The sequence below is a fragment of the Salmonella sp. 32031103-2018-00083-FB-01-SM-01 genome (genome assembly GCF_017571995.1).
Classification (GTDB): domain Bacteria; phylum Pseudomonadota; class Gammaproteobacteria; order Enterobacterales; family Enterobacteriaceae; genus Salmonella; species Salmonella enterica.
Window position 1 is genome coordinate 514,293 of the sequence record NZ_JAGEQL010000001.1, and the last position, 115,343, is coordinate 629,635.

102 protein-coding genes and 7 pseudogenes (2 of these 109 cut by a window edge) are annotated in these 115,343 nt (G+C 50.3%); 52 read left to right on the forward strand and 57 right to left on the reverse strand.

The window, feature by feature from the left end; genetic code table 11:
* The 4 genes from rspA to J4614_RS02555 form a co-directional block, all read left to right on the forward strand.
* Nucleotides 1–386 carry the final stretch of a starvation-sensing protein RspA gene (gene rspA / locus J4614_RS02540; RefSeq protein ID WP_000706261.1) on the forward strand. The gene continues 829 nt to the left of window position 1, outside the view, so the window shows 386 of its 1,215 coding nt (coding positions 830–1,215); its start codon lies beyond the left edge, outside the window; its stop codon occupies nt 384–386.
* A 10-nt stretch (nt 387–396) separates the two neighbouring features.
* Nucleotides 397–1,416, forward strand: a complete 1,020-nt coding sequence (locus J4614_RS02545; protein ID WP_000836487.1) for a Zn-dependent oxidoreductase — start codon at nt 397–399, stop codon at nt 1,414–1,416.
* A 53-nt stretch (nt 1,417–1,469) separates the two neighbouring features.
* Nucleotides 1,470–2,849: an MFS transporter gene (locus J4614_RS02550; protein ID WP_208293047.1), complete on the forward strand. Its 1,380-nt coding sequence runs from the start codon at nt 1,470–1,472 to the stop codon at nt 2,847–2,849.
* A gap of 143 nt (nt 2,850–2,992) precedes the next feature.
* The gene (locus J4614_RS02555; protein WP_208293048.1) at nt 2,993–4,459 is read left to right on the forward strand and encodes a mannitol dehydrogenase family protein; all 1,467 of its coding nucleotides are present in this window, start codon (nt 2,993–2,995) and stop codon (nt 4,457–4,459) included.
* Nucleotides 4,460–4,525: 66 nt separating this feature from the next.
* On the opposite strand, the gene ydfZ is transcribed toward J4614_RS02555, so the two are convergent.
* The 3 genes from ydfZ to ydfG form a co-directional block, all read right to left on the reverse strand.
* A complete protein-coding gene (gene ydfZ, locus J4614_RS02560) occupies nt 4,526–4,729 on the reverse strand; it encodes a putative selenium delivery protein YdfZ (RefSeq protein ID WP_000989267.1) in 204 nt (67 codons plus the stop codon).
* A 180-nt stretch (nt 4,730–4,909) separates the two neighbouring features.
* Entirely contained in the window at nt 4,910–5,596 is a 687-nt protein-coding gene (locus J4614_RS02565) for a GntR family transcriptional regulator (protein WP_000215562.1), read from the reverse strand.
* A 129-nt stretch (nt 5,597–5,725) separates the two neighbouring features.
* Complete coding sequence (gene ydfG, locus J4614_RS02570) at nt 5,726–6,472, reverse strand: bifunctional NADP-dependent 3-hydroxy acid dehydrogenase/3-hydroxypropionate dehydrogenase YdfG (protein ID WP_000636564.1); 747 nt, start codon at nt 6,470–6,472, stop codon at nt 5,726–5,728.
* Nucleotides 6,473–6,610: 138 nt separating this feature from the next.
* Here ydfG and dcp point away from each other — a divergent pair, with 138 nt between their 5' ends.
* A complete protein-coding gene (dcp, locus tag J4614_RS02575; protein ID WP_208293049.1) occupies nt 6,611–8,653 on the forward strand; it encodes a peptidyl-dipeptidase Dcp in 2,043 nt (680 codons plus the stop codon).
* Nucleotides 8,654–8,997: 344 nt separating this feature from the next.
* Nucleotides 8,998–9,180, forward strand: coding sequence for a general stress protein (locus J4614_RS02580; protein ID WP_000807642.1), 183 nt, complete (start codon nt 8,998–9,000; stop codon nt 9,178–9,180).
* Nucleotides 9,181–9,299: 119 nt separating this feature from the next.
* On the opposite strand, the gene J4614_RS02585 is transcribed toward J4614_RS02580, so the two are convergent.
* Complete coding sequence (locus tag J4614_RS02585; protein WP_001235357.1) at nt 9,300–9,827, reverse strand: 2-oxo-tetronate isomerase; 528 nt, start codon at nt 9,825–9,827, stop codon at nt 9,300–9,302.
* A gap of 426 nt (nt 9,828–10,253) precedes the next feature.
* Between J4614_RS02585 and J4614_RS02590 the strand changes: the two genes are divergently transcribed.
* The gene (locus tag J4614_RS02590) at nt 10,254–10,646 is read left to right on the forward strand and encodes a YdeI family stress tolerance OB fold protein (protein WP_000776351.1); all 393 of its coding nucleotides are present in this window, start codon (nt 10,254–10,256) and stop codon (nt 10,644–10,646) included.
* Between the two features lie 346 nt (nt 10,647–10,992).
* Here J4614_RS02590 and mgtS read toward each other — a convergent pair whose 3' ends face one another.
* The gene (mgtS, locus tag J4614_RS02595; protein ID WP_000901531.1) at nt 10,993–11,088 is read right to left on the reverse strand and encodes a protein MgtS; all 96 of its coding nucleotides are present in this window, start codon (nt 11,086–11,088) and stop codon (nt 10,993–10,995) included.
* Between the two features lie 248 nt (nt 11,089–11,336).
* Entirely contained in the window at nt 11,337–12,524 is a 1,188-nt protein-coding gene (ydeE, locus tag J4614_RS02600) for an efflux MFS transporter YdeE (protein ID WP_001068056.1), read from the reverse strand.
* A gap of 227 nt (nt 12,525–12,751) precedes the next feature.
* On the opposite strand from ydeE, the gene eamA reads away from it, so the two are divergent.
* Nucleotides 12,752–13,654 carry an O-acetylserine/cysteine exporter gene (gene eamA / locus J4614_RS02605; protein ID WP_208293050.1) on the forward strand — a complete coding sequence of 301 codons (903 nt, stop codon included), beginning with the start codon at nt 12,752–12,754 and terminating at the stop codon, nt 13,652–13,654.
* A gap of 117 nt (nt 13,655–13,771) precedes the next feature.
* On the opposite strand, the gene marB is transcribed toward eamA, so the two are convergent.
* The 3 genes from marB to marR are packed head-to-tail and all read right to left on the reverse strand — an operon-like array spanning nt 13,772 to nt 14,853.
* On the reverse strand, nt 13,772–13,987 hold the full coding sequence (gene marB / locus J4614_RS02610; RefSeq protein WP_000783049.1) for a multiple antibiotic resistance protein MarB: 216 nt from the start codon (nt 13,985–13,987) through the stop codon (nt 13,772–13,774).
* Nucleotides 13,988–14,015: 28 nt separating this feature from the next.
* Nucleotides 14,016–14,399, reverse strand: coding sequence for an MDR efflux pump AcrAB transcriptional activator MarA (gene marA / locus J4614_RS02615; RefSeq protein WP_000091194.1), 384 nt, complete (start codon nt 14,397–14,399; stop codon nt 14,016–14,018).
* Between the two features lie 19 nt (nt 14,400–14,418).
* Nucleotides 14,419–14,853 carry a multiple antibiotic resistance transcriptional regulator MarR gene (gene marR / locus J4614_RS02620; protein WP_000843434.1) on the reverse strand — a complete coding sequence of 145 codons (435 nt, stop codon included), beginning with the start codon at nt 14,851–14,853 and terminating at the stop codon, nt 14,419–14,421.
* A 258-nt stretch (nt 14,854–15,111) separates the two neighbouring features.
* On the opposite strand from marR, the gene J4614_RS02625 reads away from it, so the two are divergent.
* Nucleotides 15,112–15,777 (forward strand): MarC family NAAT transporter, encoded by a 666-nt coding sequence (locus J4614_RS02625; protein WP_000968968.1) that lies wholly within the window; start codon nt 15,112–15,114, stop codon nt 15,775–15,777.
* Nucleotides 15,778–15,823: 46 nt separating this feature from the next.
* Here the strand turns inward: J4614_RS02625 and J4614_RS02630 are convergent, their stop codons facing one another.
* Both J4614_RS02630 and J4614_RS02635 read right to left on the reverse strand, forming a co-directional pair.
* On the reverse strand, nt 15,824–17,014 hold the full coding sequence (locus J4614_RS02630; RefSeq protein WP_000154613.1) for a sugar transporter: 1,191 nt from the start codon (nt 17,012–17,014) through the stop codon (nt 15,824–15,826).
* A 115-nt stretch (nt 17,015–17,129) separates the two neighbouring features.
* Complete coding sequence (locus J4614_RS02635; protein ID WP_000366539.1) at nt 17,130–18,002, reverse strand: LysR family transcriptional regulator; 873 nt, start codon at nt 18,000–18,002, stop codon at nt 17,130–17,132.
* Nucleotides 18,003–18,104: 102 nt separating this feature from the next.
* Here J4614_RS02635 and sad point away from each other — a divergent pair, with 102 nt between their 5' ends.
* The 4 genes from sad (at nt 18,105) to J4614_RS02655 (ending at nt 22,022) form a co-directional block, all read left to right on the forward strand.
* Entirely contained in the window at nt 18,105–19,493 is a 1,389-nt protein-coding gene (gene sad / locus J4614_RS02640; protein WP_001522569.1) for a succinate-semialdehyde dehydrogenase, read from the forward strand.
* A gap of 72 nt (nt 19,494–19,565) precedes the next feature.
* Nucleotides 19,566–20,492: a glutaminase B gene (gene glsB / locus J4614_RS02645; protein ID WP_000090081.1), complete on the forward strand. Its 927-nt coding sequence runs from the start codon at nt 19,566–19,568 to the stop codon at nt 20,490–20,492.
* Nucleotides 20,492–20,851 carry a DUF4186 domain-containing protein gene (locus J4614_RS02650; RefSeq protein WP_000992447.1) on the forward strand — a complete coding sequence of 120 codons (360 nt, stop codon included), beginning with the start codon at nt 20,492–20,494 and terminating at the stop codon, nt 20,849–20,851. Before glsB ends, J4614_RS02650 begins: the two co-directional genes overlap by 1 nt.
* A gap of 256 nt (nt 20,852–21,107) precedes the next feature.
* Nucleotides 21,108–22,022 carry a bestrophin family protein gene (locus tag J4614_RS02655; RefSeq protein ID WP_001562768.1) on the forward strand — a complete coding sequence of 305 codons (915 nt, stop codon included), beginning with the start codon at nt 21,108–21,110 and terminating at the stop codon, nt 22,020–22,022.
* A 55-nt stretch (nt 22,023–22,077) separates the two neighbouring features.
* Here J4614_RS02655 and J4614_RS02660 read toward each other — a convergent pair whose 3' ends face one another.
* A complete protein-coding gene (locus J4614_RS02660; RefSeq protein WP_000513120.1) occupies nt 22,078–22,620 on the reverse strand; it encodes a nuclear transport factor 2 family protein in 543 nt (180 codons plus the stop codon).
* A 716-nt stretch (nt 22,621–23,336) separates the two neighbouring features.
* Here J4614_RS02660 and ompC point away from each other — a divergent pair.
* Nucleotides 23,337–24,455, forward strand: coding sequence for a porin OmpC (gene ompC, locus J4614_RS02665; protein ID WP_000758335.1), 1,119 nt, complete (start codon nt 23,337–23,339; stop codon nt 24,453–24,455).
* Between the two features lie 140 nt (nt 24,456–24,595).
* On the opposite strand, the gene hypA is transcribed toward ompC, so the two are convergent.
* The 9 genes from hypA to J4614_RS02710 are packed head-to-tail and all read right to left on the reverse strand — an operon-like array spanning nt 24,596 to nt 31,826.
* Entirely contained in the window at nt 24,596–24,937 is a 342-nt protein-coding gene (hypA, locus tag J4614_RS02670) for a hydrogenase maturation nickel metallochaperone HypA (RefSeq protein WP_000544772.1), read from the reverse strand.
* A 12-nt stretch (nt 24,938–24,949) separates the two neighbouring features.
* Nucleotides 24,950–25,837 carry an ATP/GTP-binding protein gene (locus tag J4614_RS02675; RefSeq protein ID WP_086776895.1) on the reverse strand — a complete coding sequence of 296 codons (888 nt, stop codon included), beginning with the start codon at nt 25,835–25,837 and terminating at the stop codon, nt 24,950–24,952.
* Nucleotides 25,825–26,886, reverse strand: coding sequence for a hydrogenase expression/formation C-terminal domain-containing protein (locus J4614_RS02680; protein ID WP_086776896.1), 1,062 nt, complete (start codon nt 26,884–26,886; stop codon nt 25,825–25,827). Before J4614_RS02680 ends, J4614_RS02675 begins: the two co-directional genes overlap by 13 nt.
* A 17-nt stretch (nt 26,887–26,903) precedes the next feature.
* Nucleotides 26,904–27,314, reverse strand: coding sequence for a hydrogenase (locus J4614_RS02685; protein WP_208293051.1), 411 nt, complete (start codon nt 27,312–27,314; stop codon nt 26,904–26,906).
* Nucleotides 27,311–27,610 (reverse strand): HypC/HybG/HupF family hydrogenase formation chaperone, encoded by a 300-nt coding sequence (hypC, locus tag J4614_RS02690; protein ID WP_000334907.1) that lies wholly within the window; start codon nt 27,608–27,610, stop codon nt 27,311–27,313. Before hypC ends, J4614_RS02685 begins: the two co-directional genes overlap by 4 nt.
* Nucleotides 27,610–28,218: a HyaD/HybD family hydrogenase maturation endopeptidase gene (hybD, locus tag J4614_RS02695; protein WP_000852664.1), complete on the reverse strand. Its 609-nt coding sequence runs from the start codon at nt 28,216–28,218 to the stop codon at nt 27,610–27,612. Before hybD ends, hypC begins: the two co-directional genes overlap by 1 nt.
* Before the next feature lie 5 nt (nt 28,219–28,223).
* Complete coding sequence (gene cybH, locus J4614_RS02700) at nt 28,224–28,967, reverse strand: Ni/Fe-hydrogenase, b-type cytochrome subunit (protein WP_000924455.1); 744 nt, start codon at nt 28,965–28,967, stop codon at nt 28,224–28,226.
* On the reverse strand, nt 28,918–30,720 hold the full coding sequence (locus J4614_RS02705; RefSeq protein ID WP_000331201.1) for a nickel-dependent hydrogenase large subunit: 1,803 nt from the start codon (nt 30,718–30,720) through the stop codon (nt 28,918–28,920). The genes cybH and J4614_RS02705 overlap by 50 nt, the downstream gene beginning before the upstream one ends.
* A 2-nt stretch (nt 30,721–30,722) precedes the next feature.
* On the reverse strand, nt 30,723–31,826 hold the full coding sequence (locus tag J4614_RS02710) for a hydrogenase small subunit (protein ID WP_001194448.1): 1,104 nt from the start codon (nt 31,824–31,826) through the stop codon (nt 30,723–30,725).
* Between the two features lie 417 nt (nt 31,827–32,243).
* Between J4614_RS02710 and J4614_RS02715 the strand changes: the two genes are divergently transcribed.
* Both J4614_RS02715 and J4614_RS02720 read left to right on the forward strand, forming a co-directional pair.
* Nucleotides 32,244–33,335: a linear amide C-N hydrolase gene (locus J4614_RS02715; RefSeq protein ID WP_000976505.1), complete on the forward strand. Its 1,092-nt coding sequence runs from the start codon at nt 32,244–32,246 to the stop codon at nt 33,333–33,335.
* A 45-nt stretch (nt 33,336–33,380) separates the two neighbouring features.
* Complete coding sequence (locus J4614_RS02720; RefSeq protein ID WP_001518759.1) at nt 33,381–34,172, forward strand: FadR/GntR family transcriptional regulator; 792 nt, start codon at nt 33,381–33,383, stop codon at nt 34,170–34,172.
* A 58-nt stretch (nt 34,173–34,230) separates the two neighbouring features.
* On the opposite strand, the gene J4614_RS02725 is transcribed toward J4614_RS02720, so the two are convergent.
* From J4614_RS02725 to J4614_RS02745, 5 genes and pseudogenes are all read right to left on the reverse strand, one after another.
* Entirely contained in the window at nt 34,231–35,256 is a 1,026-nt protein-coding gene (locus J4614_RS02725; RefSeq protein ID WP_000864935.1) for a zinc-binding alcohol dehydrogenase family protein, read from the reverse strand.
* On the reverse strand, nt 35,231–36,517 hold the full coding sequence (locus J4614_RS02730) for an MFS transporter (RefSeq protein ID WP_000824240.1): 1,287 nt from the start codon (nt 36,515–36,517) through the stop codon (nt 35,231–35,233). Before J4614_RS02730 ends, J4614_RS02725 begins: the two co-directional genes overlap by 26 nt.
* Nucleotides 36,518–36,693: 176 nt before the next feature.
* Entirely contained in the window at nt 36,694–38,250 is a 1,557-nt protein-coding gene (locus tag J4614_RS02735) for a PhoPQ-activated pathogenicity-related family protein (RefSeq protein WP_072105300.1), read from the reverse strand.
* A 69-nt stretch (nt 38,251–38,319) separates the two neighbouring features.
* On the reverse strand, nt 38,320–39,561 hold the full coding sequence (locus tag J4614_RS02740) for an MFS transporter (RefSeq protein WP_001095734.1): 1,242 nt from the start codon (nt 39,559–39,561) through the stop codon (nt 38,320–38,322).
* Nucleotides 39,551–40,891 (reverse strand): annotated as a pseudogene (locus J4614_RS02745) (FAD-dependent oxidoreductase); the annotation flags it as partial. The pseudogene J4614_RS02745 and the gene J4614_RS02740, both read right to left, overlap by 11 nt.
* On the opposite strand from J4614_RS02745, the pseudogene J4614_RS02750 reads away from it, so the two are divergent.
* Together J4614_RS02750 and J4614_RS02755 are read left to right on the forward strand one after the other, a co-directional pair.
* A pseudogene (locus tag J4614_RS02750) lies at nt 40,891–41,286 on the forward strand (MarR family winged helix-turn-helix transcriptional regulator); the annotation flags it as partial. The pseudogenes J4614_RS02745 and J4614_RS02750 overlap by 1 nt on opposite strands.
* A gap of 192 nt (nt 41,287–41,478) precedes the next feature.
* Nucleotides 41,479–42,552 carry an S-adenosylmethionine:tRNA ribosyltransferase-isomerase gene (locus J4614_RS02755; protein ID WP_001605384.1) on the forward strand — a complete coding sequence of 358 codons (1,074 nt, stop codon included), beginning with the start codon at nt 41,479–41,481 and terminating at the stop codon, nt 42,550–42,552.
* Between the two features lie 57 nt (nt 42,553–42,609).
* On the opposite strand, the gene J4614_RS02760 is transcribed toward J4614_RS02755, so the two are convergent.
* From J4614_RS02760 to J4614_RS02770, 3 genes are all read right to left on the reverse strand, one after another.
* The gene (locus J4614_RS02760; RefSeq protein ID WP_000194089.1) at nt 42,610–42,999 is read right to left on the reverse strand and encodes a RidA family protein; all 390 of its coding nucleotides are present in this window, start codon (nt 42,997–42,999) and stop codon (nt 42,610–42,612) included.
* 171 nt (nt 43,000–43,170) lie between these two features.
* Nucleotides 43,171–43,455, reverse strand: coding sequence for a type II toxin-antitoxin system RelE/ParE family toxin (locus J4614_RS02765; protein ID WP_000221344.1), 285 nt, complete (start codon nt 43,453–43,455; stop codon nt 43,171–43,173).
* Nucleotides 43,445–43,693 (reverse strand): type II toxin-antitoxin system Phd/YefM family antitoxin, encoded by a 249-nt coding sequence (locus J4614_RS02770; RefSeq protein WP_000885424.1) that lies wholly within the window; start codon nt 43,691–43,693, stop codon nt 43,445–43,447. The genes J4614_RS02765 and J4614_RS02770 overlap by 11 nt, the downstream gene beginning before the upstream one ends.
* A 151-nt stretch (nt 43,694–43,844) precedes the next feature.
* Between J4614_RS02770 and J4614_RS02775 the strand changes: the two are divergent.
* The 3 genes and pseudogenes from J4614_RS02775 to J4614_RS02780 form a co-directional block, all read left to right on the forward strand.
* Nucleotides 43,845–43,964 (forward strand): annotated as a pseudogene (locus J4614_RS02775) (type II and III secretion system); the annotation flags it as partial.
* Nucleotides 43,958–44,056 (forward strand): annotated as a pseudogene (locus J4614_RS22280) (STM2901 family protein); the annotation flags it as partial. The pseudogenes J4614_RS02775 and J4614_RS22280, both read left to right, overlap by 7 nt.
* On the forward strand, nt 44,050–44,382 hold the full coding sequence (locus tag J4614_RS02780; protein WP_000253078.1) for a DUF1493 family protein: 333 nt from the start codon (nt 44,050–44,052) through the stop codon (nt 44,380–44,382). The pseudogene J4614_RS22280 and the gene J4614_RS02780, both read left to right, overlap by 7 nt.
* A gap of 274 nt (nt 44,383–44,656) precedes the next feature.
* Here the strand turns inward: J4614_RS02780 and J4614_RS02785 are convergent, their stop codons facing one another.
* Nucleotides 44,657–44,860, reverse strand: a complete 204-nt coding sequence (locus J4614_RS02785; protein ID WP_001276024.1) for a DUF29 family protein — start codon at nt 44,858–44,860, stop codon at nt 44,657–44,659.
* A 401-nt stretch (nt 44,861–45,261) separates the two neighbouring features.
* On the opposite strand from J4614_RS02785, the gene J4614_RS02790 reads away from it, so the two are divergent.
* A complete protein-coding gene (locus J4614_RS02790) occupies nt 45,262–46,170 on the forward strand; it encodes a LysR family transcriptional regulator (protein WP_001176638.1) in 909 nt (302 codons plus the stop codon).
* Nucleotides 46,171–46,343: 173 nt separating this feature from the next.
* Nucleotides 46,344–47,313, forward strand: a pseudogene (locus tag J4614_RS02795) (nitronate monooxygenase).
* 252 nt (nt 47,314–47,565) lie between these two features.
* Here J4614_RS02795 and J4614_RS02800 read toward each other — a convergent pair.
* Complete coding sequence (locus J4614_RS02800; protein WP_000987832.1) at nt 47,566–49,032, reverse strand: hypothetical protein; 1,467 nt, start codon at nt 49,030–49,032, stop codon at nt 47,566–47,568.
* A 257-nt stretch (nt 49,033–49,289) separates the two neighbouring features.
* On the opposite strand from J4614_RS02800, the gene J4614_RS02805 reads away from it, so the two are divergent.
* The 3 genes from J4614_RS02805 (at nt 49,290) to J4614_RS02815 (ending at nt 53,107) form a co-directional block, all read left to right on the forward strand.
* Nucleotides 49,290–50,297, forward strand: coding sequence for a LacI family DNA-binding transcriptional regulator (locus tag J4614_RS02805; protein WP_000201082.1), 1,008 nt, complete (start codon nt 49,290–49,292; stop codon nt 50,295–50,297).
* Between the two features lie 143 nt (nt 50,298–50,440).
* On the forward strand, nt 50,441–51,892 hold the full coding sequence (gene nhaC, locus J4614_RS02810; RefSeq protein WP_208293052.1) for a Na+/H+ antiporter NhaC: 1,452 nt from the start codon (nt 50,441–50,443) through the stop codon (nt 51,890–51,892).
* 12 nt (nt 51,893–51,904) lie between these two features.
* Nucleotides 51,905–53,107 carry a MalY/PatB family protein gene (locus J4614_RS02815; protein WP_000347156.1) on the forward strand — a complete coding sequence of 401 codons (1,203 nt, stop codon included), beginning with the start codon at nt 51,905–51,907 and terminating at the stop codon, nt 53,105–53,107.
* A 112-nt stretch (nt 53,108–53,219) separates the two neighbouring features.
* On the opposite strand, the gene glgX is transcribed toward J4614_RS02815, so the two are convergent.
* From glgX to J4614_RS22285, 6 genes and pseudogenes are all read right to left on the reverse strand, one after another.
* Nucleotides 53,220–55,295 carry a glycogen debranching protein GlgX gene (gene glgX / locus J4614_RS02820; protein ID WP_001527713.1) on the reverse strand — a complete coding sequence of 692 codons (2,076 nt, stop codon included), beginning with the start codon at nt 55,293–55,295 and terminating at the stop codon, nt 53,220–53,222.
* 56 nt (nt 55,296–55,351) lie between these two features.
* Nucleotides 55,352–57,880: a malto-oligosyltrehalose synthase gene (gene treY, locus J4614_RS02825; RefSeq protein WP_208293053.1), complete on the reverse strand. Its 2,529-nt coding sequence runs from the start codon at nt 57,878–57,880 to the stop codon at nt 55,352–55,354.
* Nucleotides 57,877–59,661 (reverse strand): malto-oligosyltrehalose trehalohydrolase, encoded by a 1,785-nt coding sequence (gene treZ / locus J4614_RS02830; RefSeq protein WP_038393852.1) that lies wholly within the window; start codon nt 59,659–59,661, stop codon nt 57,877–57,879. Before treZ ends, treY begins: the two co-directional genes overlap by 4 nt.
* Before the next feature lie 128 nt (nt 59,662–59,789).
* Complete coding sequence (locus tag J4614_RS02835; RefSeq protein ID WP_001644401.1) at nt 59,790–60,575, reverse strand: OBAP family protein; 786 nt, start codon at nt 60,573–60,575, stop codon at nt 59,790–59,792.
* A gap of 142 nt (nt 60,576–60,717) precedes the next feature.
* Entirely contained in the window at nt 60,718–61,047 is a 330-nt protein-coding gene (gene hdeB / locus J4614_RS02840; RefSeq protein ID WP_001032161.1) for an acid-activated periplasmic chaperone HdeB, read from the reverse strand.
* A gap of 234 nt (nt 61,048–61,281) precedes the next feature.
* Nucleotides 61,282–61,514: pseudogene (locus tag J4614_RS22285) on the reverse strand (efflux RND transporter permease subunit); the annotation flags it as partial.
* 300 nt (nt 61,515–61,814) lie between these two features.
* On the opposite strand from J4614_RS22285, the gene J4614_RS02850 reads away from it, so the two are divergent.
* On the forward strand, nt 61,815–62,450 hold the full coding sequence (locus J4614_RS02850) for a hypothetical protein (protein WP_000778345.1): 636 nt from the start codon (nt 61,815–61,817) through the stop codon (nt 62,448–62,450).
* Nucleotides 62,451–62,584: 134 nt separating this feature from the next.
* Nucleotides 62,585–63,496 (forward strand): hemolysin HlyE, encoded by a 912-nt coding sequence (gene hlyE, locus J4614_RS02855; RefSeq protein WP_023136884.1) that lies wholly within the window; start codon nt 62,585–62,587, stop codon nt 63,494–63,496.
* Nucleotides 63,497–63,616: 120 nt separating this feature from the next.
* On the opposite strand, the gene J4614_RS02860 is transcribed toward hlyE, so the two are convergent.
* Nucleotides 63,617–64,048 (reverse strand): OsmC family protein, encoded by a 432-nt coding sequence (locus J4614_RS02860; RefSeq protein ID WP_000152297.1) that lies wholly within the window; start codon nt 64,046–64,048, stop codon nt 63,617–63,619.
* A gap of 511 nt (nt 64,049–64,559) precedes the next feature.
* On the opposite strand from J4614_RS02860, the gene bdm reads away from it, so the two are divergent.
* From bdm to adhP, 4 genes are all read left to right on the forward strand, one after another.
* Nucleotides 64,560–64,775 carry a biofilm-dependent modulation protein gene (gene bdm, locus J4614_RS02865; protein WP_000495700.1) on the forward strand — a complete coding sequence of 72 codons (216 nt, stop codon included), beginning with the start codon at nt 64,560–64,562 and terminating at the stop codon, nt 64,773–64,775.
* Between the two features lie 94 nt (nt 64,776–64,869).
* Entirely contained in the window at nt 64,870–65,013 is a 144-nt protein-coding gene (gene sra, locus J4614_RS02870; RefSeq protein ID WP_000841559.1) for a stationary-phase-induced ribosome-associated protein, read from the forward strand.
* A 176-nt stretch (nt 65,014–65,189) separates the two neighbouring features.
* Entirely contained in the window at nt 65,190–66,887 is a 1,698-nt protein-coding gene (locus J4614_RS02875) for an NAD-dependent malic enzyme (protein WP_000450511.1), read from the forward strand.
* 281 nt (nt 66,888–67,168) lie between these two features.
* Nucleotides 67,169–68,179 carry an alcohol dehydrogenase AdhP gene (adhP, locus tag J4614_RS02880; protein ID WP_000642447.1) on the forward strand — a complete coding sequence of 337 codons (1,011 nt, stop codon included), beginning with the start codon at nt 67,169–67,171 and terminating at the stop codon, nt 68,177–68,179.
* Between the two features lie 90 nt (nt 68,180–68,269).
* Here the strand turns inward: adhP and fdnI are convergent, their stop codons facing one another.
* Genes fdnI through fdnG form a run of 3 tightly spaced genes read right to left on the reverse strand, consistent with a single transcriptional unit; the run spans nt 68,270 to nt 72,864 of the window.
* A complete protein-coding gene (gene fdnI / locus J4614_RS02885) occupies nt 68,270–68,926 on the reverse strand; it encodes a formate dehydrogenase-N subunit gamma (RefSeq protein ID WP_000045657.1) in 657 nt (218 codons plus the stop codon).
* Nucleotides 68,919–69,803, reverse strand: a complete 885-nt coding sequence (fdxH, locus tag J4614_RS02890; RefSeq protein WP_000061599.1) for a formate dehydrogenase subunit beta — start codon at nt 69,801–69,803, stop codon at nt 68,919–68,921. Before fdxH ends, fdnI begins: the two co-directional genes overlap by 8 nt.
* A gap of 13 nt (nt 69,804–69,816) precedes the next feature.
* Nucleotides 69,817–72,864, reverse strand: coding sequence for a formate dehydrogenase-N subunit alpha (fdnG, locus tag J4614_RS02895; protein ID WP_208293054.1), 3,048 nt, complete (start codon nt 72,862–72,864; stop codon nt 69,817–69,819).
* A 277-nt stretch (nt 72,865–73,141) separates the two neighbouring features.
* Between fdnG and yddG the strand changes: the two genes are divergently transcribed.
* The 3 genes from yddG (at nt 73,142) to J4614_RS02910 (ending at nt 76,162) form a co-directional block, all read left to right on the forward strand.
* On the forward strand, nt 73,142–74,023 hold the full coding sequence (yddG, locus tag J4614_RS02900; protein WP_001527674.1) for an aromatic amino acid efflux DMT transporter YddG: 882 nt from the start codon (nt 73,142–73,144) through the stop codon (nt 74,021–74,023).
* A gap of 526 nt (nt 74,024–74,549) precedes the next feature.
* Nucleotides 74,550–75,638 (forward strand): porin OmpD, encoded by a 1,089-nt coding sequence (gene ompD, locus J4614_RS02905; RefSeq protein WP_000769035.1) that lies wholly within the window; start codon nt 74,550–74,552, stop codon nt 75,636–75,638.
* A gap of 143 nt (nt 75,639–75,781) precedes the next feature.
* Nucleotides 75,782–76,162 (forward strand): GFA family protein, encoded by a 381-nt coding sequence (locus tag J4614_RS02910; RefSeq protein ID WP_014343841.1) that lies wholly within the window; start codon nt 75,782–75,784, stop codon nt 76,160–76,162.
* Nucleotides 76,163–76,186: 24 nt separating this feature from the next.
* On the opposite strand, the gene smvA is transcribed toward J4614_RS02910, so the two are convergent.
* Nucleotides 76,187–77,674, reverse strand: a complete 1,488-nt coding sequence (gene smvA / locus J4614_RS02915) for a methyl viologen efflux MFS transporter SmvA (RefSeq protein WP_000489731.1) — start codon at nt 77,672–77,674, stop codon at nt 76,187–76,189.
* Between the two features lie 117 nt (nt 77,675–77,791).
* On the opposite strand from smvA, the gene J4614_RS02920 reads away from it, so the two are divergent.
* The 7 genes from J4614_RS02920 to J4614_RS02950 all read left to right on the forward strand — a co-directional run bounded on the left by J4614_RS02920 (nt 77,792) and on the right by J4614_RS02950 (nt 87,716).
* The gene (locus tag J4614_RS02920; RefSeq protein WP_000121044.1) at nt 77,792–78,370 is read left to right on the forward strand and encodes a TetR family transcriptional regulator; all 579 of its coding nucleotides are present in this window, start codon (nt 77,792–77,794) and stop codon (nt 78,368–78,370) included.
* Nucleotides 78,371–78,583: 213 nt separating this feature from the next.
* Nucleotides 78,584–79,972: a NarK family nitrate/nitrite MFS transporter gene (locus J4614_RS02925; RefSeq protein ID WP_000198255.1), complete on the forward strand. Its 1,389-nt coding sequence runs from the start codon at nt 78,584–78,586 to the stop codon at nt 79,970–79,972.
* A gap of 91 nt (nt 79,973–80,063) precedes the next feature.
* Entirely contained in the window at nt 80,064–83,804 is a 3,741-nt protein-coding gene (locus J4614_RS02930; RefSeq protein ID WP_000040411.1) for a nitrate reductase subunit alpha, read from the forward strand.
* Entirely contained in the window at nt 83,801–85,345 is a 1,545-nt protein-coding gene (gene narH / locus J4614_RS02935; RefSeq protein WP_039518143.1) for a nitrate reductase subunit beta, read from the forward strand. The genes J4614_RS02930 and narH overlap by 4 nt, the downstream gene beginning before the upstream one ends.
* Nucleotides 85,345–86,040 carry a nitrate reductase molybdenum cofactor assembly chaperone gene (gene narW / locus J4614_RS02940; protein ID WP_001166293.1) on the forward strand — a complete coding sequence of 232 codons (696 nt, stop codon included), beginning with the start codon at nt 85,345–85,347 and terminating at the stop codon, nt 86,038–86,040. The genes narH and narW overlap by 1 nt, the downstream gene beginning before the upstream one ends.
* Entirely contained in the window at nt 86,037–86,717 is a 681-nt protein-coding gene (gene narI / locus J4614_RS02945; protein WP_000617106.1) for a respiratory nitrate reductase subunit gamma, read from the forward strand. The genes narW and narI overlap by 4 nt, the downstream gene beginning before the upstream one ends.
* Before the next feature lie 105 nt (nt 86,718–86,822).
* Complete coding sequence (locus J4614_RS02950) at nt 86,823–87,716, forward strand: PhzF family isomerase (RefSeq protein WP_000804290.1); 894 nt, start codon at nt 86,823–86,825, stop codon at nt 87,714–87,716.
* 35 nt (nt 87,717–87,751) lie between these two features.
* Here the strand turns inward: J4614_RS02950 and nhoA are convergent, their stop codons facing one another.
* Nucleotides 87,752–88,597 carry an N-hydroxyarylamine O-acetyltransferase gene (gene nhoA, locus J4614_RS02955; RefSeq protein WP_000200327.1) on the reverse strand — a complete coding sequence of 282 codons (846 nt, stop codon included), beginning with the start codon at nt 88,595–88,597 and terminating at the stop codon, nt 87,752–87,754.
* Nucleotides 88,598–88,879: 282 nt separating this feature from the next.
* On the reverse strand, nt 88,880–89,512 hold the full coding sequence (gene steA, locus J4614_RS02960; RefSeq protein WP_208293055.1) for a type III secretion system effector SteA: 633 nt from the start codon (nt 89,510–89,512) through the stop codon (nt 88,880–88,882).
* 512 nt (nt 89,513–90,024) lie between these two features.
* On the opposite strand from steA, the gene ansP reads away from it, so the two are divergent.
* A complete protein-coding gene (ansP, locus tag J4614_RS02965) occupies nt 90,025–91,518 on the forward strand; it encodes an L-asparagine permease (protein WP_000857110.1) in 1,494 nt (497 codons plus the stop codon).
* Between the two features lie 76 nt (nt 91,519–91,594).
* On the opposite strand, the gene J4614_RS02970 is transcribed toward ansP, so the two are convergent.
* Entirely contained in the window at nt 91,595–91,816 is a 222-nt protein-coding gene (locus J4614_RS02970; RefSeq protein ID WP_000732362.1) for a YgdI/YgdR family lipoprotein, read from the reverse strand.
* A 144-nt stretch (nt 91,817–91,960) separates the two neighbouring features.
* The gene (locus tag J4614_RS02975; RefSeq protein WP_000550636.1) at nt 91,961–93,022 is read right to left on the reverse strand and encodes a YncE family protein; all 1,062 of its coding nucleotides are present in this window, start codon (nt 93,020–93,022) and stop codon (nt 91,961–91,963) included.
* Between the two features lie 263 nt (nt 93,023–93,285).
* Here J4614_RS02975 and pqqU point away from each other — a divergent pair, with 263 nt between their 5' ends.
* Nucleotides 93,286–95,406, forward strand: coding sequence for a TonB-dependent receptor PqqU (gene pqqU / locus J4614_RS02980; protein WP_208293056.1), 2,121 nt, complete (start codon nt 93,286–93,288; stop codon nt 95,404–95,406).
* A 55-nt stretch (nt 95,407–95,461) separates the two neighbouring features.
* Here the strand turns inward: pqqU and mcbR are convergent, their stop codons facing one another.
* Both mcbR and J4614_RS02990 read right to left on the reverse strand, forming a co-directional pair.
* The gene (gene mcbR, locus J4614_RS02985; RefSeq protein ID WP_001119592.1) at nt 95,462–96,127 is read right to left on the reverse strand and encodes a colanic acid/biofilm transcriptional regulator McbR; all 666 of its coding nucleotides are present in this window, start codon (nt 96,125–96,127) and stop codon (nt 95,462–95,464) included.
* Between the two features lie 333 nt (nt 96,128–96,460).
* Nucleotides 96,461–97,498: an NADP-dependent oxidoreductase gene (locus tag J4614_RS02990; protein ID WP_001543095.1), complete on the reverse strand. Its 1,038-nt coding sequence runs from the start codon at nt 97,496–97,498 to the stop codon at nt 96,461–96,463.
* A gap of 210 nt (nt 97,499–97,708) precedes the next feature.
* Here J4614_RS02990 and mddA point away from each other — a divergent pair, with 210 nt between their 5' ends.
* Both mddA and J4614_RS03000 read left to right on the forward strand, forming a co-directional pair.
* Nucleotides 97,709–98,224 carry an L-methionine sulfoximine/L-methionine sulfone acetyltransferase gene (gene mddA / locus J4614_RS02995; RefSeq protein WP_000155373.1) on the forward strand — a complete coding sequence of 172 codons (516 nt, stop codon included), beginning with the start codon at nt 97,709–97,711 and terminating at the stop codon, nt 98,222–98,224.
* Entirely contained in the window at nt 98,224–98,673 is a 450-nt protein-coding gene (locus tag J4614_RS03000) for a DMT family transporter (RefSeq protein ID WP_001076565.1), read from the forward strand. The genes mddA and J4614_RS03000 overlap by 1 nt, the downstream gene beginning before the upstream one ends.
* 4 nt (nt 98,674–98,677) lie before the next feature.
* Here the strand turns inward: J4614_RS03000 and J4614_RS03005 are convergent, their stop codons facing one another.
* Nucleotides 98,678–98,911 carry a YdcY family protein gene (locus J4614_RS03005; protein ID WP_000018720.1) on the reverse strand — a complete coding sequence of 78 codons (234 nt, stop codon included), beginning with the start codon at nt 98,909–98,911 and terminating at the stop codon, nt 98,678–98,680.
* Nucleotides 98,912–99,134: 223 nt separating this feature from the next.
* Between J4614_RS03005 and srfA the strand changes: the two genes are divergently transcribed.
* The 3 genes from srfA to srfC are packed head-to-tail and all read left to right on the forward strand — an operon-like array spanning nt 99,135 to nt 105,587.
* The gene (srfA, locus tag J4614_RS03010; RefSeq protein ID WP_208293057.1) at nt 99,135–100,460 is read left to right on the forward strand and encodes a virulence-associated effector SrfA; all 1,326 of its coding nucleotides are present in this window, start codon (nt 99,135–99,137) and stop codon (nt 100,458–100,460) included.
* A 4-nt stretch (nt 100,461–100,464) separates the two neighbouring features.
* The gene (locus J4614_RS03015; RefSeq protein WP_000960830.1) at nt 100,465–103,446 is read left to right on the forward strand and encodes a virulence factor SrfB; all 2,982 of its coding nucleotides are present in this window, start codon (nt 100,465–100,467) and stop codon (nt 103,444–103,446) included.
* Nucleotides 103,443–105,587, forward strand: coding sequence for a virulence-associated effector SrfC (gene srfC / locus J4614_RS03020; RefSeq protein ID WP_208293058.1), 2,145 nt, complete (start codon nt 103,443–103,445; stop codon nt 105,585–105,587). Before J4614_RS03015 ends, srfC begins: the two co-directional genes overlap by 4 nt.
* Nucleotides 105,588–105,631: 44 nt before the next feature.
* On the opposite strand, the gene J4614_RS03025 is transcribed toward srfC, so the two are convergent.
* Nucleotides 105,632–105,805 carry a GhoT/OrtT family toxin gene (locus tag J4614_RS03025; protein ID WP_000171943.1) on the reverse strand — a complete coding sequence of 58 codons (174 nt, stop codon included), beginning with the start codon at nt 105,803–105,805 and terminating at the stop codon, nt 105,632–105,634.
* Nucleotides 105,806–106,003: 198 nt separating this feature from the next.
* On the opposite strand from J4614_RS03025, the gene yncL reads away from it, so the two are divergent.
* The gene (gene yncL, locus J4614_RS03030; protein ID WP_001103198.1) at nt 106,004–106,099 is read left to right on the forward strand and encodes a stress response membrane protein YncL; all 96 of its coding nucleotides are present in this window, start codon (nt 106,004–106,006) and stop codon (nt 106,097–106,099) included.
* 104 nt (nt 106,100–106,203) lie between these two features.
* On the opposite strand, the gene patD is transcribed toward yncL, so the two are convergent.
* The 5 genes and pseudogenes from patD to J4614_RS03055 form a co-directional block, all read right to left on the reverse strand.
* The gene (gene patD / locus J4614_RS03035; protein ID WP_000158091.1) at nt 106,204–107,649 is read right to left on the reverse strand and encodes an aminobutyraldehyde dehydrogenase; all 1,446 of its coding nucleotides are present in this window, start codon (nt 107,647–107,649) and stop codon (nt 106,204–106,206) included.
* Nucleotides 107,650–107,763: 114 nt separating this feature from the next.
* Nucleotides 107,764–109,188 (reverse strand): GntR family transcriptional regulator YdcR, encoded by a 1,425-nt coding sequence (gene ycdR / locus J4614_RS03040; RefSeq protein WP_000760688.1) that lies wholly within the window; start codon nt 109,186–109,188, stop codon nt 107,764–107,766.
* A gap of 135 nt (nt 109,189–109,323) precedes the next feature.
* Nucleotides 109,324–110,094 carry a M15 family metallopeptidase gene (locus tag J4614_RS03045; RefSeq protein WP_208293059.1) on the reverse strand — a complete coding sequence of 257 codons (771 nt, stop codon included), beginning with the start codon at nt 110,092–110,094 and terminating at the stop codon, nt 109,324–109,326.
* Between the two features lie 260 nt (nt 110,095–110,354).
* A pseudogene (locus J4614_RS03050) lies at nt 110,355–110,586 on the reverse strand (hypothetical protein).
* Between the two features lie 32 nt (nt 110,587–110,618).
* Nucleotides 110,619–111,017 (reverse strand): hypothetical protein, encoded by a 399-nt coding sequence (locus J4614_RS03055; protein ID WP_000747901.1) that lies wholly within the window; start codon nt 111,015–111,017, stop codon nt 110,619–110,621.
* A 515-nt stretch (nt 111,018–111,532) separates the two neighbouring features.
* On the opposite strand from J4614_RS03055, the gene sifB reads away from it, so the two are divergent.
* Complete coding sequence (gene sifB / locus J4614_RS03060) at nt 111,533–112,483, forward strand: SPI-2 type III secretion system effector SifB (protein WP_001122937.1); 951 nt, start codon at nt 111,533–111,535, stop codon at nt 112,481–112,483.
* Nucleotides 112,484–112,755: 272 nt separating this feature from the next.
* Complete coding sequence (locus tag J4614_RS03065) at nt 112,756–112,986, forward strand: DUF2554 family protein (protein WP_000956438.1); 231 nt, start codon at nt 112,756–112,758, stop codon at nt 112,984–112,986.
* Here the strand turns inward: J4614_RS03065 and J4614_RS03070 are convergent, their stop codons facing one another.
* Together J4614_RS03070 and J4614_RS03075 are read right to left on the reverse strand one after the other, a co-directional pair.
* Nucleotides 112,987–114,951 (reverse strand): U32 family peptidase, encoded by a 1,965-nt coding sequence (locus J4614_RS03070; protein ID WP_001249761.1) that lies wholly within the window; start codon nt 114,949–114,951, stop codon nt 112,987–112,989. It abuts the gene before it with no gap.
* A 78-nt stretch (nt 114,952–115,029) separates the two neighbouring features.
* Nucleotides 115,030–115,343 carry the 3' portion of an XRE family transcriptional regulator gene (locus tag J4614_RS03075; RefSeq protein WP_000369544.1) on the reverse strand. It continues 223 nt past the right edge of the window, so only the last 314 of its 537 coding nucleotides appear in the window; the start codon falls outside the window, past its right edge — the gene reads right to left on this strand; the stop codon is at nt 115,030–115,032.

The window sequence follows — 115,343 nt, forward strand, 5'->3', positions numbered from 1 at the left end:
AAGAGCAATTGATTGACTATATCCGCACCACGCTTACCCATGCCGGTGGTATTACCGGGATGCGCCGCATTGCCGATTTTGCCTCGCTCTACCAGGTGCGTACCGGTTCGCATGGGCCGTCCGATCTGTCGCCGGTTTGTATGGCCGCTGCATTACATTTCGACCTGTGGGTGCCTAACTTTGGCGTACAGGAGTATATGGGCTACTCCGAACAGATGCTGGAGGTTTTCCCGCATAACTGGACGTTCGAGGGCGGCTATATGCATCCGGGCGACAAGCCAGGACTGGGCATTGAGTTCGATGAAAAACTGGCGGCGAAATATCCGTACGATCCAGCCTATTTGCCGGTGGCCCGCCTGGAAGACGGCACACTGTGGAACTGGTAAGGAGCGAAAAATGAAAAGCATCGTAATCGAAAAACCGAATACATTAACTATCGAAACGCGCGCGCTTCCTCAGCCTGCGCCGGGTGAAGTTCGTATTAAAGTGAAACTGGCGGGTATCTGCGGTTCCGACAGTCATATTTATCGGGGACATAATCCCTTTGCAAAATATCCCCGTGTCATAGGCCATGAATTTTTCGGTGTCATCGACGCGGTAGGCGACAACGTCAATCACGACCGGATAGGAGAACGGGTATCCGTCGATCCGGTGATCAGTTGCGGGCATTGTTACCCTTGTTCAGTCGGTAAACCCAATGTGTGTACCTCGCTGGTGGTGCTGGGCGTGCATCGTGACGGCGGTTTCAGCGAGTATGCGGTGGCGCCGGCCCGTAATGCTCATCGCATACCGGACAACATCGCAGATCATCATGCCGTCATGGTTGAGCCGTTTACCATTGCGGCAAATGTGACGGGGCAGGTGAATCCAACCGAGCAGGACGTGGCGCTTATCTATGGCGCTGGCCCGATGGGACTGACGACCGTACAGGCGCTGAAGGGGGTTTATCAGGTTAAAACGGTCATAGTCGTTGATCGCATTGAAGAGCGTTTAGCGATGGCGAAGCAGAGCGGCGCTGACTGGACCCTCAATAATGGTCAACATTCACTGGCGGAATTTCTACAGCAGAAGGCGCTAAAGCCGACCTTGATTGTCGATGCCGCCTGTCATCCCGCTATCCTGCAAGAGGCGATTACACTTGCATCGCCTGCGGCACGCATTGTCCTGATGGGATTTTCCAGCGACCCGTGTGAGATTGTACAGCAGGGTATTACCGGAAAAGAGCTGGCTATTTATTCATCGCGTCTTAATGCCAATAAATTCCCGGTCGTGATTGACTGGCTGAATAAAGGGCTTATTGATCCGGATAAGCTGATAACGCATACATTTGATTATCAACATGTCACCGACGCGATTGAGCTTTTCGAGAAAGACCAGCGTCAATGCTGCAAAGTCTTACTCACGTTTGCGAAATAATATAAATAATTGCGAGTAAGTGGTACGCATCTTACCTCTTAGAGATTGCCTATATGACACAAATAAAGCATGAACGATCGACTCAGGATTTAGTGCGCGCTGCCGTATCTGGCTGGTTAGGCACCGCGCTTGAATTTATGGATTTTCAGTTATATTCACTAGGCGCGGCTCTGGTCTTCCATGAGATATTTTTTCCGGAACAGTCTGCCGCGATGGCGCTTATCCTGGCAATGGGCACCTATGGTGCAGGTTATATAGCCAGAATCATCGGCGCCTTTGTTTTTGGTAAAATGGGCGACCGCATCGGACGAAAAAAAGTGTTGTTTATTACCATCACCATGATGGGGATCTGCACCACGCTGATTGGCGTACTGCCGACGTATGCGCAAATCGGCATTTTTGCGCCAGTATTACTGGTGACATTGCGAATTATACAGGGGCTGGGCGCCGGGGCGGAAATTTCCGGCGCGGGTACTATGCTGGCCGAGTATGCGCCGAAAGGAAAGCGTGGCATCATTTCCTCGCTGGTCGCGATGGGCACCAACTGCGGTACGTTGAGCGCGACGGCGATCTGGGCGGTGATGTTCTTTGCGCTTGAACGCGAACAACTGATCGCCTGGGGATGGCGTATTCCTTTCCTGGCGAGCGTCGTTGTCATGATATTCGCGATCTGGCTGCGAATGAATCTGAAAGAAAGTCCGGTATTCGAAAAAGTAAGCGAAGGCGAAAAATCGCCAGCGTTAACGTCTGCGTCAGAAAATACATTGGGCGCGATGTTTACCAGCAAATCTTTCTGGCTGGCCACCGGTTTACGTTTTGGACAAGCGGGGAATTCGGGGCTTATTCAAACCTTCCTTGCCGGATATTTAGTTCAGACGTTATTATTTAACAAATCTATCCCAACCGATGCGTTAATGATAAGTTCCGTAATTGGTTTTATCACTATCCCACTATTAGGGTGGTTGTCCGATAAATACGGTCGTCGGCTGCCGTATATAATATTGAATATCTCCGCGATTATCCTCGCCTGGCCGATGCTGTCTATTGTGGTAGATAAAACGTATAGCCCTGGCGTTATTATGGCAGCGCTCATTGTTATTCATAACTTTGCCGTGCTGGGATTATTTGCGCTGGAAAACATTAACATGGCGGAAATTTTCGGATCGCGTAATCGCTTCACCCGGATGGCGATTTCAAAAGAGGCAGGGGGGCTGGTGGCGGTCGGTTTTGGCCCCGTCCTCGCAGGAATCTTTTGTAACATGACCGATTCCTGGCTGCCCATCTTAATTATGCTGGTGCTCTACTCGTGTATTGGTCTGATTTCTGCGCTGTTGATGCCGGAGGTCAGAGATCGCGACCTGAGTTTGCCTGAGGATGCGGCGGAAGCGACAGCGGCAGAGAAGTTACGCCACTCCGCAACCCAGACGAGTTAAATCGTGTCGACGGTATGGCCGGAACGCTAATGCGGTTTCGGCCATGCTGTACGGTCACTTTTGTTTAATTAGCGTAAATCCAAATGCACCAGGGCAGGCGTTACTCTGCGACTGTTCCGCTTTCAGAATATAGAGGTTATAAAATGCAAAACAGGCTTTTATCGGCAAAGGCGACGCTTCCTGATTACGATCGTGCGGCGCTGGCGGCGCGGATGGTCCATCTCGGTTTTGGCGCGTTTCATCGCGCGCATCAGGGGGTTTATACAGATATTCTGGCTGCGGAGCAGCATAGCGACTGGGGCTATTATGAGGTTAACCTTATTGGCGGCGAACAGCAGATTGCCGATCTAAAGCAGCAGGATAACCTCTATACCGTGGCGGAGATGTCGGCGGAAGCCTGGACGGCGCGTGTGGTGGGCGTCGTCAAGGCGGCGTTGCATGCCCAGGTTGATGGTCTGGAACGTGTGCTGGCGGCGATGTGCGAACCGCAAATAGCGATTGTGTCTCTGACCATTACCGAGAAAGGGTATTGTCATTCGCCAGCCACGGGCCAACTTCTGCTGGAACATCCCATGATTGCCGCCGACCTGCAAAATCCGCATCAACCGCTAACGGCACCGGGTATTATTGTCGAAGCGTTAGCGCGTCGTAAAGCCGCAGGCTTACCGGCATTTACCGTGATGTCCTGCGACAACATGCCGGAAAATGGGCATGTGACGCGTCAGGTTGTGACGGCTTACGCCCGGGAGGTGGATGCGGAACTGGCGATATGGATCGAGCAAAACGTGACATTTCCGTCAACCATGGTTGATCGGATTGTCCCTGCGGTCACGCCGGAGACGCTGGATAAAATCGAACAACTGACCGGCGTGCGCGATCCGGCGGGCGTCGCCTGCGAACCGTTTCGTCAGTGGGTGATAGAAGATACGTTTGTGGCGGGGCGTCCGCAGTGGGAAAACGCGGGCGCGACATTGGTCGCCGACGTGGTTCCGTTTGAAGAGATGAAACTGCGAATGCTTAACGGCAGTCATTCTTTCCTGGCTTATCTGGGATATCTTGCCGGCTATCAGCATATTAATGACTGCATGGCTGACGACAACTATCGTCTGACCGCGCAGGCGTTAATGTTACGCGAGCAGGCGCCCACGCTGAAAGTCCAGGGGGTAGATTTACAGCGTTATGCCGATCAGTTGATTGCGCGTTACCGTAATCCGGCGTTGCGTCATCGTACCTGGCAGATTGCAATGGATGGCAGCCAGAAACTTCCGCAGCGTATGCTGGACTCCGTTCGCTGGCATCTTGCTAATCATAGCGATTTTGATTTGCTGGCGCTGGGCGTGGCGGGGTGGATGCGTTACGTCGGCGGCGTGGATGAACAAGGCAAGGCGATCGACATTAGCGATCCGCTATTGCCGGTTATTCAGCGCGCCGTGGTAAACAGTGAAGAAGGCGCCAGTCGTGTTAAGGCGCTGCTGGGAATGGCAGAAATTTTCGGCAACGATTTGCCGCAGGCGGCGCGGTTTACGCAAAAAGTGCAAGAAGCCTATGACAGTTTACTGACATATGGCGCGAAAGCGAGCGTGGCGAAATATGCCGAGCGGTTGAAATAGCATAACAGAGACCCGGTAGCATTATGCTACCGGGAAGGCCGGAGCGGTTCCTGGCGGCCAGTGGTATCAGTTCATGCCAAGACGAATCAGTTCGACTGGCGCGAATTTACCTTCACAACCTTCGACAATCACCGTTTTGCCGCGGCGAATTTGACCTGCATCCAGACCTTCGCTCTCAATGGCTTTAATAATCCCGGTATGACCCGTGCCGCTTATCATGACCCGGCTACCGGTAGTGATTGCGTTACGGTTACGATCGTATGTCATCATGGTGTTTTCTCCTTTCAAACTTACAGCCAAAGCCCGCAGGTTTCCCCGCATGACGGGCGACATATAAATACGCTTATCGTTGCGAATTTTTTTTGTTTTTGATCAAGCTCACGGCTTTTTAGGCGGGAATGTGCAGGGTGAGAAAGCGGAGAAGGCGTCTCACCCTGACGTTAAAGGGGGTTAGTCTTCGCTAAACCAGCCGCTGTTTTCCTGACGGATAAGCTGAACGGATTCGCTAATTTCCTGCAAATGCTGGGTCATTGCGCTCTCAACCGCATTGCCGTCACGATTTTCCAGCGCGGAGAAAATATCATGGTGCTGGCGCAACAACATCTCCGGCGGAGAAACATGATCCAGACTCATATAGCGAACCCGGTCGATTGTCGCTTTGATATTTTCAATGGTATCCCACGCTAACTGGCAATCGGCGATCTGCGCCAGCTTTTGGTGGAAATCGTCATCAAGCTGGAAAAAATCATCAATCTGTTTGCGCTCGATGGCAATATGTTGCAGGTGCAGGTTTTGCGCCAGCTGATAGCACTGGTTGTCGGTGATCATCGCCGCCGCACGGCGGACTACCGCGCATTCGATCGCCTGCCGAACAAAGCAGCCATTCTGTACCTGAGAAAGCGAAATCTTATTCACATAACTACCGCGCTGAGGGCGGATCTGAATCAACCCATTTTCCGCCAGCTTTATAAAAGCCTCGCGCACCGGTTGACGCGAAACGTTAAAACGGGTTGAGACCTCTTTTTCTGATAGCGGCGTGCCAGGCGGGATAAGACAATGCACGATATCACGCCGAAGAATACGGTAAATTTGCTGGTTGACAGGCTGTGTAGGGTTAAGCTGCGTTTCGACGGTCATTCATTCTTACTTTTTAGGCGGTTGACCCGGATACTCTACCACTTTTCCGTGGTGGTCTATACCGATCATGTTTCTGGTTGCAGATACGTTTGCCAGGGATTACCCGGCCCGCAGACCGGGTATAACCCCTTAGCTACGGTGGACGCTGAGCCCTGCGAAGGATTGGGTAACAGGCATCATTTCAACGGTATTAATATTCACATGCGCGGGGAGTGTGGCCACCCACCATACCGCTTCGGTAATGTCTTCTGGCGTGAGCGCGGTGGTATTTTCGTAAGTTTTACCCGCTTTCTCATCGTCGCCTTTGAAACGGACGCTGGAAAACTCGGTACCGCCAACCAGACCCGGTTCAATGTCGGTCACGCGAACCGCCGTGCCGTGTAAATCCGTGCGCAAATTCAGGCTAAACTGGCGCACAAAGGCTTTCGTCGCGCCATAGACGTTGCCACCAGCATAAGGCCAACTGCCGGCGGTTGAACCGATGTTAATGATATGACCGCGATTACGTTCGACCATTCCTGGCAGCACGGCGCGGGTCATATAAATTAAGCCTTTATTATTAGTATCGATCATAGTTTCCCAGTCTTCTACGCTGGCTTTATGCGCCGGTTCAAGACCCAGCGCCAGACCGGCGTTATTGACCAGCACATCAATATCGCGCCACTGCGCAGGCAGAGAGGCCATCATCTCTTCGATGGCCGCGCGGTTGCGCACGTCCAGTTGGGCGGTCAATACGTTCTCGCCAAGCTCATCTTTTAACGCTTGCAGGCGTTCATGACGACGTCCCGTGGCAATGACTTTATGTCCATTCTCAACAAAACGGCGTGCAATGCACTCGCCAAACCCTGCGGTTGCTCCAGTTACTAAAACGATCATCACACAGTTCCTCAACGCTTTTTGTGTTGTATTACCATAGCACGCGGCGTTTATGAAAGGGTAATCCTGGTTAACACGGTTGCGGTCAGCATAGGGGGAAGCTTACTCTTATGATCAACCTATTTTCAGGAGTGAAAAATGTCGACGAATCCTTTGTTAGACCAGAGTATGTTGCCTTATCAGGCACCGCGTTTTGATCGGATCAAAGATTGCCATTATCGTCCTGCTTTTGATGAGGGCGTGCGGCAAAAACGTGTGGAAATCGAGGCCATCGTCAATCATCCGGCGGCCCCTGATTTTACGAATACGCTTCTGGCGCTGGAGCAAAGCGGGGCGCTTCTGTCACGCGTCACCAGCGTTTTTTTCGCGATGACGGCCGCGCACACTAACGATGAACTCCAGCGGTTGGATGAGGCCTTTTCTGCCGAGCTGGCGGCGCTCTCCAACGATATTTATCTGAATAGCGCGTTATTCGCTCGCGTGGATGCCGTCTGGCAACAGCGTCACTCACTGGGGCTGGATGATGAGTCGCTACGGTTGGTCGATGTGATCCATCAGCGTTTTGTGTTGGCAGGCGCGCAGCTTGCCGAAGAGGATAAAGCGCGGCTGAAGGTATTGAATACTGAATCCGCGACCTTAATGAGCCAGTTTAATCAGCGTCTGCTGGCGGCAAGTAAAGCGGGCGGGCTGGCGGTAGATGACGCGCATTGCCTGGCAGGATTAAGCCCGGAAGAAATGACCGTCGCTGCTGAAGCGGCGCGTGAAAAAGGCCTGGAGGAGCGCTGGTTCATTCCGCTCCTTAATACGACGCAACAGCCTGCGCTTGCTACGCTGCGCGATCGCCAGACCCGCGAAAATTTATTCGCAGCGTCATGGACTCGGGCGGAAAAAGGAGATGCCCACGATACCCGCGCTATCGTTCAGCGTCTGGTAGAGATTCGTCGCTGTCAGGCAAAACTGCTGGGTTTCCCCAATTATGCCGCATGGAAAATGGCCGATCAGATGGCGAAAACGCCGCAAGCCGCACTGGGCTTTATGCGTGGCATTGTGCCGCCAGCGCGTCAGCGCGTACTCAATGAACAGGCGGAAATTCAGAACGTCATTGAGGGTGAGCAGGGCGGCTACACCGTTCAGGCCTGGGACTGGATGTTCTATGCCGAACAGGTACGGCGGGAAAAATATGCGTTAGATGAAGCGCAACTGAAGCCCTATTTTGCCTTAAATACGGTCTTGCAAGAGGGGGTTTTCTGGACCGCCAACCAGCTATTCGGCATCACCTTCGTCGAGCGTTTTGACATTCCGGTGTATCACCCTGATGTTCGGGTGTGGGAGATTTTCGATTCCGATGGTGTCGGCATGGCGTTATTTTATGGCGACTTCTTCGCGCGGGACTCGAAAAGCGGCGGCGCGTGGATGGGGAATTTTGTCGAGCAATCCACACTCAACGAAACCCGGCCCGTTATATACAATGTTTGTAACTATCAGAAACCGGTTGATGGGCAGCCTGCATTACTGCTTTGGGACGACGTTATTACGCTCTTCCATGAGTTTGGTCATACGCTACATGGTTTGTTTGCCGTCCAACGCTATGCCACGCTTTCAGGTACCAATACGCCCCGCGACTTTGTTGAGTTTCCCTCCCAGATTAATGAGCATTGGGCGAGCCATCCGCGTGTGTTCGAACGCTACGCGCGTCATGTCGACAGCGGTGAAAAAATGCCTGCTGATTTACAGGAAAGAATGCGCAAGGCGAGTTTATTTAATAAAGGTTACGATATGACTGAATTGCTCGGCGCCGCATTGCTGGATATGCGCTGGCATATGCTGGAGGAGAGCGTAGCAGAGCAGTCTGTCGCTGAGTTCGAGCAGCAGGCGCTGGCCGCCGAGCATCTTGATTTACCGGCAGTGCCGCCCCGCTATCGCAGCAGTTATTTTGCCCATATCTTCGGCGGCGGCTACGCAGCGGGATACTACGCCTACCTGTGGACGCAAATGTTAGCGGATGACGGTTATCAATGGTTTGTAGAGCAGGGCGGCCTGACGCGTGAAAACGGGCAGCGTTTTCGTGATGCTATCCTTTCCCGGGGGAATAGTACTGATTTAGAAACGCTTTATTCAGCCTGGCGTGGACATGAACCGCATATTGACCCCATGTTACAATATCGTGGGCTCGATCGCTAAGCTGATACGGTTGTTCGGCACTGTCGAACAACCGCCTGAAAATGAATCCTGCACTTCTGATGACAGCCAGTTAAATTTATGGGGTTAAATTGTCTGAATATAACAAGGGCGTGCATTCGGATTTTTCTACTTATTTTTTCGTGGTGGCTTGATTGCCAAAGATTTATTACCGCTTCGCTGTTGATGTTTTCAAAAAATATATTTTCCGCCATGTATCGGCGTTATGTAAATAATGCAGAAATGAATTTGACACTGCGCACAGGGCGACTAGATTTAGAACTGTATCACATGATATGAGAAGACATATCATATTTAAAACGCAACATCATCATGAGGATTATATTATGGCAGAACATCGCGGCGGTTCCGGTAATTTTGCAGAAGATAAAGAGAAAGCCTCAGAAGCAGGTCGTAAAGGCGGCCAGCATAGCGGTGGGAACTTTAAAAACGACCCACAGCGTGCATCTGAAGCGGGTAAAAAAGGTGGCCAGAATAGCCACAGTGGCGGACGGAAATCCGGCAATTAATTTTACTCCTGATATTTCGTAAATATATTCTGAAATATTGCGCATACGATGCGGGCCATAGGCTCGCATTTTTTTATTCTGACCGGGAGTTATTCTGACCGGTCAGATGAAATTATTGTTTATGCTTTCTTCGTTAACAGAAAAAGCAATTCAGCGAGGGCGAAGCGTACGCATTTTTCCAATACTTCCTGACAATCTCCGTTGAAATGTTGTCGGCTTGTAAAAGTTGTATTGTTAATATTCCAGGCAAACCAAACGGTGCCCGCCGGCGTGCCATCTTCGCCGCCTTCCGGCCCGCCATAGCCGCTGATCGCTATGCTGATATTGACCTCAGCCTGATCCTTAGCGCCCTGTGCCATTTCAGTAACGACCGCTTCGCTGACGGCGGTATGTTCGGCAAGACTGTGGCGTTGTACGCGTAAGATTTTTGCTTTGGCTTCATCAGTAAAGGTGACATAACCCACACCGTAAAATGAGGGCGTATCTTCTGCTGCGCACAATGCTGAAGCCAGTTTCCCGCCAGTGCAGGATTCTGCAGTGGTCAGACGGAGTTTCTGGTTAACCAGTAAATCACCAAGTTTTTTTGTCAGGCTATCGACGGATTCGGCTTCATCAAGGGTGACAATATCGTGCTGTTCTAATCTCATCGTTTATTTTTCCGTTACAGAGACAAATGAAATCTGTTCGTTCTTCTCAAGTATGGCATATTTATTTTATGACATTGTCAGTGAATGATTATTTTATCCAGTTACCAACAAACCCGCTGTTGCATAACTTGCTTACTTTCTTACGGCGATAACTGTCATTGATTATGCGTAAGGCCATTATCCTCAAAAAATAAAGCCGATTATTCTGAATTGCTATCCAGACGTTGATGCATATGACTTCAGCTATGTGGCAAGTTAACTATTACGCCGTTACGCTTTCGCGCTCACCGGCGCTGATGTCGGTTGCATATTAATCCGGATGGGTTGATTTTATTGCTTAATATTCTGCGGGTAAATTCATGTTTGTAAAAACTAAAAATAGCGGCCAGACTTAATACGTCAAATAGACGTTATTAAGGAGAGAGCATGAAACTACAGGTGGCTGCATTTTTAAGTTTTCTGATAATGCCTTACGCGCTAGCGGAAGATCAGGGGGGATTAAAAAAAGACGTGGCACCGCCGCCGCCTCATGCTATTGAGGATGGTTATCGCGGTACGGATGATGCAGAAAAAATGACCATCGAACAGGCAAAAACCCTGCATGATGGCGCAACCGTTTCGCTGCGCGGCAATCTTATTGATCATAAAGGCGACGATCGCTATGTATTTCGTGATAAATCCGGCGAGATTAACGTGATAATTCCTTCCGCCGTATTTGATGGGCGGGAAGTTCAGCCGGATCAAATGATCAACATTAACGGTAGTCTGGACAAGAAAGCGAAGGAACCGCTTGTTCGCGTGAACCGACTGCAAAAATAACGCGCACTAACCGGCAATCTCCAGGTCAGCCATACGGGGCATGCGGCTGGCCTGATACCATGGGTCTTGTAAAAGCCCCTGGGGGACAAAAGGTCCCATAATGTCTTATTCAGGTCTGGTTGCGTATCGTTTAAGCTTCATTGATATTGACGGTGCTACAGTCGTTAGCGATCCGTTATCCTCGCAAGAATTTGCCCGGTAGCGTATAAGCAAAACACAAATCTATCCATGCAAGCATTTACCGCTGGTGAACCGGCGGTTTTTTTTGCCTGCCATCCAGACAAAAGCGGCCCCTTGCGCAACGATGTAGCAAGGGGCCGGCTCTGCGAGGGATTATCTCCGTTCATTAATCATCCCATTTGTGACTGAACCAGGCGGCCAGAAATCCGGAAAATAAAATAATTCCTAATACAACGATAAAAAGGTTAATACTGCCTAACATCTCGTTTCTCCTTATTTTAGCGTGCATCCTCTTTTTTAAAAAAACCTCGTGCAGACTATAGTACTAATTTATACTTAAGCAAAGCCTGAATTGCGTATTTATTTTACTGGAAGGGTAAAGCATTAGAATATTTTCGTCAGCGCCCAGGAATATTCCTGAATTACCGCAGTGACAGCAGATAATTAGCCTGCAATATATAGGGTTAACCCGGTGCGCCAGAAACGGCGCACATCACTGGCTGCAGATAATTAACAGGTGATAGCCTGTTGCGTAGGGGTAATCCGCATTCCTTTTAACATCAGTGCCCAGGCGAACACAATGGCGATTATCAGGACAACGAAAAGCGACCAGGCGGGAAGTGTCGTCAGGATGACGCCGCTGGCCAGCGGGTTTACCGCCGCACCCAGCCAGCCCAGCGATTGCGCTGAAAAATAGCTGGCTTTCATCCCGGCAGGCGCAATGTTGTCAATTAACATATATTCGCCGGGGGCATAAATAATTTCGCCAATCGTGAATACTGCCGCTGAAAGCCCCCAAAAAAACAGATTGTCGCCTGAAAAAATAAATCCGATGAGCCCGGCGATAAAAAAGACGGTGCCGGTCGTCATCATTGGTCGAATATTGACGGCGGTAAGTCGACGGCCCACGGCGTATTGCAAACTGACCACAATAACCGCATTAACCGGCAGGACGACGGCTACCACTTTTTCCGCGAAGCCGCTATCGGCAACGACCATAACGTACTGTGAAATACAGGACGCAAAGGCGCCCCCCACAAAGGAGGCCAGAAATGCCGAAAGCGTAAACCACAATAATGCTTTGTCGCGCAGCAGAACGGAGGGAGACCAGATAGCGGCATTTTTCCCCTCGCTGGCGGCAACCGAACGTGTCACCCATACCTGAATAAAGACCAGCGGAAATGCGGAACAGATGGCGGCAAGCCAGAAGGGTAAATTGATGCTTTGCATCACCAGCAGCGTGCCGAGCGGCGGGCCAACCGTCCAGCCGATATTGAGTACGGTATAGTTGAGCGAAAAAATCCGCGTTTTTGTTGTCGCGGTGAGGTTATCGGCGAACCAGGCCTTCAGGACGGTAGAAAAAACCGAATAGGCGCAGTTAATAAGCGCAAAAAGCAGGACAACCAGTACGACATTATGCACCATTGGGATGGCGATAAACCCGCAGGCGAAGGCGATAATCGCGAGTAACATGTAGCGCTTTTTATCAAACTTGTCTGCCAGAATCCCAAAGCCAAGACTAAAGACGACGCCAATCGTTAACGCGCTGGTCAGCGCGTAGCCAATCAGATCCACGCCTAAACCGTACTGACGGTTAAGATAGATGGTCATAAAGGGGAGCGTGGCACCGCGTCCAATTGTCAATAACAGCGATGAGGCGAGTAGAGCCAACGTCGAACGTCTCAATCCTGGATTCATTTTTCCTGCCTGAAATGGAGGTTACGTATCGGGACGTTTTAATCTACCGTGCCCGCAAAAGCATGATGTCTATACGCTATAGCGTAGTCTTAACATACCATAACGCAGGATTTTGCCCATCGTGTGTTGTTCAATGCCATGCTCACGGTAAAAAGAAAAGTCCTGTTATGGCGCACTGATTTCCGATAACTTACCTTTTTACAAAATTTTAATAATGACAGGGGCCGATGATGTCGCGTAAAGACGGTTTTTTTGCGTTACTGGTGGTTGTCGTATGGGGGCTCAATTTTGTTGTCATCAAAGTAGGCCTGCATCATATGCCGCCATTATTGCTGGCAGGATTACGATTTTTACTGGTGGCGTTTCCGGCAATTTTCTTTGTCGCCCGGCCTAAAGTCCCGCTTACGCTGTTGCTGGGCTATGGGCTAACGATAAGCTTTGGGCAGTTCGCCTTTCTCTTTTGCGCGATAAAGTTTGGTATGCCCGCAGGACTGGCGTCGTTGGTATTACAGGCGCAGGCCTTTTTTACCATGGCATTGGGGGCGTTTGTTTTTAGCGAGCGGTTACAACGTAAGCAGTTGGCGGGGATCGCCCTGGCGATTATAGGTGTACTGGTATTGATTGAAGCCAGTCTCAACGGACAACATATAGCGATGTCGGGATTTATGCTGACTCTGGCGGCGGCATTTAGCTGGGCCTGCGGCAATATCTTTAATAAAAAAATTATGCAACATAGTCCGCGCCCGGCGGTGATGTCGCTGGTGGTCTGGAGCGCGCTGATCCCGATCCTGCCGTTCCTGCTGTCATCGCTGCTACTGGAGGGGGCGGATCACATTACGCAAAGCCTTATTACCATCGATATGACGACGATATTGTCGCTGCTTTATCTGGCTTTTGTCGCCACTATACTTGGCTACGGCATCTGGGGCACGTTACTGGGGCGCTATGAGACCTGGCGCGTGGCGCCGTTATCATTGCTGGTGCCGGTAGTCGGGCTGGCGAGCGCTGCGGTGTTACTCGGGGAAACGTTGACCGGGATGCAGCTTGCGGGCGCAGTACTGATTATGGCTGGACTCTATATCAATGTGTTTGGATTTCGTGTGCGCCGTACTGCGCGCGTCAGGGGATGAGGCATTATGTTACTAAGAAGACAAACGCTAATTTCAGACCATGCCGCGAGGTAATAGCGACGAACTCGTATAGCCAGACGGTACTAAAAAAATGCCCCGCAAAACGGGGCAAAGAGGTTAAAGGTGTTGGTCGTTATAATAGGGCACGCCTAATTCATCTGACTTATCGCTGTTCACGCTCACGGGGTGAAGGTCATTTGGCGGATCGCCCACACAGGGCAGCAGCATCACATCGCGGCTATTTTGCGCCACAGGTAACAAAGTTTGTTCTGCAATGCCATATCCGGAGGCGATAAGTAACAGACCCGGCAGGGCGGGAAACAGCATTTTCATGGTGCTCTTCGCGTGGCGCATAAACAAACTAGTAGTTGCCATGGTTCAGCGGCAGCATATACCGTGATTCGCCATGCATATTGGTGATCCGGTATTTGTGTGGCGGCACATCAAAATAGTTTTTGAACGTCCGGGTCAATGTTTGCTGTGACTCAAAGCCATAGCGTTCCGCCAGATAGAGAATGGGCTCGTTGCTCTCTTTTAATTTTTGCGCGATTTCCGTCATTTTACGGCTGCGAATGTATTGGCCTAATGAATGACCGGTCTCTTTTTTAAACATCCGTTGCAGGTGCCATTTGGAATATCCTGAACGCTCAGACACTTTTTCCAGTGAGAGCGGCGACTCCAGGTTATCCTCGATCCAGTCCAAAATGCTATGAATAGTAATAGCGTCAGTGTTGCGTCTGGACATCGTCATACCTCTTTTTTGTCTACGGCAGAATTTTCTTGAGCAAATACTCAAGCGTTGCCACTTCGTCCGCCGTTAAGTTTTTTGTTAATTCCTGATGCAGGTCTTGCCCTGGTCGTTGATGACATTGCTCACAAATTGCCGCGCCGTCCGGCGTTAGCTTCACCAGTACGCCGCGTTTGTCATTAGGATTCGGCAGTCTTTCGATCCAGCCTTTGCACAGCAGGCGATCGAGCATCCGCGTCAATGCGCCGAGATCGACAGACAGCACTTTTTTAAGTTCAACCGGGGTAATACATCCCGCGCAGCGTATCGAGCACAGCACTTTAAACTGTGTTGCGGTGATATCCAGCGGGGATAAATAGTTATTTAACAGGCGATCTTTTTTTTGATTTACCATGTAGATCAAGCGACCCAGCGGAATGATTTCATTGAACAGATCACTGGTGCTTTTCAAAATGGTTGCCCCGGCAAGTAATTAATTTCGTCAGATACTATTGCCCAGGCAAGTATAAGTCAACTAAATGAATTGACCGATGCCACGATTTGCTAAAAGGCGTCCGGAGTATTGTGTTGTGATAACTTGTAACTAATTGATAATTACAGGTTATATGTTGTAGAGGATATTAATTTGCACACTGGCGAAATGGCGCGCCTGGGCAATTTCACTTTATACTTCCGGTTCATGAAACGCTGATGGGTAAGAGATAGTATTATGATGGATTTGTTTAAAGCGATTGGATTGGGGCTGGTCGTACTGCTCCCGTTAGCCAATCCGCTAACCACCGTGGCGCTGTTTCTTGGCCTTGCGGGCAATATGAATAGTGCGGAACGCAACCGGCAGTCCTATATGGCTTCGGTTTATGTCTTCGCTATTATGATGGTGGCGTACTATGCCGGGCAGTTAGTCATGAACACCTTCGGTATTTCGATTCCAGGGCTACGGATCGCCGGGGGGTTAATCGTGGCGTTTATCGGCTTCAGAATGCTTTTCCCGCAGCAGAAGGCGCATGAGTCGCCGGAAGCGAAAAGCAAATCGGAGGAGCTGGCAGACGAACCGACGGCCAATATTGCGTTTGTTCCACTGGCTATGCCAAGCACCGCAGGACCGGGGACCATCGCAATGATCATCAGTTCCGCTTCCACGGTGCGTCATGGCGGCGAGTTTCCCGACTGGGTCATTATGGTCGCGCCGCCGATTATTTTTCTTGCCGTGGCGGTGATCCTGTGGGGATGCTTACGCAGTTCTGGCGCTATTATGCGGCTGGTGGGGAAAGGGGGGATTGAAGCGATCTCCCGCTTAATGGGATTCCTGCTGGTGTGTATGGGCGTGCAATTTATTATCAACGGCGTGTTGGAAATTATTAAAACGTACCACTAAGGCGCATTTTCGTCTGCCGGAAACCTGTTCCCGGCAGACGAATGTCTTAATGCGGTTGTTCTTCCAGCGTCACTGGCCATTTGCGGAATATGAGCACAGCCCATACCAGCGCGGCACAGGCGGGTATAGCGCCAATATAGCCGATGGCCGACATTGACCAGTGCAAACTCACCTGATTGCCTACCAGCGCGCCAGCGCCAATACCAATATTAAAGATGCCTGAAAATAGCGCCATTGCGACATCGGTCGCGTCCGGGGCCAGCGCCAGTACTTTCACCTGCATACCGAGCCCTATCACCATAATCGCGATGCCCCAGAAAATGCTCAGTATGGCCAGATGCGCTTCGCTATTCGCCGCAGGCAGCAGCAGAAGCAGACAGATAACCAGCAGGGCAATAGCGATACTGACGAGCGACGAGGCATGGCGATTACCCAGTTTACCAAACACAAGGCTGCCGATGATCCCGGCGCCGCCGAGGATCAGTAACAGGACGGTAGCAAAATTCGCACTGAGCCCGGCGACATTCTGAACGAACGGTTCAATATAGCTATAAGCGGTGTAATGCGCAGTCACCACAACGACGGTCAGTACATAGAGGCTCATCAGCGCCGGGCGCCGGAATAGCAAAGGTAAACTTTTTAGTGAGCCGGAATGCTCGCTCGGCAATTTCGGTAGAAGCTTAATCAGACATAGCAGCGTAATTAATGCGCCCATGCCGATGGCAAAAAAGGTGGTGCGCCAGCCAAAATACTGACCAACAACGCGACCTATCGGCAGCCCAAGCACCATGGCCAACGCGGTGCCGGTCGCTATCAGACTTAATGCCTGAGCGCGTTTCCCGGCAGGGGCCAGGCGGATCGCCAGCGAGGCGGTTATCGACCAGAAAATAGCGTGGGCGAAAGCGATGCCAATACGGCTAATGACCAGCACGGTAAAGTTCCATGCCAGAAAGGAGAGCACATGGCTGGCAATAAACAAAACAAACAGACAAATGAGTAGCTTACGGCGCTCCATTTGACTGGTAAGAAGCATAAAAGGCAGCGACATGACGGCAACTACCCAGGCGTAAATGGTTAGCATGATGCCGACCTGCGCGGTTTGCATATGAAAGCTTTCAGCAATGTCTGATAGCAAACCAACCGGCACAAATTCTGTGGTATTGAAAATAAAAGCGGCAATAGCAAGCGTAACTACCCGTAGCCACGCGACCTTGCGGGAAACTGGATTGATTGTCATAAAAATATTTCGGGTTAGTTGCGAGAAGGTGAGGCCGCGATCTTAAAACGTTTACTGGCGAAAAGACAATCATTTTGTGACCTGCTTCTCATTTACTTCGCAGGCCGTTTCGTCTTCAGTCGACGCTCGCCAGTTGGGCGTTAAGTAACTCGATAAAGGCCTCAAGCTGGCGCGTCATCGCCCCGCGCCGCCACATTAGCCAGGTGTTAAGCCAGCGCCACTTCTCCGCCAACGGCCAGGCTTCCACCTGATGATGTCCTGGCATACTGTTGAGCATACTTGCTGGCATCAGCGCAATACCTGCGCCGGCAATTACGCACGCCAACATTCCATGATATGACTCCATTTCGTGAATCGTACCGGGGGTCGCGCCATCGGCATGAAACCAGCTTTCGAAATGCCGTCGGTAAGAACAGTTGGCGCGAAAAGCATAGATGTTATAACCATTCACCTCGCTGGCCCGCGAAACGACGGAATGGCCGTGTGGCGCGACGATCATCATCTCTTCCTGGTAAGCCGGTATACCTTCCAGCCCCGGATGCATTAGCGGGCCATCAATAAAGGCGGCGTTCAGCTTTCCCTCGAGCACGCCATCCAGCATGGCGCCGGAAGGACCGGTCGTTAACGCGAACTGAATTTTAGGGTAACGCTGGTTATAACCCGCCAGCAGCGCGGGGATACGTACGGCGGCAGTACTTTCTAACGCGCCGAGTGAAAACAGTCCTTGCGGTTCCTCTCCGGCAACCACCATGCGGGCTTCATCGACCAGCGCCAGGATCTGCTGGCTGTAACGTAAAAAGTTATGCCCGGCTGGTGACAGCCTGAGTCGCTGGTTTTCGCGAATAAACAGAGAGACGCCCAGGTCGGCTTCAAGCTGGCGGATACGCGTGGTCAGGTTGGACGGAACGCGGTGCACTTTTGCCGCCGCCTGCGTAATGCTGCCCGTCAGAGCGACAGCGTTAAACATTTCCAGTTGCGTCAGGTCCATGGTTTTCTCAATTCGTGAATAGTCTGGTTAATATTATTCATTTTTCAGAAAGGGTAAAGGGCGTCATGATGGTACAACTCCCCTGATAACGAGAGAAAGAACATGACCATGATGACTGCAACACAGGCGTTATCCGTGAATCCTGCGACCGGCCAGACGCTGGCGGCAATGCCCTGGGCTAACGCGCAAGAGATTGAACATGCGCTGAGTCTGGCGGCGAGCGGTTTCAAAAAGTGGAAATTGACATCGGTAGCGCAACGGGCGCAAACATTACGCGATATTGGTCAGGCGCTTCGCGCTCATGCAGAAGAGATGGCGCAATGTATTACGCGTGAAATGGGTAAACCCATAAAGCAGGCGCGTGCGGAAGTGACGAAATCCGCCGCGTTATGCGACTGGTATGCGGAACATGGCCCGGCAATGCTGAATCCTGAGCCTACGCTGGTAGAAAATCAGCAGGCGGTGATTGAATACCGTCCGCTGGGCGTCATTCTGGCGATAATGCCGTGGAATTTTCCTTTATGGCAGGTGTTACGCGGGGCAGTGCCGATACTGTTGGCGGGGAATAGCTACTTGTTAAAACATGCGCCCAATGTCACGGGTTGCGCGCAGATGATAGCCCGAATCTTGACGGAAGCCGGTACTCCTGCTGGCGTCTATGGATGGGTGAACGCCAATAATGAGGGCGTGAGTCAGATGATTAACGATCCGCGAATCGCGGCGGTGACGGTGACCGGTAGCGTGCGCGCCGGCGCGGCGATTGGCGCTCAGGCTGGGGCGGCGCTGAAAAAGTGCGTACTGGAACTGGGTGGCTCGGATCCGTTTATTGTACTCAATGATGCCGATCTCGAACTGGCGGTAAAAGCCGCGGTTGCAGGACGCTATCAAAACACCGGACAAGTCTGCGCCGCCGCCAAACGTTTTATTGTCGAAGAGGGCATTGCGCAGGCGTTTACCGATCGTTTTGTGGCGGCTGCCGCAGCATTAAAGATGGGTGATCCTCTGGTTGAAGAGAATGACCTGGGGCCGATGGCGCGCTTTGATCTGCGTGATGAACTCCATCAACAGGTGCAGGCTTCCGTCGCCGAAGGTGCACGGCTACTGTTGGGCGGCGAGAAAATCGCCGGGGAGGGCAACTATTATGCCGCGACCGTTCTGGCGGATGTCACACCTGACATGACGGCATTTCGTCAGGAACTTTTTGGGCCCGTTGCCGCCATTACCGTTGCAAAAGATGCGGCGCACGCCCTCGCGCTGGCGAATGACAGTGAGTTTGGCCTGTCGGCGACGATCTTTACCGCCGACGATACGCTGGCCGCGGAGATGGCGGCGCGTCTTGAGTGCGGCGGGGTATTCATTAATGGGTACAGCGCCAGCGATGCGCGTGTGGCATTCGGCGGGGTGAAGAAAAGCGGCTTCGGTCGTGAGCTTTCGCACTTTGGTTTACACGAATTTTGTAATGTGCAGACCGTCTGGAAGAACCGCGTCTAATCGCCCTGACGTCGCGTGGCGCCCTCTGCTATACTCGCAGGCCTTTTCAGACCTGCGAGCAAGGAGCATGTTGTGGCCAGGGCCATGGATAATGCAATTTTAGAGACGATTTTACAGCGCGTTCGCCCCCTCATTGGCCAGGGCAAAGTCGCTGACTATATTCCGGCATTAGCGTCCGTCGAGGGTTCAAAGCTGGGGATAGCGATTTGTACCGTGGACGGGCAGCATTATCAGGCGGGCGATGCGCACGAACGCTTCTCTATTCAGTCTATTTCGAAAGTGCTTAGTCTGGTGGTGGCGATGCGTCATTATCCGGAAGAGGAGATCTGGCAGCGCGTCGGAAAAGATCCTTCCGGCTCGCCGTTCAATTCGTTGGTTCAGTTAGAGATGGAACAAGGCATCCCGCGTAATCCATTTATTAATGCGGGCGCGCTGGTGGTATGCGACATGTTGCAAGGCCGGCTTAGCGCGCCGCGTCAGCGGATGCTGGAAGTTGTGCGCGCGCTTTGCGGCGTATCGGATATTACGTATGACGCTACGGTCGCGCGCTCTGAATTTGAGCATTCCGCCCGTAACGCCGCAATTGCCTGGCTGATGAAATCATTCGGTAATTTTCATCATGATGTGCCTACCGTGTTGCAAAATTACTTCCACTACTGTGCGTTGAAAATGAGCTGCATGGAACTGGCGAGGACGTTTGTCTTTCTGGCGAATCAGGGCGAGGCGTTTCATCTCGACGAGCCGGTAGTTACCCCCATGCAGGCCCGGCAGATTAATGCGCTAATGGCGACCAGCGGTATGTATCAGAATGCCGGAGAGTTTGCCTGGCGGGTGGGATTGCCCGCTAAGTCCGGCGTGGGCGGCGGTATTGTCGCCATTGTGCCGCATGAAATGGCGATTGCCGTCTGGAGTCCGGAGCTGGATCCTGCGGGAAACTCTCTGGCAGGTATCGCCGCGCTTGAACAATTAACACAAACGTTAGGACGTTCGGTATACTGATGAATGCGCTTGAACCGCTCTTTGCCCGCCTGGCGCGATCGACATTTCGTTCGCGTTTTCGTCTCGGGATAAAAGAAAGACAATATTGCTGGGATAAAGGCGCGGAGGTAATTGATAAACACGCCGCCGATTTCATCGCCCAGCGACTGGCGCCAGCTCACCCGGCGAATGATGGTAAGCAAACGCCGATGCGGGGCCATCCGGTATTTATCGCGCAACATGCGACGGCAACCTGCTGTCGCGGGTGCCTGGCGAAGTGGCACCAGATACCTCAGGGAGAACCGCTGAGCGAAGCGCAGCAACAGTATATTGTCAACGTTATCCATTACTGGCTGGTCATACAAATGAATCAGCGGTAGGGCAGTGCGTCGTTGCTGACGCTTTCCCCGATAAAACACCCTATACCACTGATAGCAGCCGTTGACCGTCATATATCTCATGTGCTGAAATGTCTTTTTAGTTACAACATACATTTGGTTGTTTTTTTTTCAACGCCTATCAGCACTGTGCAAAAAAATGTTCTACAGGGCAGGGAACCCGTGTATCGCCAGAAGCTTGCAACCTTGATCTGGATCACGTTTAATGACAGTGCTTTTTCACCTGCTGAAGATAATCATGATCGTTAGACCACAACAGCACTGGATTCGCCTGATATTTGTCTGGCATGGTTCCGTGTTATCTAAAATCTTTTCACGACTACTCCTTAACTTTCTTCTTTCTATCGCCGTTATTATCATGCTGCCCTGGTACACAATGCTGGGTATTAAGTTTACCCTTGCGCCGTTTAGCATACTGGGCGTCGCTATCGCCATTTTTCTGGGGTTTCGCAATAATGCCTGTTATGCGCGTTACGTCGAAGCCCGACATTTGTGGGGGCAGTTGATGATCGCTTCACGCTCAATACTGCGAGAGGTGAAAACAACCTTGCCTGATGAACGCGGTATCGAGGATTTTGTTCGGTTACAAATCGCTTTTGCCCACTGTTTGCGTATGACATTGCGTCGACAGCCTCAAACGCAAGTTCTGGGAAACTATCTTGACCAGGAGGCGTTACAGAAAGTTGTCGCTTCCCATTCCCCCGCTAACCGTATCTTATTGCTGATGGGAGAGTGGCTGGCGATTCGCCGCCGCAGCGGAAAGCTTTCCGATATTTTATTTCATAGCCTCAACAACCGCTTAAATGATATGTCGTCAGTATTGGCCGGCTGTGAGCGCATCGCCAATACGCCGGTGCCTTTTGCCTATACGTTAATTTTGCATCGTACAGTTTATCTTTTCTGCATTATGTTGCCATTTGCACTGGTGGTTGATCTGCACTATATGACGCCGTTTATTTCGGTGCTTATTTCTTATACGTTTATCGCGCTGGATGCGTTGGCGGAAGAGTTGGAAGATCCGTTCGGTACTGAAAATAATGATTTACCGCTGGATGCGATATGCAATGCGATAGAAATCGATTTACTGCAAATGAATGATGAAAGGGATATTCCGGCAAAACGGATACCGGATAAGCACTATCAACTGACCTGAGATCGTCTTAACTGGCGCAGAATGTTCATCTGCGCCATAACCTGAAGAGCAAAGCTTAATAGCCTTCTCCAACGCCGGTTTTAGCTGGACCGGAGTAGTGGACATGAACGATTCGCCATCCTGTGTTTGGTATCTTCGCCCACACCTGGCTTTCGCGGCCTGCCGTGTGTTGAGTCTGCCCATTATCACGGCGTACCGCGGTAAAATGCCAGTCGAACTCTGCAACGGCGGCATTGCCATACACATGAATAGCAGGGGGAGCGTCCAGTTTTAATGTGCGTTTGCTGAAGGTTTTACCCATAGTGGTGCCATAAAAATTTTCAGCGATCTGCGACCATCCGCGTTCGTGACCGCGTGGATGAATAAAACTGGTTTCCGGTGAAACATAAAAGAGCTGCTTGCCTAACGTTGGGTCTGCCTTATCTATTGAATAAAGGTAGCGGTTAATACCTTCTGTAATTTCTTGTTTAACGGTCGACGTAGCTTCATTTTGTGCGGCGGTTGGCGTTGCCGCTGATGCCGATGACGCCATCAGAGTTAACGTTATTGCGGCGGCCGAAAACAATAGTGACGTTTTTTGCATAATAGTTATACCCATATGGTCTGTTTTTGAGACGCTTTATCTTTCCTGTTACGTTCACCTTTATACTAAAGGAGCATGGCTCACGAACAATAAAAAACATCCTTCTATAAAATTACCCCGAAAAGGGAGTAGTGCAATTAAGAATATCGTATTTGTTTGTAACGGCATGACTCAAAATATCAACATTTAGAGTTTCAGTATTGTTGTTGTCCCTTGATTTGTTTTTGTATTTATTACCGCTGGTAAATAGTTAATCTTATGAATAGTGATACAAAAATGACCGTTTGCGCTATGTGATAATTAACCATAGTAAAAATACACGAAGCGAAGAAGTGCTATTTCAGTAGTACTGATATTTTCATAACGCTAATTTAAAAATAAATGTAAACGTAACAAATTATACACAAAAATAAGAAGGGCTGTGGCCTCAACTGACTTGATTATGATTCCGTCTTACCGAATGTCAGCCTGGTGTTCAGTGCCGTTCTCGCCCTGGCATCCCCGACCGTAAGCCAGTTCTCTACTGGTAACCTCTTTGTTATTACAGCAGAAAACAGGGCATATCATTGATGTAGCCATGCTTAACTTGCATTTTAACATCACTAATACATAGCAAGCTAATATTACACTTTGAAACTTAACGCACGGTAATTGTTAGTGATATTGTCCTGGACAGTTCCGCGAGCAGGCTTTGCGGAAAGTCCAAAAATAAGACAAATAAGGCATATAAAATGAAAAAAGTAGTGGTGTTATCTGCGGTAGCCGCAGCCGTAATGATGGCTGGAGCCGCCAATGCAGCAGAAATCTATAACAAGGATGGCAATAAACTGGATTTGTATGGCAAGGTCGACGGCCTGCATTATTTTTCCAGTAATCATAGTACGGATGGCGATCAATCTTATATCCGTATGGGTATTAAAGGCGAGACTCAAATTACCGATCAACTAACCGGTTTTGGACAGTGGGAGTATCAGGTCAACGCCAATCGTCCGGAAGATGGTGACTCCAGCGGTTCCCCGCAAAGCTGGACGCGTCTCGGTTTTGCTGGTTTAGCATTTGCCGATATGGGGTCTGTTGATTATGGTCGTAACTATGGCGTGTTATACGACATTGGTTCATGGACTGACGTACTGCCTGAATTTGGTAATGATTCGTATGAAGCTTCCGATAATTTTATGACCGGACGCGCGAATGGCGTTCTGACTTATCGCAATAATGATTTCTTTGGTCTGGTTGATGGTCTGAATATTGCGTTGCAGTATCAGGGTAAAAATGACGGCCTGTCGAAAGAAGGCGATCCTTTAAGTAATAATGCCAGAAAAAGTATCGCGTACCAGAATGGCGATGGTTTCGGGGCATCAGCGACATATGATTTGGGCATGGGGGTGAGCCTGGGGGCAGCCTATACCAGTTCCAAACGCACGCTTGATCAGATGACGCAAGATAAATACGACAATGGCGACCGCGCTGAAGCCTGGACTGGCGGCGTGAAGTATGATGCCAATAATATTTACCTGGCGGCAAACTACACCCGTACTTATGATATGACCTATATGGGCGATACATTGGGCGGCTTTGCACATAAAACCGATAACTGGGAAATGGTAGGGCAATATCAATTTGATAATGGCTTACGCCCGTCACTGGCGTTCCTGCAATCCAGAGCCAATGATGTTGATGGACTGGGTTCGTTCGACCTTGTGAAATATATTGATGTGGGTTCCTACTACTACTTCAATAAAAATATGTCCGCGTATGTTGACTACAAAATCAATCTGCTAAAAGATGGCAACCCATCGAATCCTAATACAGACAACACCGTGGCGCTCGGCTTAGTCTACGAGTTTTGATAAAACTTGCTGATTAAGACAGTTTAGGGATACCCTCCTTTTCCCAAAACTGTGTCACTGCTTAACCTTTATTATTGTTAATTTATTCTTTTATTATTTCAGGACGCTTCTGGCGTCCTTTTTTATTGACTATTCGTTGACTATTCGACTTCGATCTCGCGAATGCGCATTCTGCTACTGTCATCTATCTGCACTTTGCCTGAATGACAAAAGGGACAACAGAGTGTGGATGTTTGAGAGGTGAAGGGTTGATTACAGGACAGACACCAACCTTGCGCCGGTGCGATAGTAATGTGGAAACGCGCATTGTCAGCAAGGGTATGACGAGCGGCGACGTCCAGGCCAAAATGCAGCGCCGGCACCTCAACACAGGCCATAACGCCAATCTCCAGCCAGACTTGCTTTACCTTGCTGAACTGGTGATTTACTGCCTGTTCCTCCAGCAATTCGATAATATTTTGCGCCAGGGCTAATTCATGCATGGGCCAGCTCCTTCATTCAACAATATTTACGGCGACACAAGGATCAATTACCTGTAACTGTTGCGACCACAATGAGAGCGGAATAGTGGCCAGTTCGCGAGCAATGACACCGTCAGGTTGGGCGTGACGTGTGGTAGGCGAGATAATACGGTAATCAAGAATATTGCCTGACGTCGTCAGTCTGGCCTGATGAACTAACCATCCTCGCGCGGTTTCCACTACCGCTATTTTCCATTCGCCATCATCAAAACGATTCCAGCGCAGGGTGGGAAGGGCGCTCAAACTTCGGGCGAGCGTAATGCAGCGGGCCAGCAGACGTAGCGCAGTCGTTTTACCGCTAAGACAACAGGCTGACAGCAGCGGATATTCGATAGCCAGAGGCGAGACATCCAGGGGACCAGGGGTTATTAACGTATGGTCCGGGGACGATGCCATCGGTAGTGTAGGTGTAATGATATTCTGTACTGCCGCCAACCAGCGGGCGGTTTCAGAACGCTCTTGCAAAAACCAGGCTTCCCAGCCCTTTACGCCAGCGGCAAGCCAGGTCTGAGGATCATCGTCAAAAAAGATTGTGCTTGCCAGCGGGGATAACTCTCCGCGACGTAACAACGCCCATTCTTCAGCGGTTGCCTGTCGGTGGCTAAACAGGGGGAGCCAGTCAGTCAACGCGCGACGGAGCGTTTCTCGCGCCAGCTCTTGTTGTGCGGCCTGCATATCTGGCTTCTTTTCAGGAAACAACAGTAAAGCCGCCGCCGCGCTGTGCGCCTGAGCGCACAACGTAAACAAACGTGAAATAAGCGTTTTTGCGTATACCGGCGTTGCGCCCTGTAACAAACGACCGATCGGCGCCTCCTGCCAGATAATCCGTAGCGGGTGAGAATAGACGGTCAATCTTTGCACGAACTATTACCTTCATCGATCACCATAAACCCGGACTTACTGGTTTCGCAAACCGGACAGCACCAGTAATCAGGTAACTGGCTGAAGGGCACACCGGGTGGAATTTGCCATACGTCATCGCCCAGCGCAGGGTCGTAAACCCACCAACATACTTTGCACTCCATGCGCACCACTGGCTCATTTTCTGTAACCGGGTATTCTTTCAACCATTCCAACGTATTTTTTAGCCCCGCGTAGGCATCTTCGATATCATCGATGCCTGCAACGGCGATATCAGGAATGTCCGCTATCTCAATCATATCTTGCAGTAATGTGTTCATATCATTGAAATAATTGACCCGCCATACGCCGGGAAAATGCGTGCTTACAATCCGGCATTTACCATATCCGCGTGAAAAAATAGCGCTACAGCCTTCGCCTAAAAAATGCTCCAGATACTCGCGATCGGCATCGTTTACTGGCAACAGCGTTAAGTTAATGATATGCGGCTCTTTTACCGGCTGTTTTACGCGCTCGGCTATTTCATGCGCGATAAAGGCGCCATTCATCAGTCCCGCCGGTTGTGGCGGCAATTCTGGCGTAATCGTCGGCTGCGGATGCGTCTGCCAGATGCTCTCCGGGATCGGGCCAATGATGATTTCATCGGCAACCCGTTGCTGGTCAGCGTTATATTCACGTACACGCCAGACGCCCGTAAAAACCGTCTCCTGAATACGCTGTTCTTTTCCATCGGGTAATAGTACCCGGGCGGATATTTCACCTTCGCCGAGCAGTTGATCCAACAAACCGCTATTCTGTTGTTCAGTGGCATTCAGCTTATAGCTCAGGGGAAAGGGGAGCGTTGCCACCGGGTTATCCATATCGCGAATAAGCGTAGTCAGGATGTGTCTGGCAACACGAAGCTCAGCGGGCAGCGCCTGTTCCGGTAAAACCGGCGTCAGTGGGAGATTAATGCCGGCGGGGATAGGAAGAAAGTTAAAGTCTTCCTCTTCTGGCTGCGAGCCTGGTCCGGCAATATTAACGACTGGAATAGTTCTGGAATGATTCACGTGTGTTACCTTTCATTCTATTGCGTCATAACGGGAATATCCTGACGATAGCCCGGTGTGGTCAGCAATGCGGCCACCCGCTGAGAGTATTCTTGCCAGCTATATAATCCCGCCAGACTGCCGACAAAACGGTGCTGGCGAAAGAAAAGCAGCGCCGGATATTTCAGAATGCGATACTCCCGGGCGATCAGATCACTCTGTTCGCTATCCGCAAATGCCGCGGTATAAGACGTCGCCGGAAATTGCTTGAGGATCTCCGGGATAATGACCCAACTGTCGGCGACTTCCGGATGTTTGTTGGGGTCGCTTTGCAGCAAAACCAGCAGAGTCGGATGCGCATTAATCAACGACGGGAGCGTTTGCGCATCGGTAACCAGAAAGCCTTTATCCGCCAGTGGACAAACAGGATTTTGGGGTGAGATAGTCATTTTTTTAAATGCTCCGGTAATTCAGGCGTGCGAGACAATAAATCGGCAAAACCGGTCAGCGGATCGCTTTGCGTAAGCATGGCCTGTTCCAGCGAGTCCAGCGCCGCCAGTACCTCAACGGCTTCCGCTTCGTCCATTTCTCGTCGTGCTGCGCCGCCAAATGTCAGCAGCCATGCGCCTGCTAAGGGGGGAGCCACAAGCCGAATATCAACGTCGATAAGCTCGCCATGTCGGTCGCGGCATTTGGCGAACCACTGACCGGGTGAAATAACCTGCACAGGAACGCCGATACACATTATGATTTCTCTCTCTGTAGCACCCGAATATCGCCGACCCGGCAGGCGCTTTGCGCATCTGGCCGTTCATCTTCGTAGCGTTCCATACACAGGCTGTAATGATTGAGCCTTTCAGTGGGCAAGGCCGCTGAAGAGGCGGTGATACCCCATTGCGCCAGCACTTCCTGCGCAAGATAGACCGCAGGCATCAGTTGCGCCTTTACCTGCGGCGTAAGACTTCCGCCATAGTCATCCAGACATTCCGGCTGCACGCCAATCAGCACAATCTCCGATAACTGGCCGCCGGTTAATTGCAGCAATGCCAGCACTTCAGAAAAACTGGTCTGATGTAAACTGAGTTTTTTCGCCGTCAGATAGGCGGGAACCTGTTCATCACGAAACATCGCCAGCGAACCTGGCGCCATACCAAAATCGATAGCATCCATGATTAACAGTTTTTCGGTCTGTTGCAGCCAGGGCAGCAGCGCCAGTCCCTGCGTACCGCCATCAACAACGTCAACTTTCTCGTTATCGGCATACTGTTCAAACAGCTTTTCCGCCGCTCTGACGCCGAACCCTTCATCTGCCCAAAGCAGGTTGCCAAGCCCTAAGATTGTTACTTCTGCCATTGTTATCACCTGAACCAGCGCCAGCCGCTTATCATGACGGAAATCACGCTTTGTCGGCTCATAATGTCTTCGCGGATAGCGGTATAAACATGCGCAATGACGAAGGCGATAATGAACCACATGCCCAGCCGGTGCCAGAAATGTAGCGCGAGGCTATCGTTGCCAGTCAGGCGAATCATCCAGCCAAACCATTGATACGCCCAACTGTCTGTTCCAAGTCCTTCGCCATAGAGCGCAAAGCCGCTACACACCATCAGTACGGACATCCAGAAATAGAACATTACCGCCAGTCCCGCTACCGGATTATGTCCATAGTAACGATGGGCCTCTTTTTCGAGGAAAAAATACCAGCGGATTTCGCTGATAACGCCTTTACGCCAGGCGCGGCGCCAGAACGGAACCAGAAACATCTCCCTGGCGTACTCATTGCCGACACATGCCCAGTAAATACGAAACAGCAGCGCGACAGTAAAAATATACGCCGTGGTAAAATGGATCAGTCGTATCCAGCCCATCCAAAACATAAAGGTCGCTTCACCTTGAATCGATGGCAGGGGGTGGCCAATGAAATATCCTGTAACAGCCAGGACGACAATGGATAACGCCGTGATCCAGTGCCATAAACGGACCGGCGCTTCATAGATATAGTACCCCTGGCTGGTTATTTCTTTGAGATGCATTGAGACCTCCGAATCGTCGTCATCGTACCTGAACCCTGACCAGCTCCCCTCCATGATTATCAATAACATGGGTGGAGCAGGCCAGGCAGGGATCGAAGCTGTGCAGAGTACGTAAAATCTCCAATGGTTGATCGGGAACGGCGAGTTTAGTCCCCATTAACGCCGCTTCGTACGCGCCAATTTGACCTTTATCGTCACGTGGCCCGGCATTCCAGGTTGTCGGTACCACACACTGATAGCTGTCGATTTTCTGATTTTCAATTTTTATCCAGTGGCCCAGCGCGCCGCGCGGCGCCTCGCTGAAACCAACGCCTTTTGTCGATGTAGGCCAGGTATCGGGTTCCCAGAGCGTGACGTTTGCCGTCGCCGTATCGCCGGACTTGAGGTTACGCATCAGACGATCGAAGAAATATTGCAGCGTATTGCCTGCCCATACGGATTCCAGCGCACGCGCGGCAGTACGCCCTAATGTAGAAAAGAGCGCTTCTTTAGGCAGCTTTAATACACTAAGCAGTTGATCCACGGGTTCTTTAAATTCCGGTTTATTTTGATGATATCCAATCAGATAACGCGCCAGCGGACCTACCTCCATCGCATGTCCCTTCCAGCGCGGCGATTTAATCCATGAATATTTAGCGGACTCATCCACCTGTTCGATAAAGGTTTTTGTGCCTTTATAGTGTTCGCCCATGACCAGTTGCGGTTCGGTCAGACCATCCCAAGGATGCAGGCCCTTATCGTTATTGCCGTTACCATAGGTATACCAGGAGTGAGTGACAAACTCCTGAATCTCATCGGGGGCGGTTAAATCGACAGGATGAATTTCGTCGAAACGACCGTTAATGATAGCCCCACGCGGAAGCAGAAGATTACTGGCGGAATAATCGTTAGGGTTATCCGGAAACTCGCCATAAGCCAGCAGGTTCATGCTCGATAACCCGCCGCCGATTTTTGCCCAGTCTTTGTAATAACTGGCAATCAGCAAGACGTCCGGAAGATAAACCTGTTCGCAGAACTGGCGAGCTTTTTGGATGATGGAACTGACAAGGTTCAGGCGTTCCATATTCACTGCGCCGACCGCGCCCGTTTCGTCAAGGTTGATGGCGCAAGGAACGCCGCCCACCAGCCAGTTAGGATGCGGGTTTTTACCACCGAAAACGGTGTGAATTTTTACGATCTCTTTTTGAAAATCGAGCGCTTCAAGATAGTGGGCGACCGCCAGCAAATTGGCTTCCGGCGGAAGTTTCATCGCCGGATGTCCCCAGTAGCCATTACGGAAAGGGCCAAGTTGACCGGACTCGATAAACCGCTTCAGTCGATTTTGCAAATCGCGGAAATATCCCGGCGAGGATAGCGGCCATGCGGAAAGGCTTTGCGCGATGGCGGAGGTCTGATGCGGGTCGGCTTTCAGGGCGGCAACTACATCGACCCAGTCCAGCGCGTGCAGATGATAAAAATGCACCAGGTGATCGTGAACGTGTAGCGTAGCCTGCATCATATTACGGATACAGTTTGCGTTGTCCGGAATCGCGATTCCCAGCGCATTTTCTACGGCACGGATTGAGGTCAGAGCGTGTGTACCGGTGCAGACGCCGCAAATGCGTTCAACGAATGCCCAGGCGTCTCGCGGATCGCGACCTTTCAGGATAACCTCCAGGCCGCGCCACATGGTGCCGGTCGACACGGCGTTAGTAATGACATTATTACTGTCGATATTCACTTCGCAACGCATATGCCCTTCGATGCGAGTAACCGGATCGACCACAATTCGCCGTCCGCTATTGTCCAGCGTAAAACCCTGAGTCTGATAAGGATATGCCATAATTATTTTTTCTCTTCCGGAGCGTTTTCTGATGACGTGTTGTTTTTATTGCGGGCATGTTTTATGGCGCTCACCGTGGCGTGAGCGATGGCGGCAGCGCCCGCGACGCCAGCAACGCCCAGTCCGATTTTATCGGCGGTAGCCTCAATGCCGGTTTGCGGAATGCCCGTTGCCCGGCTGTAAAAAGAACCGTAATCCCAGAATCCATCTTCCGAACATCCGAGGCATCCATGACCTGACTGGATAGGAAAAGACACGCCATCATTCCAGCGAACGGTTGAACAGGCGTTATAGGTGGTCGGGCCTTTACAGCCCATCTTGTACAGGCAATACCCTTTTCTGGCGCCTTCGTCATCCCACGCTTCCACAAACTGACCGGCATCGAAATGCGCGCGTCGGTAACATTTGTCATGAATTCGCTGGCCATAAAACATTTTTGGTCGTCCAAGACGATCAAGGGGAGGGATGCGATCAAATGCCAGCATATAGGTGATAACGGCGGACATCACTTCAGGTATAGGCGGGCAGCCTGGCACTTTAATAATGGGTTTATCGGTAATTAATTTGTGAACCGGCGTGGCTTTAGTTGGGTTGGGACGGGCTGCCTGCACGCAGCCCCATGATGCGCAGGACCCCCAGGCGATAATCGCTTTAGCATCCGCGCTGACGCGTTTTAACTTCTCCAGGAACGGCTCGCCAGCCAGTATGCAAAACATCCCATCTTCATTCAGCGGCGCGTTACCTTCCACGGCAACGATATAATTTCCTTTGTACTCGCGCATCACATCCGCCAACGCCTGCTCGGCTTGTTGCCCTGCGGCGGCCATAATGGTGTCGTCATAATCCAGGGAAATGAGCGACAGAATGGCATCTTTTGCCAGCGGGTGCGCAGAGCGAATGAAAGATTCGGTACAACAGGTACATTCAAGACCATGCAGCCATATCACAGGCGTACGCGGTTTATTCTCCAGGGCATAAGCTATCTGAGGAATCATTGAACTGCTCAGGCCTAAAGACGTTGCGGTAAGGCTGCAAAACTTGAGGAAGCTACGCCTTGTCACGCCGTGTCTACGCATAACTTGATAAAATGTATCTTGTGTTTGCATAACGTTTATCCCAAACCACTATAGTTAGTGTGGGCATCATATGTTGCATTTCTTGTCTTTCTCAACGTGTTTTAGTAGCAATTATGTTTCTAATTCGTAACAACCGATTACATGTGTGCTACTCACATTCCTCAAAAACATAAATTAATTTAATGTTATTGGTGATGTGGAGTAAATATAGCGTTGTGAAGGTATCTCTTAATGTTGATAAGATTTATTTATAACATGATGGGATTTTTTTAAATGGTCACACGGATAACGCGTTTCATATTAGTTCGCTGTGTTTAACTCTCCTTTAAACCCGTCAGTTAAATTTATTAGCTTGTAAAATAAGATCACAATTAATTACGTGCTGCATAACCATTGATAGGTTTAATTTAATATATTCATCCAATCCATTTTACAAACAAGGAGAGCATGATGAAAAAAAGTAAAGCAATGTTATTTATCGCTCCGGCGCTGTTTTCATACGCCCTGGCTGCACAGGCCTGCACAACCCTTGCTATTCAGGATAAACAAGGCGATGTTTTTCATGGACGTACGCTGGAATATATGCAGGATTTACCCTCATGGTTAACGTATTATCCGGCGGGAACACAGTTTGATAAAAAAACGCCGGATGGCAGTCAGGGAGTGAGCTATCAGGCGAAATATCCGATACTGGCCATTACTTCCACCATCACTGATGGCGATAGCAGAGACATACTTGAAGGCATGAATAGCGCGGGATTGTCATTTAGTGAAAACATGATCATGAATGCGCAGTTGCCGCCATTGCCCGCGAGTGAATATAAACAGGCAATTCCTGTCACCTCGTTGGGAGAATGGGCGCTGGCCCGTTTTGCTACTGTCGGCGAGGTAAAACAGGCAATAAAAGAGGGTAAATTCTGGTCACCGGAACTGCATCGGTTTGGCGATCTGAAATCGCCATTTCATTATGCGTTTTACGACAAGAAAGGAGGAAGCATTGTCGTTGAAGTGGAAAATGGCAAATTCCATGTCTATGACAATCCCACTCGCGTGATGACAAATGGTCCCGCATTCCCCTGGCATCTGACAAATCTGAATAACTATACGCAATTAACCAATGTGGACCGCTCTTCAGGCACACTGGGCGGGATAAAAGTGATGCAGCCTGATAGCGGGATTGCTATTGCAGACTTGCCATCGTCCGATACGTCGGTTTCCCGTTTTATACGCGGCGTTTATTACACCACATATGCGCCGCAAGCGACATCCGCCCACGATGCAATGAATACGCTTGCGCATATTATGAGCCGTTTCGATCGTCCGAAAAATATTACGGTTGATTATATGGGGAGTGAAGGGGAAGGCAACGCCACCCGCAAACCGGTCTCAGAATATACGGTTTGGACAACGCTGTCTGACTTAACGCACGGTGAGATGATGGTGCGCGGCTACAATGATATCAACTATAAAACCTGGTCTCTTTCTCAGTTTAAGAACGCGACTGCGCCCGTGTTCGAGAAAATCAACGTCAAAGGATAAATCGCTCGTCTCGGTTTAGGTTCCCCGGTAGTCTCAGCGAAGGTAATGGAGACTACCGGCGGTTGCTTCTCTTTATCATGCACGGTAATTAATTATCACGATCACCAGCGCCAGGATGGTATGCTAAATCCATTCAAAATCCCCTGGATATGGATTGGAGGGCGCATGGTTATACCTGAGGTCAGGCAGGAGAGGCTCTATCAGAAGATAGCCAACCTCATCATTAAGCTGATCAATGATAATATTTTTCCCCCGGGAACTTTTTTACCGCCAGAACGCGAACTGGCAAAACAGCTTGGCGTGAGCCGCGCCTCCTTGCGAGAAGCCCTTATTGTACTGGAGATCTCCGGATGGATCGTGATTCAGTCCGGTAATGGGGTTATCGTTTCAGATAAAAAACACCTTGCCAGCGACTATACCATCGAAGAAATTCTCTCTACTCGCGAGCTGGTCGATAGCCATTGTGCGCGCTTAGCCGCACAAAACGATAACGTTGACGTCATCAACCAAATAGAGGCGATTTATCATCGTATGGATCAAGCCATTAACGATAATAACGTCCACGGCTTTTACTCGCTGGATAAAGAATTTCACCTTGCGATCTCTGAGGCCAGCCGTAACCGGGTGTTGTTCGATATGTCCCGTATGTTATGGGAACAACGGATTAATATCCCTTATGCCGGGCTTGATGAGCAGTCTGGAGACAGAAATGTTTTACTTAATCTCAACAAACAACATAAAGCGATAGTGGATGCGATGCGCCAGTCTGATGCTGACAGCGCCTATGAGGGATCGCTGGAACATTTACGCTATGTGAGAAAGATTGTCGGCGGCTAAGTTTGTCGATGAATAACACCGCATGGCGGTCATGCCATGCGGTAGAACTCGACGTAAATCAATGGAAAACAGCATTAATCTTTAAGTAGCGCTCCGGATAGCGATCAAGTTCTTTAACTGCATCAGGGATCTCATCAAGATTGACGACCTTACTGACAACATCTTGCGGATTAATCTCCAGCGTAGACAGCATACGTAATGCCTCATCAAATTCACCGGCACTGGTGCGGGAGCCGCGTAAATCCAGTTCTTTATAGGTGATCAGGTTCGTCGGCAGCGACGTTTCCTGTTTTGGCCATCCGGTAAACGAAATACGACCAGCAAACGATGCTAAATCAAGCGTATTTCGAATAGCGCTATTTGCGCCGGAAGCTTCTATCACGACCTGCGCCATGGTGCCGTGGGTGATATTTTTAATAGCGTCGATAACCTGATCGTCAGCGGCGTTCAGCACATAAGGAACGCCAAGCTTTTGCGCATAGCGTAGCCTTTCTTCCACAATATCGATCAGAATAGGCGTTGCCTTGTAATGTCGCGCGCTTAATGCCGCCATAAGACCAATGGCCCCCGCGCCGATGATGGCAACATATTCCCCGGCCTTAACGTTTGCCCGGTGCAGCGCGTGCAGAGCGATGGTCAGCGGTTCTGCCAGCGGCGCCATTTCAGAAGGCACGTTATCTGGTATTTTATGAATTAAATGTGCGGGATGAGTCACCACCTCCTGCATTGCGCCATCGACATGCACGCCAATGACGTTTAAATTTTCACAACAGTTAGTTCTGCCGACAGAGCAAGGGTAGCAGTGACCACAATAAATATAGGGGTCAACAATCACGCGGTCGCCTTTTTTAATATTGTCCGGCATTCCGGTGCCTTCCTGAAGAACAATTCCGGTCACTTCATGCCCGATAATTCTTGGGTAAGTAACAAGTGGGTTCGTTCCACGAAAAGCCCCGATATCCGATCCGCAAATGCCTGCGGCATCAACCTTAATTAATACTTCATTTTCTTTCTTATGGGGATAATCTACCCAGCGGGTTTCAACTTCACCAGGCTTATTAATGAACACAGCTTTGACTTTCATTGGCTTTGAATCCTTTACTTTTTACAAACACGAAGACCAACAGGCTTGAAACGATAGCGATAGCACCAGCCAGATAGAACGCATAGTCATATTTACCGCTAAATTGAACGATAAAACCGGTGACAAGCGGACCGATAATGCCAGATATATTAGCCAGGCCATGCATGGCTCCGCCGACGCTCCCTACCTTATCTTTATGAACAACATCCTGAATAACCGCCCAATAAATTGGGCCCGTTAAATAGAGCAGGAAGAGGGAAACTGACATGAGCGTAATTGCGCTACCAATAGTGCTAACGGTACCGGAAACGGCAACACATACCGCCGCGCCTGCCAGGCATACGCCCAGAATAAGTCGACGTGAGAGCAGAGCATTACCGGTAATCCGATAAATTACATCAGAACAGACGCCGCCGAGCACCATACCAATGGCGCCGATGACCCAGGGAATTACCGTGGCGATACTAATTTCTTTAATATCGAGATGTAACGAATGGTTCAGGTAACTTGGGAACCAGGTCAGGAAGAAAAAAAGAATATAGTTGTAGCTGAAAAAAGCCAGAGTTGTCGCCCACACCATTGGTTGTTTCATGTAATAGCCGAGTGAAGGTGTAGCCCGGCCATCATCAGATAAAATAACATCCTCATGATTTTCAAAATCAATGCGTTCTTCCGGCGCCAGGCGTTTACTCATTGTTGGCTTATCGCTAACGATAAAGTACCACAGTAGTACCCAGACCAGGCCAAATAAGAAAATAATGCCAAATGCGGGGCGCCAGCCTAAGGATAACGCCAACAGGCCCACTATCGGCCCGGACACCGCGCCGCCGAGCGGGGAACCGGCGCTAAAAATTCCGATCGCCGTGGCAGACTCCTTTCGGGAAATCCAGTTATTGATGATTTTATTTCCGGCAGCGCTGACCGGTCCTTCAGCCATACCGAAAAGAACGCGCACGATAAGCATTGTCCACAATCCGGTGACTAAACCAGTTAAGCCACAAAATACAGACCATAGTAACGCTGCGATGAGAAAAACCGTTTTTGGCCCAACTTTATCGCTGGCCCAGCCACCAATAAAATTAAACAGGGCGTATCCGATAAAAAATGCGCTGAAGATCATTCCCATCTCCGCGGCGTTAAATCCTAACTCCTTTTCGATCAAGGGGGCAGTTATCGACAATGCTGAACGATCCATATAGTTGAGCATGTAAACTATAAATAGAAGAAAAACGATAAGCCATCCCATTGTTTTTCTTTTCATGATTAATCCTCTTATTGTGGTCTAGCGGCCTGACCACAATATTTTAAGGTTATTTTCAAATCACCTCTCTTGTGGTTAGAACGTGATCAATATAACAAAAATTTATCGCAGAGGATTTTTATCCATCGCAAGCGTGATGGATAAAATTATTTAAAATCAGACAATTACTTGAAAATTCAATCGGGGATATCGTTTTCCCCTAATCCACGCCCCGGTAACGTTTGACATGCGGCGTTAACGGAAGGTGGTGCTGTCTGGGGGTATTTTTCATCGGGCGTAATATAAACCTGACTCGTGGCGACATAGCCATCATTAAAAGTGGCTTCGATATAGGTAGCTTCCCAACCTGTCTTCGGTTCATTTAACGTAATACTGATCTTATTGTTGGCGGGAATATCTATTGTAAGCGGCTGATAGCGGATGCCACAGGCATAACGGAAATCACGCGCATTTGGATTGTTGGCTGTCCAGCGAACGACTTTTACCGGCGCTTCTGAGAAATAGACCGTAAGAAGATGGTGGTGAATAAGGCCGATCAACTGTGGTAATGTTTTTTTACTTTGAAACCTATTAATAAATGGAACGAGGCTTTCTTCAGCGAACTGGTTAATTGAGTAGTGGTTCATATTAGGCACTATACGTAATGATTTTACGCCAGGAAGTTTGCTATAATAAAAGCGAGTATTGTCTGGTACGAAAAAATCATCGCCGCTTGCATTAATAATATATTTCGGTATTGCAAGGCGGGGTTGATAAATAGTGTTGAGATATCTTAACGGATCTATTATTTGCCTTAGCTGGGTAAATGTGGGGGATTTTATTTTCTCATCTATGCCTTGCTGGTAGTAGGGGTAGAATGTAATGGGCCAATTTCCACCGTATGATTGATAAATATGCTCAAGTGAAGCATCAATATCAAGTAGATCAATGGCGAAGGGAACAATTGCTTCAACATCAGGATCGGCAATAGCTGACAACCAGGTAGTCCACCCACGCTTTGAAATACCTGTAATGATAAAGGAATTTATATTCCATTGCGTTAACTCCTTTTTTGCTAATCTCATCGCTTGCGATAGGGCAGTGACCATAGGAATATTTAAGGGCATTAACTCACGTTGCTCCGGCGCTTCCATAAATAATGCCCAGCTTCGGGAAACGCTCTCGTCCTCTTTCAGTGGTTTTTTATCATCCTGAAAGGTTAAATATTGGTTAGGTATATCACTCACTGATATTACGATGGTATTCGTTTCACGGGCGATGCTTGCCAGTGTTTCCTGGGGGAAATCACCGGGTTTACCAGTGATTTGTACGCCTTTATCATAATTAATTCCGTTGTTTACAACCACCAAAGCATGGTGCTCTTTTGCCGTTTCAGGGATATAAATATCAACGTTATGTCGCCATTGCGCAGGGGTTACCATGTCATCTGGCGACCAGTGTTGCGATAATAATTCATAGTGTCTGACTACCACCTGTGCTAATGGAGCTGTACTAATCAAGGTATATTTTAGCGGTGTGCCTGAAATCTTCTCCCGGTAGTCGGGGAGAACATGAGACAAATCACACTCCGGGCTGTTTCGACAAAAGAAGATGTTGTTATGAAGTAGTGTATAAACTTTTGTAGAAATAAAAAACAGTACGATAACAACGAGATATATTTTTTTCATGCTTTCCCCGCGCTTTACAAGGGCAAATGCCAACCAGCATAATTTCCATAAATACCTCTTAAACATTCAATATAAGTACAATACTTTTGATAAATAAGGGAAGAAGGGAGTAATAATGCTTGTGACGTTGTCACATTATTCTGTTTCTGGTTTCGCTATTAGCACTGAACTTTTTGAAAGGTAAATCATTGCCGTCACCAGACCAATAATGGCGACAGAGATAGCTATACCGATCCAGACACCATACAGGGCATAACCCAGGACAAATCCGCCCAATACGGGGGATATAAAATCAGCGATTGCGATTAATGCCTGCGCCGTTCCGATGACGATACCTTGTCGGGCAGGCGATACATGGACGGACAAGGCGGCAAGATAAGTGGGTTTGGCTAGCGCATCAGCGATACTAATACAAACGATAGCAAAAATAAGCACTGGTATGGTCGTGGCGATACCCGCAGTGAGAAATCCAGTACAAAGAAGGGCGAAGATTAGAATAATTAGCTTTCGCTCCGAAAAATATTGGCTCACCCAACCTAACAGAAATAGCTGAACGAAAATATTAATAACCCCGTCCGCCATTAACAGGTAGCTTAACGCTTTTGGCCCAAAGGGAAGCCCATTCCAGATGAAGGTGTCAGAAAGAAAAACAGGTAATTGTGAAGAGTACATGCCATAGGCGAAGAAATGACAAAGCATTACGATGATTAAGACGCGAAGGACTGGCATCTTTAAAATAGCGCGGGCAGAGAACGCCGCTATTTTATCTGCGGTACGTGATGTTGTGGACGGGTCTTTTAACCCCCAAATCGCGACCAGGGCAGACCCAAGGACAAGTATAAAGGCGGCGTAGATCGGCGCGCTCAGACTGATACGCGATAGCCACCCTGAAACGCCTGCCCCGACAATACCGCCTAAACCAATGCAGCCTGTGAGGATACCGATTGCCTGGCGCCGATTTCTGACGTGCGTACAATCGGCAATATAAGCTGCGGCGGCTGACAAATTCCCGGCGCTAATGCCAAAAAGCGTGCGGGCGAGCAGGATAAACAGGATACATTGCGCGTTGGCGAGTAATAGTAAACTTATCGCCGCAATAGCCAGCGTGACAATCAGTATTCGCTTGCGGCCAACGCGATCGGAAAGGTGGCCAATCAGGGGCGCTGCACAAAATTGGCTAAAAGCCTCAGTGGCGATGATGATTCCAATGATAAGCGGCGAACCGCCCATCTCGCGGATATAAAAAGGCAGTACCGACATCACTGCCGCTGTACTGGCGGCGTAAAGGCCGACAAGCAGGAAAACAGGCAAAATACGCCGCTTGTTGAGCGGGGTGATAGTTTCGCTGTCGGTGTTCTCATAGACATTAGTATTCATCTTTAATCCCTATGGCAAAACGAGAGAGATAATTTTCAATATCGTTGCTCTGTTTGCCGTGAAAGAATGCGCCGACATAGCCATCGGGTCGGATCAGCACGCATTGACCCGGCGCCAGTTGATAGGACTCCCGGAAGTGCCCCAGGGTATCGATGAGCTCGTCCTGCTCGCCAATGTGATGAATACGCAGATTTCGCCGCGCATCGATGACCTTACCGTGGGTTTCGTAGGCCAACAGATTCCAGTCCGGACCTTGTAGTAACTGAAATAATCGTAATGATTGGCCGCCAGCGCCCAAAAGAGGAGCATCCGGAGCTCTTTCTCCCGCTTGTAACCCATGCTGACGTTCGGGCAACGTGTGGGCTAAGGGGGAGTTGGTATACTGGATGTCAAGTTGTTGAACGTCGCGTTCTCGTTTGATGCCGCCCTGTTTTTGAGAGTCAAGTAATCGGGTGGAAAGGTGGAGCAGTGATTCGGCTACCGGGCGGCGTTCCTGTTCATAGCTATCGAGAAGCTCTTCTCCTGCGCCCCGCAGCGAGGCTGCCATTTTCCATCCCAGGTTATAGGCATCCTGGATGCTGGTATTTAACCCTTGTCCACCCGTCGGCGGATGCACATGAGCGGCATCACCGGCTAAAAATACCTTACCCACACGGTAATGTTCCGCTATGCGCGCATTCATCTGGTACTTCGATACCCAGGGAATCGAATGGATGCGAACATCCGTCCGCCCGATTCGCTCAGTAAGAAAAGCCGTGAGCACGTCGGCTGAGAAATTCTGCGAGTCGTCCGGGGCCAACAATGCCTGGATTTGAAAGAGCTGCGTGCCGGCGAGAGGGCAAATCATTATCATTCGCGCCATATCGCCATCGTTAAAATGGTGCCATACATCCCGGTTCAGACCGGAAAGTGAAGCGTCAGCCACAAGCGCATGGATTCCCAACGTATGGCCGGAAAAGCTGACGCCTAATTTCTTTCTGACAAAGCTTCCGCCGCCATCCGCGCCTATCAAATAATGAGCGATGATGACCTCTTCTCCAGCCGGCCCGGCAACATACGCGGTGACCGTGCGTGGGGTTTGCGCAAAATGTCGTAATTCGCAGCCGAACTCCACCCGATGTCCCCATGCTTTTAATTGCTCCCGCATAATCGTTTCTGTCACGTTCTGTGGAACCATCAATGGCAGATGGTAGGGTTCGGCGTGGGTCGGTTTTGTATGATGCGCAATATCTGAATCTACATAGCTTCCGTCGTGACGGTAGGTTCGTAATCGGGGATAGAGCCCGCCGGCGGCGACCACTTTATTGAGTATTCCAAAATCCTCGAAGACGGCCTCGTAATGATGAGAAATTAATTGCAGAGGCGGGGATTCAACTCGATCGTGCGCTATTTTCGATCCTTATTAGTATCGAACGTTTAGGGCCGATTGGCGTTGTTGAGTTAGCCGAACGTGCCGGTCGTGATTATACGACGGTAAGCCGACAGGTCGCCAAACTGGAGAAGCTGGGGTTGATAATACGGCAGCATAATGCCATCGATCGTCGTATACGCGAGGCCGTTATCTCCCGGACAGGAAAGGCGATGACGGAGCGTATAGACGCTGCTCGAGAGCAAATGGGCAAAGTTGTTTTTAAAGACTGGCCTCAGGAGGAACTTGATGTCTTTGTTCGGTTAATGCAAAAGTTTGCCGATGCAATGGATAGCGATGCTTCAATGCCGGAATAAGCAAAAGAAAAGGGCGGTCAAATCCGATCGTCCAGCTTAATATCGGTATCTGACATTGATTAAATAGCCAGCAAAGTAAATATAACAACAACATTTATCGAGTTAATTTTCACCCTTTGAAAGGCCAACGTATACTGCAGAATACGGCTATATAACAATCGCCGTATCAATGGTTTTTCAAAGGGTAAATATATGCTTACCGAAAAATATGATTTTCGCATTACCGATCAGATGACTATCCCACTCAGACCTCATTGGATAGCCAATGATTCATACAGGGAAAAGTGTAAAATGCTTGTCCTCAACCGGAGTAAAGGGGAAATTCATAAGGTAGACTTTAGTAAAGTAACAGATTATATCAAAGAAGGTGATGTAATCTGTTTTAACGACAGTACTATAATAAACCATATGTTTATCTGTAAAACAAGACAGAATAGGTTAATTAAAATTGTTTTAGAGGGATTTTTACCAAATAATAGAGTAATTATTTCCGGACTTTTAAAAGAAAGGCTTAACGCGAATGATGTTTTCTATTTGGTTGATAACCCTGGAATTTCCATTAAGGTAGAGCAAAAGTTTAGCGAAGAGAGTCAGTACCGAGCCGTCGTGGAAAATCATGAGGCCTTAATTTGCTATTTAGCCAGTCATGGTGAGCGTCTTGATGAGTATGTGGACTCCAGCTTGTTTTATAAATATCCAGATGCTTACCGTTCCGTTTTTTCTAAAAAGTATGGTTCTTTGGAAATACCTTCTGCCGGCATTCATTTTACCTGGGATCTTATCCAAAGAATCAAAGATAAAGGTGGGTTAATATCCTTCATCACTTTACATGTTGCATCAACAGAAATGTTGTCCAACAGAAAAATACAAACAAAATGTGTAGAGGAAGTGACTATCAACGAAGAATACTACGAGGTTTCGCAAGCAACAGCGGATATCATTAATACTGCGAAGCAAAATGGCGGACGTATTTTTGCCGTAGGAACTACCGTTACACGATGCCTGGAATCCGCGTATTCGAGGGAGCACAATTGCCTCAAAGCAAGTTCTGGCTGGACTGCACTTTATATACATCCAGGCTATCAACTGAAAGTGGTTGACTGCCTGCTAACGAACTTACATCAGCCAAAAACGACGCATATGGTGTTAACCGGTCAATTTGCTGGGGTTGATCTACTCATGAAGGCCTATGCCTCAGAACATATCCAGTCATGTAAGTTCGATATGTTTGGTGATTGCATGTTAATCATACAGGATGAAGGGTAGGGATGAATAAAATAAAACCGGTACATATAATGCTACCGGTTTTACCGAGAATAAGCATCAGGGGATTCGGGCAATAACCTTTATTTCGAAATCAAAGCCGGCCAGCCAGGTAACGCCAACAGCGGTCCAGTTAGGATAAGGGGGATGGGCAAATATCTCCTGTTTCACCGCCATCACGTCGTTAAGTTGTTGCTCTGGATCGGTATGGAATGTGGTGACATCCACTATGTCATCGAATGTGCATCCTGCTGCAGTCAGTGTTGCTTTCAGGTTTTCAAAAGCAAGCCTCACTTGTTTTTGAAAATCAGGCTCCGGCGTGCCGTCTGTGTGACTGCCTACCTGGCCTGAAACAAACAGTAAATCACCAGAACGGATGGCGGCGGAATACCCATGTTCTTCATACAGAGAATGGCGGTCAGCAGGAAAAACCGCGATACGTTGCGTCATAATGTTATCCTCAGATAGCGTAAACACTCCGGGCGGGAATAAAATGAATGTCACATACACAACGTAGGCCATAGTTTCATATACGTGGCATATGTCAAGGTGCCGTCACATAAAAGAACTGAGCCTGTTTGTCGTATCGCTTGACGGGGAAAGAGAGCATTTCCTGAGTGATTAGCTTCTGTGTTGTGTCACTTTGTAGACGGCATCATTTTCACGCTTTCCAACACCAATGACAGTTACCGTGATAATTTCATCTTCGACGCTGTACACCAGTCTGTATCCTGCACCACGCAGCTTAATTTTGTACTGATCCTTTCTTCCATGTAATTGAGAAGCCGGAACCCGAGGGTTTTCAAGCCGTTCCCGTAACTTTTTTTTAAACTGTTCCTGTATGGTATGACCCAGTTTTTTCCACTCTTTTAGTGCAGATTCGTTAAATGCCAGCTTATAAGTCATCAATGTTGACCTCAATGACGCGTTCATTCGCACGCTCATCGATAATACGACCGAGTTCTTCATCCTCAAGAATATCCATAAGATGAGCATAAAGTGCCGGAGGAACACAGTAGAAAGCCGGTTCATTACGGTTAAGAATGGCAACTGGAGCGCCATCTCCGGCATTGAAAGTTCCCATTGGATCACGTTTCAGTTCTGTAATGCTTGCTGCAGTAGTCGTTAAAATTTGAAATGCCATAATTTACCTCCTGGTTGATGACTAAATATAGCACCTTTAATAGTACTAATAAAAGCATCCTTCACGAAGGGGATTCAGCTCCAGCCCGGTCAGTGATGCGGGCAGCTGACGGTTTTTTCAAGGCTAAGTTCAGATGTCCAGAACCTAACTTGTGACCACTGAAACCGGCGTTAATAACTCGCCAACCCTTATCAAGCGTGATGTAACAACCGAAGTCAGCCTTGCAGATGGTGATATTATTTTACTTGGTGGCCTTGCTGAACAGTCGGATGGATTATTCTGGCCTCTGACGTGTCGCAGATTGCATATCGTACAGGCAGGGATTACAACCGTATTGCCAGAGGAAGCGATAAAATATGGTAAGTGATGCTCTTGAACAGCGGATTTATGAACTGGTAAGAAGCCATGATGGAATTTACCTCTTTAAGAAAAAAGAACTGACACCGTCAACAGATTTGGATTCAGATTTACGGTTGGAAGATGATGAAGCACTGGCATTGATGGATGATTTTTTTACGACATTCAATGTAGATAAAGGGAATTTCTCGATCACAACATACTATCCGCCAGAACCACCGCTAAAGCATTTGCTTAATCCGTTTCGCAAAAACGATATTCCTCAGGTGCCGGAGTTCACGATAGGTATGCTCATTGCGTCTGCCAGGTCTGGTCGCTGGTTGTATGACTGATTCACGCTGGGGGGCTGCTTTTCGCCCTCTGCTATTCTAATGCGCATAATGTATATTATGTTAAATGCACCAGAACATTTAAAAGACATGTTAAGGCGGCTGGATTCGTGCATGTCAAAAAACTTCTGGCCCATAAGTTTGATCCCTTCCCTGCCGTGACGCTGAGCGAATTCTGTTGATTTGCACCCGCTATCCTGCACACGATTTCACGCAGCACACGCCGCTCAGGCATAAAAAAACCGGCTATTGTGTTCGGTTCGTCATTGTCAGTGTGTCAGTCCAGGATGAAATCGTCGCACAGCGTATCAGCGAGCGCCCACGGCATTTCAGACGGAAAACTCTTTTCATCAAGGCCTGTTTCACGCGCTGCAGATAACACGGCATCGCCGTAGGACTCAACAGCCATTTCCGACAGTTCCCGTTTTAATAACGGGCTTTTTTCCAGACGACGGGCAATTTTCCTGCGCTGCGCTGACATGGGTTAAAAAATTAATGGGAACCTCATTTCACGAGGTTTGATTATTCACTGTCTGCCAATGTCTTGCATTCACACTCGCCACCTACACTGGCGGCGGTCAAACATAATCGGCTCGTATTTTAGCGTCGCGCCTGGCATGACCTGCACATGCGTAACCGTATCGCCTGGCCTGTTTGTTTTTGTATACGACGCCGCCGAACATCCAAAAAGGTTGCGAAGAATTGGTAGCGATTTTACAAATGACATGTCTTACCTCAACCACCCGGTAAAAGTCATGTATCGATAGCAGTATGTTACTCCAGATAAAACAATCAGCTCACAAAGGGATATGTTCCAGCAGACAGGAATGTTATAAGGAGCTTCCCCCTTCGACACAAATAATGGTTGAGGACTGAGAACAGATGCAGCTGAATATGCTGGAAGCCATGAATATTTATGTCAATGTGGTAGAGCAAGGGAGCTTTATCCGCGCGGCGGAGGTGCTTGAGCTGCACCGCCCTGCTGTTACCCGCGCCGTTCAGAATCTGGAACATGATCTGGGCGTTAAGCTCCTGCATCGCACAACACGACAGGTCAGTATGACGGATGAAGGGGAAGAGTTTTACCAGCGTTGCCTGTCGCTTCTAAGCGAGCTGGACGACGTCCGGCGATTATTTTCCCGCACGCAACCGCCGAAAGGCCGCCTGCGCCTTGACGTCCCTATTACGCTCGCCCGGACAGTCATCATTCCGGCTCTTGGAGATTTTCAGAACCGATACCCGGATATTGAGATTGTACTTGGCACGTCCGATCGCAAGATTGATTTGATTGCCGAGCGTGTGGACTGCGTCATCCGACTTGGTGAGCTTAATGACTCCAGTTTTGTTGCCAGACGTCTGGGAACGGCAGCCATGGTGACTTGTGCTGCGCCATCTTATCTTGCGAAGCATGGCACGCCGCACTCTATCGATGAGCTGATGAAGTCCCACCGGGCTGTAAATTTTTTCAGTAATCACAGCCTGCAGATAATGGAGTGGAAATTCACGGTTGATGGCAGTATTGCGTCAATAAAAGTACCCTCCAGCATCCTGGTAGACAATTCAGAAGCGTTTCTTTCATGTGGGCTGGCGGGGTTGGGAATTCTACACGGATTGCGTCCGTCGCTTGCACCCTTTATTGCCAGTGGAGAGCTGACAGAGATCCTCACTGATTTCCCGCCCCCGCCAAAACCGGTTTCACTGCTTTACCCGGATCGTCGGTATCTGGCACCTAAAGTTCGTGTATTCATCGACTGGCTGTGCGAGGTTTTTGGTCCGGATGCACATCTCTGATAACGCTCTTTCGTGCATATCCGACCTGGCTATTGTTACTTTATCAGTAATTCTGTTTTAAAGACTGGATAGTTTTTCGTAACAATAAAGAGGCTTAAGATCTTCTTCAGATTAATTAACTACCACAGTCGCCTAAAAGGCTGGCTGAAAATTTGTTCGAAGGAGATTACGTCATGAAGTACAACCGTATCTGCCAGATTCTGGGTATCGAAAAACCTGTTATACAAGGCCCATTGTCCTGGCTTACCGATGCAAGACTGGTTGCAGCCGTAAGCAACGCCGGTGGTTTGGGTGTGCTTGGCCCAAATGCGGGCTTAACAGCGGAAACTGCTGTATCAACGCCTGATGAAACAGCAGAAAAAATGCGTGAAGAAATTCGTAAAACCAAAAAACTTACCGAAAAACCATTCGGGGTGAACCTTATTCCAACCCCTGAAAACGACATCTGGACTCCGCCTATCCTACAGGTAATAAAGGAAGAGGGAGTAAAAGCTGTTGTTTATACCGGTTACGGAGAAGGAGCTATTATCACTTCGCTGTTTAATGAACTAAAAGCGTCGGGTATTGCAATTATTTACCGCGATATTAATCCGACACCTGAAAATACACGTTTAGCGGAAAAAGCCGGCGCCGACATTATTGTTGCAACAGGTTTTGATGAAGGTGGCACATTGCCTGGCACCGCGCTTGGCACCTTTTCGATCGTGCCGCTGATTGCGGACTCGGTGAAGAGTGTTCCCGTCATGGCTGCAGGCGGGATTACCGATAGTCGTACCGCCCGTGCTGCCCATGCGCTGGGAGCAGAGGGTGTCTTTGCTGGTTCGGTGTTTATTGGGACAGAAGAAAGCCGTGTGCCGCAGTCAGTAAAGGATAAAATCATTAATGCTAACGGCCTGGATTTGCTGCTTTTCCGTACCCTGCCAGATTACTCCTGGCAAGCTGGCTGACAAGCTCGTGTCGATGGATAAAGCTGGTGCAAGCAATGAAGAACTGGCCCAGACGATGGGAGGTTTACGCGGGTTGCGTATCGGCATGCTGGAAGGTAATACAGATGAAGGATACATTGCGCTGGGCACGGGCATCGGAAATATCCGCAGCATCAAGAGCGTAGCTGAGGTCGTGAACGAGCTGGCCATTTGTTAAGGGCAGAACACTGCAAAAATAATCGAACTTTGCGAAACGGCCTGGCGCGCAGCGGCCCTCTGACACAAGATGTGGTAGTGTTTTCAGACATTGAAACGCCATAGGCTGTATTCCTCCCCTACCCTGTGACTACCGGCTCACCACCGGACAAGCCGCTGTGCTTATCAGCAAAGCCGAAATGATTGTTTGAGTAACTTTACGACAATTGCTTCAAAAACTGACTTCCGCTACCAGACGGTATACACAGTATGACTATTTCTTTTTATATGCCCCATACAAAAGCGATACGGGTGTTTTTTCTAATATCTGGATTTCATTTTTATGTGCTTTATGTTCACTAAAAATATCTGCCAGACTTTTACCTCCAAAGGCCAGGCCAATTCCCGTTGCTGCTGCTGAAAGTAATGTCAATTGCGGCATGGCAAGTGAAGCTATACCTAACGTGGCTGTTCCTGCAAAAATTAATCCAGATGAGATCTTTTTTTTCTTTGAATTCTTAATGGCTGATTCATGCGACTTTCCATACTCTTCGACCACATTGATTAAATGTTTTGAAAAATTATTTGCCGCATCTTGCATTTGATCTGGTGTTTTTCCTTGCAAGTCATGCCTCGAGATTCTTAGTTCATGCCTTAAGGATTCCAGTTGACCTCTTTCTCTAATCTTTTTTAATTCCAGATCGGAAAGCGCAGTAAGGAATTTTACTTCCGCGGCTGAAAGGCCCATTGTAATCGCTTGCTCTTCAGAAGAAAGAGGATTTAATTTACCATAATCCTTGACCAACTGCTCCGTAGTCCATTCATGTAAAAACATATGGTTACTATAAATAACTGGATCAATGCCTAATAGTGTTGCCGATAATTGAGTTGATCGCTGTGCATAAATTGCACCTTCAACCTTACCCAGTAAGGTTCCTATAGCTGACGGCAGATCGTAATCCAGAAGATCTACCTCTCTTGTTGTAAAACTCTTTAAATCTGTATCGTAAACCCAGACTTCTTTTTCGATGTTATTGAAATTATTAAGCAATGTTTTTAATAATTCTTTATTTATTAGGATCTTCTGGAACGTTTCTTCATTTCTCCCAAAGTGCTCAAGAAACGCTAAATAAGTAGCGTAATCCATTTTTCTATCTTTAAAAAAGAGCTGACTTAGAAAAGCGGCAGATTGTTCATGATTGCGTTCTTTATCAAAATCTAGTAATTCAGGAACGATTAGAAAAATTGGATAATCATCATCAATAGTCATAAATGGGATGGCGCGAAATAGATTGGAAACATGTTCAAGTAATACCAACCTGCGCATGCGGACATAACTATTATCTGGTGGCAATGACAAAAATGAATGCAGAGAGCTAAGAGAAGGAAAATGTAATGGATCAACCATTATGATGCTATCAAAATAAATTCCCAGAGATCTAAGGTGATTAGATATGTTATAACCAAACCGTTGAATCGGAAGTAATAATCGATAACTTTTAGACGCCCGCACTTCTGTTATAAGCGCCGCAGCGTGAGTATCCCAAAATTTATTTAGCAACACCATTAGGTTTGTAAGTTGATTATCTAACTCGGGAGAGCTAATTAGCTCTTTCAGGATGAATCTACGTAATTCTTTCAGTTCTAAATTTCTAAATGCATATTTATATTTTTCAGAAAAAGCGTTTTCCATCAATAAAACATATTCATTCTGTATGCTTTTTGTAATACTACTCATCATCTATCTCCGAACCACCACGCAACGATTTCCCAGTGTAGTGGTTCTTATCATGTGTATATTGTTAGTCATGTTATCGTAGAAAATTCAGTGGTCAATAACTCATTGAGGTAGCTACTAAAATTTGCAGTTACTAGGATTTAGGATGATTTTAAAAATGTTTATAAATTCAGGCTGCGCCGCAGCGATTGCACTGATTTCCACATAACATGATAATCAATGGCTTTGATACCCTTTAAACGAACAAATACGAGCTTAACATGGCGACAATAAAGGATGTTGCATCCATGGCCGGTGTATCAACCGCGACTGTATCACGCGTCATTAACCAGACCGCGTGGGTTGAACCCGTCACGCGCGAACGTGTAGAGAAAGCCATGCGCGATCTCAATTATCGCCGGAATGCCGCCGCTATCGCGCTGGCGAAACGTAGCGGCGATATGCTCGGATTGTTAACCGGCAATCTGGCCGATCCTTTTTTTGCCCGCCTTGCTCGCGGCGTAGAAGATGTTTCTCGTAAGCAGCAGTATCGCTTGATGGTATGTAGCGGCGGCCACGACGAAGAAATGGAAAAAGCGGGACTGGATTTTCTGGTTAATCAAGGCTGTGAGGCTATTGTTGTACACGCCAGCCGATTACCGGATAAAGAGCTGCTGCGCTACGCAGCCCACTTTCCAGCGCTGGTTGTTGTTAATCGTTATATCGCCGGTATGGCCAACCGGTGTATCTGGCTGGAAAATCGCAGCGCCGCCAGGGAAGCGACCCGATATCTCCTGGCGAACGGGCATCGGCGCATTGCCTGTGTGACATCTGACTTGCCAATTATCGATCGTCAGGAACGCCTTGATGGTTACCGTCAGGCGCTGGAAGAATATGGTATTTCTCCAGACCCTCGCTGGGTGATTAGCGTTCCGTTTAACGAAGAAGGCGGCGAGCGGGCCGCGCATCAACTTATCAATAGCGGGCTTCCCCTTACGGCTGCGGTCACGTTTAACGATGTGATGGCCGCTGGCATTATGCGTATTCTTCATCAACGCGGCGTTCAGCTTCCGCAACAGCTCTCTATTGTCGGCTTTGATGATGTGGTGCTGGCCCGGTATCTTTATCCGGCGTTAACAACAATGCATTATCCGGTCGAACAAATGGCGCGTTGTGCCGCGCAACTGGCGATACAGTTATACCAGGGCATTACGCCGCCGCCCAGCAGCAATCATTTCAATGCCGAACTGGTGATCCGCGATTCTGTCGCGCCCTATTTTTCACGATGAATGCGTCGTCAACAGTAAAAACTGTGATGACTATCAAATTTACCCTTCTCATGTAATCGGTTACATGGACGAAAGTAATGGATCACAGTAGTGAGAAGCGTATCCCCCTACCCTTGAGCTACCTTACTGACCGGAGCTCCATTATGCGTGCATCACAAAACAAGAAGAAAACGCTGTCATTGGGTTTAGCGCTAATCCCAGTCATCTCCATGTTGTTATTGTTGATTATCGGTTACGGCATCATGGGGCTACGTATCGAACCGCTCCTTCTGTGCTCTGCGGCGGTAGCGGCAGGCATTGCATGGTGGCAAGGATACTGTTGGGAAGACATCATCAACTCAGTGGTGGATAAGCTGGCTAAAGCAATGCCGGTTATCATGATCCTGATCTGCGTGGGCGGTTTGATTGGCACCTGGATGTTTAGTGGCACCATTCCCTACATGGTGTACTGGGGGCTAAAACTCATAAGCCCGGAATATATTTTGATTGCAGCCTTCTTTTTAACCAGCGTGGTCTCCGTCTGTACCGGTACATCGTGGGGGTCCGCCGGGACGGTTGGCGTTGCGTTAATGGGGGTTGCCGCCGGGCTGGACGTGTCTCTTGCAGCAGCAGCTGGCGCCGTCGTTTCTGGCGCTTATTTCGGCGACAAAATCTCACCGTTGTCCGACTCGACTAACTTTGCCGCGATTGTCGCAGACACTACTCTGTTTGAGCATATTCAGCATTTACTTTGGACGACCCTGCCAAGTTTCCTGCTTGCCGCCGTGGTTTATCTTATCGCCGGACACAGTAATATGCTGGGCGAGGTGGCCACGCCGCAGCGCGTTACGGACATCATCCACTCGCTGGAGTCGCTATACCATTTTAATATTGTTCTTATTTTGCCGCCGGTGATCGTACTGTGGGGCGCAATTCGCAAGAAGCCTGTCATCCCATTAATGTTAAGCGCCTGCGTACTTGCCTTGTTCCTCGGCGTCATCATGCAGGGACTGAGCATCAAACAGGGACTGGACGCTTTCATTGATGGATTTGATATCGCCATGTTCCCACAAGGCGCAGAAGGTGTCGTGGCCGATGTTCCGCGCCTGCTAAACCGGGGCGGAATGTTCTCGATGATGGGAACAATACTGTTAGTTTTCTGCGCTTTTTCATTTGCCGGAGCGCTAACGTTAACCGGCGCGTTAACGATCATCATTAACCGACTGCTGACCATTATTCATAGCGTTGGTCAACTCATTGCCGCCACTATCGGCACCACAATTTTGGTCACAGGAGCGACCAGCGACGGTAAACTGGCATTGTTAGTTCCCGCCGAACTGTTTAAAGATGCCTATCGTCGTATGGGGCTGGATACTAAAAACCTTTCACGGACGATAGAAGATGCCGGTACCGTTATCGAACCTCTCCTGCCGTGGACCTCGGCTGGCGTCTACATGGCAACCACGCTGGGCGTTAGCACGCTTGATCTTCTGCCCTGGGCTATCCAGTGCTATGCGGCGATCTTCTTCGCATTAATTTATGGTTTTAGCGGAATTGGTATTGCCAGAACTGCCTCCGCTTCAGAAAAGTCGCCGCAAACGTCAGTGACGAAATAATAAGGAAACAAGATGGATTTTAACCAGATTATCAATCGCAACAATACTGGTTCGGTAAAGTGGGATTTTATTGAGCGTCACTTTGGCGATGGCGCAGGGAAACTGCTGCCGATGTGGGTTTCTGATTTCGATTTTGCCTGCCCGCCTGAGGTTCAGGCGGCATTGCATCAGCGAATCGAGCACGGCGTATTTGGCTATAGTGAACGTGATGAGGCCTATTTTAACGCCCTGCTTCACTGGTTTTCGTCACGCCACCAGCTCACGTTAAAACAGGAATGGGTATGCAGCGTGGAAGGCGTCGTACCAGGGTTGGCGCTCTTAGTGCAAATGTTGACGCATCCAGGCGACGGCGTAGTGGTACAGGGACCATACTATGGCTCCTTCGCCAAAATAATCACGCTTAATGGTAGAAAACTGCTGGAGAATCCCCTTAGCGAGTCGCCGGACGATGGCTACCAGATGGATTTTTGCCAACTGGAAAGGCTGTTTCGCCATGAGCGCCCTCCGCTGATGATTTTGTGTAATCCACATAATCCAACCGGGCGTTGCTGGTCGGCCAACGAGCTGGAGCAACTGCTTTTATTATGTGAAGCTTATGATGTCACTCTCATCTCGGATGAAATATGGGCCGATCTATTGCTGCCCGGCGAAACCTTTACCTCGGTACTGCATTTAGGGGAGCGCTGGCATAAACGGGTCATCTCCGCCACTGCGGCCAGCAAAACATTTGGCTTATCGTCGTTGCGAATTTCTAATTTTCTCATTCCCGATCCTACGCTTCGCCAGCGTTTTCTGTCTCGTCTGGACGCTCATGGGCTGGACGTCTTTAACGCCCTCTCCGTTCAGGCGGCGACTACCGCATGGAATGAAAGCAGACAGTGGCTGGATTCGCTACTGGATTACCTGGCGGAAAACCGCCGCTGGTTTGTTGAACAGGCGACAGAGCACCTTCCCTGGGCAAGAATTGTCCCGGCGCAGGGAACCTATTTATTATGGATGGATTGTAAAAAACTGGGACTGGATGACGAACAGCTAAAATGGGTAATGGCGGATGTCGCGGGTATTGCTCCTTCAATGGGCAGCGGCTTTGGCCCGGCGGGCAGCGGATTTATCCGTTTAAATCTGGGATGTCCACGTACCTACCTTGAAATGGCAATAGACGGCCTGAAGCGAATATCGGTGAAGACAATCAAAGGAATACCAACAGGCGGATGAATTTTTCGGGCGGTAAACTGACACCGGTGTTATTTCTGCGGCATGATATCGCCTGAGCGCCAGTAAAAAACCGGCCATCAAGGCCGGTTGGGTCCGGAGCGCGGTTTTACTATCAGGGGCGTCTGAATAACACGATACTGCGCCCGGCCAGATCGAAATCCATTTCTTCGGTAATCCGCATTCCCTGCTGCGCGTTATCGGCAGTCGTCAGTTCAAGTACCCAGCCGCCTTCTCCCCACATCGGAATACGGAACGGTACGCTGCCTTCAAACGGATTGAAAAGCAGTAAGGCGTCGTGCCAGATCCCCGCTTCCGGCTGAAGATCGGGTCGACTAATACATACGCCTATCGTCGATCCCTCATCCCATTGTTCGGATTGCTGCGCCCCTCCGCCGGCGTTAAACCAGCGGATCTCCAGACCGTCACGCCAGCTCTCCCGGCGCAGCAACGGTTGCGTGGCGCGCAGTTGAATCAGATGACGGGTAAACTCCCGTAGCGCATTGGCGGTTTCCGGCAAATTATCCCAGTGGACCCACGATATTTCACTGTCCTGACAGTAGCCATTGTTATTGCCCATCTGACTGCGGCCAAACTCATCGCCCGCTAATAACATCGGCGTGCCGTGCGAGAAAAGCAAGGTGGTCAGGAAATTACGTTTCTGTTGCTCGCGTATCGCATTGATGCCTTCGTCGTCGGTTGGCCCTTCTGCGCCATAGTTACAGGAGCGGTTATCATTATGCCCGTCATTATTATCTTCGCCATTGGCTTCATTATGCTTGTCGTTATAAGACACCAGATCGTTCAGCGTGAAGCCGTCATGGGCAGTAATAAAGTTAACGCTTGACCAGGGGCGACGGCCGCGCAAATCATAGAGATCGCCGGAACCCAGCAGGCGTGCAGCGAAATCATTTGTGACGTTGTCACCTTTCCAGTATTCGCGCACCGTATCGCGGTATTTATCATTCCATTCGCCCCACCCTGGTGGAAAACCGCCAACCTGATAGCCACCCGGTCCGATATCCCAGGGTTCGCCAATCAGTTTCAGTTTTGCCAGCACCGGGTCTTGCGTTACCGCATCAAAAAAGCCGCCTCTCTGATCAAAGCCTTCCGGCTCACGACCAAGAATGGTGCCCAAATCAAAACGAAAGCCGTCGACATGCATTGACTCCGCCCAATAGCGAAGCGAATCCATCACCATTTGCAGTACCCGTGGATGAGAGGTATTGACGGTATTACCTGTCCCTGTATCGTTAATGTAATAGCGATGCTGATCGGGCATGGTGCGATAGTAAGAGAAGTTATCGATACCTTTAAATGACAGCGTGGGACCAAGCTCATTCCCTTCTGCCGTATGGTTATAGACCACATCCAGTATCACTTCGATGCCGGCATCATGGAAAGCGCGCACCATATCGCGGAATCCCTGAATACCTTTTGGACCATAGTAGCGCGTCGCCGGTGCAAAAAAGCCCAGCGAGTTGTATCCCCAGAAATTTTTCAGTCCCTTATCGAGCAGATGCTGATCGTCCGGGAACCAGTGAACGGGTAAAAGCTCGACGGAGGTAATCCCCAGACTTTTAATGTAATCCACGCTGGCTTTATGCCCCATGCCCTCAAACGTACCGCGTAGAGGCTCAGGGATCGCGGAATTAAGCTGGGTAAAGCCTTTTACATGCGTTTCATAAATAATGGCGTTCGACCACGGTATGGAAGGCCGTTGTCTATCCTCCCAATTCGCCTCAGCCGGATCAATCACCCGGCATTTAGGCGTAAATGGCGCGCTATCCTGGTCATCAAAGGTCAAATCTTTATCGTCATGAAGTAATTGATACGCGAAATGCGCATCGTTCCACTGAATATCGCCCACCAGCTCACGGGCATAAGGGTCAATAAGCAGCTTATTGGGGTTAAAACGATGACCATTTTCCGGGTCATAAGGACCGTAAACGCGGTACCCATACAGCGCGCCGGGCTGCAACTTCGGGACATAGCCGTGCCATATTTCGTCGGTATATTCCGGTAACTCCAGACGAGCGATTTCATGCTCCCCGCTCGGATCGTAAAGACAAAGCTCGACGCGTTCCGCATGGGCGGAAAAAATAGCGAAATTCACGCCTTCGCCGTCATAATTCGCGCCAAGCGTATGGCTGTATCCTGATCTGATTTCAAAAGCCCTGTTTGTTGTCATTCTCTTTCTCCACCCACGGTAAACGTTGTCCTGTCACGGCACATCAACACATAAACTCAGTCGCTCATTAAAACCAGTACGCCGCCCTGATGTGAGGCCAACGACAGGCGTTCACCAGGCATTAACCTCTCCTGGGTAAGCACATTGCGATAACGATGCTGATTAAGCTGTCCGGGTATAATAATGTCGGTTCCTGCCCAGAAACCGCTATGCGATTGTGACAATAAGCCGTCACATTCGGCGAACACCAGTCGGGGCGCAACAACAATCAGCGCATCATCATGATTGGCTCTGGCGTAAGCGATGACTTTGTCGGCACGCTGACCAACAGCCCGCAGCGGTATATAGTCGCCAAAACGGAAGAGCTCATGATTCTGCTGACGCAGACGCAGTAAGGCGGCGGTGGCATACTGATTCACCTGCCCGTTTAGCCAACTCTCTTCGCACGAGAAAACTCCCGGCGTTAGCTGGTCTAACTGCTGCGCCAGCGTGGCGAAATCCGGTTCGCGGCGGTTGTCGGGATCGACAAGGCTAAAATTCAACGCCTCGCTCCCCTGATAGATATCAGGTACTCCCGGCGCGGTTAATTTGATAACGGTCTGCGTCAGGCTGTTAACCAGCCCTGCGCGGATGAAGGGTTGCAAGGAACGATAAAAATCCTGCAAAAATGTCTGATTATCCGGCGCCAGTAAATAACGGGCGTAATCAAGCATTGCCGTTTCGTAAGCCTCATTACTGTCCACCCAATCGGTACGTAGCTTCGCTTCGCGTAGCGCTTTCTCCACAAAGGCTTCAAAGCGTATTTTCAGCGCGTTTAAACCTTTTTCGTCCTGTGGTTGTAGCATCGGGGGCCAGACGCCGGTCAGCGCCTGATATAACATCCACGTATCCGCCGATTTTGGCGCAGTGCCATCATTCAAAAATTTGACATGGGTCTGGTTCATCTGCCGCCAGCGGGCAAGGCATTCGCTCCACTGTTCCGGCGCTTCGGTAAGCGTATACAGCCGTGCTCGCGCATCCTCGCCTCGCTTGGTATCGTGGGTCGACGTACCGGATAACGCGTCAGGCTGTCGCGCCTGTCGGGTTTTCATCTCATGGTGAAAGCGTTCAATGGAGAAGTGATGCGTGACGGGCTCGGCGCCGACTTCATTTAACGCCAGTCCCATGTTTTGACGAAAGAAAAGCGTATCCTCTACCGATTTCGCCATCAGCGGACCGGTGAGTTGTTGGAACCGAACGCGAAACTGTGTCGCCTCCTCCAGGCTGGAGGTGGGAACATCGCCGGTAAGAAGGCGGCTCAGAAATGTAAGCGCTTCTGGCTGCGGAGGGTTTTCAAGCGTCTTTACCCGTTCCACAATACGATGTAACAGGCAAATATCGGTCGGCGGTAGCCCTTCTGCCGTGCCGTAAGTGCGATATACGGGAAAGGCAATTAATAACTCGCGTAACGCCTGCCGAACGACGCTCTCTTCCTGTGCGATCTGTAGCTCGCTGGCAATCGACAGCGCAAGCGCGAGCAGCCGGGTAAATTCCCCCTCGAAATTGCGATCGACCATCAGCAATTTAGCTGCCCGTAATTCCGCCCGCATATCCACTGGCGCGCCTTTAACGGTCTCGTAAGCCTGGCGCAGATTGTCTATCTGCGCATCGTCAACCAGCACCTCCGCCAGCGAGGCGATGAATTCATAGCCTGTGGTGCCGGAAACCGGCCAGTCATCAGGAAGTTGCTCGCCTTTAGCGAGAATTTTTTCCACGGTGATATAGCACGCCGGCCCCACTTCCTGACGTAAACGCGCAAGATAGGCTTTCGGATCGGCAAGGCCGTCGATATGATCGATACGTAAACCGTCAACCGCCCCCGTTCTGACCAGCTCCAGAATCAGCCGATGTGTATCGTCGAAGACGGTTTTATCTTCCACCCGCATTCCTACCAGCCCTGTGACCTCAAAGAAACGCCGATATGAAAGCGAGCGAGCGGCATCGCGCCAGGACATTAATTTCCACGGCTGGCGCTCATGCAAATCAGCAATAGCGGCTTTATCGGTAAGCGCCAGTATTTCGGCCTCGCGCCCCTGCCACGTCGCCGGCGCAAGCGGATAATAGTTATCATAATAGGCGAACGTGGGTTTACCCGTAGCGGGATCGGGCTTGATCGCAATTTCTCCGTTTTCCAGCACGGCATCAAACGTGTCGCCTAAAAAAGGCAGCGTCAGTCGGCGCGACCAGTCAATATCGAAATGGCGCGCGTAACGGCTCTCCTTGCCATATTCAAGCACGTCGCGCCACCAGGCGTTTTCCAGCGAGCTGGCCATGTGATTAGGCACAATATCGATGATCAATCCCAGACCTTGCGCTTTAAGTTCAGCCACCAGTCTTTCAAATCCTTCTCGCCCGCCAATAGAAGGCTCAATCTCATTCGCATCGGTGACATCATAACCATGCGTTGACGCTTTGGTGGCGGTAAAGATGGGTGAGGCATAAAGATGGCTGATACCCAGATTTTTAAGGTAAGGCACCAGCGCCGCAGCGCGATCGAAGGTCATGCCATTACGAAACTGAAGACGATACGTTGCAGTTGGGATCATGATGCAGACTCTCCCTGAGCTAAGCGGACAATAAGAGAATGTTGGGAAAGCGACCCGGTGGATTCATTCGGCCAGGCGAAGAGAGTCTTACCCGGTAAATCGGGCAGTAATACCGTCGTGGCGCTAATATTCAGCGCCAGTGACAGTGTTCCTCCCGGAAAACGCCAGCTAACGGCAATAAACCCGGGCGCGGTTTGCAATACCGTTCCTGAGCTCTCACGGGCAGCGGACAACAGCGGCACGATATGCTTCTGGCGCAAAAGCAGTAGTTCGCGGGTAAACGCAAGCCACGCTTTACCCTCTTCACTGTGCTGTTGCTTCCAGTTAAGTTTTGAGCGTTGAAAGGTCTCTGGCGCATTCGGGTCCGGAACATTTTCCCCTGCATGATCGGCAAATTCTTTTGCGCGACCTTCACGAACGGCGCAGGCTAAATCCCCATGGAAATCGGTAAAAAAAAGAAAAGGACGGCTTTCGCCATACTCTTCGCCCATAAAAAGCAGCGGAATATGCGGTGAAAGCAGCAACGTGGCGAGCAATACTTTTGTTCGTTCAGCACCTGCCAGGGTTATCAGTCTGTCGCCCTGGGCGCGGTTACCGACTTGATCGTGATTCTGAATAAAATCCACAAAGGCGACCGGGGGTTGTCCGGTACTTTTTACGCCGCGAGGTTCGCCGGTTTGTGGTGAAATTTCTCCCTGATAAGCGAATCCTTCGGCCAGCGCTCTTGCGAGGTGTTTTTCCGGGGCATCAGCAAAATCGTTGTAGTAGGCCTGGGTCTCTCCGGTCGCGAAAACGTGGATGGCATTATGAAAATCGTCATTCCATTCGGCGGTAAACAGCGGCGCATTGCCACCCTGATCACGGGGATGCAGAGAAATAATATTGCGGCTATCTTCGGTAGTCAGATGAATGGGTCTGTCGGTAATGTCTTCCCGAATACGTTGTGCGATTTCAACCAGCACATGCTTTGCGCTACTGTCTTCAATCTGATCGATAGCGTCAAAGCGTAAGCCGTCGAGATGGTATTCTGTCAGCCAGTATAACGGCGCCTCGATGATATAGCGCCGCACGGCGTCGACATCATAGGCGATACCATTTCCCCACGGCGTCATGCGCTCTTTGTGGAAAAACGCCGGCGCCAATAGCGGTAAATAATTTCCCTCCGGGCCGAAATGGTTCAGCACAATATCCAGGACGACGGAAAGACCATACCCATGCGCGGCGTCAATAAACGCTTTGAAATCATCCGGCGTCCCATAGGCTGAATGCGGCGCGTAAAGCAGTACGCCGTCATAGCCCCAGCCGCGTTCGCCGCCAAATTGCGCAACGGGCATCACTTCAATAACGGTAACGCCGAGTTCAGCGAGATAAGGCAGCTTCGCTATTGCGGCGCGGAAGGTGCCTTCCGGAGTGAACGTGCCTGTATGCATCTCGTACACCACGGCCTGCTCCCAACGGCTACCTTTCCACCCGGTGTTGCGCCACGCGTAGCTGCCTGGATCAACCACATATGACGGACCGTTGACGTCAGTTTTTTGGGCGCGGGAAGCCGGATCGGGGACCACCATGCCATCGCTGAGTACAAAATTATACTCCGTACCTGGCGTCACCCCGGAGACGTCCAGCGTAAACCAGCCGTCACCGCTCGCCTGCATTTCCTGGTCTTTACCCGCAAGCCTGAGCATAACCTTTTGCTGACCGGTGGCCCAAAGACGAAAGCGGACAACATCAGCGGCGATATATTCAGCCCCCCAGCTTTTGCAAAAAATTTTTGAACTCATTTATCGCTCCGTTTAACCCATAACCTCTACAGCATCCGAAGAACAAGCATAGACTATGGGGCTAATCTTTACGTGACACTGTCACTTAACAGGCGTTCTTTTTCGTATCTGCGTGTAAAAGCGTGGAATTATTGTCGGGATTGCTCAGATGTACCGAAGTGCGCGGTATCGCCTCGCCCGTGTTCGCCAGCGCCCTGAACACGCTGTAGCTGGATAACCTCTCCCTGCTCCCAGGCGTTAGCCCCCTTGATAACGGGATGTTCAGGCAGATCCTGCCGCTCGCGTTTAATGGCCTGGGTATCAATTCCCAGACGGCGATCCCGATCGGCCAGCAGCGCGGGGTCAAGCTGCCCGTCGCCAGTAAAGCCCATCATCAGCGCAGGGATACCCATTGGCAGGGTTTTATCCCGGTCGGTATGCCAGGTGTGCCAGGTCTTGCCATAGGTATTAACAATCTTACTCATCAACGCCTTATCAGCGACCTGCGGTAAGCCAGGCGCCACCAGGCTACCGGATTTCACCTCGTACTGGTGGCTGTGCCACAGTTTTTTCTCCTCGGGAGGAAGCGTTTTAAATAAACGTTCGCTGATAATGTACTCTACCCCCATCAGGCGCGCGCTTTTCGTATTGCCGTCGTAAATCACCGCCTGCATGACATCTTCGTTCAGGACGGTAACGTAATGGTGCGCTTCCATCTGTCCGTTTTTATCACCGCTATAAAAATGGAACCCGTCAAGGTAGGTACTGATGGCATCGACAGGTGGTCTGGATTGAATAGCCGCCGCGCCTGTTTCCAGGGTACGTAATTTGGCAGATGTTTTTTCCCCGGGAATAGGCGTTTGCGGCGGCGTATTATTGGCGCCACATCCGGCCAGAAAAGGAATGATAAAGAGTGCCAGCGGTAAAATTTTCATTAGGTCTCCATATAGTGAAAGGGCTCTAATGAAAATAGTGCAATACCACGTGATTGGTAGAAGAAATGGAAGATGTTATTTGTGACGGTGTCACAAATAGTAAAACCCGACACACAGGCCGGGTTTTGATATCAGTTTACTCTTATTTTGAGAGTTCTTTCTTGATTTCGTCTTTTATTTTGCTTAATTCACTCTGCGGGTTTTTCTTACAAAGCTCAACGGCTAGCGGCACTGCTGTCGTCTCAGTTTCCTGGAAATCAACGTAGTCCCCGCCTTTAAAATCTTCATCTTCATTCAGCACCCAGAAAGCGACTGGCGCCATCGTCTGCGGATTGAGGTCAACAAACTCCTGGCAGCTCATACCTTTAGGCGTAACGTTTGTTTTAGTAGTATCTGTTGCCGCATTCACGCTAACACTGGTTACCAGCGCTGCCACGATAATACCTGCTGTAGCAAGGGAGAATTTATTCATTGTTGTTGCTCCAATAATTATATAAATAACCTCTACATCTGCGCGTTAACCCGTTAATGTAGAACGCAGAAAATAATACCCCTCCTCTCTCAGGAATAAAGATCACCCTCCGTGATATGGCTATTATTGATATTTACGTTGACTGATTTTGATGTTTGATGAATAAAGCAACATGGCGAGCAGATTTTAGGGCGAAAAAGTAGACCACGACAATAGCAAATGACGTGGTATGCGCTACGTTGAGCTGATGAAAGAGAACTTCGCTCTGACATGCTGTCGCAATCGCGCCAGCCAGACACAAACGGTGGGCAGAACAAACATCGTAAACAGATTGCCTGTCAGCATTCCGGAGGCAACCACCAGCCCTGGCCAAAACGGCTTGCGGCGTCTACGCCGCTGGCGAACCCTATCAGGGCTAAACCAACCACTATTGCCCCGGTAGTCATCAGCACCGGGCGCAATCGGATCTACAATACAATTTCATAGCATTTACAGATAGTCGGACAATTTCAGGTTTCCGTAATCATAAAAAACACCTTTCGTACACAAACTGTATACTTCCAGTAGATTTATTGTTATTTAGCACTATAACTGCAAGCAGTTGAATCCAAAGGGTAATAATTCAGGCATTATTGGAAGGGTAATTTACATTATTAAGATAAATAAATGCTTATCGGTGAAGTGAGCGACGTTTAAGTTTTGTTGTAACCACGGCTTTATACTTTTTACGAGTGCTATTTTTTTTGGCTAATTAAAAGGTAAAGTTAATGAAACTATCCGTAACATTGGCGTTTTTCGGTTACATGATGGCATCCAGTTTAGCACAAGCTAGCGATATCAATATGTGGCGTGAACCCAAACCTGTTGTGAAAGAGGGTAAATATTACAGCTTAATCATGGATCGTGGCGAGTTGCAGAAAGCAGTAAAAAGCAGCAATAACAACTATCTCTTTTCCGAAAAAGGTGCAGGAGTGAAACCGCTGGTATTGATCGGCTCCCCGGTAGAGATTAGCGAATTTATGTTGCAAAATAAAACTCGCAGTATTGAAAACCACATTAAAGGTCTACCTGACATTTATATTGGAGTGACAAAATATAAACCCAAACAACGTTTTACCGGCTTATTTCCGCTGCAGGATATATTGACTCAAACTGTTGATCAGGTATCGAAATTTGTGCCCGGTACCGATATCACCGATGCGGTGGGAATCCCCGCCGACCTAAAAGCATTACAGCAAGCTATTTTGGCTATGAAGCCAAAAGATAAAACCAGCAACAATATACTGTACGTCAAATTTAGCTACTTGCCGGAAGATGGGATGGTGAAAGTAGGAAGCAAAACAGTTTCTTTTGGTCGTATTCTGGAGAAAATGCAGCAGAGTAATCGTACCCTGCGTAGATAAGCAGGCAGTTGGCAGTATTTCCAGTTTCTGGAGTGTTAACTTAAGCTACAAAAGATGTCTGGAGGTAATAGGTAGGAATAAGTTATAAAACAATAGCTTAATTGCAATTTATATATTTAAAGAGGCAAATGATCATGACCGGAATATTTGCAGAACAAACTGTAGAGGTAGTTAAAAGCGCGATCGAAACCGCAGATGGGGCATTAGATTTTTATAACAAATACCTCGACCAGGTCATCCCCTGGAAGACCTTTGATGAAACCATAAAAGAGTTAAGCCGTTTTAAACAGGAGTACTCGCAGGAAGCTTCTGTTTTAGTTGGTGATATTAAAGTTTTGCTTATGGACAGCCAGGACAAGTATTTTGAAGCGACACAAACTGTTTATGAATGGTGTGGTGTCGTGACGCAATTACTCTCAGCGTATATTTTACTATTTGATGAATATAATGAGAAAAAAGCATCAGCCCAGAAAGACATTCTCATCAGGATATTAGATGATGGCGTCAATAAACTGAATGAAGCGCAAAAATCTCTCCTGGCAAGTTCACAAAGTTTCAACAACGCTTCAGGAAAACTGCTGGCATTAGATAGCCAGTTAACTAATGATTTCTCGGAAAAAAGTAGTTATTTCCAGTCACAGGTGGATAGAATTCGTAAGGAAGCTTATGCCGGTGCTGCAGCAGGCATAGTCGCCGGTCCGTTTGGATTAATTATTTCCTATTCTATTGCTGCGGGCGTGATTGAAGGGAAATTGATTCCAGAATTGAATAACAGGCTAAAAGCAGTGCAAAATTTCTTTACTAGCTTATCAGCCACAGTGAAACAAGCGAATAAAGATATCGATGCGGCAAAATTGAAATTAGCCACTGAAATAGCAGCAATTGGGGAGATAAAAACGGAAACCGAAACAACCAGATTCTACGTTGATTATGATGATTTAATGCTTTCTTTACTAAAAGGAGCTGCAAAGAAAATGATTAACACCTGTAATGAATACCAACAAAGACACGGTAAGAAGACGCTTCTCGAGGTTCCTGACGTCTGATACTTTTTCATTCGCTCCGTGTACTTTTAACGCCCGATAGCGTGAAGAAAATGAGAGAGGGAGAAAAAGCGATATTCAACAGCCCGATAAACAAGAGTCGTTACCGGGCTGGCGGAGTTATCAGGCGTTAAGCTGGTAGTCGAGGGTGATTTCCGCATTCAGAACCTGCGATACCGGGCACCCGGCTTTTGCTTTCTGGATGATTTGATCGAAAGTTGAAGCATCAATATCTGCTACCGCGACTTTGCTTTGTAGCGCAATTTTGGTAATGGCGAAGCCCGCCTCCACCTTATCAAGCGATACGTCAGCGGTGGTGTCAATGGATGTCGGCGTAAATCCAGCCTCTCCCAGCATGAGTGATAGTGCCATGGAGAAACAGGCCGCATGTGCGGCGCCAATTAACTCTTCCGGGTTGGTCCCCTGCGCGCCTTCGAACCGGGTATTGAATCCATACGGTTGTTGATTAAGCACGCCGCTTTCTGTTGATACAGTACCTTTACCTCGTTTGATGTCGCCTTCCCAGTGTGCCTGACCTTTCTTATGGATTGTCATTTTTGCTCTCCTGTTGGCTCAAAAAATAAAGTATAGACCATGCTGCTAATCTGCGTTGTCCATGCCGATGGATGTAGCATGTTGTCAATTACCCGCACTTCAGATATAGAAAATAGTTGTATGCTTTTTCAGTGATGGATATTAAATCAACAGGCCTCCCTTTCTTTAAAGAATATATCCCTCCTTTTATCCTTACGTTTTCTTCCGGAAGCGTATTCCACTATGTATATTTTTATTCAAATTAAGATTTGTCTTATCTCGTTGTAATAAAAGATAAAAATCGCAATAAGCAGCCTTTTAAATGTATATTAATTGACCACTATTTGTATGAGGATATGTAATTGGCAAACGTAATATATTTTCTTCTGGGGTAAACAATTAGAGTTCCGCCTTGCGTTAAAATAACTCCAGGACTAATCTTAACCACAGCCGCAAAAATATTTGCCATGCTGAATACGAATTAATTTTCTGCGAGCCGTACTAAATAAATACATGTTCACGGAGGCATTATATGTTTACTTATCACTCAGCAAATACCTCAGCAGCACAACCGGCCCTGGTCAACGCGATTGAACAAGGATTACGCGCGGAGTTAGGCGTTGTCACTGAAGATGATATTTTAATGGAGCTGACCAAATGGGTTGAGGCTTCCGACAATGACATCCTCAGTGACATCTACCAGCAGACCATCAACTATGTGGTAAGCGGGCAGCACCCGACTCTGTAAAACCTGCTATGCTGTATCGGCAACCTTAGGGGTTACGTTTCTTTCGCGTAAGCGAATTTGTCCTTAAAACTAGCAACAGGATTGAGGAGTTAACATGAAATCGAACCGTCAGGCTCGTCATATACTTGGACTGGATTACAGAATTTCCAATCAGCGTAAGGTTGTTACTGAAGGCGACACCAGCAGCGTGGTGAATAACCCAACCGGCAGAAAGCGCCGCGCCGATAGCCAAAAGTAATCGTACAGTCCTGAAATGACGTTAAACACCATTGCATCTGCAATGGTGTTTTTGTTTATAGGAATGACCTTAACGTCTCACAATGCTTTATACTCAGGGTCGGTTCCCTGGTGGAAGGCAATATATGATGATAAACGACGGTGCCAGGGACAGTTATTCGAAAAAGAGTGAGTAACATGGAAACTACAACCAAGAAAGCACGTTCCCTTTATATCCCTTACGCTGGCCCTGTATTGCTGGAATTCCCCCTGTTAAACAAAGGCAGCGCTTTTAGCGTAGAAGAGCGCCGCAACTTCAATTTGTCAGGGCTGCTGCCGGAGGTCGTCGAATCGATTGAAGAACAGGCCGAACGCGCCTGGCTCCAGTATCAGGGGTTTAAAACAGAAATCGATAAGCATATTTACCTGCGTAACATCCAGGATACCAACGAAACGCTCTTTTATCGACTGGTGCAAAACCATCTTGAAGAGATGATGCCGGTTATCTATACCCCGACCGTGGGCGCGGCCTGTGAGCGCTTCTCTGAGATTTATCGCCGGGCGCGCGGCGTATTTATCTCTTATCCGAACCGTCACAATATGGACGACATTTTGCAGAATGTGCCTAACCACAACATTAAAGTTATTGTGGTGACGGATGGCGAGCGGATTCTGGGGCTTGGCGATCAGGGCATCGGCGGGATGGGGATCCCTATCGGTAAGCTGTCATTATACACCGCCTGCGGCGGCATTAGTCCGGCCTATACCCTTCCCGTTGTGCTGGATGTCGGCACCAACAATCAACAGTTACTCAACGATCCGCTTTACATGGGCTGGCGTCATCCGCGCATTACCGACGATGAGTATTATGCGTTTGTCGACGAGTTTATTCAGGCCGTTAAGCAGCGCTGGCCAGATATCCTGCTACAGTTCGAAGATTTCGCGCAGAAAAACGCAATGCCGCTGTTGACGCGCTATCGTGATGAGATTTGCTCCTTTAACGATGATATTCAGGGCACCGCAGCCGTGACCGTCGGTACGTTGATCGCCGCCAGCCGCGCTGCCGGCAGTCAGCTTAGCGAGCAGAAAATCGTTTTCCTCGGCGCGGGTTCCGCCGGATGTGGAATTGCTGAACAGATCATCGCGCAGACTCAGCGTGAAGGTTTAAGCGAAGATGCCGCCCGACAGAACGTTTTTATGGTCGATCGCTTCGGCCTGTTGACGGACCGGATGCCTAATTTATTGCCGTTCCAGGCAAAACTGGTGCAGAAATGCGACAATCTCCAGCACTGGGATACCGAAAATGACGTGCTGTCGCTGCTGGATGTGGTGCGTAACGTGAAGCCGGATATTCTGATCGGGGTTTCCGGCCAGACCGGGCTCTTTACTGAAGAGATCATCCGCGAGATGCATAAGCATTGCCCTCGCCCAATCGTCATGCCGCTCTCTAATCCCACCTCTCGCGTGGAGGCCACGCCACAGGACATTATCGCCTGGACGGAAGGCAACGCGCTGGTGGCAACCGGCAGCCCATTCTCGCCGGTCATCTGGAAAGATAAGGTTTATCCGATCGCACAATGTAATAACGCCTATATTTTCCCCGGCATCGGACTTGGGGTTATCGCTTCCGGCGCATCGCGCATTACTGATGAAATGCTGATGTCAGCCAGTGAGACGCTGGCTAAACATTCTCCGCTGGTGAATAACGGCGAAGGATTAGTGTTGCCAGCGCTTAAAGACATCCAGGTCGTGTCGCGCGCTATCGCTTTTGCCGTAGGCAAAATGGCGCAGCAACAAGGTGTAGCGGTGAAAACCTCTGCGGAAGCGCTGCAACAGGCGATTGACGATAACTTCTGGAAACCGGAATACCGCGACTACCGTCGGACTTCCATTTAATACGTACCCGGCGGTGAATGCCGCCGGATATCACTTTCTTCTTTAGTTTTGGCGAGTCTGTCGACACCCCTGAATTCCTTTCCCTGCTTATTTGTCAAGCTACTAATATTAGCCACCTTTATGTATTGAACGGGGATTTATCAGGATAATCCTGGCTAAACTATTACATTGTATTTCTGCCGCCTTGCATAACTCATCAGAAATATTAATCCTAAAGAGGTAATAGCACCTTACCTGCTATTACCTGCTATGCAGTTCACTATTAATAAAAGGAGAAGGTTATGAAAGCTGCTGTTGTCACACAAGATCATCAGGTTGATGTTACTGAGAAAACGCTGCGTCCCCTTCGCCACGGTGAAGCTTTGCTAAAAATGGAGTGCTGCGGCGTATGCCATACCGATCTACACGTGAAAAACGGAGATTTCGGTGACAAAACCGGCGTCATTCTGGGACACGAAGGCATTGGCGTCGTGGCGGAAGTCGGTCCTGGTGTCACCTCGCTGAAACCCGGCGATCGCGCGAGTGTCGCGTGGTTTTATGAAGGATGCGGACACTGTGAGTATTGCAATACGGGCAATGAAACCTTATGCCGCAACGTGAAAAATGCCGGTTACACGGTAGATGGCGGCATGGCCGAAGAGTGTATTGTCGTCGCGGATTATGCGGTGAAAGTACCGGAAGGTCTGGACTCTGCGGCGGCAAGTAGTATTACCTGTGCGGGCGTTACCACCTATAAAGCGGTGAAGATTTCTCATATTAAACCTGGCCAGTGGATTGCCATCTACGGTCTGGGCGGTCTGGGTAATCTGGCCTTGCAGTACGCGAAAAACGTCTTCAATGCGAAAGTGATCGCCATTGATGTCAATGATGGACAACTGAAACTGGCCGAGGAAATGGGCGCAGATCTGACCATTAATTCACGCACGGAAGATGCGGCTAAAATTGTGCAGGAAAAAACCGGTGGCGCGCACGCAGCGGTGGTTACCGCGGTCGCTAAGGCGGCGTTTAATTCCGCAGTAGATGCCGTTCGCGCCGGAGGCCGCGTGGTGGCAGTCGGACTGCCGCCAGAAGCCATGAACCTTGATATCCCTCGCCTGGTGCTGGATGGCATTCAGGTTGTCGGTTCGTTGGTGGGGACACGCCAGGATCTGACCGAAGCTTTCCAGTTCGCGGCGGAAGGAAAAGTCGTACCAAAAGTCGCTCTACGTCCGCTTGAAGATATCAACGTTATTTTTAAAGAGATGGAACAGGGACAAATTCGTGGCCGTATGGTCATCGATTTCCGTCGTTAAACGATTTGCTGTGGTCGTCTGAGTATACAGACAGCAGATGAAAACAAGGCGCTACCAGGATAGCGCCTTGTTTATCAGATCGCGAAAGAATTACTGAATACCTTCTTCGCTCTCTTTTTTTGCTTCCGCCTTCTCGATTTCACGATACCAGCGTGGATGATGTTTCTTCGCCCAGCGACGGCTGACCTTCCCTTCGATCATGCCTTTAATCGAGCCTTTCACCCAAAATGCCATATACATATGGATGAGGATCGCGTGCATTAAAATAATGCCCGCCGCCGCATGAATTAACAGGCTATAACGCACCACCTGCATGGGGAAATACTGCGCGAAATACGGACGCCAGATAATCACGCCAGTCACCAGCAGCACAAAAATCATGCTCATAATGGACCAGAACATCATCTTCTGTCCGGCATTGTATTTGCCGACATCCGCCACCTTATGCTCATTGCCTTTCAATACTTCGACAATATTTTTCAGCCACGGAATATCTTTTTTATCCGGGATGTTGTGGTGGACGAAACGCACGAACATAAACATCAGCGCGATGAAAATGGCAATACCGAAGAACGGGTGCAAAATACGTCCCATCTGCGGCGTGCCGAAGGTTTGCGTCAGCCATTGTAGCGTCGGGAAGAAAAACGAAATCCCCGACAGCGCTACCAGGAAGAAGCAGATCACCACCGTCCAGTGACAGGCGCGGTCGACAAATTTCGTGCGCACAATCATTTTCGACTTACTCATGATGATCCTCCTCATCGTCGTCCGTTTCTTTATTCGGGCCAATACCGATGTAGTGGTAAATCAGACCGGCGAAAGTGGCGATAAAGCCCGCTGCGGCCAGCGGTTTTAGCGCCCCTTTCCACAGATTGATTGAGGTATCGATCTGCGGATCTTTCGGCAAGCCGTGGTACAACTCCGGCTGATTGGCATGGTGCAGCACATACATGACGTGCGTACCGCCGACGCCCTGCGGGTTGTAGATACCGGCATGTTCAAAGCCACGCGCTTTTAACTTCTCCACGCGTTGCTCACCCAGTTCCAGCATCTCTTTTTTGGTGCCGAAGTGAATAGCCCCGGTCGGACAAGTTTTGACGCAGGCCGGTTCCTGGCCCACGCTGACGCGATCGACGCAGAGCGTACATTTATAAACGCGGTTGTCCTCTTTGTTGAGGCGCGGAATATTAAACGGACACCCGGCGATACAGTAACCACAGCCGATACAGTGTTCAGATTGAAAATCAACAATCCCGTTCGCGTACTGGATGATAGCCCCGGCAGATGGACAGGCTTTAAGACAGCCTGGATCTTCACAGTGCATACAACCATCTTTACGAATCAGCCACTCCAGCTTGCCGTTCTGCTCGGTTTCGGTAAAGCGCATCACCGTCCAGGACTTGGCGCTGAGATCGGCAGGGTTATCGTACACCCCGACACAATGGCCAACGTTATCGCGAATATCGTTCCATTCAGAACAGGCTACCTGGCAGGCTTTACAGCCGACACAGGAGGAGACGTCGATCAGTTTCGCGACTTCGGCTTTGTAATCACGCGCCTGTGGAGGCGGCGTGATGGCGTTTGTTGCGGACCGTTTAATAATGTCCTGCGTTTCCATAGACATATGTTCGCCTCCCTTACGCCTTCTCGATGTTAACTAAAAACGCTTTGTATTCCGGCGTTTGCGAGTTGGCATCACCGACATTTGGCGTCAGAGTATTGGCGATATAGCCTTTGCGCGCGACACCCTCAAAGCCCCAGTGAATCGGGATCCCCACCGTTTCAACCTGCTGACCGTTGACATGCAGGGTGCGAAGACGACGAGTTACCACCGCGACCGCGCGAATAAACCCGCGTTTACTGCTCACCTTCACATAGTCGCCGTTAGCAATACCTTTCGCTGCCGCCAGCGTCTCACTGATCTCCACAAACTGTTCCGGCTGAGCGATAGCGTTAAGTAGCGCATGTTTGGTCCAGGTATGGAAATGCTCTGTGAGGCGGTAAGTCGTGCCCACGTACGGAAACTGCTCCTTCTTACCCATGCGCAGCGCATCTTCTTCATACAGACGCGCCGCCGGGTTCGAGATCACATTCGGGTGCAGCGGGTTAGTGCCCAGCGGCGTTTCCATCGGCTCGTAGTGTTCAGGGAACGGTCCTTCTGCCATTTTATCAATAGCAAACAGACGTCCCAGCCCTTCCGGCTGCATGATAAACGGATTGGTCCCGCTCCCCGGCGCCGCGTTGTTAAAGTCCGGAATATCGTTCCCTGTCCACTTCGCGCCGTTCCACTGGATAAGCATCCGTTTTGGATCCCACGGTTTACCCTGCGGATCCGCCGAAGCGCGGTTATACAATACGCGACGGTTTAGCGGCCACGCCCACGCCCAACCCAGTGTATTGCCAAGCCCTGACGGGTCGGCGTTATCACGCCTGGACATCTGGTTGCCCTGCTCCGTCCAGCTACCGGTATAAATCCAGCAGGAGGAGGATGTCGTACCGTCATCGCGCAGTAATGCAAAACTGCTCAACAACTGGCCTTTCCTGGCAAGCAGTGTACCGTTGGCGTCATAGAGATCTTCCAGCGCATAGCCGTTGTTCTCTTTCGCCACTTCTTCCGAATGCGGTTCATCCGGCTGCTTGTAATTCCAGCTCATCTTCAATAGTGGTTCGGCGCCTTTACCGCCTTCTGCGCGATACATTTCACGCAGACGATGGTAAATACCGGCCAGAATCTCGCCGTCGTTACGCGCTTCGCCCGGCGCGTCCTGACCTTTCCAGTGCCACTGTAGCCAGCGGCCGGAGTTAGCGATAGAGCCATCCTCTTCTGCAAAACAGGTAGACGGCAGACGGAAGACTTCGGTCTGAATCGTTGTCGGATCGACATCGTTAGATTCGCCGTGGTTCTGCCAGAATGTTGACGTTTCAGTCACCAGCGGATCGATAACGACCAGATACTTCAATTTGCTTAAGCTTTGCACCACTTTGTTTTTGTCCGGGAAGGACGCCACCGGGTTAAAGCCCTGACAGAAATAGCCGGTGACTTTCCCGCTATCCATCATGTTGAAATATTTGATCACGTCATAGGACTGATCCCACTTAGGCAGCCAGGCAAAACCCCAGTCATTCTCTTTCTGCGCCGCATCGCCATAGAAAGATTTCATCAGGCTGACGAAGAACTTAGGATAATTACCCCAGTAGTTGACCTGATCGGCCAGCGTCGCTTTGGGGGTATTCGCGGCCAGATAAGTTTGCAGATCGGCCTGTTTTTCTGACGGTAGCGTCAGGTAACCCGGCAGGCTGGTGGAGAGCAGTCCTAAATCCGTTAAGCCCTGAATATTAGAGTGGCCGCGCAAGGCGTTCACACCGCCGCCAGCCATCCCCATATTGCCGAGCAGCAACTGGATCATCGCCATGGTACGGATGTTCTGCGCCCCGACGGTATGTTGCGTCCAGCCCAGCGCATACAGGAAGGTCGTAGTGCGATCCGGAGCGCTGGTAGAGGCCAACACCTCACACACCTTCAGGAAGTCCGCTTTCGGCGTACCGCAAATGTTTTCCACAACGTCCGGCGTATAGCGCGAAACGTGCTGCTTCAGCAGATTCCACACACAGCATGGGTGCGTCAACGTTTCATCACGTTTGGCATAGCCGTTTTCATCGAACTGGTAGTTCCAGGAGGATTTATCGTACTGACGCTTTTGGGCGTCATAGCCGCTGAAAAGACCGTCATCAAAGGCAAAATCATCCCGCACCAGCAGGCTGGCGTTGGTGTAATGCTTAACGTACTCAGCGTTGATTTTGTTATTTTCGATCAGGTACAGCAACACGCCGGACAGAAAGGTAATGTCTGTACCGGAACGTATTGGCGCATAGATATCCGCCACCGACGCCGTACGTGTAAAGCGTGGATCAACGACAATCAGCGTCGCATCGTTATTGTTTTTCGCTTCCATCGCCCAGCGGAAACCCACCGGATGCGCTTCTGCGGCATTGCCGCCCATCACCATCACGACGTTGGCGTTTTTAATATCCACCCAGTGGTTGGTCATCGCACCGCGACCAAATGTTGGAGCAAGACTTGCTACCGTTGGTCCGTGTCAGACGCGCGCCTGGTTATCTACCGCCAGCATACCGAGAGAACGGGCAAACTTCTGCGTCAGTATACCCGTTTCATTGCTGGCCGCCGAGGCGCACAGCATCCCGGTAGAGAGCCAGCGGTTAACCGTGACGCCCTGCTCATTCTTTTCAATAAAGTTGGCGTCACGGTCGGCTTTCATTAATTTAGCAATACGAGTGAAAGCGTCATCCCAGCTAATGCGCTGCCACTTGTCGGAACCCGGCGCGCGGTATTCCGGATAGCGTAGGCGATCTTCACTGTGAACATAATCCAGCAAACCGGCCCCTTTCGGGCACAGCGCGCCACGGCTTACCGGATGATCCGGGTCGCCTTCAATATGGTAAATCGCTTCTTTCGCGTTTTTTGCCCCATCTCCCAGGCTATACATTAATAGCCCGCAACCTACGGAACAGTATGTGCAGGAGTTACGGATCTCTTTTGCGCGCAACAGCTTATAGTTTCGCGCCTGAGCCAGGGCCATTTTAGGGGTAAAACCCAGTGCGGCCACCGTTGTTCCCGCCATACCGCCCGCGCAGATTTTAAAAAATTGTCTGCGGCTGACGTCCATTGCTTTCCTCTTTTTTCCACGGATGCACGCCTCCTTCGAACTGCATCAAAACCTCAGTCCAGGATGCGTGTATAACTTCGCGAGGAAACTAACAGCAAAATCGATAACTTTTTTGCGTCAAATCAATATTGAAACGGTTCCGCTATTAAATAGCCCTATTTTTAAACTGCAATAACTCCAGGGAGGTACTAAAAAATGACACTGCATGGCATCGCCCTCGGAAAAAGTGCTATAAGTGGCAGTTTATTTTGCGCGGTATTCAGGATAGCCACAAAGCATGACATCACAAAAAGCAACGCTAATAGGGCTTGTTGCCATCGTTCTGTGGAGCACGATGGTTGGGTTAATTCGCGGCGTCAGCGAAGGTCTCGGACCGGTAGGCGGCGCAGCCATGATCTATTCATTAAGCGGCCTGCTGCTGATTTTTACCGTCGGATTACCTGATATCCGCCGTTTCCCGGGGCGATACCTCATCGCAGGCAGCGTACTGTTTGTCAGTTATGAAATATGCCTGGCGCTTTCTCTCGGTTATGCCGCCACTCGCCATCAGGCTATCGAAGTCGGCATGGTTAACTATTTATGGCCCAGCCTGACCATTCTGTTTGCCATTCTTTTTAACGGGCAAAAAACTAACTGGCTTATTGTGCCTGGATTGCTTATTGCACTTACTGGCGTTTGCTGGGTTCTGGGGGGCGAGAATGGTCTTAATGCCGGAGAAATTATCAACAATGTCGCCACCAGTCCGCTAAGTTATTTCCTGGCATTTCTTGGGGCGTTTATATGGGCGACGTACTGCACGGTCACCAATAAATATGCGCGTGGTTTTAACGGTATCACCGTCTTTGTGTTACTCACCGCCGTGGCGCTGTGGTTCCACTATTTTCTTACTCCGCAACCTGCCATGATATTTAGCCTACCGGTGATTGCTAAACTTTTTACCGCGGCATTAACGTTAGGGTTTGCCTACGCCGCATGGAATGTGGGCATACTTCATGGCAATGTGACTATCATGGCCGTAGGGTCTTATTTTACCCCCGTCATGTCCTCTGCTCTGGCCGCGCTGTTACTCAGCTCGCCACTGTCATTCTCCTTCTGGCAAGGCGCAGTCATGGTTTGCGTAGGTTCGCTACTTTGTTGGCTGGCAACGCGGCGGCGCTAATAGCGACGGGCGGGCCGATGTTGATATTAAATCGACCCGCTGCACCTTGACACTCTTCATAACACAACTACGCTTTTATCTATCGCCTGTGTGTATTTGACGATTTTTCATTTTCACGTGCTCCCCCTGCGCCATACCAGGATGCGCTGGTAAAAAATACGGATTTTATAAAATCGTTAAATATGTTAATGTGATGATATAATTTTATTAACAAATATATAATTAACGCTAGCTAGCAACTGTTATTAGTGCATATAATAATCAGTCGGTACTACCAAAAATAAAACCATAAACAGCCCAATAGTCCCCTCCGAAAATATATCTTATTAGACAGTCCCTATTTGAATTAATACTCTCAAATGTATTAAGGAGATCTCGATCACACAAATTAAAATAATTTGTAATCTTATGAAACTTATTATTGAACTTATGCCACTCCGTCATTTAAAAATAGTCTGCCATTGACAAACGCCTCGTTTAACAATGGTTGAGGAAACACGCTAAGAAAATTATAAGGATTATTAAAATGAAACTTAAGTTAGTGGCAGTGGCAGTGACTTCCCTGTTGGCAGCAGGCGTTGTAAATGCAGCCGAGGTATATAACAAAGACGGCAATAAACTGGATCTGTACGGTAAAGTTCACGCTCAGCATTATTTCTCTGATGATAACGGAAGTGATGGTGACAAAACTTACGCGCGTCTGGGCTTTAAAGGCGAAACGCAGATCAACGATCAGTTAACCGGTTTTGGCCAGTGGGAATATGAATTCAAAGGCAACCGTACTGAAAGCCAGGGCGCTGACAAAGACAAAACCCGTCTGGCGTTTGCTGGTCTGAAATTCGCTGACTACGGTTCTTTCGACTACGGTCGTAACTACGGCGTTGCTTACGACATCGGTGCATGGACCGACGTTCTGCCAGAGTTTGGTGGCGATACCTGGACTCAGACTGACGTCTTCATGACTGGCCGTACTACTGGTGTTGCCACCTACCGTAACACTGACTTCTTTGGCCTGGTTGAAGGTCTGAACTTTGCCGCGCAGTACCAGGGCAAAAACGACCGTGACGGCGCATACGAGTCTAACGGCGACGGTTTCGGTCTGTCCGCAACGTATGAGTACGAAGGTTTTGGCGTAGGTGCGGCCTATGCGAAGTCTGACCGTACTAACAACCAGGTGAAAGCAGCGAGCAACCTGAATGCTGCGGGTAAAAACGCTGAAGTCTGGGCTGCTGGTCTGAAATATGATGCGAACAACATCTACCTGGCGACCACCTACTCCGAAACGCTGAACATGACCACCTTCGGTGAAGATGCAGCGGGTGATGCGTTTATCGCGAATAAAACCCAGAACTTCGAAGCGGTTGCTCAGTATCAGTTCGACTTCGGTCTGCGTCCGTCCATCGCTTACCTGAAATCCAAAGGTAAAAACCTGGGTACTTACGGCGACCAGGATCTGGTTGAGTACATCGATGTCGGTGCTACCTACTACTTCAACAAAAACATGTCCACCTTCGTTGATTACAAAATCAACCTGCTGGACGACAGCGACTTCACCAAAGCGGCTAAAGTGTCTACCGACAACATCGTTGCTGTTGGTCTGAACTACCAGTTCTAATTTTGTTGTAGTCTGAATACAAAGCCAGTCCTTTCAGGGCTGGCTTTTTCTCTTGATGTAGACTCGGTCATAAGGAGTATGCCGTGCAGACGTTCACTGGTCGTTGTCTTTGCGGACAGAGCCATTTTACCGTTGACGTCGAAATGCTGGATGTCTATGCCTGCCATTGTACGCTGTGTCAAAAATGGTCGGGTGGAATAGCCATGTATCTGGAAGCCTGCGGGCAACCACAGCTAGCCCCCCTTTCCCCGGAACCGCCATACTTTTCATCCTCTTCGCGCGGCGAACGCTACTTCTGTTCCGGCTGCGGGTGTCCGCTGTGGTTCCGGCTTACCGATACCGATCGCTATTTTATTCCCTGGACCTTACTGGAACTGAACGAAGTTGATCGCCGTCGGCTGATTCTGGCTGCGGAAATTTATACCGAAACCCAGCCTGCCTTCTGGCGACTGACGGGGCAATACGCACGCCTCAGCGGTAAAGAGGTTGAGGAAATGGACTCCCCCTGCCAGCTAGCGCATTAAGCGCTTATCTCACCAGGCGTTATGTTATCGGCGTTGGGCTTTTGCCAGGCTGAACCACATCCCTACCGCCAGCAAAAGAAGCATACTCCCGGCGCTGCTTAACGCCACGCTATGCGACCAGATAAAGGCATGTCTGGCGGCGTCCAGTATTGCCTGCCCCTGCGTGGGCGGTAGGCTATTCGCCAACTGCACGGCTTCTCCCATTGAAGATGACGCTCTGGCAATCTCTTGCGCCTCAAGCCCGGCAGGCAGACGGATAGACGCGGAGAAGCTACGGCTTAACAATAGACCGAAAATGGCAATGCCCAGTCCCGCGCCCAGTTCATAAGCCATCGTTTCTATCGCGCCGGCCGCCGCTGCTTTTTCTGCCGGCGCAGCGGCCATAATTGCCGACGTGGAAGCCAGCAATGCGCTGGCGGCGCTAAATCCCAGCAGCGCCATCAGCCCCCAGGCCTGCCATTGTTGGGTGCTGAAATCCGTCATCGCCAGGCCATAAAAACTCAGCGCGCTTAACGCCATGCCGCCCGTCGCGACCAGCCGTAGTCCCAGACGCGAGACCAGCACGCCCGCAATCGGCCCGCTGAATCCACTGGCGACCATCACCGGCAGCATAAATACCCCGGCCTCATAAGGCGATAGCCCGTGAACAAACTGCAGCTCTTGCGCCATCAGCAGCTCAAAACCCACCAGAGTGATCATCGCGGTCATCGCCATCACGACGCCGCTCAGGATAATGCGATGGGTAAATAGTCGCATATCAATCATCGGACGCGATGTCGCAAGCTGTGTGCGGATAAAGAGTCCCAGGAGCAGCGCGCCGGTAAGCAGGGTAAACGAGATGACCCACAGCGACAGATGCCCTTTCAGCGCGGTTTTAGCGCTATAGACCAACAGCAAAATGGCAATAATCAGCATCACCGCATGGCCAAGATTGAGCGGTTGATCGCGACGGCCCGCCTGGCGAGGAACATAGCGGGCGGTTAAGCCCATGACGACTAGCACAATCGGCACGTTGATCAGGAAAACCGATCCCCAGTAAAAATGCTCTAATAATATGCCGCCGATGAGCGGCCCAAACGCCGCTCCGCCCGAACCTACCGCTGCCCAGACGCCCAGCGCCATGTTGCGATGCTTCTCTTCACAAAAGGTGGCGCGTATCCCGGCCAGCGTCGCCGGTACAATCATCGCCGCGCCAATAGCCAGTAATACCCTGGTGGCAATAAGCCAACTGGCGGTATGCGAAAACGCTGCCGCCAGTGACGCCAGGCCAAAGAGCGTCCCGCCCAGCATCAGCAGGCGTTTAAAACCGATACGATCGCCAAGCGCGCCCATCGGCAACACCATGCCAGCCATAACCAAAGAATAAATATCAATGATCCACAGCAGCTCGTTGCCGCTGGCCCCCAGTGTCATACTCAGTGTTGGGGCGGCGACATGCAAGACCGTGGCATCAATGGCGACAGGAATATAGACCAGCACAATAATGACTAACGTTAACCACTGACGAAACATAAATCTCCCTTCAAAAACTCAAATTTGGACACTTGTCCAGTTTCAGGATCCTACGGTAAGTTGAACGAATGTCCAGCTTTTTGTTACACTGCGCGCATTGGCTAATGTGGGGAAAATATGAGTTACCTTAACCGGGATGAACGCCGCGAAGTGATCCTGCAAGCGGCGATGCGCGTGGCGCTGGCAGAGGGGTTTGCCGCCATGACGGTGCGACGTATCGCATCAGAAGCCGATGTCGCCGCCGGACAGGTGCATCACCACTTTAGCTCAGCGGGCGAGCTCAAAGCGCTGGCCTTTGTCCATTTGATCCGTACCCTGCTTGATGCCGGGCAAGTTCCGCCGCCCGCCACCTGGCGTGCACGGCTTCACGCTATGTTGGGTAGCGAAGACGGCGGCTTCGAGCCTTACATAAAATTGTGGCGAGAGGCGCAAATTCTGGCCGACCGGGATCCGCACATCAGAGATGCTTATCTCCTTACGATGCAGATGTGGCATGAGGAAACGGTCACAATTATTGAGCAGGGCAAACAGGCAGGAGAATTTACGTTTACTGCTAACGCCACGGATATCGCCTGGCGGCTTATCGCACTGGTGTGCGGGCTGGACGGTATGTATGTGCTGGGTATTCCGGAAATGGCCGATCCCGCGTTTAAATACCATCTGGATCGGATGATTACGCTTGAACTCTTTGCGTAAAGTTACAAATAATTTAATAAAAATCACTTTTAGTTTACAAATAGTAACAATTAAGAAACATCATATCTCCTCTTCGCGCCGCGCTGGCCTGGTTTTTTATCTATTCTTTCACTCAATATTCTAAAAAAACTTCAATAAGTTCTCAAAAGAGCGCGTGACGCTCTGTCTCTTTTTTGTGTTTTTTTCAAATGATATGCGCATGTGAGGGGTAAAATGACACGACAAAACGAGAATTATAACCGTTATCTCTTGAGTGACTGGCGGCCCGAAAATCCAGCCTTCTGGGAGAATAAAGGGAAAGGCATCGCCAGAAGAAACTTATGGATTTCAGTAAGTTGTTTGCTCCTGGCATTTTGCGTCTGGATGTTGTTTAGCGCTGTTGCCGTCAACCTCAATAAAATTGGATTTAATTTTACCACCGACCAACTCTTTTTATTAACCGCATTACCTTCTCTTTCCGGCGCAATATTACGCGTTCCCTACTCCTTTATGGTGCCACTGTTTGGTGGCCGTAAATGGACCGTATTAAGCACCGTAATATTGATTATTCCCTGCGCCTGGCTGGGATTCGCCGTGCAAAATCCCGCCACCCCTTTCGGGGTATTTATGCTCATCGCTCTGTTGTGCGGTTTTGCGGGGGCAAACTTCGCGTCCAGTATGGGCAACATCAGTTTTTTCTTTCCAAAAGCCAGACAAGGTAGCGCGTTGGGTATTAACGGCGGCTTGGGAAATCTTGGCGTCAGTGTGATGCAGTTGATTGCGCCGCTGGTTATTTTTCTGCCGATATTTACTTTTTTAGGCGTCCGGGGCGTGCCGCAACCTGATGGCTCCCTGCTCGCCCTCACTAACGCCGCCTGGATCTGGGTGCCGTTACTGGCTGTCGCGACACTTGCCGCCTGGTTTGGTATGAACGATATCGGCAGTTCAAAAGCGTCTGTCGCCTCGCAATTGCCGGTGCTAAAACGCCTGCACCTGTGGCTGCTTAGCCTGCTGTACCTGGCGACATTCGGGTCATTCATCGGCTTTTCCGCAGGTTTCGCCATGCTCGCCAAAACGCAATTTCCCGACGTAAACATTCTGCAACTGGCGTTCTTTGGCCCCTTTATCGGCGCGCTGGCGCGATCGGCAGGCGGCGTGATCTCCGATAAATTCGGCGGCGTTCGCGTAACGCTCATTAATTTTATCTTTATGGCGCTGTTTACCGCCCTGCTATTCCTCACGCTGCCAGGATCCGGCGCAGGCAGCTTTAGCGCGTTCTATCTTGTTTTTATGGGCCTGTTTTTGACAGCGGGTCTCGGCAGCGGTTCTACCTTCCAGATGATTGCGGTGATCTTTCGTCAGATCACGCTCTACAACGTCAAACTGCGCGGCGGGAGCGATGAGCAGGCGCAGCGCGAAGCGGTGACGGATACCGCCGCCGCGCTCGGGTTTATCTCCGCTATTGGCGCTGTGGGCGGCTTCTTTATTCCAAAAGCGTTTGGCACCTCTTTGGCATTGACCGGCTCGCCGGTGGGCGCCATGAAAATCTTTTTGCTGTTTTACATCGCTTGCGTCCTGCTGACCTGGCTGGTCTACGGGCGTCGTAAGCCTAAACAACAATAACAACATACATACCTGTAGGACGGCCATCCGGCAATGGTTTAACGCCAAATCGACAGGATGGCGGAAAATTTATCGAAGCAGGAGAAATGTCATGAGTAAACTGTTGGATCGCTTTCGTTACTTTAAACAAAAAGGCGATACCTTTGCCGACGGCCATGGTCAGGTGATGTATACCAACCGCGACTGGGAAGACAGTTATCGCCAGCGCTGGCAGTTTGATAAGATCGTGCGCTCAACCCACGGCGTCAACTGCACGGGCTCCTGTAGCTGGAAAATTTATGTCAAAAACGGTCTGGTGACGTGGGAAACCCAGCAAACCGACTACCCGCGCACGCGTCCCGATTTACCGAACCATGAACCGCGCGGCTGCCCGCGCGGCGCCAGCTACTCCTGGTATCTCTATAGCGCCAACCGTCTGAAATACCCTCTGGTGCGTAAGCGGCTGATAGAACTGTGGCGCGAGGCCCTTTCCCGGCACAGCGATCCGGTACTGGCATGGGAATCTATAATGAACGACCCGCAAAAATGCCAAAGTTACAAACAGGTGCGCGGACATGGCGGCTTTATTCGTTCGAACTGGAAAGAGCTGAATCAGCTCATTGCCGCTGCTAACGTCTGGACAATCAAAACCTATGGACCGGATCGTGTGGCGGGGTTTTCACCTATTCCGGCGATGTCGATGGTTTCTTACGCCGCCGGAACACGTTATCTGTCATTGCTTGGCGGTACTTGTCTGAGCTTCTATGACTGGTATTGCGATCTTCCGCCCGCGTCGCCAATGACCTGGGGCGAGCAGACTGACGTGCCGGAGTCCGCCGACTGGTATAACTCAGCCTACATTATTGCCTGGGGCTCTAACGTGCCGCAGACGCGTACCCCGGACGCCCACTTCTTTACCGAAGTGCGCTACAAAGGCACCAAGACAATCGCCATCACCCCGGACTATTCCGAAGTCGCTAAACTGTGCGATCAGTGGCTGGCGCCAAAGCAAGGTACAGACAGTGCGCTGGCGATGGCCATGGGTCACGTCATTTTGAAAGAGTTTCATCTCGATAATCCCAGCGACTATTTCCTTAACTATTGCCGCCGTTATACCGACATGCCGATGCTGGTCCTGTTGGATGAGCACGCAGACGGCAGTTATGTACCGGGGCGTATGATGCGCGCGTCGGATCTGGTGGATGGACTGGGAGAAGCCAATAATCCGGAATGGAAAACCGTCGCGCTCAACAGTACGGGCGAACTGGTCGCGCCCAATGGTTCTATCGGTTTTCGCTGGGGAGAAAAGGGAAAATGGAACCTGGAAGCGGTGGCGGCGGGCGTCGAAACTGAACTGTCGCTCTCTTTACTCGGTCAGCATGATGATGTGGCGGGTGTCGCCTTCCCCTATTTTGGCGGTAACGAAAACCCACATTTTCGCAGCGTGCGGCAGGAACCGGTGCTGGTACGTAAGTTACCGGTGAAACGTCTGGCTCTGGCGGACGGTAGCGAGCGGATGGTCGTCAGCGTTTACGATCTGGTGCTGGCCAATTATGGGCTGGATCGTGGTCTGGATGACTGCCATAGCGCCAATAATTATAACGACGTAAAAGCCTACACGCCGGCCTGGGGCGAACAGATTACCGGCGTGCCGCGTCGACATATCGAAACTATTGCACGTGAATTTGCCGAGACCGCTCATAAAACTCACGGTCGTTCGATGATCATCCTCGGCGCGGGAGTGAATCACTGGTATCACATGGATATGAATTACCGTGGGATGATTAACATGCTGGTGTTCTGCGGCTGTGTTGGACAAACTGGCGGCGGCTGGGCGCACTATGTCGGCCAGGAGAAGCTGCGGCCGCAAACCGGCTGGCTGCCGCTGGCCTTCGCGCTGGACTGGAATCGCCCGCCGCGTCAGATGAACAGTACCTCGTTTTTCTACAACCATGCCAGCCAGTGGCGCTATGAAAAACTGACTGCGCAAGAGTTGCTGTCGCCGTTGGCCGATCCGGCTAAATTTTCCGGACACCTGATCGATTTCAACGTGCGCGCGGAACGTATGGGCTGGCTACCCTCGGCGCCGCAGCTTAATCTTAACCCGCTCAGCGTGAAAGCGAGCGCTGATAAAGCCGGGCTGTCTGCGGCGGATTATACCGTGCAGGCGTTGAAATCAGGCGCTATCCGTTTTGCCTGCGAACAGCCTGACAGTGGTCATAATCACCCGCGAAATTTATTTGTCTGGCGCTCTAACCTGCTCGGCTCCTCCGGGAAAGGTCATGAGTACATGCTCAAATATCTGCTGGGCACCGACAGCGGTATCCAGGGCGAAGCGCTGGGTTCCAGCGAAGGAATTAAGCCTGAAGAGGTGGAATGGCAGTCCGCCGCGATTGAGGGCAAGCTCGATCTGTTGGTCACGCTTGATTTCCGTATGTCCAGTACCTGTCTGTTTTCCGATATCGTTTTGCCGACCGCCACCTGGTATGAAAAAGACGATATGAATACCTCGGATATGCATCCGTTTATCCACCCCCTTTCCGCCGCGGTCGATCCTGCCTGGGAATCCAAAAGCGACTGGGAAATCTACAAAGGTATCGCCAGCGTCTTTTCTGAGGTGTGTGTCGGACACCTCGGACAGGAAACCGATGTGGTGTTACACCCGCTCCAGCATGATTCCCCGGCGGAACTGGCGCAGCCATTTGATATTCTCGACTGGCGTAAAGGCGAGTGCGAACTTATTCCGGGCAAAACCGCCCCCAATATCGTCGTGGTTGAACGCGATTATCCGGCCACCTATGAACGTTTTACCTCGCTGGGTCCCCTGCTGGATAAATTAGGCAACGGCGGTAAGGGGATTGCCTGGAATACGCAAGATGAAGTCGATTTCCTCGGTAAGCTCAATTACACCAAACACGATGGTCCGGCGAAAGGACGTCCGCGGATCGACACCGCGCTGGATGCTTCGGAAGTGATTCTTGCCTTAGCGCCGGAAACCAACGGTCAGGTGGCGGTGAAAGCCTGGCAGGCGCTGGGCGAGATGACCGGGCGCGAGCACACCCATCTGGCCATCAATAAAGAAGATGAGAAAATTCGCTTTCGTGATATCCAGGCGCAACCGCGCAAAATTATCTCCAGCCCGACCTGGTCAGGACTGGAAAGCGAGCATGTCTCTTATAACGCCGGATATACCAATGTACATGAACTGATCCCGTGGCGCACGTTGTCGGGGCGGCAACAACTCTATCAGGATCATGCGTGGATGCGCGCTTTTGGCGAAAGCCTGGTGGCATATCGTCCGCCGATTGATACCCGCAGCGTCAGCGAAATGCGAGAAATTCCGCCCAACGGTTTCCCGGAAAAAGCGCTTAACTTCCTGACACCGCACCAGAAATGGGGAATTCACTCCACCTACAGCGAAAACCTGCTGATGCTGACCTTGTCGCGCGGCGGGCCGATTGTCTGGATTAGCGAAGCCGATGCCCGTGAATTGGGTATTGAAGATAACGACTGGATTGAAGCCTTCAACGCTAATGGCGCCCTTACCGCTCGTGCGGTGGTCAGCCAGCGTGTTCCGCCGGGTATGACCATGATGTACCACGCCCAGGAGCGAATTATGAACATTCCGGGCTCGGAAGTGACCGGGATGCGCGGCGGGATCCATAACTCCGTGACCCGGGTCTGTCCAAAACCGACGCATATGATCGGCGGCTATGCGCAACTGGCTTACGGCTTCAACTATTACGGAACCGTGGGTTCGAATCGCGATGAATTCATCATGATCAGGAAGATGAAAAACATTAACTGGCTGGATGATGAGGGCCGGGATCAGGTACAGGAGGCGAAAAAATGAAAATACGCTCACAGGTTGGGATGGTACTGAATCTCGATAAATGTATTGGCTGTCACACCTGCTCCGTCACCTGTAAAAACGTCTGGACCGGACGTGAAGGGATGGAATACGCATGGTTCAATAACGTCGAAACTAAACCGGGCATCGGCTATCCCAAAAACTGGGAAGACCAGCAGGAGTGGCAAGGCGGTTGGGTTCGTGATGTTAATGGCAAGATAAGGCCCCGTCTGGGCGGCAAAATGGGGGTAATTAGTAAAATTTTCGCCAACCCGGTGATTCCGCAAATCGATGATTACTATGAACCCTTTACCTTCGATTATCAGCATTTACATCATGCGCCGGAGAGTAAGCATCAGCCCACCGCCCGTCCTCGTTCACTGATTGACGGAAAACGGATGGACAAGGTGATCTGGGGGCCAAACTGGGAAGAGCTGCTCGGCGGCGAGTTTGAAAAACGCGCCCGCGACCGTAACTTCGACAACATACAAAAGGAGATGTACGGTCAGTTCGAAAACACCTTCATGATGTACCTGCCGCGCCTGTGCGAACACTGCCTGAACCCCAGTTGTGTCGCCACCTGCCCAAGTGGCGCTATTTATAAGCGTGAAGAAGACGGCATCGTGCTAATCGACCAGGATAAATGCCGGGGCTGGCGTTTGTGTATCAGCGGCTGTCCGTACAAAAAAATCTACTTTAACTGGAAGAGCGGCAAGTCTGAGAAATGCATATTTTGCTATCCGCGTATTGAATCCGGCCAGCCGACCGTTTGTTCGGAAACCTGCGTCGGGCGCATCCGTTATCTTGGCGTTCTGCTCTACGACGCCGACAGGATTGAAGAAGCGGCCAGTACCGAACACGAGACAGATTTGTATGAACGTCAGTGCGATGTGTTTCTCGATCCGCACGATCCGGCGGTCATCGAAGAGGCGCTTAAACAGGGCATCCCGCAAAACGTCATCGACGCCGCCCAACGGTCGCCGGTGTACAAAATGGCGATGGACTGGAAGCTGGCGCTTCCGCTGCACCCGGAATACCGTACCCTGCCGATGGTCTGGTACGTACCGCCGCTGTCGCCCATACAGTCATACGCTGACGCGGGCGGGTTGCCGCACAATGGCAATATTCTGCCGGCGGTGGAAACGCTGCGTATTCCGGTCCAGTACCTGGCCAATATGCTCAGCGCGGGCGATACCGGCCCGGTCATTCGGGCGCTAAAGCGGATGATGGCGATGCGCCACTACATGCGCTCGCAGACGGTTGAAGGCGTGACGGATACCCGCGCGATTGACGAAGTGGGTCTGAGCGTACAACAGGTTGAAGAGATGTATCGCTACCTGGCGATTGCCAATTATGAAGATCGTTTTGTCATTCCCACCAGCCACCGGGAAATGGCGCGCGACGCCTTTCCGGAGCGCAACGGCTGCGGCTTTACTTTTGGCGACGGTTGTCACGGCTCGGATACTAAATTCAACCTGTTCAACAGTAGCCGTATTGATGCCATCAATATCACCGAAGTGCGTGATAAAGCGGAGGGGGAATAATGCAAATCCTCAAAGCGATTGGCCTGTTGATGGAATATCCGGACGACGAGTTGTGGGAATGTCGGGATGAAGCGCTTGCCCTTATCCAACACGATGCGCCAATGCTGACCGACTTCACTCGCGAGCTGCTTTATGCGCCGTTACTGGATAAACAAGCAGAATGGTGCGAAGTGTTTGACCGCGGGCGCGCCACTTCATTGCTGTTATTCGAGCATGTTCATGCGGAGTCCCGCGATCGCGGCCAGGCGATGGTCGATTTGTTAAGCCAGTATGAAACCGTGGGCCTGCAGCTCAACTGCCGCGAACTACCGGATCACCTGCCGCTCTATCTGGAGTACTTAAGCGTGTTGCCGGAAGCGGAAGCGCGCGAGGGATTACAGAATATTGCCCCTATTCTGGCGCTGCTGGGCGGTCGTCTGAAACAGCGAGGAGCGCCGTGGTATCAACTGTTTGACGCCCTGCTGACGCTGGCGGGCAGTACGCTTACAAGTGACAGTGTCACCAAGCAGATTGTTCAGGAATCGCGGGATGATACCCGTCAGGCACTGGACGCCGTCTGGGAAGAAGAGCAGGTGAAGTTTATCGAAGATAACGCCACGACCTGTGACAGTTCACCGTTACACCATTATCAACGACGCTTTAGCCAGGACGCGGCGCCGCAGTACGTCGACGTCAGCGCGGGAGGCCCGAAATGATACAGTACCTGAACGTCTTTTTTTACGACATCTACCCCTATATTTGCGCCACGGTATTCTTCCTCGGCAGTTGGCTGCGCTATGACTACGGACAATATACCTGGCGCGCGTCGTCCAGCCAGATGCTGGATAAGCGTGGGATGGTGATATGGTCGAATCTGTTCCATATTGGCATTCTGGGGATCTTTTTTGGCCATCTGTTTGGGATGCTGACGCCACACTGGATGTATGCCTGGTTCCTGCCGATTGCGGTAAAACAGCAGATGGCGATGATCCTCGGCGGCGTGTGCGGCGTATTAACGTTGATCGGCGGCGCGGGATTACTGTGGCGTCGTCTGACCAATCAGCGTGTGCGGGCGACATCCACTACACCAGATATTATCATCATGAGCATTTTGCTGATTCAGTGCCTGCTTGGCCTGAGCACCATTCCGTTTTCGGCGCAATATCCGGATGGCAGCGAAATGATGAAGTTGGTGGGCTGGGCGCAAAGTATTGTCACCTTCCGCGGCGGGTCTTCGGAAATGCTGAGCGGTGTGGCGTTTGTTTTCCGCGTTCATCTGGTGCTGGGAATGACTATTTTCCTGCTCTTCCCGTTTACCCGCCTGGTTCATGTCTGGAGCGCGCCGTTTGAGTATTTCACCCGTCGCTACCAGATTGTTCGTACCCGCCGCTAATTCTCTTTGCCCGGGGGTACGCTTACCGGGCAAAGAAAAACGCCTGGGCGTCGTCATTCGGCAACGCACAGGCTATGATGATTCTTCAGCCAAAGGAGAACATCAATGAAACCGCAGATTTACCATGTTGACGCCTTCACCAGCGAACCCTTTCGCGGCAACTCTGCTGGCGTTGTCTTACATGCGGATACGCTAAGCGACGCGCAGATGCAGCTGATTGCCCGTGAACTTCGTCACTCGGAAACCGCCTTTTTGCTAAAAAGCGAAGAGAGTGATGTGCACATACGCTACTTTACACCGACAGTAGAAGTCCCCATCTGTGGTCATGCCACCGTGGCCGCGCATTATGTTCGGGCAACGGTACTGGGGTTGGGAAACACCACCGTCTGGCAAACCTCGTTAGCGGGCCGTCATCGCGTTGAAATTCATGCCGAACACAACGACTATCGCATCACGCTGGAACAAGGTCAGCCCTCTTTTGAACCACCGCTAGTCGGAGAGATTCGGGCTGCCATCATCACCGCACTAAACCTGACTGAAGATGATATCGTGCCGGGAGCGCCTATTCAGGTGGCTTCAACAGGACATGCAAAAGTGATGATCCTGCTCAAACCAGACGTTGATATTGATGCCCTTTCTCCGAATCTGGCAGCCCTGACGGCAATCAGCCAGCAAATTGGCTGTAACGGCTTTTTTCCTTTCCAGATTCGTCCGGGAGAAAACGAAACCGATGGGCGAATGTTTTCCCCGGCGATAGGGATTGTGGAAGATCCGGTAACGGGAAACGCCAATGGCCCGATGGGGGCATGGCTCGTCCATCATGGCCTGATGGCGCATGACGGTAAAACGCTGCAGATTCAAGGCCATCAGGGGCGCGCTTTAGGCAAAGAGGGTACTGTTGATGTTACCGTCACCATTCGCGATAACGAGCCGGAAAACGTCACCATCTCCGGCCAGGCGGTCATTCTGTTTCATGCCGAATGGGCCATTACTTTTTAATCTTTGTCAGGCCCGCAAATCCTCGCGGCAAAAAACTATTTTCCCGCCTCCGGATGGGTATCAAATGCAGCCATTACCGCGGCCAGCTCCGCCTCGGTAAAACCGTGCTTTACATCATTTACGCCGAGACCAAACTGCTGCTGAAGTAACTGATACAACGACGGTACATCCGGTATATTGACCTGTTCAACGGCATGTCCCTGGTGGTAACGCGTGAAGTGGAAATTCGTTAATGTCAGCTTGCCGCCATCAGGCAAATGGCGGCACATCAACAAATGATGACGAAAATGGGATTGCGGCCAGTGAGCCGACCAGAAATTGCCCATCACATGATCGCTCTGCTGCTGCACCCCCAGATCAAAACAGTACATCGACTGCCAGTGCTCATGGTGGCGGAATTGTAAAATCCATGTGCTCCCCTCCTGCATCAGGCGGTATTCGCCATGCGGCGTTTGCTGAGCAATTTCAGCCTGCAGACGAAGCGGCGCGGTTAGCGTTTGGCCGCCAAACCCCACGTCCGCGATCCACTGCTCGTCCTCAACATCAACCAGCAGCAAACGGTGCGTGCGCGGCGGTAAACTGGCGGGATGAGACAGAATGACCCGCCCCAATAAGCTTCGGACGTTAAAACCGATGTCGCGTAACGCACGTTCAAACAGGCCATTCAGTTCAAAACAGTATCCACCGCGTCGGGCATAAAGCAGTTTCTCCTCTAATGCCGTCTCATCGAGCTGTATTTCACGAGGCAGTAGCACATCCAGATTTTCAAAAGGAATCGCGCAGTTGTGCGCTAAGTGAAGCGTCCTGAGCGCTTCAACCGTAGGAACCCCCAACGGCTGACAATGTAATCGCGTAAAATAAGCATGTAAAAAAGAGGTCATCTGAGGCTTCCATTAACATTAATGCTTGCGTTCGGCACACAGGCTGAGGCGGATATCGCTGCGCAACAGGATACCCTATCCGTGGAATAGCGTTGGATACTTTTGAAAAAAATAAGACAGGCCGGCTACAGCGCCGGAGGTACGTGGGATTTTGGCCTACAAACGGAAATCGGTTCTGAGAATCTCTTTGCGGCACGCCGCCAAAATAGCGGCGTGTTAAAATTTTTAACGCCAGCTCAGCGAATCTGATTTCTAACAAAACTGGCTAAACATAAACGCTTTTTAATACTTGTCCAAATAGTTATGGTAACGATCTTTTATGTCGGCCGCCCATTGCACTTTCGCCTCCTGCATGTCGCTGGCCCGAGCGATATAATGTTCTAAACTCGGAATGGCGCCTAATGCCTGAGGTAAGGCATTATATTCTGCTATTCGCTCTCTGACGGTTTTATATTTTTCATCAATATCATAATGATAGTACGCTGGCGCTTCAAAAAAGCCCTCTTCCAGTCTCATACAAATATCTTCAAAGGACCCCTTAACCTCAACGGTATGTTCGCCATCCGATATCCTGACGATTGGCTCACGTCCAGCCATCAGCGAGAGTTGTTCGAATGTTAACATCCGACCATCAGAAAGCTCGACATCTATAATAAATTGTTCATCACGTACAGCATCTGCAAGGTGATTATGGATAGTCCCTGCATTGGCACAGAACTCCTCAACTTTAGGCGTAACATTGCAACAATGTTCAATTACTCTTGTAAATCCGTAGGCCAGTCCTGCGGTAAGCACCCACAAGATGCCTTTCATGATTTTTGTTGATAATTTATTTTCATAATCTCCTGCAGCAACATGAGGTAGCTTATTTCCTGATAAAGCTCTGGCATAGGTAGAAACTGATGTATGTGGCATATCCTGCTCCTTCAAATTTTGCTCAATAGCTTTATATGTCCTACTCCTCTCTCATTATGACGATATGTCAATCAACAAAATTGCTCAAAGGCATATATTTTCAGGAGAAAATGAGAATAACAGGCGCAACGGCCTTATCTTATGCTGCTGCAATATCGTCAGGTAGTTTACCGTTCGAGGTTATATCTATGACCATAAATCCCACAAGTGATTAGCGCTGGTTAATTATTGCGCAACGCAAGCACTGCGGATTTGTGCTGGCGTCTTATCTGGCTGAATCGTGACCACACCGCACCACATCTGACCACACAAATAAACTCGACATTCTCATTTTGTTCTTTCCGTATGTTTTGCGTCATTTAACAATTGCAGGTAGGATGCTCCGCCGGCGGTTTTATCCCTGTCACAGAATCAGGGAAAAGCGGCATTCGCCATTGCAGGCAATCGATTGGTGAGCGCCCGTCGCGGCATAAGGAATTTTTCTGTCAGGACAGGCTATAACAGGTAACGTAATGAAAACACAGACTACGCACGCCGCAGAACAACATGCGGCGAAACGACGCTGGCTGAACGCCCATGAAGAGGGGTATCACAAAGCGATGGGGAATCGTCAGGTTCAGATGATTGCTATCGGCGGCGCGATTGGCACCGGTTTATTTTTAGGTGCAGGCGCCCGATTGCAAATGGCCGGACCGGCACTGGCGCTGGTCTATCTGATATGCGGCATTTTTTCTTTTTTCATTTTACGCGCGCTGGGCGAACTGGTATTGCATCGCCCTTCCAGCGGGAGTTTCGTCTCCTACGCCCGTGAATTTTTGGGTGAAAAAGCGGCCTACGTCGCAGGCTGGATGTACTTTATTAACTGGGCGATGACCGGGATCGTCGATATCACCGCAGTGGCGTTATATATGCACTACTGGGGCGCATTTGGCGACGTTCCGCAATGGGTGTTCGCGCTCGGTGCGTTAACCATTGTCGGTACCATGAACATGATCGGCGTAAAATGGTTTGCCGAAATGGAGTTCTGGTTCGCGCTGATAAAAGTACTCGCCATTGTTATCTTCCTGGTGGTAGGCACGATTTTTCTCGGTACCGGTCAACCGCTTGAGGGTAATGCCACCGGTTTTCACCTGATTACAGATAATGGCGGCTTTTTCCCGCACGGCCTGTTGCCCGCGCTGGTACTGATTCAGGGCGTGGTGTTCGCTTTTGCGTCGATTGAACTGGTCGGTACCGCCGCTGGGGAGTGCAAAGATCCACAGACGATGGTACCAAAAGCCATCAATAGCGTGATCTGGCGTATTGGTCTTTTCTATGTAGGATCGGTCGTATTGCTGGTTTTGCTGCTGCCGTGGAACGCCTACCAGGCGGGGCAAAGTCCGTTTGTCACCTTCTTTTCTAAACTTGGCGTGCCTTATATCGGCAGTATTATGAATATCGTGGTGTTAACCGCCGCGCTTTCCAGCCTGAACTCCGGGCTTTACTGTACGGGGAGAATTTTACGTTCAATGTCGATGGGGGGTTCCGCGCCGAAATTCATGGCGAAAATGAGCCGTCAGCATGTGCCCTATGCGGGTATTCTGGCGACTCTGGTAGTTTACGTGGTCGGCGTGTTCCTGAATTACCTGGTCCCCTCCCGCGTGTTTGAGATCGTTCTTAATTTTGCCTCGCTCGGCATTATCGCGTCGTGGGCGTTTATCATGGTGTGCCAGATGCGTTTACGCCAGGCGATAAAAGAAGGCAAAGCCGCAGACGTCAGTTTTAAACTGCCCGGCGCGCCTTTTACCTCCTGGCTAACGCTGCTGTTTTTACTAAGCGTGCTGGTACTCATGGCGTTTGACTACCCGAATGGAACTTACACTATCGCCTCGTTGCCGCTGATCGCCATTCTGCTGGTTGCCGGCTGGTTTGGCGTGCGACGTCGCGTGGCGGAGATCCATCGAACTGCGCCAGTAACGGCGGATTCGACAGAGAATGTCGTATTGAAAGAAGAAGCAGCGACATAACATTCCCCTTCCCCGGCAGCCCCAGGCCTGCCGGGTTTAATGCGCGTTGCCGCCAACACCGCATCGCGCCCAATGCTTAGTCAGCCTTAATCAACTGCGCCACATCATTGCTGTTAATTTCCCGCTGGTTGCCTTCCTGATCGGTATAACTGGTCATCCCCGTCTCTTTATCTAACTGCGGCTTACCCTGAGTTACGATCGTTTGCCCATTCTTCGTCGTCATTACATAGTTGGTTGTGCAACCCGCAAGCATAAAAAACATCATGCCCAAACCTGAGCATATAAATAACTTTTTCATATTTTCCTCGTGAATATAATGAGTTAACTACAGCAAAAAGGCAGTGTAATTCTCACAGAATCATCAGGCTATCGGCGGGGTGTAACGAGGCGTATCGGTGCGTTTAAAGAGATGACTGGAGGGGTTTCCCCCTCCATACCCTATTTACAGAGCAATGCGAATAACATCATCCGGCTGCGTCGCTTCCTGTTCACGTGTCGATTTCTGCTTCACGCTGACGTAGAGCGTTTTACCGTCTGCCGATAGCGCCAGGCTATTCGGGTACGTCGGCGTATCGAACGTTTTAACAACGTTATAGGTCTTCGCATCGATCACGCTGACCTGCCCTGCCTGACGATGCGTCACATACGCCTCGTTACGTGTCGGGTTAAACAGGACGGCCAAAGAAGCAGGCGCCGCGATTTTGGCAAGAATATTGCCATTACGGGTATCGACAACCAGAACCTCAGTCGCCTTCGAGTCGGTGATAAACGCGCGATGACCTGCGGTATCGAGACTCAGGTTAATAAAGAAGTGTTCTTTACCGTCATCCAGCAACTTCTTACGACTGAGAATTTTATTGCTGGCGGTATCGATGGTGATAAATTCACCATCCGCATTGGTGGTGTACAGGCGTTGCGCTTTACTGTCGAGCGCCAGACCCGTACTCATTTTGCCGGTATTTTCGATCGTCGTTTTCAGTTTGATGGTTTCGCCATCCACTACCCAAATAGCACTCTCTTTACCAACACCGCTAATGTAGATCGTGTTGGTCGCCGCATCGGCAACCAGCTCACGGGGCTGTAACGGACGAACCTCTTCAGTACGTTTGCGCGCATCAAGTACCAGACGACCTTTTACATCACCCGTTTTGGCATCAATCGCGGTAACAGCGCTGTTAATGGTATTGCCAAACCACAGCGTTTGGGTCGCGGCATTGATGGTGGCGCCGAACGGCTTGAGATCGTTATGAATCGCTTGCGTGATTTCCAGCGTCACCGGGTCGAGACGATAAACTACGCCGCCTTTATCCAGTTTACGGCTTTGCGATGTAGCCAGCCAGAGCGCGTTTTCTTGCTGACTCCAGGCCATCTCATAAGCGCCTTTGCCTACCGCTTTACGCAGCATGTCTTCCGCCGCCAGCGTGCTAAATGAGGATGCGACGAGGAGCGAACCTAACAATAAAGAACCACGCAGGCGCGGCGAAAAAAGATGACGTAAGTGCATGACGACTCCCTTTGATAAAAACGTGTATAGCTGCTTCACACTACTTCGCTGCGCGGGATCTTCGTTCCGCACTTATTATAAGTTGAGAATAATAATCATTATTTATCAGAAAGTGGAGCTTTTCCTCGCCTGCGAATGTCATGGCTCTTAAATACCGCACATTTTCTTAACTTAATGTGCGATTAAAATTTCAAAACTTTACATATTGACTACCCTTAATGTCACGTTTTCCGTTGATACGCTTACATTTATCCGGCATTTTCATGAAAATTATTTCCGTTAGACAGCGACTTTATCCCGCCCTCTTATTGCCTCTGACCTTCTCCCCGGCCCTTCAGGCCGCCAGCGTGCCCAATGAACAAACCATGATAGTCACCGCAACGCCGCAAACCGTATCCGAACTGGATACACCTGCCGCCGTTAGCGTCATTGAGGGAGAAGACATGCGTCTGGCGACGCCGCGCGTCAATTTATCTGAGTCTTTAACCAGCGTCCCGGGATTGCAGGTGCAGAACCGGCAGAACTACGCGCAGGATCTGCAAATCTCTATCCGCGGATTTGGCTCGCGTTCCGCCTTTGGCGTGCGCGGCATTCGTCTGTATGTTGATGGCATTCCCGCCACCATGCCGGATGGGCAAGGCCAGATTTCGAATATTGATATTAACAGCATACAAGACGTTGAAGTGTTACGCGGCCCTTTCTCAGCGCTATACGGCAATGCTTCCGGCGGCGTGATAAATGTCACCACCGAAACCGGCAGACAGCCGCCTACCCTTGAGGCCAGCAGCTACTACGGCAGTTATGGAAGCTGGCGCTATGCGCTAAAAGCCACGGGCGCGATGGGTGACGGCACACAGCCAGGCGACGTGGATTACACGGTATCGACTACCCGTTTCACCACCCACGGCTACCGCGATCACAGCGGCGCGCGAAAAAATCTGGCTAATGCCAAACTGGGCGTGCGCCTTGACGAGGCCAGTAAACTCTCGCTGATTTTTAATAGTGTGGACATTAAGGCGGACGATCCCGGCGGACTTACCGAATCTGAATGGAAAGCCGATCCGCAACAGGCGCCGCGCGCTGAACAGTACAATACGCGTAAAACCATCAAACAAACTCAGGCAGGATTGCGTTATGAACGTCAGCTCAGCGCGCAGGATGATATCAGCGTGATGGCCTACGCCGGAGAGCGGGAAACCACGCAATACCAGTCTATTCCCCTGGTGGCACAGCTAAAACCAGCCCAGGCTGGCGGCGTAATTACACTGCAACGCCACTATCAGGGCATTGATTCCCGCTGGACTCACCGGGGAGAATTAGGTGTGCCGGTCACCTTCACTGGCGGATTAAATTATGAAAACATGAGCGAAAACCGCAAGGGTTACAATAACTTCCGCCTCAACAACGGCACCCCTGAGTTTGGGCATAAAGGCGATTTACGCCGGGATGAGCGTAACCTGATGTGGAATGTCGATCCTTATCTGCAAACCCAGTGGCAGCTTACGCAAAAACTCTCGCTGGATGCTGGCGTGCGCTACAGTTCCGTGTGGTTCGATTCTAACGATCACTATATCGCGCCCGGCAATGGCGATGACAGCGGCGACGCCAGCTATCACCACTGGCTACCCGCCGGATCGCTAAAATATGCGTTAACTGACGCCTGGAATCTCTATCTTGCTGCCGGTCGCGGATTTGAAACTCCCACAATCAATGAGCTTTCTTATCGCGCTGACGGCCAAAGTGGGTTCAACTTTGACCTCAAACCGTCGACCAATGATACGGTGGAAGTCGGCAGTAAAACGCGGATTGGCAATGGCTTGTTGACCGCCGCGTTATTTCAAACCGATACCGATGATGAAATTGTCGTCGCCAGCAGTATGGGAGGACGCACTACCTACAAAAACGCTGGCAAAACACGCCGCCAGGGCGCAGAACTCTCGTTGGACCAGCGCTTCGCCGGCGACTGGCGGGTGAAAGCATCATGGACCTGGCTGGATGCGACCTATCGCAGTAACGTTTGTCAGGGGCAAAACTGTGATGGAAACCGGATGCCCGGCATCGCACGTAATATGGGATTCGCCTCATTAGGTTTTATCCCGGATGAGGGGTGGTACGCCGGAACAGACGTTCGCTATATGGGCGATATCATGGCCAATGATGAAAATACCGCCAAAGCGCCTTCGTATACCGTTGTTGGACTAAATACAGGGTATAAATTTAATTACAGTCAGCTTACCGTCGATATTTTTGGGCGGGTAGATAATCTATTTGATAAAGAATATATCGGTTCAGTGATCGTTAATGAATCTAATGGCCGATATTATGAGCCAGCGCCAGGGCGTAACTATGGCGTGGGGATTAATCTGGCATGGCAATTTGAATAAATATCCGGCAAATATCCGGCAATAGCGGGGAATCCCCGCTATTGATAAGTCATAGTTACATGAAGTACTGATTTTTAATCGTCGCTACGTTTTGTTGCAAAACGTTCTGTAGGCAATGGCGACTGGCTTCTTTATCACCAGTCACTAACGCATTAAGCAATTTTCTGTACAGATTAACGCCGTTTTGATAATCATCAAGTTTAAAATTATCATATAAAAAATGCAGGCTTGGCCCCAGGCGTACCCATAATTGCTCGATCATGGCATACAGCGTTGGCATATCCGCGTAGTGGTAGATCTCAAAGCGGAATGCGCGGTTGGCCAAAAGAATTTTCTCCATAACGCCACTTTCCAGCGCCTGTTGAAATTCATCTAATAGCGCATTCAGCGTCTGCTCGCGATCCGGAGTAATCTTACCCGCAGCGGCGACCACCGCCATCTCCTCCAGGGCAGTACGAATCGTATTAATTTCCAGCAAACTTTCCAGCGAGATCTCCGGCACCATAAACGCCTGTGCTGGCGCCACCGCCAAAGCACTGGAAGAGACCAGCCTTAACAGAGCCTCACGCACCGGCGTAATACTGACGCCTAACTCTTGAGCGATATTTTTAGTGATAAGCCTTGCGCCTGGTTTTAATGCGCCAATAGACAATTGATGCTTTAACCGATTTTCAACCTGTGTGGTCAGGCTTATATGTTGTGTTTTTTCCGTACCCGGCATTTTCCTTCCTTCACCTCTTGGCAGAACAACATCGCAATCGAGTCCCGAAGAAGTTTCGGAACTTAATTGTAAAAAAGATAATCCAGGCCTGAACGGCCAAATAAATAAAAGTGATAATTTACTTGCGTGATATTCTCATCTTTTACAACAATACAGGTTTCTTTATGGCAACCGTTTTATCTCCGTCATTCCTTCATGTATCGAGATTTTTGACCGGTTCAGGCCGCTGAGGGAGATAAGCTGCCCCACCGCGATCTGAATGATGAATATAAGTAAAGCCGGAATTTTAAAATTTGCACATTTTTATGGCGACATAATGCCGCCATTTTTTCTTTACGCATCGTCCGCTAAACGTATCACGACTTTGCCAAAGTTCTTCCCCGCCAGCAGCCCCATAAACGCTTCTGGCGCATTTTCCAACCCATCAGTAATCTGCTCCCGGTAATGTATTTTCCCTTCTTTGATCCAACGCCCCATTTCTTGCTGAAACTCATGTATCCGGTGACCATAGTCCTGGTTGATGATAAAACCTTGCAGACGAATACGCTTTTTAAGTAATGTCGCCATCAGCAGAGGCAGTCTGTCTGGACCGTCCGGCAACGCTGTCGCATTGTAGCCGCTGACCAGACCGCAGAGCGGAATCCGCGCCGACGTATTCAGTAGCGGTAAGACGGCGTCAAAGACTTTACCACCGACATTCTCATAATAGATATCGATACCCTGCGGGCAGGCCCGCGCAAGCTGTTGTGGGAAATTATCAGCGTGATGATCAAGGCACAGATCAAATCCCAAAACGTCTGTCGCATGACGGCATTTTTCCGCGCCGCCAGCAATACCCACGACCCGGCAGCCCTTCAGCTTGCCAATTTGCCCAACCGTTGCGCCTACGGGGCCAGTGGCGGCGGCGACAACCAGCGTTTCGCCCTCTTTCGGCTGGCCGATATCCAGTAACCCCATATAGGCGGTAAATCCCGGCATTCCTAAAATACCCAGCGACCAGGAAGGATGTTGCGGATTATCACCCAGCTTTACCAACCCTTCGCCATCTGAAATGTCATAATCCTGCCAACCATTGTAACTCAACACCCATTCGTCTGGTCGGTAATCAGGATGGTTTGACGCGACAACGCGACTGACCGTACCGCCAACCATAACGCAGCCAGGTTCAACAGGCGGCGCATAAGAGGGTTCATCGCTCATGCGGCCACGCATATAAGGGTCGAGTGATAAAAAAACGGTACGCAATAGCACCTGCCCTTCACCGGGCGTCGCGACGTCATCTTCTTCGAGGCGGAAGTTATCCATCTGCGGCGCGCCGTGGGGACGCGAGGCCAAAACCCAACGACGATTTCGGTTGGTCTGTTGCTTCATTCTATTCTCCTCATGCCTGGCATAATCCATCAATAATAGTCGAACATTCGCTATCTGAGGGAGTTAAACACTCTCAGATATCAGGCTGTGCGCTTTTATGAACGACTTTCCCCCCTCCTCGCTAAACATGCATTCTTGCGCTAATTCGTTGATTTATGCCGCCTTCAATAGTATTTCTAACACTATCGTAAACATTCCCTGGGGTTCCCTATGACGATTCGCTTTGCCGATAAAGCAGACTGCGCCGCGATTACCGAAATCTATAACCATGCGGTATTACATACTGCGGCCATCTGGAACGATCGGACGGTCGATACGGATAACCGCCTTGCCTGGTATGAGGCCCGTCAATTGCTGGGCTATCCGGTGCTAGTAAGCGAAGAAAATGGCGTGGTGACTGGCTATGCATCATTTGGCGACTGGCGCAGTTTCGACGGTTTTCGCTATACCGTCGAGCACTCGGTTTATGTTCATCCGGCGCACCAGGGGAAAGGACTGGGGCGAAAACTGCTCAGCAGACTGATCGACGAAGCCCGACGCTGCGGCAAGCATGTGATGGTGGCCGGTATTGAGTCACAGAATGCCGCCTCAATACGCCTGCATCATTCGCTGGGATTTACCGTTACCGCGCAAATGCCGCAGGTCGGCGTAAAATTTGGCCGTTGGTTAGATCTTACGTTTATGCAGCTCCAGCTTGATGAACACGCCGCGCCGGACGCCTGCTGATGAACCAGTCGCTGACGCTTATCTTTTTGATCGCCGCCGGCGTCGGGCTGGTGGTACAAAACAGTATTATGGTGCGTATTACGCAGACATCATCGACGATTCTGATCGCTATGCTGTTGAACTCGCTGGTAGGGATCGTTTTATTTGTGACGATATTGTGGTTTAAGCAAGGCGCTGCGGGTTTCGGCGAGCTGGTCGCCAGCGTTCGCTGGTGGACATTGATCCCCGGTCTGCTGGGGTCATTTTTTGTATTTGCCAGCATTAGCGGGTATCAGAACGTTGGCGCCGCGACGACTATCGCGGTACTGGTCGCCAGCCAGTTAATCGGCGGACTGGCGCTGGATATCGCGCGTAGCCACGGCGTCACGTTACGCGCAATGGTCGGGCCGGCGTTTGGCGCGCTGTTGCTGGTCATTGGCGCATGGCTGATTGCGAAGCGCCAGTTTTAATGGGTTACAGGATCGTGCCGCCTTTGGTGAGCTGTTCGCGGCGCGCGTCCCGATCTTCTTGATATTGCCTGCCGTGATGCGCGATAGCCGTGCGCAAACGCTGCTGCTGCACATAACGATCTTCGCGACGTAATTCAGCGTCATCGCTCAAGGCAATCAGCAATTCATTCATATGGGCAATTACGCTCTCCGCGATAGCGGCATCCACGCGGGCGCTCACTTCCTCCAGGTGCGACATAAGCTCTCCTACTCTTTATTCTGTAACAGCATGATTCGCCTATTATACGCGTTATTGTCGCCCGATGCGGTAATTCGCCGCCGCCACCCTGATTTAACTTACGTCAAGTGGAAACACGGGGCTTAATAGACCGAGAATTCGCGCCTTTTTGCCTTTCTTCCGCCGTTTGCTTGCGTATAGACCCCGTAAAGTAGACGCGTGAAGAAGTCTAAGGGATAACAACGTGGCAAAATCTCTCTTGCGCAGCGGCAATCTGGATGATTATCAGGCCGTGGGCGGCGGCGGTCAGGCCGTATTTGAATCAGCATTGCAAATTCGCGAAACGCTTCGTCTGCGTAAACAGCAGGCGATGGTTGACTGTCTGGCGATTCCGCAACTTAACGATAATGGCGATCGGGTTGACTGGTATTCGCCGATTGAAGGTCAGGCGATAGCGTGGAAAGCGGCTGACGAAGAGACACGTTCTCGGGCTTTACGTTATTTAGCCAGCACTTTTGAAAGCGCGGCTGCACTCAGTCGAAAAAGTCTGCAATCCGGTAAAACAGCGCTTCAGCTATTTGGTTCGCTACTTGAGAAAGCGACGCAATTTCCCGGCGAAAATCATGTTTTCCTGGTTAACGGCAAACCGGTTATCACCTTCTGGGGATTCGTTAATCTTAACGAAAATACACGCGATGATGTGCTGGACTGCCTGCGGGTAACCGAGGCAATCCCCGACATCCCTCTGGTCGAGCCGGAGCCGGAGCCCGAAGAAAAGCCGCTGGTAGAGGCGGCGTTTAGTCAGGCGGATGAACCTTTGTTAACGTCTGTCATCGAGCCGCCGAAAATGCCGGAGGAACCTGTTGCGCCGCCCGTTATCGTTAGCGAGCCGAAGCCAGCCACACCCATCCCGGTTGCTGAGGCGAAAAGAGCTCGCCACCTACCGCTGTGGAGCTTACCTGTCGCTGCCGTGGTTATCGCCGCCGTCGCCACGCCTTTTTTCTGGCCATCTTCATCCGTTGACGGGTCCTCTCCTGTTCGCGCCGCGCCTGTCGCTACCGCGAAAACTGACGTTACCCCATTGCCTGAACTCACCGCGCATTTGCCGCTGCATCGCGCTGAGGTGACGCCCGCCCCCAAAGCGGCGCCGTTGCCGGAAGCGCCTGTTATTATTGCCGCTATCCCCAAAGACGCGCTGGTGATGGACAGTACGCAGATGAAGCTTGGAACCACGCGCTTTTTAAACGGTAGCTGGCGGGTCAGCGTGGATGTCAAAGATCCGATTACCGGCAAGCCGCCCTCTCTGCGTTATCAGATCCAAAATAACAAAGGTATCGCGCGCGTAGTACATGGCGATAACGTGGTTTGTCGGGCGGAAATTTTCTCTGGTCTGCATCAAACGGGCGAGCTGATGATTAAAAGTCGCGGCAATGCGCGCTGCACCGACGGTTCACGTTATCCGATGCCGGAAATTACCTGTAAAGCAGGCGTCAATGACGTCGCAACCTGTACCGCCCGTTATGGCGACCACGCGGCAATTCCGTTGACGTTTAAAAAGATAGGTGCCTGATTTTATGTTGGTCAATCTGTGTGATTACAAACAGAGCGTCACGCTCATTGCAAACAGCGGCGTCCAGTTTCTTGATTTTGGCTTAACGCCGCAAGAGTCGGCCCACTACGGACGTTTTGTGCGCAAAACGGCAAACGGTCCGCTACTGCGCCTCGATTTTGATCTGACCAGCGGGCGCTACACGTTGCCAGGACGTGCTGGCGGCCAACCCGAAGTCGTGAAACCGGAAAGCACTCAGACGCTGCACTATTCTCTGGATGTACTCGACGGAATCTGGCTCCCCCTGCCGTTCCTGCGTTTTAATCCGCCGCGTACCTTTATTGACGGGCCGGATAACTGGGCGCGCATTCAGGTACGTAAACTCAGCGAGCCAGATAGCGCCGGAAACACACACCGCATCACCCTCGCCTTCGACAGTCAGCTGGCAAAAAATATGCCTGCGGCGTTGGCGCCTTGCGAAAACGATCTGCTCAATGGCACACGTTTTGCGCTCGCCTGGCGCGATGAAGAAGTTGCCGATTTTCTTGACCAGACATGGATTGACGGCTGGCTGCGCGAGTCGTTTCTTCAGTATGCCTCACAGGTGGAAAACCGTTCGGAACAGGCCATACAACAAGCGCTGCGTAGCTTTGAGTATCAGGCGCACTGGTTGAATTTACTGACGCTGTTAGGCGAACAGCTTACGGTGCCGGAAGTAAAGTTTGTGACACATACGTTAAGCACGCCCGCAATCCCGGTCGATCTGATTCTGGATGTCGGCAATACGCATACCTGCGGCGTCTTGATCGAGGATCATGGCGATGCGAATGACGGGTTACGCCAGACGGCAGAGCTTCAGGTGCGTTCTTTAAGCGAGCCGCAGTATCTGAACGATCCTTTATTTACCAGCCGGGTGGAATTCTCGGAAGCGCGCTTTGGCAAGCAACACTTTTCTGTCGAAAGCGGACGAGACGACGCCTTTGTCTGGCCTTCCATTGTGCGTGTGGGCGACGAGGCTCGCGCCCTTGCTATGCAGCGTGTGGGCACCGAAGGCAGCAGCGGCATCTCCAGCCCGCGCCGCTACCTGTGGGATGAAACCCCCGCCTTGCAGGACTGGCGTTTTAGTCAGATCCACGGTAAAACGCAGCGCGAACCGCTTGCCACCGCGTTTCCGCTGATGAATCTGATGAACGACGACGGACAGCCGTTATTCCGCCTGCCGCATGAAGAAAGGCTACCGGTTTTTTCGCCGCAATACAGCCGTAGCACCTTGATGACGCATATGTTGTGCGAAATTCTGGCTCAGGCGCTGGGGCAAATTAACAGCGTCGCCACCCGGCTGCGACTCGGCTTTCCCGCCTCGCCGCGCCAGCTACGCACCCTGATTTTAACGCTGCCTTCCGCTATGCCGAAACAGGAGCGAGAAATTTTCCGCCAGCGAATGTTTGAAGCGCTGGCGCTGGTCTGGAAAGCCATGGGCTGGCATCCGCAGGATGAGGATTTCACCACGCCTAAGCAGCGTGAAAAAAGCGTGGTGCCGGTACCAGAAATACAGATGGAATGGGACGAAGCAAGTTGCGGCCAACTGGTATGGCTTTATAACGAAGCCATTTCGCATTACGCCGGGCGTACCGAATCCTTTTTTAATGCACTCGCCAGACCGGATCGCCAGCCTGAACCCGGCGTCGTCCCCGGGCGCGCATTGCGCGTGGCATCGATTGATATCGGCGGCGGCACGACGGATATGGCGATCGTTCACTATCAGTTAGATGACGGCGTAGGGGCCAATGTAAAAATTACGCCTCACCTCCTGTTTCGCGAAGGTTTTAAAGTCGCCGGGGACGATCTGCTATTGGATATCATTCAGCGTTGCGTACTCCCTTCCCTGCAAACGGCGTTGCAACGGGCAGGCGTTACGGATGCCGCCGCCCTGCTGGCGACCTTATTTGGCGATTCGGGACGAATTGATACTCAGGCCATTTTGCGCCAGCAAACGGCGCTGCAATTATTTATGCCGCTGGGCCATGCGGTACTTTCCGCCTGGGAGCAAAGCGACATTAACGATCCGTTTGCTGGTTTACACGCGACATTTGGCGATCTGCTGATCCGCCGCCCAACAAGCAACGTGATGAACTATATCCAGCAGGCGATCGATCATGCCTTACCGTCTGGTTCGCCGACATTTGATATATTCAATGTGCCGTTGCAAATCCAGTTTAGCCAGCTTCAGGAGGCTCTGCTGGCCGGTCAGTTTACGCTGACAACGCCGCTTCATGCGGTCTGCGAAGCGATCTCCCACTATCACTGCGATATCTTGCTGGTGACGGGGAGACCGACCTGTTTACCCGGCGTACAGGCGCTCATCCGGCACTTACAACCGGTGCCGGTTAATCGCATTGTGTGGATGGATAAGTATCAGGTACATGAATGGTATCCCTTCAGTCAGCAAGGGCGTATCGGCAATCCAAAATCCACTGCTGCGGTGGGCGCGATGTTATGCAGCCTGGCGCTGGACTTACGTCTGCCGCGATTCAATTTTAAAGCGGCTGATATCGGTGCGTATTCGACTGTGCGTTATCTCGGCGTACTGGATAATACCGTTAATACGCTTCGCGATGAAAATATCTGGTATCACGAGATCGATTTGGATAAACCCGGCGCAACGCTGGACGCTCGCCTGCATTTTCCGCTACGCGGCAACGTGACGTTGGGCTTCCGTCAACTGGCGAACAGTCGCTGGCCTGCAACCCCACTCTATTGCCTGAGCATTAACTCCGCCGAACTGGCGAAAACCATCGCTGGCGACGGTGTACTGAATGTGCGACTGAAATTACGCGGCAGTAGCAAAGATAGCGCCCCGGAATCGTTCATATTAAGTGATGCCTGGCTCCAGGACGGGACGCCGGTCGCCGCCGATGCGCTGACATTAAAATTGAATACGCTGGCTGACCGTCGCCACAGCGGCAGCCACTACTGGATAGATAGCGGGAGTGTATACCTGAAATGACAAAACCGTTAAACGCCACCCAGGCTGTTATCGAGTGGGTTAACAACACGCGCCGTTACGCAACGCGGCTGGATGATGAAGCCGACGCTCTGCTGGCGCAACTTACGCTTGCCGCGGCGGATGAGTCAGCGCTCAACGCCGCCTGCGCATCACATGGCTGCGTTGGTCTGTACGGGTATGCGCAATCCGCAAAAGCGCATCTGTTAACGACGCTATGCGGTAACGAGAATGGCAAGCTGGAAATTATCACGCCGGACCGTGACTATGATTATTTCAGCCACATCAATCCGGGTCATGCGCCAGCGAATATGGCTATTCGCTTTACGCGCGACATTTTTTCAAACGAGAACGGCTGGCCGTTGCGCCTGCGCTTGATCAGTGAAGCTGAACTGGTGCAGATCTTTATTGCCTGGACCAGCTCGTCCCCCGTTTGTCGCCAGGTCGAAAAATCCATTATCACATCACGCCTGGAGAAATGGCAATCGCTTCGCCAACCGCAGCCCGTCCCCGGCGTTACCGCTGAAGAGGTCGCGACCATCGCGAGTTTCTGGCGCTCTTGTCTTCCGTCCGCCAGACAACATATTGATGATGCGACATGGCAACACTTTGCCTCGCTCTTGCCTGCGCTGGATCTCACGACACGGGCGCACGCCTGGGCATTACTGTGGGGAGAGCAACCGGAGATCACCCAGCAATGGCTGGCGCTGGCGCATATGTTGCAACAAACCAGCCATGCCGGGGAACTGGCGGCGCCGCTCAGCCTGCTGGTCGATCATTTTGGCTTACCGGCGGAAAACTTCCTGACGCAAATGGCGCTAACCGCCAGCGATACGCAAAGCGATGTGGTGGTGCATCCGGTTAAGGAAGGCCGACTGCTCAATGCGGTCAGCCTTTCGCTTGATTCTCTGGCGCTGCTTACCCGCGAACTGGTGCTAACCGTTGAAAACAGCGTACTGGATAATGTTGATTTACTGGATATTCCGGTCGCGCCAGACAGTCATCCTCATCCGTTATGGCGGGCGAAATTAGGCTGGATGCTGGCCCATTACCGTCAACAGGTACAGCCCGATGTTCTGGTGATTTGCAATGCTCTGGCATCTCGCTCGCAAACGCCCACCGCCGCCCGTCACTTACTGGAGTGGGTTAACGCCACGCAGCCGCAGCATGAATCAGCGTTACCCGGCGTCGTCTGGGCTATTACTCCACAGGATGCCCGTTTTGCCACCCAGCAAAATCTGGATGAAGCCGTCCAGCAGTTGATGGGTAAACCTGGAGTGCATTGGGGAACGTTGCAGGCGCTGGATAAACACAGTATGCAGCGTTTGGTGGAGTGGTTATCGCAGGCGACATCGGCACCACAGCGACAGGCGCGCTTACAGGCGTTACGCGAACAACTGCGAGGCCGCGTGCGCGATCTGTTACCGATGTTTGATGACGCGCAGCTACCGGTTGAAACCGTGATCCGGCGTCTTCAGGCCCAGGCCGCCAGACATGGCGACCTGCTGGCCGGGCTGTTACCGCCGGTACAGAACTTCGAAGCGTTGCTGCGCACCCGACAGTCGCGAGAAGAACAGGTCAGCGGTTTATTTAATGACGCGATCGATCTCTTTGCCGACGAACCAACGCGCGCTTCAGCGTCAGAAGGTCATGAAACAGGCTACCAGGCGCACAAAATGTGGATCAATCATCTGCGCCAGTGGGCCCACTGCCGGGATAATGCGCAGCGTCTGGGGCTGGAACCGCAGATGCTCAACGCCGTGGCGGAGATTTTAATTACCGCCAGCTATCGCCTCGGTTTACCTCAGCAGTTACAGAAAACCATGCAGCGTGAAGAGGTGAGCGGTGCGCAACTCCATGCCATCATTGGTAACTTCATCGCCTGGCTCGGCTACGCAAATATCGAGGAGGCCCAACGCCCGGCCAGCCGCGTTCAGAAAGGCGCAGCCATTTTCGCCGCAACGCCGCGTTCGACAATGTTGCGTCTAACAAAGCTTGACGAACAGCCCGTTCACGCCGCCAGCCGCTATGTCTATGACTGGCTTGTTGCGCTGTATACCCTGGCCAATGAGAACGCAGGATATCGGCATCCGCAGGACGTTACCGACGTAGACAGAGAGCAATTAATTGCCCTGATAGCCTGACCTGGCGGAAAAACCATGCCCGGTAACCTGTATCGGGCTTGAGGTCAGAAAAGCGAAAACAGCAATGCGACGGGGAAACTTATCGGCCATGTCGCGCCAACCAAAAAGGCGCTCAGGAAACGAATTCGTTTTTTGTCATGAGTCAAAAACCAGGTGATCAGGGATGATATCACCGCCATGACGGCGTAAAAAATTAATATCTTTTGAAAGAGGGTCATATCAGGCATCCGCGCCAACCAGAGGAAAAAACGCGCGCAATATGCTCTTTTTATTCGACACACATCAAGGTTTATCAGCCTTAACAGCAAAACGTTCTCAATGCACGGCTCCGCTCACAGAATATCCTGTTTACGTATTATTGCGGATCTCGCCAACCCGTACTATACCCATAGGGGTTATGATGAAAGGTGGCGAAAATGAATGTTTCCAGTAAAACCGTCGTGCTGATTAATGTCTTTGCTGCTGCAGGACTTTTGGGTCTGATCTCGTTGAGATTCGGCTGGTTTGCTTGAGGTGTTCAACCTTTGAGTACTTGCTGCGCATGTTGGCGGGGAGGTCCCCCTTTCCGCCAACACCCGCCTATTTTTTCATGATTTTTCTGAACAGTAAATGATCCTTAATGCTTAACCATGATGTGGCGGACAAGAGTGTAGTCTTCCAGACCATACAATGACATATCTTTGCCGTATCCCGACTGTTTTTGCCCTCCATGCGGCATCTCGCTAACCAACATGAAATGGGTATTAATCCAGGTACAGCCATACTGCAATCTGGCGCTAAGCCGGTGCGCCCGCCCGACGTCCTGAGTCCAGACGGAGGATGCCAGACCATAGCGAGAATCGTTGGCCCACCTCAGAACCTGATCTTCATCATCAAAGACGGTTATACTGACCACCGGGCCGAAGACCTCGCGTTGCACGATGGCATCTTCCTGTTTTGCGTCTGCCAGCAACGTCGGAGCGAAATAGTAACCTTTACCTTCCGTTTGACTTCCGCCAGTAATCACACGGATATGGCTGAGGGCCTTCGCCTCCTCTACAGCCGCTGTGACGCGCTTCAGGTGCGCCAGCGAACTTAACGGCCCCAGCTCTGTCGACTCATCCTCCGGCGCGCCTATTTTCAGGCTGCTCACCGCGTTCCCTAGCTTTTCGACCAGCGCATCATAGATACCGCGCTGCGCGTATATACGGCACGCCGCAGTACAATCCTGTCCGGCATTATAGAAACCAAAAGTCCGGACGCCCTGCGCCACCGCATCCAGATCGGCGTCATCAAAAACAATTACCGGGGCTTTACCACCGAGTTCCATATGCGTACGTTTTATCGCTGGCGCAGTATGGCGCAGAATATGCTCCCCGGTCGCGATAGAACCGGTTAAAGAGACCATGCGTACTTTTTCATGGCCGGTCAATACATCGCCAACAGTTTGCCCTCGTCCGAACAGGACATTGAGCACCCCCGGCGGAAAGATATCCTTCGCCAGCGCGGCAAGTTTAAGCGCCGTCAGCGGCGTGATTTCAGAAGGCTTAATCACCACGCAGTTACCTGCCGCCAGCGCTGGCGCCAGCTTCCAGGCCGCCATCATGAGCGGATAATTCCACGGCGCGATAGAGGCAACCACGCCAATCGGATCCCGGCGGATCATCGACGTATGCCCTTCCAGATATTCGCCCGCCGCCAGCCCACTCAAACAACGGGCCGCGCCGGCAAAAAAGCGAAAGACATCCACGATTGCCGGAATTTCATCATTAATTACGCAGTGCAAAGGCTTACCGCAGTTTTGCGATTCAAGCCGGGCGAACTCAAGGGCGTTTTGCTCGATGCTGTCCGCCAGTTTTAACAGACATTCCGCCCGTGCTTTGGGTGTGGTCTGCCCCCATTCGGCAAACGCGCTATCGGCGGCCAGCACTGCGGCGTCAACCTGCGCGGGCGACGCTTCCGCAATCTCAAGTATGACCTCGCCTGTCGCCGGGTTATAAACAGACTGCCTTTCTCCCTCGCCGTCCACCAGCACGCCATTAATCAGTAATTGATATTGCATAGCATTTTCCCATATCGTCATTAATCGATTTCCGGCGAACGGGCCGCCGCTTTCCTAAAAATAGACGGCGCGCCAGATGCTCACCCGGCACACTCGGGAAATTTAGTCAGGTTGTGAGCTGACACGCATTCCACCTCACACAAGGCTTTTAGCGCTCAGCATCTCGCGAATCAGGCTGCCAAGCTGTTTTACGGCCTGTTCTTCCCGTTCTCCCCAATGCCATGCGGTGTTAAAACGAAAGAAACGCGTCCAGGCGCCGGACGTTGAAAACATTTTCCCCGGCGCGATACTGATAAGGTGTTCAAGCGCTTTGGCGCTAAGTTCACCGGCATCAAGCTGCTCAGGTAGCTCCAGCCAAAGAAAATAACCGCTATCGTTATGGTGAATTTTTACTTCCGCCGGGAGATGGCGCAAAAGGGTTTGCCAGGCTTGCTGTTTACGTTCGGCAAGCTGCCTTCGCAATCGACGCAGATGCGCGTCATATCGACGTGTCGAGAGATAATCCACTAACGCCAATTGCATGGGGGAACTGGTGGATAATGTGCTCATTAACTGCAAACGCTGAATTTGTCTGGCATGGCTTCCTCCCGCAACCCAGCCAATGCGAAAACCGGGAACCAGACATTTGGAAAAAGACGAACAATGCAACACGGTATCGTCGCGATCCCATGCTTTGGCGGGCAGAGGTTTCTCGCGGCCAAAGTAGAGTTCGCTATAAACATCGTCTTCAATTAGCATCACGTTATGGTGCGTGAGTAACGCAACCAGCCGCGCTTTTTTCTCAGCACTCAGCGTGAACCCTAACGGATTCTGGCTGTTGGTCATTAACCAGCACGCTTTCACCGGATATTCCTGTAACGCCTGTTCCAGCGCCATAAGATCGATACCTTCTTTAACATCGGTGGGTATCGACAACGCTTTCAGGCGCAATCGCTCCAGGGCCTGTAGCGCACCGTAGAAACAGGGGTTCTCCACCACCACCCAGTCTCCCGGCGCCGTCACTGCTTGTAAACTAAGATTCAACGCTTCCAGCGCGCCAGCGGTAATGACGATCTCGTCAGGAGAAACGGTAATCCCCTGCTGCGCGTAACGGCGTGCTATTGCATAGCGCAATTCTGCATTACCTGGCGGCAAATTTTCGATGACGCTCATTGCCGTCGCGGTTTTACTGACCTGCGCCAGAGATCGGTTCAATTGCGGCAAGGGAAACAGACGCGGATCGGGAAACGCTGAAGCAAAAGGCACCACTGAGGTATCACGGCTGGCCTGCAGCATCTCAAAAATATAGGTATTGATATCTACGGCTTCATCCCGAATAACGTGCGCTGCCGTCGCGACTGACCGACAAACCGGATGCGGCGCGACATAATAACCGGATTGCGGACGGGCGATAATCCGTCCCTGACTTTCCAGCAACTGGTACGCATGACCGACAGTCATAAAACTCATGCCGCTACTGGCGACCTGCTCCCTCAGCGAGGGTAATCGATCGCCGGGCTGCCAAACGCCAGAGGCGATTTGTTCTCTAATTTGCTCCGCCAGACGTTGATATTTTTTCATTATTCGTTCTCATTGAGCGCTGCTTGCAGGTGGCAACCGCAGTGTATATCAGTTGTTAAAATTAACAACGATTTGCTAACTGTTATGGTGCTTTCCAACAGGCGTAATGATTAGATTTCGCAACAAAACGCCGTTTCAGGGTCTCTGCTTAACGGGAAAGTCAAACCAGGTGTTCGGGTATGGTTCATGAGTAAGGGAGAAGTGCCACCATTCAGTATCCAGTGGCGTAAAGCCCGCATCACGCATCAATGTTTGTAATAACAACCTATTTGCGAGTTGCTGAGCGGTAAGCATGACATTATCGGGATGGGATAACGGACTAAAACAGTCAAAGCCGGTACCAAAATCCAAACTATTATCTGGCGAGCGTTGCGCCGCGGACGCAGTACAATTCACCAGTGGTCGTCCGGGATGGTATATCGGTATTTTACTGTCGAGTGGAACAATTGTTAGATCAAGCGTACTTCCCCGACTGTGGCCGGATCTGGCGGCAAGATAACCTTCCTCAAACAGACGCTTTTTCTCTACTTGCGGATAAAATTCGTTTTTCATTTGGTTTTGAGAAGGATCTTTGGCCCACGCGATAAAGTCGTCCACTGCGCTTTGTGGACGGTAGCAATCATATATTTTCAAGGTAAGTCCGAAGGGACGTAAACGATCGGCGACCTGCTTCACTGCGTTCGCGGCTGGTCGTGTTAACAGGCAAACAGGCGCGTTATAGCCTTTAATTGGGCGACCAATAAAGTTATGGGAAGTGAAGTATCGCATGTCTACCTGTACGTCGGGGGCGACCGTAGTAATATCGACAAAGTCTTTTGGCTGGTGGAGATCAATATGGTTTTCAGCTGACATTGCCTGAATGGAAAACAGGCTGAACAGGAGCAAAGAAGATACGCATTTTACCATATGTTACACCTCGCGAGAGTCACAGGGGTGATTATGTATTTGAGCAGGTACAGATTAGCGGACAGCGCTTAAACAGATGGTTAAAATAAACATCATTCCCCCCTGTAATCTGTGCCTTATTACAAACGGAGAGGTTATATTTTGCTTATATGACCATGACGCCGCCTGTTCTATACCCAAAATAATTCGAGTCGCTTAAAGGCGGCAAGGGAGTGAGTCCCCAGAAGCACAGATAACGATGTGTTTTGACGAAGGCGAGTCTACCTGACCAGAAAGGTTATTTGATAAGCAGTAGTACAGTTGTTGTCGCCTTCCATAACTAAATAAGATTGTTTCGCCAAAGATAAGACCACTATATAGTCAGGAAGGCAATTAGTGAGGAACGCGTCAATTGTCGGCGATAATGCATCTGAAATTACGATTCACCGCAGTTGTTCAAACACATAGAATCCCCTTCGAACCGAGATAATTAGGTCTGCTGGTCATAGTCATTATTCAGTAAGAACGCAGGTTGCAGCGGCGGATCAGGGGCGTGAAGAAAAATCCTGTGCCCCAAACTTTTTGGACAAGCGCTGAACCTGCCGTATACTTTTACTTAACGTACACTCCGCCATAAAAATAAACCCTGCGATGATACCGTAATGCCATAGGCATAACTTAAGGATATGCCATAAATCAAGCGAAGCATGATTTAACTTCTCAGTGATTGCGATAGTCTGTACAAATATTATGGGATGAAATAATAAGACGCCTAACAAAAATATCCCTGCCACGATCATGGCGAGTAACTGAAAAAAAGCCCATCCGATAACGAAACGGTAAAGTAACAGCAATAATAGCCGTCCACATTTTCTTAGCCATTCTGACTGCAAAATGCCCCAGGATGCTGTCTTTTCGTGAATTTCACCATCTGATTTCTTCATTTTGAGCCTCCTCGCAGGTTTTTATAATTTTATCGCCCAACTGGAAATAAATCCGTCAGCTAATCGTTACAACAAATATAATTAAGACAGAAACTAAAGAGTAAGGCATTTATATCATAAGTGCTATCAGTATTGGCCTTCTGCCCTACCGCTAAATATCTCATTGTTGTTAGCCTAATAATACTTTCAGTTTAACTTCTTATAAGAAAATTTCTACACGGTTGAGCAACAATTTACTTTATCTAAAAATAATATAGTGTGTAATTAATCATTACTTATGGTACATGATGATGTGAAAATTAAGAAAACCGTTTTAGTTTCATTCGTTTTACCTGACATACTTCATATCCAGGAGGCGTGGGCATGACTAAAGCTACGGGTCGATTTGAACGTTCAGGACAAAGCAAAAATCAGGTGTTTCACCGATAGGCAAACCGATGGGCAACATGGGATAATATTTTGAATACCACCTATTCCAGTAATGAAGTATTATATAATCACTTGTGGTCTAAATTATGCCAATTACTATCGGGAGAGGGTTTTTAAAGAGTGAGATGTTTTCTCAAAGTGCCATCTCTCAACGCTCCTTCTTTACGTTACTATGGGAAAAGATTAAAGATTTTTTCTGTAGCACGCGAAGATCCGCTGCCGATCAATATATAAAGGAATTATGTGATGTTGCCTCTCCGCCTGACGCGCAACGTTTATTTGATTTATTTTGCAAGTTATATGAATTATCATCACCATCATGCAGAGGAAATTTCCATTTTCAGCACTATAAAGATGCTGAGTATCAATATACAAATCTCTGCATTAAAGATGACGAAGATATTCCGTTATGCATTGTGATACGTCAGGATCACTACTATTATGAGATAATGAATAGAACAGTGCTCTGTGTTGATACTCAGTCTGCCCACCTGAAAAGATATTCTGATATTAATATAAAAGCTAGCACTTATGTTTGTGAACCACTATGTTGCTTGTTCCCTGAGCGGTTACTACTCTCGCTATCCGGCGGTATAACATTTTCCGTTGACCTAAAAAATATAAAAGAGACGCTTATCGACATGGCAGAAAAGGGTAATTTATGTGACTGGAAGGAACAGGAAAGAAAAGCCGCCATCTCCTCCAGGATTAATCTGGGCATCGCCCAGGCAGGTGTACCACCTATTGACGATGCTATTAAAAACAAAATAGCCGCAAAGGTTATTGAGAATACTAACTTAAAGAATGCAACATTTCATGCAAATCATACACAAAGCTCAGTTACTCAACTAGTTTATTCATGTTTGTTTAAGAATGAGATATTAATGAATATGCTTGAGGAAAATTCCTCTCATGACCTGCTATGTTTAAACGACCTTGTTGAATATGTAGCGTTACAAGTTCATAACAGCCTTTTTTCTGAAGATTTATCTTCACTCGTTGAAACAACAAAAAATGAGGCTCATCACCAGCGTTGACCACACCATAAATAGTATGGTTTACAATCCCCTGGCAATACCAAAACCATCTAGTACAATAACTTTAAATATATACTTCCATGGAATAATGGATTTACTATGGAGCGAATTGGCTCGTTATTTTTATAATTGAGATACTGAGTATAAGTATATTTTCTCATACAACTTATCGCACTTATTGACAAACCGTTTTCGCTAATTTGAAGTGTTGAATAATAACTCAAAGAAATTATTGGCATCATAGCCTCACGACGTAACTGGAAGGTGGAATGATGCTTACAAAAACGTTATCAGTAGTTTTACTGACCTGTGCGCTGTTTTCAGGCCAGTTACTGGCGAAACAGCAAGACCACGCATTCGTATGGTTTGCGACGGGAGGGCACCAGCTTAGACACGAAGCCGACAGTGATGAATTACGGGCGGCAGCGGAAGAATCCGCGGAAGGCTTGCGCGAGCACCACAACTGGCAGAAATCGCGCAAACCAGAGAGCTATTTTCGTTAATTAAACGCCCCTACGCTTCGGCAGCGTTTTCATCAGCGCTTCAGGGCTCACTGAAGCGACAACGCTGCCGGGCTGGGGCATTTTTAAGATGTGGTTTTTAATTTTGCCAATGACATGCATTTCGCAAGGGCGGCAGTCGAATTTTAGCGTCAGTACCTCATCGCCATGCACCAACTGCATCGGCGTGGCTTTCCAGCTCTTAATATTTCCTTTCGCCTGCTTAGGACAAAGGTTGAACGCAAAACGCAGGCAGTGTTTGGTGATCATGACCGGTACCTCTCCCTTCTCCTGATGCGCCTCATAGGCCGCATCAATCAATTGTACGCCGTAACGGTGATAAAATTCCCGCGCTTTGTGGTTGTAGACATTAGCGAGAAAGCTGAGATGCGTTTGCGGATAGACCGGCGCAGGCTGCGCCACGGGTTTCCGACGACCTCGTTGATAATGGGCCAGCCGCGCCGCGTCAAGCATATCAATCGCCTCCCGACGGAACTGATTGAGCAGGCTATTTGGCACGAACAACGCCGCCGGTAATGTCACCTGCATATCACGTGCGTAGTAAGGCGTCTGTCCCAGCTTCGCCAGTCCGGCTGTTAGGTTATTCAACGCTTTTTCAGAGTTATTGGCTTCCTCAAATACCCCGTCAAGCGTATGCGTGATGCAGACACCGTCTTCACTGGTCAGCGTCAGAATAAGCTGTTCCTGCCAGCCGCCCAGCATGATATCAACCGCCACACGGCGCTCACTGGAGGTTTTTGTCAGCGCTTGCTGCCAGTTATGATCCAGATTACGATTCAACGGATGATGCGGACGGACTTTATGCAGGTCGGCAGGCATATCATTTGGCCAAACGCGGTAGCGGTTATGACCGGTTTTCTCCACCGTATTGGCGCGAAAACCTACCACTTCACGCTTAATCAACACGTTCAGGCCATCGCCATTCGCCAACGGCTCCGTAGCTTCTACGTCGAGATAATCCTTCGCCACATTCAGCACCTCGCCTACCGGCAAGCCAATAAATTTTGGTGAATCAAATGCGCCAATATCACCTTTACGCGCGTTAACAAAATAGTCGGTGCTGCCGCGATGGAAGGTTTTCTCCGTGGAGGGAACAAAAAAATGCTCGGTCCGACCAACCGACGCACGCGCCAGATCGCCACGTTGCTCGATAATCGCGTCCAGCATCTGACGATAATGCGCGGTGATGTTTTTGACATAGCTCATGTCTTTGTAGCGCCCTTCAATCTTGAAGGAACGTACGCCTGCATCGATCAACGCGCCGAGGTTAGCCGTTTGGTCGTTATCTTTCATCGATAGCAAATGTTTTTCGTAAGAGACCACCCGCCCCTGATCGTCTTTTAACGTATACGGTAAACGACAGGCCTGCGAACAGTCGCCCCGATTGGCGCTGCGCCCGGTTTGCGCATGAGAGATATAACACTGTCCAGAATAAGCGACACACAGCGCGCCATGAATGAAGAACTCAATCGTGGCGTCAGTAGCCTGATGAATAGCCGCTATCTGACTCAAATTAAGCTCGCGCGCCAGTACAATCTGTGAAAAACCGACATCGGCAAGAAACTTCGCTTTTTCCACGCTGCGAATATCACACTGTGTACTGGCGTGAAGCTCAATCGGCGGGATATCCAGTTCCAGAATGCCCATATCCTGCACAATCAGCGCATCCACCCCGGTGTTGTACAAATCGGTGATTAACCGCTGCGCGGGCTCCAGCTCATCATCATGCAGAATAGTATTCAGCGTGACAAAAATCCTGGCGCCGTAACGGTGAGCAAACGGGACCAGATCGGCGATATCGCGCAGACTGTTACTGGCGTTATGACGTGCGCCAAAACCGGGTCCGCCGATGTAGACGGCATCTGCGCCATGCAAAATCGCTTCGCGAGCAATTGCGGCGTCACGGGCCGGACTTAACAATTCGAGATAGTGAGGTTGCTGGCGCATACAGTCTTTCTTATCCAATAGCAGCGAAATGGCGGCTATTGTAGTCAGAAGCGCAAACTAACGAAATAGTTTTCCCGCTTAATCACGCGGGTAATGGATCAGCGAGTGAAAATGAACCGTCTGGTCACTGCTGTTGCGATAGGTATGCGCCGTATCGCCGGCAAAACGCAAACCTTTACCGGCGTCTATGGTTTGCCATACCCCACCAGTACACATGTCCAGCCGACCCTGAATCACCACCACATGTTCGATAACGCCGGCTTTATGCGGCGCTGATTCGCTGACCGCGCCAGGCGCCAGCAATAGGGAAAAATAGTCAAAACAGAGTTCAGGGTCCCACGGAAACAGCGGTGTAATTACCATCGCTTGCTGCTGGGGATCGAAGGTTGGCG

Excerpts from the sequence above, each read along its gene's own strand:
- J4614_RS02930 (WP_000040411.1), top strand. The coding sequence starts at position 80,064 with ATGAGTAAACTGTTGGATCGCTTTCGTTACTTTAAACAAAAAGGCGAT.
- J4614_RS02975 (WP_000550636.1), bottom strand. The coding sequence starts at position 93,022 with ATGCACTTACGTCATCTTTTTTCGCCGCGCCTGCGTGGTTCTTTATTG.
- J4614_RS02805 (WP_000201082.1), top strand. The coding sequence starts at position 49,290 with ATGGCGACAATAAAGGATGTTGCATCCATGGCCGGTGTATCAACCGCG.
- marA (WP_000091194.1), bottom strand. The coding sequence starts at position 14,399 with ATGTCCAGACGCAACACTGACGCTATTACTATTCATAGCATTTTGGAC.
- ompC (WP_000758335.1), top strand. The coding sequence starts at position 23,337 with ATGAAAAAAGTAGTGGTGTTATCTGCGGTAGCCGCAGCCGTAATGATG.
- adhP (WP_000642447.1), top strand. The coding sequence starts at position 67,169 with ATGAAAGCTGCTGTTGTCACACAAGATCATCAGGTTGATGTTACTGAG.
- srfC (WP_208293058.1), top strand. The coding sequence starts at position 103,443 with ATGACAAAACCGTTAAACGCCACCCAGGCTGTTATCGAGTGGGTTAAC.
- treZ (WP_038393852.1), bottom strand. The coding sequence starts at position 59,661 with ATGAGTTCAAAAATTTTTTGCAAAAGCTGGGGGGCTGAATATATCGCC.
- J4614_RS02740 (WP_001095734.1), bottom strand. The coding sequence starts at position 39,561 with ATGAATACTAATGTCTATGAGAACACCGACAGCGAAACTATCACCCCG.
- J4614_RS02850 (WP_000778345.1), top strand. The coding sequence starts at position 61,815 with ATGAAACTATCCGTAACATTGGCGTTTTTCGGTTACATGATGGCATCC.
- J4614_RS03055 (WP_000747901.1), bottom strand. The coding sequence starts at position 111,017 with ATGAAGAAATCAGATGGTGAAATTCACGAAAAGACAGCATCCTGGGGC.
- cybH (WP_000924455.1), bottom strand. The coding sequence starts at position 28,967 with ATGTTATTGATAATCATGGAGGGGAGCTGGTCAGGGTTCAGGTACGAT.
- yncL (WP_001103198.1), top strand. The coding sequence starts at position 106,004 with ATGAATGTTTCCAGTAAAACCGTCGTGCTGATTAATGTCTTTGCTGCT.
- J4614_RS03070 (WP_001249761.1), bottom strand. The coding sequence starts at position 114,951 with ATGCGCCAGCAACCTCACTATCTCGAATTGTTAAGTCCGGCCCGTGAC.
- J4614_RS02860 (WP_000152297.1), bottom strand. The coding sequence starts at position 64,048 with ATGACAATCCATAAGAAAGGTCAGGCACACTGGGAAGGCGACATCAAA.
- dcp (WP_208293049.1), top strand. The coding sequence starts at position 6,611 with ATGTCGACGAATCCTTTGTTAGACCAGAGTATGTTGCCTTATCAGGCA.
- J4614_RS02785 (WP_001276024.1), bottom strand. The coding sequence starts at position 44,860 with ATGTCAGCGCAGCGCAGGAAAATTGCCCGTCGTCTGGAAAAAAGCCCG.
- J4614_RS03015 (WP_000960830.1), top strand. The coding sequence starts at position 100,465 with ATGTTGGTCAATCTGTGTGATTACAAACAGAGCGTCACGCTCATTGCA.
- eamA (WP_208293050.1), top strand. The coding sequence starts at position 12,752 with ATGATGTCGCGTAAAGACGGTTTTTTTGCGTTACTGGTGGTTGTCGTA.
- hybD (WP_000852664.1), bottom strand. The coding sequence starts at position 28,218 with ATGGCAGAAGTAACAATCTTAGGGCTTGGCAACCTGCTTTGGGCAGAT.
- ydeE (WP_001068056.1), bottom strand. The coding sequence starts at position 12,524 with ATGAATCCAGGATTGAGACGTTCGACGTTGGCTCTACTCGCCTCATCG.
- ycdR (WP_000760688.1), bottom strand. The coding sequence starts at position 109,188 with ATGAAAAAATATCAACGTCTGGCGGAGCAAATTAGAGAACAAATCGCC.
- nhaC (WP_208293052.1), top strand. The coding sequence starts at position 50,441 with ATGCGTGCATCACAAAACAAGAAGAAAACGCTGTCATTGGGTTTAGCG.
- J4614_RS02920 (WP_000121044.1), top strand. The coding sequence starts at position 77,792 with ATGAGTTACCTTAACCGGGATGAACGCCGCGAAGTGATCCTGCAAGCG.
- J4614_RS02790 (WP_001176638.1), top strand. The coding sequence starts at position 45,262 with ATGCAGCTGAATATGCTGGAAGCCATGAATATTTATGTCAATGTGGTA.
- mcbR (WP_001119592.1), bottom strand. The coding sequence starts at position 96,127 with ATGCCGGGTACGGAAAAAACACAACATATAAGCCTGACCACACAGGTT.
- hlyE (WP_023136884.1), top strand. The coding sequence starts at position 62,585 with ATGACCGGAATATTTGCAGAACAAACTGTAGAGGTAGTTAAAAGCGCG.
- hypA (WP_000544772.1), bottom strand. The coding sequence starts at position 24,937 with ATGCATGAATTAGCCCTGGCGCAAAATATTATCGAATTGCTGGAGGAA.
- J4614_RS02925 (WP_000198255.1), top strand. The coding sequence starts at position 78,584 with ATGACACGACAAAACGAGAATTATAACCGTTATCTCTTGAGTGACTGG.
- mgtS (WP_000901531.1), bottom strand. The coding sequence starts at position 11,088 with ATGTTAGGCAGTATTAACCTTTTTATCGTTGTATTAGGAATTATTTTA.
- mddA (WP_000155373.1), top strand. The coding sequence starts at position 97,709 with ATGACGATTCGCTTTGCCGATAAAGCAGACTGCGCCGCGATTACCGAA.
- J4614_RS02725 (WP_000864935.1), bottom strand. The coding sequence starts at position 35,256 with ATGAAAGTCAAAGCTGTGTTCATTAATAAGCCTGGTGAAGTTGAAACC.
- fdxH (WP_000061599.1), bottom strand. The coding sequence starts at position 69,803 with ATGTCTATGGAAACGCAGGACATTATTAAACGGTCCGCAACAAACGCC.
- J4614_RS02760 (WP_000194089.1), bottom strand. The coding sequence starts at position 42,999 with ATGACGCAACGTATCGCGGTTTTTCCTGCTGACCGCCATTCTCTGTAT.
- J4614_RS02630 (WP_000154613.1), bottom strand. The coding sequence starts at position 17,014 with ATGACAATCAATCCAGTTTCCCGCAAGGTCGCGTGGCTACGGGTAGTT.
- sra (WP_000841559.1), top strand. The coding sequence starts at position 64,870 with ATGAAATCGAACCGTCAGGCTCGTCATATACTTGGACTGGATTACAGA.
- J4614_RS03045 (WP_208293059.1), bottom strand. The coding sequence starts at position 110,094 with ATGGTAAAATGCGTATCTTCTTTGCTCCTGTTCAGCCTGTTTTCCATT.
- J4614_RS03005 (WP_000018720.1), bottom strand. The coding sequence starts at position 98,911 with ATGTCGCACCTGGAGGAAGTGAGCGCCCGCGTGGATGCCGCTATCGCG.
- ompD (WP_000769035.1), top strand. The coding sequence starts at position 74,550 with ATGAAACTTAAGTTAGTGGCAGTGGCAGTGACTTCCCTGTTGGCAGCA.
- narI (WP_000617106.1), top strand. The coding sequence starts at position 86,037 with ATGATACAGTACCTGAACGTCTTTTTTTACGACATCTACCCCTATATT.
- fdnI (WP_000045657.1), bottom strand. The coding sequence starts at position 68,926 with ATGAGTAAGTCGAAAATGATTGTGCGCACGAAATTTGTCGACCGCGCC.
- J4614_RS02585 (WP_001235357.1), bottom strand. The coding sequence starts at position 9,827 with ATGAGATTAGAACAGCACGATATTGTCACCCTTGATGAAGCCGAATCC.
- J4614_RS02735 (WP_072105300.1), bottom strand. The coding sequence starts at position 38,250 with ATGTTTAAGAGGTATTTATGGAAATTATGCTGGTTGGCATTTGCCCTT.
- J4614_RS02950 (WP_000804290.1), top strand. The coding sequence starts at position 86,823 with ATGAAACCGCAGATTTACCATGTTGACGCCTTCACCAGCGAACCCTTT.
- J4614_RS02705 (WP_000331201.1), bottom strand. The coding sequence starts at position 30,720 with ATGGCATATCCTTATCAGACTCAGGGTTTTACGCTGGACAATAGCGGA.
- J4614_RS02990 (WP_001543095.1), bottom strand. The coding sequence starts at position 97,498 with ATGAAGCAACAGACCAACCGAAATCGTCGTTGGGTTTTGGCCTCGCGT.
- ydfG (WP_000636564.1), bottom strand. The coding sequence starts at position 6,472 with ATGATCGTTTTAGTAACTGGAGCAACCGCAGGGTTTGGCGAGTGCATT.
- nhoA (WP_000200327.1), bottom strand. The coding sequence starts at position 88,597 with ATGACCTCTTTTTTACATGCTTATTTTACGCGATTACATTGTCAGCCG.
- J4614_RS02970 (WP_000732362.1), bottom strand. The coding sequence starts at position 91,816 with ATGAAAAAGTTATTTATATGCTCAGGTTTGGGCATGATGTTTTTTATG.
- steA (WP_208293055.1), bottom strand. The coding sequence starts at position 89,512 with ATGCCACATACATCAGTTTCTACCTATGCCAGAGCTTTATCAGGAAAT.
- J4614_RS03000 (WP_001076565.1), top strand. The coding sequence starts at position 98,224 with ATGAACCAGTCGCTGACGCTTATCTTTTTGATCGCCGCCGGCGTCGGG.
- ansP (WP_000857110.1), top strand. The coding sequence starts at position 90,025 with ATGAAAACACAGACTACGCACGCCGCAGAACAACATGCGGCGAAACGA.
- J4614_RS02660 (WP_000513120.1), bottom strand. The coding sequence starts at position 22,620 with ATGGGTATAACTATTATGCAAAAAACGTCACTATTGTTTTCGGCCGCC.
- J4614_RS02555 (WP_208293048.1), top strand. The coding sequence starts at position 2,993 with ATGCAAAACAGGCTTTTATCGGCAAAGGCGACGCTTCCTGATTACGAT.
- J4614_RS02550 (WP_208293047.1), top strand. The coding sequence starts at position 1,470 with ATGACACAAATAAAGCATGAACGATCGACTCAGGATTTAGTGCGCGCT.
- J4614_RS02625 (WP_000968968.1), top strand. The coding sequence starts at position 15,112 with ATGATGGATTTGTTTAAAGCGATTGGATTGGGGCTGGTCGTACTGCTC.
- J4614_RS02655 (WP_001562768.1), top strand. The coding sequence starts at position 21,108 with ATGATCGTTAGACCACAACAGCACTGGATTCGCCTGATATTTGTCTGG.
- J4614_RS02780 (WP_000253078.1), top strand. The coding sequence starts at position 44,050 with ATGGTAAGTGATGCTCTTGAACAGCGGATTTATGAACTGGTAAGAAGC.
- J4614_RS02770 (WP_000885424.1), bottom strand. The coding sequence starts at position 43,693 with ATGGCATTTCAAATTTTAACGACTACTGCAGCAAGCATTACAGAACTG.
- J4614_RS02685 (WP_208293051.1), bottom strand. The coding sequence starts at position 27,314 with ATGACTATCTCACCCCAAAATCCTGTTTGTCCACTGGCGGATAAAGGC.
- ydfZ (WP_000989267.1), bottom strand. The coding sequence starts at position 4,729 with ATGATGACATACGATCGTAACCGTAACGCAATCACTACCGGTAGCCGG.
- J4614_RS02815 (WP_000347156.1), top strand. The coding sequence starts at position 51,905 with ATGGATTTTAACCAGATTATCAATCGCAACAATACTGGTTCGGTAAAG.
- glgX (WP_001527713.1), bottom strand. The coding sequence starts at position 55,295 with ATGACAACAAACAGGGCTTTTGAAATCAGATCAGGATACAGCCATACG.
- narW (WP_001166293.1), top strand. The coding sequence starts at position 85,345 with ATGCAAATCCTCAAAGCGATTGGCCTGTTGATGGAATATCCGGACGAC.
- J4614_RS02730 (WP_000824240.1), bottom strand. The coding sequence starts at position 36,517 with ATGAAAAGAAAAACAATGGGATGGCTTATCGTTTTTCTTCTATTTATA.
- J4614_RS02765 (WP_000221344.1), bottom strand. The coding sequence starts at position 43,455 with ATGACTTATAAGCTGGCATTTAACGAATCTGCACTAAAAGAGTGGAAA.
- J4614_RS02635 (WP_000366539.1), bottom strand. The coding sequence starts at position 18,002 with ATGGACCTGACGCAACTGGAAATGTTTAACGCTGTCGCTCTGACGGGC.
- treY (WP_208293053.1), bottom strand. The coding sequence starts at position 57,880 with ATGATCCCAACTGCAACGTATCGTCTTCAGTTTCGTAATGGCATGACC.
- J4614_RS02715 (WP_000976505.1), top strand. The coding sequence starts at position 32,244 with ATGATGAAAAAAAGTAAAGCAATGTTATTTATCGCTCCGGCGCTGTTT.
- J4614_RS02720 (WP_001518759.1), top strand. The coding sequence starts at position 33,381 with ATGGAGACTACCGGCGGTTGCTTCTCTTTATCATGCACGGTAATTAAT.
- narH (WP_039518143.1), top strand. The coding sequence starts at position 83,801 with ATGAAAATACGCTCACAGGTTGGGATGGTACTGAATCTCGATAAATGT.
- J4614_RS02565 (WP_000215562.1), bottom strand. The coding sequence starts at position 5,596 with ATGACCGTCGAAACGCAGCTTAACCCTACACAGCCTGTCAACCAGCAA.
- J4614_RS02835 (WP_001644401.1), bottom strand. The coding sequence starts at position 60,575 with ATGAAAATTTTACCGCTGGCACTCTTTATCATTCCTTTTCTGGCCGGA.
- J4614_RS03065 (WP_000956438.1), top strand. The coding sequence starts at position 112,756 with ATGCTTACAAAAACGTTATCAGTAGTTTTACTGACCTGTGCGCTGTTT.
- smvA (WP_000489731.1), bottom strand. The coding sequence starts at position 77,674 with ATGTTTCGTCAGTGGTTAACGTTAGTCATTATTGTGCTGGTCTATATT.
- sad (WP_001522569.1), top strand. The coding sequence starts at position 18,105 with ATGACCATGATGACTGCAACACAGGCGTTATCCGTGAATCCTGCGACC.
- J4614_RS02545 (WP_000836487.1), top strand. The coding sequence starts at position 397 with ATGAAAAGCATCGTAATCGAAAAACCGAATACATTAACTATCGAAACG.
- sifB (WP_001122937.1), top strand. The coding sequence starts at position 111,533 with ATGCCAATTACTATCGGGAGAGGGTTTTTAAAGAGTGAGATGTTTTCT.
- bdm (WP_000495700.1), top strand. The coding sequence starts at position 64,560 with ATGTTTACTTATCACTCAGCAAATACCTCAGCAGCACAACCGGCCCTG.
- J4614_RS02875 (WP_000450511.1), top strand. The coding sequence starts at position 65,190 with ATGGAAACTACAACCAAGAAAGCACGTTCCCTTTATATCCCTTACGCT.
- hdeB (WP_001032161.1), bottom strand. The coding sequence starts at position 61,047 with ATGAATAAATTCTCCCTTGCTACAGCAGGTATTATCGTGGCAGCGCTG.
- marB (WP_000783049.1), bottom strand. The coding sequence starts at position 13,987 with ATGAAAATGCTGTTTCCCGCCCTGCCGGGTCTGTTACTTATCGCCTCC.
- hypC (WP_000334907.1), bottom strand. The coding sequence starts at position 27,610 with ATGTGTATCGGCGTTCCTGTGCAGGTTATTTCACCCGGTCAGTGGTTC.
- J4614_RS02710 (WP_001194448.1), bottom strand. The coding sequence starts at position 31,826 with ATGCAAACACAAGATACATTTTATCAAGTTATGCGTAGACACGGCGTG.
- J4614_RS02755 (WP_001605384.1), top strand. The coding sequence starts at position 41,479 with ATGCTTACCGAAAAATATGATTTTCGCATTACCGATCAGATGACTATC.
- J4614_RS03025 (WP_000171943.1), bottom strand. The coding sequence starts at position 105,805 with ATGACCCTCTTTCAAAAGATATTAATTTTTTACGCCGTCATGGCGGTG.
- yddG (WP_001527674.1), top strand. The coding sequence starts at position 73,142 with ATGACATCACAAAAAGCAACGCTAATAGGGCTTGTTGCCATCGTTCTG.
- pqqU (WP_208293056.1), top strand. The coding sequence starts at position 93,286 with ATGAAAATTATTTCCGTTAGACAGCGACTTTATCCCGCCCTCTTATTG.
- J4614_RS02650 (WP_000992447.1), top strand. The coding sequence starts at position 20,492 with ATGAATGCGCTTGAACCGCTCTTTGCCCGCCTGGCGCGATCGACATTT.
- J4614_RS02800 (WP_000987832.1), bottom strand. The coding sequence starts at position 49,032 with ATGATGAGTAGTATTACAAAAAGCATACAGAATGAATATGTTTTATTG.
- J4614_RS02910 (WP_014343841.1), top strand. The coding sequence starts at position 75,782 with ATGCTGGATGTCTATGCCTGCCATTGTACGCTGTGTCAAAAATGGTCG.
- J4614_RS02590 (WP_000776351.1), top strand. The coding sequence starts at position 10,254 with ATGAAACTACAGGTGGCTGCATTTTTAAGTTTTCTGATAATGCCTTAC.
- J4614_RS02580 (WP_000807642.1), top strand. The coding sequence starts at position 8,998 with ATGGCAGAACATCGCGGCGGTTCCGGTAATTTTGCAGAAGATAAAGAG.
- patD (WP_000158091.1), bottom strand. The coding sequence starts at position 107,649 with ATGACGATATGGGAAAATGCTATGCAATATCAATTACTGATTAATGGC.